The sequence below is a fragment of the Chryseobacterium sp. CS2K3 genome (assembly GCF_059515185.1).
The window spans coordinates 230,686-346,028 of sequence record NZ_JCAKRW010000006.1 but is presented as its reverse complement, the minus strand read 5'-3'; the positions used below and the strand labels follow the sequence as shown (position 1 = coordinate 346,028).

At 34.6% G+C, this 115,343-nt stretch carries 102 protein-coding genes and 1 riboswitch (1 of these 103 running past the window's edge); of the genes, 66 read left to right on the top strand and 36 right to left on the bottom strand.

All coding sequences use genetic code 11. The features are described 5' to 3' along the window. Positions 1–1,828 carry the end of a leucine-rich repeat domain-containing protein gene (locus tag AC5YGG_RS13090; protein ID WP_496144913.1) on the top strand. It extends 3,011 nt beyond the left edge of the window, so the window shows 1,828 of its 4,839 coding nt (coding positions 3,012–4,839); the start codon falls outside the window, past its left edge; its stop codon occupies positions 1,826–1,828. A 2-nt stretch (positions 1,829–1,830) separates the two neighbouring features. After that, positions 1,831–2,031: a hypothetical protein gene (locus tag AC5YGG_RS13085; protein ID WP_496144912.1), complete on the top strand. Its 201-nt coding sequence runs from the start codon at positions 1,831–1,833 to the stop codon at positions 2,029–2,031. Between the two features lie 306 nt (positions 2,032–2,337). Here the strand turns inward: AC5YGG_RS13085 and AC5YGG_RS13080 are convergent, their stop codons facing one another. The 5 genes from AC5YGG_RS13080 to AC5YGG_RS13060 all read right to left on the bottom strand — a co-directional run bounded on the left by AC5YGG_RS13080 (position 2,338) and on the right by AC5YGG_RS13060 (position 6,475). Further along, on the bottom strand, positions 2,338–2,535 hold the full coding sequence (locus tag AC5YGG_RS13080) for a hypothetical protein (protein WP_496144911.1): 198 nt from the start codon (positions 2,533–2,535) through the stop codon (positions 2,338–2,340). 141 nt (positions 2,536–2,676) lie between these two features. After that, the gene (locus tag AC5YGG_RS13075) at positions 2,677–3,309 is read right to left on the bottom strand and encodes an HdeD family acid-resistance protein (protein ID WP_496144910.1); all 633 of its coding nucleotides are present in this window, start codon (positions 3,307–3,309) and stop codon (positions 2,677–2,679) included. A 180-nt stretch (positions 3,310–3,489) separates the two neighbouring features. Continuing rightward, positions 3,490–4,452: a gliding motility protein GldB-related protein gene (locus tag AC5YGG_RS13070; RefSeq protein ID WP_496144909.1), complete on the bottom strand. Its 963-nt coding sequence runs from the start codon at positions 4,450–4,452 to the stop codon at positions 3,490–3,492. A gap of 85 nt (positions 4,453–4,537) precedes the next feature. Beyond that, a complete protein-coding gene (locus AC5YGG_RS13065) occupies positions 4,538–5,956 on the bottom strand; it encodes an amino acid permease (protein ID WP_496144908.1) in 1,419 nt (472 codons plus the stop codon). A 216-nt stretch (positions 5,957–6,172) separates the two neighbouring features. Continuing rightward, the gene (locus AC5YGG_RS13060) at positions 6,173–6,475 is read right to left on the bottom strand and encodes a helix-turn-helix domain-containing protein (RefSeq protein WP_496144907.1); all 303 of its coding nucleotides are present in this window, start codon (positions 6,473–6,475) and stop codon (positions 6,173–6,175) included. A gap of 183 nt (positions 6,476–6,658) precedes the next feature. On the opposite strand from AC5YGG_RS13060, the gene ccoN reads away from it, so the two are divergent. The 5 genes from ccoN (at position 6,659) to AC5YGG_RS13035 (ending at position 18,440) form a co-directional block, all read left to right on the top strand. Continuing rightward, positions 6,659–8,938, top strand: a complete 2,280-nt coding sequence (gene ccoN, locus AC5YGG_RS13055) for a cytochrome-c oxidase, cbb3-type subunit I (RefSeq protein ID WP_496144906.1) — start codon at positions 6,659–6,661, stop codon at positions 8,936–8,938. An 18-nt stretch (positions 8,939–8,956) separates the two neighbouring features. Next, positions 8,957–9,844: a c-type cytochrome gene (locus AC5YGG_RS13050; RefSeq protein WP_496144905.1), complete on the top strand. Its 888-nt coding sequence runs from the start codon at positions 8,957–8,959 to the stop codon at positions 9,842–9,844. A 292-nt stretch (positions 9,845–10,136) separates the two neighbouring features. Further along, positions 10,137–15,170 carry a translocation/assembly module TamB domain-containing protein gene (locus AC5YGG_RS13045; RefSeq protein ID WP_496144904.1) on the top strand — a complete coding sequence of 1,678 codons (5,034 nt, stop codon included), beginning with the start codon at positions 10,137–10,139 and terminating at the stop codon, positions 15,168–15,170. Beyond that, the gene (tamL, locus tag AC5YGG_RS13040; RefSeq protein WP_496144903.1) at positions 15,170–17,497 is read left to right on the top strand and encodes a translocation and assembly module lipoprotein TamL; all 2,328 of its coding nucleotides are present in this window, start codon (positions 15,170–15,172) and stop codon (positions 17,495–17,497) included. Before AC5YGG_RS13045 ends, tamL begins: the two co-directional genes overlap by 1 nt. A gap of 1 nt (position 17,498) precedes the next feature. Continuing rightward, positions 17,499–18,440, top strand: a complete 942-nt coding sequence (locus tag AC5YGG_RS13035; RefSeq protein ID WP_496144902.1) for a YihY/virulence factor BrkB family protein — start codon at positions 17,499–17,501, stop codon at positions 18,438–18,440. 91 nt (positions 18,441–18,531) lie between these two features. Here AC5YGG_RS13035 and argS read toward each other — a convergent pair whose 3' ends face one another. Then, entirely contained in the window at positions 18,532–20,292 is a 1,761-nt protein-coding gene (gene argS / locus AC5YGG_RS13030) for an arginine--tRNA ligase (RefSeq protein ID WP_496144901.1), read from the bottom strand. A 162-nt stretch (positions 20,293–20,454) separates the two neighbouring features. Here argS and AC5YGG_RS13025 point away from each other — a divergent pair, with 162 nt between their 5' ends. Continuing rightward, positions 20,455–20,610 carry a bacteriocin-like protein gene (locus tag AC5YGG_RS13025; protein WP_496144900.1) on the top strand — a complete coding sequence of 52 codons (156 nt, stop codon included), beginning with the start codon at positions 20,455–20,457 and terminating at the stop codon, positions 20,608–20,610. 92 nt (positions 20,611–20,702) lie between these two features. Here the strand turns inward: AC5YGG_RS13025 and AC5YGG_RS13020 are convergent, their stop codons facing one another. From AC5YGG_RS13020 to AC5YGG_RS13005, 4 genes are all read right to left on the bottom strand, one after another. Further along, entirely contained in the window at positions 20,703–22,268 is a 1,566-nt protein-coding gene (locus AC5YGG_RS13020; RefSeq protein ID WP_496144899.1) for a SusD/RagB family nutrient-binding outer membrane lipoprotein, read from the bottom strand. A gap of 12 nt (positions 22,269–22,280) precedes the next feature. Beyond that, positions 22,281–25,340: a SusC/RagA family TonB-linked outer membrane protein gene (locus tag AC5YGG_RS13015; RefSeq protein ID WP_496144898.1), complete on the bottom strand. Its 3,060-nt coding sequence runs from the start codon at positions 25,338–25,340 to the stop codon at positions 22,281–22,283. A gap of 347 nt (positions 25,341–25,687) precedes the next feature. Continuing rightward, a complete protein-coding gene (locus AC5YGG_RS13010) occupies positions 25,688–27,037 on the bottom strand; it encodes a SusD/RagB family nutrient-binding outer membrane lipoprotein (RefSeq protein WP_496144897.1) in 1,350 nt (449 codons plus the stop codon). An 87-nt stretch (positions 27,038–27,124) separates the two neighbouring features. Beyond that, entirely contained in the window at positions 27,125–30,163 is a 3,039-nt protein-coding gene (locus AC5YGG_RS13005) for a SusC/RagA family TonB-linked outer membrane protein (RefSeq protein ID WP_496144896.1), read from the bottom strand. 587 nt (positions 30,164–30,750) lie between these two features. Between AC5YGG_RS13005 and rnhB the strand changes: the two genes are divergently transcribed. Beyond that, positions 30,751–31,335, top strand: coding sequence for a ribonuclease HII (rnhB, locus tag AC5YGG_RS13000; protein ID WP_496144895.1), 585 nt, complete (start codon positions 30,751–30,753; stop codon positions 31,333–31,335). Between the two features lie 78 nt (positions 31,336–31,413). Here the strand turns inward: rnhB and yidC are convergent, their stop codons facing one another. Both yidC and pyrG read right to left on the bottom strand, forming a co-directional pair. Next, positions 31,414–33,213: a membrane protein insertase YidC gene (gene yidC / locus AC5YGG_RS12995; RefSeq protein WP_496144894.1), complete on the bottom strand. Its 1,800-nt coding sequence runs from the start codon at positions 33,211–33,213 to the stop codon at positions 31,414–31,416. A 244-nt stretch (positions 33,214–33,457) separates the two neighbouring features. Further along, positions 33,458–35,068 carry a CTP synthase gene (gene pyrG, locus AC5YGG_RS12990; protein WP_496144893.1) on the bottom strand — a complete coding sequence of 537 codons (1,611 nt, stop codon included), beginning with the start codon at positions 35,066–35,068 and terminating at the stop codon, positions 33,458–33,460. 153 nt (positions 35,069–35,221) lie between these two features. On the opposite strand from pyrG, the gene AC5YGG_RS12985 reads away from it, so the two are divergent. From AC5YGG_RS12985 to AC5YGG_RS12960, 6 genes are read left to right on the top strand one after another with little or no spacing between them, the layout of a single operon-like run. Further along, positions 35,222–35,824, top strand: coding sequence for a CDP-alcohol phosphatidyltransferase family protein (locus AC5YGG_RS12985; protein ID WP_496144892.1), 603 nt, complete (start codon positions 35,222–35,224; stop codon positions 35,822–35,824). Beyond that, entirely contained in the window at positions 35,814–36,617 is an 804-nt protein-coding gene (locus AC5YGG_RS12980) for a phosphatidate cytidylyltransferase (protein WP_496144891.1), read from the top strand. The genes AC5YGG_RS12985 and AC5YGG_RS12980 overlap by 11 nt, the downstream gene beginning before the upstream one ends. 4 nt (positions 36,618–36,621) lie before the next feature. Beyond that, positions 36,622–37,689 (top strand): patatin-like phospholipase family protein, encoded by a 1,068-nt coding sequence (locus AC5YGG_RS12975; protein WP_496144890.1) that lies wholly within the window; start codon positions 36,622–36,624, stop codon positions 37,687–37,689. A 50-nt stretch (positions 37,690–37,739) separates the two neighbouring features. Continuing rightward, positions 37,740–38,495, top strand: coding sequence for an SDR family NAD(P)-dependent oxidoreductase (locus tag AC5YGG_RS12970; RefSeq protein ID WP_496144889.1), 756 nt, complete (start codon positions 37,740–37,742; stop codon positions 38,493–38,495). Continuing rightward, a complete protein-coding gene (locus tag AC5YGG_RS12965) occupies positions 38,477–39,769 on the top strand; it encodes a phosphatase PAP2 family protein (protein ID WP_496144888.1) in 1,293 nt (430 codons plus the stop codon). The genes AC5YGG_RS12970 and AC5YGG_RS12965 overlap by 19 nt, the downstream gene beginning before the upstream one ends. Positions 39,770–39,772: 3 nt before the next feature. After that, positions 39,773–41,467, top strand: coding sequence for a bifunctional alpha/beta hydrolase/class I SAM-dependent methyltransferase (locus AC5YGG_RS12960; protein ID WP_496144887.1), 1,695 nt, complete (start codon positions 39,773–39,775; stop codon positions 41,465–41,467). Positions 41,468–41,538: 71 nt separating this feature from the next. On the opposite strand, the gene AC5YGG_RS12955 is transcribed toward AC5YGG_RS12960, so the two are convergent. After that, positions 41,539–42,108, bottom strand: coding sequence for a YceI family protein (locus AC5YGG_RS12955; RefSeq protein WP_496144886.1), 570 nt, complete (start codon positions 42,106–42,108; stop codon positions 41,539–41,541). 137 nt (positions 42,109–42,245) lie between these two features. Here AC5YGG_RS12955 and radA point away from each other — a divergent pair, with 137 nt between their 5' ends. Next, positions 42,246–43,595 (top strand): DNA repair protein RadA, encoded by a 1,350-nt coding sequence (radA, locus tag AC5YGG_RS12950; RefSeq protein WP_496144885.1) that lies wholly within the window; start codon positions 42,246–42,248, stop codon positions 43,593–43,595. Positions 43,596–43,736: 141 nt separating this feature from the next. Next, positions 43,737–44,330: an acyl carrier protein phosphodiesterase gene (locus AC5YGG_RS12945; protein ID WP_496144884.1), complete on the top strand. Its 594-nt coding sequence runs from the start codon at positions 43,737–43,739 to the stop codon at positions 44,328–44,330. Here AC5YGG_RS12945 and AC5YGG_RS12940 read toward each other — a convergent pair. Then, the gene (locus AC5YGG_RS12940) at positions 44,327–44,842 is read right to left on the bottom strand and encodes a DUF6702 family protein (protein ID WP_496144883.1); all 516 of its coding nucleotides are present in this window, start codon (positions 44,840–44,842) and stop codon (positions 44,327–44,329) included. The genes AC5YGG_RS12945 and AC5YGG_RS12940 overlap by 4 nt on opposite strands. A gap of 77 nt (positions 44,843–44,919) precedes the next feature. Then, positions 44,920–48,159, bottom strand: a complete 3,240-nt coding sequence (locus tag AC5YGG_RS12935; RefSeq protein WP_496144882.1) for a S8/S53 family peptidase — start codon at positions 48,157–48,159, stop codon at positions 44,920–44,922. Between the two features lie 151 nt (positions 48,160–48,310). On the opposite strand from AC5YGG_RS12935, the gene AC5YGG_RS12930 reads away from it, so the two are divergent. The 10 genes from AC5YGG_RS12930 to AC5YGG_RS12885 all read left to right on the top strand — a co-directional run bounded on the left by AC5YGG_RS12930 (position 48,311) and on the right by AC5YGG_RS12885 (position 59,550). Next, on the top strand, positions 48,311–48,889 hold the full coding sequence (locus AC5YGG_RS12930; RefSeq protein WP_496144881.1) for a HupE/UreJ family protein: 579 nt from the start codon (positions 48,311–48,313) through the stop codon (positions 48,887–48,889). A gap of 67 nt (positions 48,890–48,956) precedes the next feature. Continuing rightward, positions 48,957–51,338 (top strand): M1 family metallopeptidase, encoded by a 2,382-nt coding sequence (locus AC5YGG_RS12925; RefSeq protein ID WP_496144880.1) that lies wholly within the window; start codon positions 48,957–48,959, stop codon positions 51,336–51,338. 21 nt (positions 51,339–51,359) lie between these two features. Beyond that, complete coding sequence (locus AC5YGG_RS12920; protein ID WP_496144879.1) at positions 51,360–52,250, top strand: hypothetical protein; 891 nt, start codon at positions 51,360–51,362, stop codon at positions 52,248–52,250. Positions 52,251–52,488: 238 nt separating this feature from the next. Next, complete coding sequence (locus AC5YGG_RS12915; RefSeq protein WP_262484587.1) at positions 52,489–52,623, top strand: hypothetical protein; 135 nt, start codon at positions 52,489–52,491, stop codon at positions 52,621–52,623. A 179-nt stretch (positions 52,624–52,802) separates the two neighbouring features. Then, a complete protein-coding gene (locus AC5YGG_RS12910; protein WP_002976538.1) occupies positions 52,803–53,081 on the top strand; it encodes a co-chaperone GroES in 279 nt (92 codons plus the stop codon). 34 nt (positions 53,082–53,115) lie between these two features. Continuing rightward, entirely contained in the window at positions 53,116–53,475 is a 360-nt protein-coding gene (locus AC5YGG_RS12905) for a four helix bundle protein (protein WP_496144878.1), read from the top strand. A 57-nt stretch (positions 53,476–53,532) separates the two neighbouring features. Continuing rightward, positions 53,533–55,158 (top strand): chaperonin GroEL, encoded by a 1,626-nt coding sequence (gene groL, locus AC5YGG_RS12900; RefSeq protein WP_496144877.1) that lies wholly within the window; start codon positions 53,533–53,535, stop codon positions 55,156–55,158. Positions 55,159–55,364: 206 nt separating this feature from the next. Beyond that, a complete protein-coding gene (locus AC5YGG_RS12895; RefSeq protein ID WP_496144876.1) occupies positions 55,365–55,901 on the top strand; it encodes an STM3941 family protein in 537 nt (178 codons plus the stop codon). Between the two features lie 527 nt (positions 55,902–56,428). Beyond that, a complete protein-coding gene (locus tag AC5YGG_RS12890) occupies positions 56,429–56,854 on the top strand; it encodes a hypothetical protein (RefSeq protein WP_496144875.1) in 426 nt (141 codons plus the stop codon). Between the two features lie 401 nt (positions 56,855–57,255). Next, entirely contained in the window at positions 57,256–59,550 is a 2,295-nt protein-coding gene (locus AC5YGG_RS12885; RefSeq protein WP_496144874.1) for an nSTAND3 domain-containing NTPase, read from the top strand. A gap of 63 nt (positions 59,551–59,613) precedes the next feature. Here the strand turns inward: AC5YGG_RS12885 and AC5YGG_RS12880 are convergent, their stop codons facing one another. Beyond that, positions 59,614–59,910 (bottom strand): helix-turn-helix domain-containing protein, encoded by a 297-nt coding sequence (locus AC5YGG_RS12880; protein WP_496144873.1) that lies wholly within the window; start codon positions 59,908–59,910, stop codon positions 59,614–59,616. Between the two features lie 508 nt (positions 59,911–60,418). Here AC5YGG_RS12880 and AC5YGG_RS12875 point away from each other — a divergent pair. From AC5YGG_RS12875 to ribB, 25 genes are all read left to right on the top strand, one after another. Continuing rightward, positions 60,419–60,982, top strand: a complete 564-nt coding sequence (locus tag AC5YGG_RS12875; protein WP_496144872.1) for a hypothetical protein — start codon at positions 60,419–60,421, stop codon at positions 60,980–60,982. Positions 60,983–61,509: 527 nt separating this feature from the next. Beyond that, entirely contained in the window at positions 61,510–62,145 is a 636-nt protein-coding gene (locus AC5YGG_RS12870; RefSeq protein ID WP_496144871.1) for a hypothetical protein, read from the top strand. A gap of 95 nt (positions 62,146–62,240) precedes the next feature. After that, positions 62,241–62,837, top strand: a complete 597-nt coding sequence (locus tag AC5YGG_RS12865; protein ID WP_496144870.1) for an SMI1/KNR4 family protein — start codon at positions 62,241–62,243, stop codon at positions 62,835–62,837. Between the two features lie 96 nt (positions 62,838–62,933). Further along, positions 62,934–63,443 carry a YegJ family protein gene (locus tag AC5YGG_RS12860; RefSeq protein WP_496144869.1) on the top strand — a complete coding sequence of 170 codons (510 nt, stop codon included), beginning with the start codon at positions 62,934–62,936 and terminating at the stop codon, positions 63,441–63,443. Positions 63,444–63,509: 66 nt separating this feature from the next. Continuing rightward, positions 63,510–63,935: an NAD(+)--rifampin ADP-ribosyltransferase gene (arr, locus tag AC5YGG_RS12855; RefSeq protein ID WP_496144868.1), complete on the top strand. Its 426-nt coding sequence runs from the start codon at positions 63,510–63,512 to the stop codon at positions 63,933–63,935. Positions 63,936–63,980: 45 nt separating this feature from the next. After that, positions 63,981–65,156: a Kelch repeat-containing protein gene (locus tag AC5YGG_RS12850; protein ID WP_496144867.1), complete on the top strand. Its 1,176-nt coding sequence runs from the start codon at positions 63,981–63,983 to the stop codon at positions 65,154–65,156. A gap of 73 nt (positions 65,157–65,229) precedes the next feature. Continuing rightward, on the top strand, positions 65,230–65,778 hold the full coding sequence (locus AC5YGG_RS12845; protein WP_496144866.1) for a hypothetical protein: 549 nt from the start codon (positions 65,230–65,232) through the stop codon (positions 65,776–65,778). Between the two features lie 48 nt (positions 65,779–65,826). Then, the gene (locus AC5YGG_RS12840; RefSeq protein WP_496144865.1) at positions 65,827–66,372 is read left to right on the top strand and encodes a GNAT family N-acetyltransferase; all 546 of its coding nucleotides are present in this window, start codon (positions 65,827–65,829) and stop codon (positions 66,370–66,372) included. Between the two features lie 91 nt (positions 66,373–66,463). Further along, complete coding sequence (locus AC5YGG_RS12835) at positions 66,464–67,123, top strand: DUF2461 domain-containing protein (RefSeq protein WP_496144864.1); 660 nt, start codon at positions 66,464–66,466, stop codon at positions 67,121–67,123. Positions 67,124–67,159: 36 nt separating this feature from the next. Continuing rightward, positions 67,160–67,744 carry a hypothetical protein gene (locus tag AC5YGG_RS12830; protein WP_496144863.1) on the top strand — a complete coding sequence of 195 codons (585 nt, stop codon included), beginning with the start codon at positions 67,160–67,162 and terminating at the stop codon, positions 67,742–67,744. Between the two features lie 34 nt (positions 67,745–67,778). Continuing rightward, positions 67,779–68,801 (top strand): serine hydrolase domain-containing protein, encoded by a 1,023-nt coding sequence (locus tag AC5YGG_RS12825; protein WP_496144862.1) that lies wholly within the window; start codon positions 67,779–67,781, stop codon positions 68,799–68,801. A gap of 83 nt (positions 68,802–68,884) precedes the next feature. Continuing rightward, positions 68,885–69,310: a DUF1801 domain-containing protein gene (locus AC5YGG_RS12820; protein ID WP_496144861.1), complete on the top strand. Its 426-nt coding sequence runs from the start codon at positions 68,885–68,887 to the stop codon at positions 69,308–69,310. 35 nt (positions 69,311–69,345) lie between these two features. Continuing rightward, entirely contained in the window at positions 69,346–70,017 is a 672-nt protein-coding gene (locus AC5YGG_RS12815; RefSeq protein WP_496144860.1) for a hypothetical protein, read from the top strand. Positions 70,018–70,137: 120 nt separating this feature from the next. Next, entirely contained in the window at positions 70,138–70,953 is an 816-nt protein-coding gene (locus tag AC5YGG_RS12810) for a hypothetical protein (RefSeq protein WP_496144859.1), read from the top strand. A 79-nt stretch (positions 70,954–71,032) separates the two neighbouring features. Further along, on the top strand, positions 71,033–71,794 hold the full coding sequence (locus AC5YGG_RS12805; RefSeq protein WP_496144858.1) for a hypothetical protein: 762 nt from the start codon (positions 71,033–71,035) through the stop codon (positions 71,792–71,794). Between the two features lie 18 nt (positions 71,795–71,812). Beyond that, on the top strand, positions 71,813–72,532 hold the full coding sequence (locus tag AC5YGG_RS12800; protein WP_496144857.1) for a phosphodiester glycosidase family protein: 720 nt from the start codon (positions 71,813–71,815) through the stop codon (positions 72,530–72,532). An 81-nt stretch (positions 72,533–72,613) separates the two neighbouring features. Beyond that, a complete protein-coding gene (locus AC5YGG_RS12795; RefSeq protein WP_496144856.1) occupies positions 72,614–73,162 on the top strand; it encodes a dihydrofolate reductase family protein in 549 nt (182 codons plus the stop codon). Positions 73,163–73,268: 106 nt separating this feature from the next. Next, on the top strand, positions 73,269–74,879 hold the full coding sequence (locus AC5YGG_RS12790) for a serine hydrolase (protein ID WP_496144855.1): 1,611 nt from the start codon (positions 73,269–73,271) through the stop codon (positions 74,877–74,879). A gap of 174 nt (positions 74,880–75,053) precedes the next feature. Beyond that, positions 75,054–76,112 carry a hypothetical protein gene (locus AC5YGG_RS12785; protein WP_496144854.1) on the top strand — a complete coding sequence of 353 codons (1,059 nt, stop codon included), beginning with the start codon at positions 75,054–75,056 and terminating at the stop codon, positions 76,110–76,112. Positions 76,113–76,690: 578 nt separating this feature from the next. Beyond that, the gene (locus AC5YGG_RS12780) at positions 76,691–77,680 is read left to right on the top strand and encodes a dienelactone hydrolase family protein (RefSeq protein ID WP_496144853.1); all 990 of its coding nucleotides are present in this window, start codon (positions 76,691–76,693) and stop codon (positions 77,678–77,680) included. Positions 77,681–77,695: 15 nt separating this feature from the next. Beyond that, the gene (locus tag AC5YGG_RS12775; RefSeq protein WP_496144852.1) at positions 77,696–78,046 is read left to right on the top strand and encodes a DUF2200 domain-containing protein; all 351 of its coding nucleotides are present in this window, start codon (positions 77,696–77,698) and stop codon (positions 78,044–78,046) included. A gap of 65 nt (positions 78,047–78,111) precedes the next feature. Beyond that, entirely contained in the window at positions 78,112–79,071 is a 960-nt protein-coding gene (locus tag AC5YGG_RS12770) for a DUF2157 domain-containing protein (RefSeq protein WP_496144851.1), read from the top strand. After that, the gene (locus AC5YGG_RS12765) at positions 79,061–80,128 is read left to right on the top strand and encodes a DUF4401 domain-containing protein (RefSeq protein ID WP_496144850.1); all 1,068 of its coding nucleotides are present in this window, start codon (positions 79,061–79,063) and stop codon (positions 80,126–80,128) included. The genes AC5YGG_RS12770 and AC5YGG_RS12765 overlap by 11 nt, the downstream gene beginning before the upstream one ends. After that, positions 80,115–80,603 carry a GDYXXLXY domain-containing protein gene (locus AC5YGG_RS12760; protein ID WP_496144849.1) on the top strand — a complete coding sequence of 163 codons (489 nt, stop codon included), beginning with the start codon at positions 80,115–80,117 and terminating at the stop codon, positions 80,601–80,603. Before AC5YGG_RS12765 ends, AC5YGG_RS12760 begins: the two co-directional genes overlap by 14 nt. Before the next feature lie 189 nt (positions 80,604–80,792). Continuing rightward, positions 80,793–80,918, top strand: a riboswitch (FMN riboswitch). Positions 80,919–81,010: 92 nt separating this feature from the next. Further along, the gene (ribB, locus tag AC5YGG_RS12755) at positions 81,011–81,658 is read left to right on the top strand and encodes a 3,4-dihydroxy-2-butanone-4-phosphate synthase (protein WP_496144848.1); all 648 of its coding nucleotides are present in this window, start codon (positions 81,011–81,013) and stop codon (positions 81,656–81,658) included. 74 nt (positions 81,659–81,732) lie between these two features. Here the strand turns inward: ribB and AC5YGG_RS12750 are convergent, their stop codons facing one another. Beyond that, a complete protein-coding gene (locus tag AC5YGG_RS12750) occupies positions 81,733–83,814 on the bottom strand; it encodes a TonB-dependent receptor domain-containing protein (RefSeq protein ID WP_496144847.1) in 2,082 nt (693 codons plus the stop codon). Positions 83,815–83,994: 180 nt separating this feature from the next. Here AC5YGG_RS12750 and AC5YGG_RS12745 point away from each other — a divergent pair, with 180 nt between their 5' ends. Together AC5YGG_RS12745 and AC5YGG_RS12740 are read left to right on the top strand one after the other, a co-directional pair. Beyond that, complete coding sequence (locus tag AC5YGG_RS12745; protein ID WP_496144846.1) at positions 83,995–84,747, top strand: DUF3575 domain-containing protein; 753 nt, start codon at positions 83,995–83,997, stop codon at positions 84,745–84,747. 86 nt (positions 84,748–84,833) lie between these two features. Beyond that, positions 84,834–86,126 carry an MFS transporter gene (locus AC5YGG_RS12740; protein WP_496144845.1) on the top strand — a complete coding sequence of 431 codons (1,293 nt, stop codon included), beginning with the start codon at positions 84,834–84,836 and terminating at the stop codon, positions 86,124–86,126. Positions 86,127–86,187: 61 nt separating this feature from the next. On the opposite strand, the gene AC5YGG_RS12735 is transcribed toward AC5YGG_RS12740, so the two are convergent. Next, positions 86,188–86,403: a hypothetical protein gene (locus AC5YGG_RS12735; protein WP_065395223.1), complete on the bottom strand. Its 216-nt coding sequence runs from the start codon at positions 86,401–86,403 to the stop codon at positions 86,188–86,190. 391 nt (positions 86,404–86,794) lie between these two features. On the opposite strand from AC5YGG_RS12735, the gene AC5YGG_RS12730 reads away from it, so the two are divergent. The 5 genes from AC5YGG_RS12730 to AC5YGG_RS12710 all read left to right on the top strand — a co-directional run bounded on the left by AC5YGG_RS12730 (position 86,795) and on the right by AC5YGG_RS12710 (position 89,764). After that, positions 86,795–87,646 (top strand): alpha/beta fold hydrolase, encoded by an 852-nt coding sequence (locus AC5YGG_RS12730; protein ID WP_496144844.1) that lies wholly within the window; start codon positions 86,795–86,797, stop codon positions 87,644–87,646. Then, entirely contained in the window at positions 87,646–88,116 is a 471-nt protein-coding gene (locus AC5YGG_RS12725) for an RNA polymerase sigma factor (RefSeq protein WP_496144843.1), read from the top strand. Before AC5YGG_RS12730 ends, AC5YGG_RS12725 begins: the two co-directional genes overlap by 1 nt. Then, positions 88,106–88,699 carry a hypothetical protein gene (locus AC5YGG_RS12720; RefSeq protein WP_496144842.1) on the top strand — a complete coding sequence of 198 codons (594 nt, stop codon included), beginning with the start codon at positions 88,106–88,108 and terminating at the stop codon, positions 88,697–88,699. The genes AC5YGG_RS12725 and AC5YGG_RS12720 overlap by 11 nt, the downstream gene beginning before the upstream one ends. Then, the gene (locus tag AC5YGG_RS12715; RefSeq protein ID WP_496144841.1) at positions 88,696–89,319 is read left to right on the top strand and encodes a class I SAM-dependent methyltransferase; all 624 of its coding nucleotides are present in this window, start codon (positions 88,696–88,698) and stop codon (positions 89,317–89,319) included. The genes AC5YGG_RS12720 and AC5YGG_RS12715 overlap by 4 nt, the downstream gene beginning before the upstream one ends. A gap of 103 nt (positions 89,320–89,422) precedes the next feature. Continuing rightward, on the top strand, positions 89,423–89,764 hold the full coding sequence (locus tag AC5YGG_RS12710) for an FEKKY domain-containing protein (protein ID WP_496144840.1): 342 nt from the start codon (positions 89,423–89,425) through the stop codon (positions 89,762–89,764). Here the strand turns inward: AC5YGG_RS12710 and AC5YGG_RS12705 are convergent. From AC5YGG_RS12705 to truA, 3 genes are all read right to left on the bottom strand, one after another. Beyond that, entirely contained in the window at positions 89,759–91,516 is a 1,758-nt protein-coding gene (locus tag AC5YGG_RS12705; protein WP_496144839.1) for an ABC transporter ATP-binding protein, read from the bottom strand. The two genes, AC5YGG_RS12710 and AC5YGG_RS12705, sit on opposite strands and share 6 nt — an antisense overlap. Before the next feature lie 164 nt (positions 91,517–91,680). Continuing rightward, positions 91,681–92,025: a hypothetical protein gene (locus AC5YGG_RS12700; protein ID WP_496144838.1), complete on the bottom strand. Its 345-nt coding sequence runs from the start codon at positions 92,023–92,025 to the stop codon at positions 91,681–91,683. A 23-nt stretch (positions 92,026–92,048) separates the two neighbouring features. After that, positions 92,049–92,780: a tRNA pseudouridine(38-40) synthase TruA gene (gene truA, locus AC5YGG_RS12695; RefSeq protein WP_496144837.1), complete on the bottom strand. Its 732-nt coding sequence runs from the start codon at positions 92,778–92,780 to the stop codon at positions 92,049–92,051. Positions 92,781–92,889: 109 nt separating this feature from the next. Between truA and lpxK the strand changes: the two genes are divergently transcribed. From lpxK to AC5YGG_RS12665, 6 genes are all read left to right on the top strand, one after another. Next, entirely contained in the window at positions 92,890–93,915 is a 1,026-nt protein-coding gene (gene lpxK / locus AC5YGG_RS12690) for a tetraacyldisaccharide 4'-kinase (RefSeq protein WP_496144836.1), read from the top strand. Further along, complete coding sequence (locus tag AC5YGG_RS12685; RefSeq protein ID WP_496144835.1) at positions 93,899–94,714, top strand: purine-nucleoside phosphorylase; 816 nt, start codon at positions 93,899–93,901, stop codon at positions 94,712–94,714. Before lpxK ends, AC5YGG_RS12685 begins: the two co-directional genes overlap by 17 nt. Positions 94,715–95,200: 486 nt before the next feature. After that, complete coding sequence (locus tag AC5YGG_RS12680; RefSeq protein ID WP_496144834.1) at positions 95,201–95,716, top strand: TlpA family protein disulfide reductase; 516 nt, start codon at positions 95,201–95,203, stop codon at positions 95,714–95,716. Positions 95,717–95,785: 69 nt separating this feature from the next. Beyond that, a complete protein-coding gene (locus tag AC5YGG_RS12675; protein ID WP_496144833.1) occupies positions 95,786–96,241 on the top strand; it encodes a GNAT family N-acetyltransferase in 456 nt (151 codons plus the stop codon). Between the two features lie 96 nt (positions 96,242–96,337). Further along, positions 96,338–97,435, top strand: a complete 1,098-nt coding sequence (gene dinB, locus AC5YGG_RS12670; RefSeq protein ID WP_496144832.1) for a DNA polymerase IV — start codon at positions 96,338–96,340, stop codon at positions 97,433–97,435. Positions 97,436–97,478: 43 nt separating this feature from the next. Next, positions 97,479–98,951 carry an alpha-amylase gene (locus tag AC5YGG_RS12665; protein ID WP_496144831.1) on the top strand — a complete coding sequence of 491 codons (1,473 nt, stop codon included), beginning with the start codon at positions 97,479–97,481 and terminating at the stop codon, positions 98,949–98,951. A 55-nt stretch (positions 98,952–99,006) separates the two neighbouring features. On the opposite strand, the gene AC5YGG_RS12660 is transcribed toward AC5YGG_RS12665, so the two are convergent. From AC5YGG_RS12660 to AC5YGG_RS12650, 3 genes are all read right to left on the bottom strand, one after another. Next, positions 99,007–99,174 carry a hypothetical protein gene (locus AC5YGG_RS12660; protein WP_496144830.1) on the bottom strand — a complete coding sequence of 56 codons (168 nt, stop codon included), beginning with the start codon at positions 99,172–99,174 and terminating at the stop codon, positions 99,007–99,009. Positions 99,175–99,278: 104 nt separating this feature from the next. Then, positions 99,279–100,622: a carboxylesterase family protein gene (locus tag AC5YGG_RS12655; RefSeq protein ID WP_496144829.1), complete on the bottom strand. Its 1,344-nt coding sequence runs from the start codon at positions 100,620–100,622 to the stop codon at positions 99,279–99,281. Between the two features lie 279 nt (positions 100,623–100,901). Then, entirely contained in the window at positions 100,902–101,804 is a 903-nt protein-coding gene (locus tag AC5YGG_RS12650; protein ID WP_496144828.1) for a helix-turn-helix domain-containing protein, read from the bottom strand. A 224-nt stretch (positions 101,805–102,028) separates the two neighbouring features. Between AC5YGG_RS12650 and AC5YGG_RS12645 the strand changes: the two genes are divergently transcribed. Further along, on the top strand, positions 102,029–103,081 hold the full coding sequence (locus AC5YGG_RS12645) for an NAD(P)-dependent alcohol dehydrogenase (RefSeq protein ID WP_496144827.1): 1,053 nt from the start codon (positions 102,029–102,031) through the stop codon (positions 103,079–103,081). Between the two features lie 121 nt (positions 103,082–103,202). Here AC5YGG_RS12645 and AC5YGG_RS12640 read toward each other — a convergent pair whose 3' ends face one another. The 12 genes from AC5YGG_RS12640 to rpoC form a co-directional block, all read right to left on the bottom strand. Continuing rightward, on the bottom strand, positions 103,203–104,486 hold the full coding sequence (locus AC5YGG_RS12640) for an alkaline phosphatase family protein (RefSeq protein WP_496144826.1): 1,284 nt from the start codon (positions 104,484–104,486) through the stop codon (positions 103,203–103,205). Between the two features lie 93 nt (positions 104,487–104,579). Continuing rightward, a complete protein-coding gene (locus tag AC5YGG_RS12635; RefSeq protein WP_496144825.1) occupies positions 104,580–105,416 on the bottom strand; it encodes a GNAT family N-acetyltransferase in 837 nt (278 codons plus the stop codon). Between the two features lie 31 nt (positions 105,417–105,447). After that, positions 105,448–105,843 carry a cytidine deaminase family protein gene (locus AC5YGG_RS12630; RefSeq protein ID WP_496144824.1) on the bottom strand — a complete coding sequence of 132 codons (396 nt, stop codon included), beginning with the start codon at positions 105,841–105,843 and terminating at the stop codon, positions 105,448–105,450. 9 nt (positions 105,844–105,852) lie between these two features. After that, positions 105,853–106,452, bottom strand: coding sequence for a GrpB family protein (locus AC5YGG_RS12625; protein WP_496144823.1), 600 nt, complete (start codon positions 106,450–106,452; stop codon positions 105,853–105,855). Positions 106,453–106,597: 145 nt separating this feature from the next. Continuing rightward, positions 106,598–107,344, bottom strand: a complete 747-nt coding sequence (locus tag AC5YGG_RS12620) for a T9SS type A sorting domain-containing protein (RefSeq protein WP_496144822.1) — start codon at positions 107,342–107,344, stop codon at positions 106,598–106,600. Position 107,345: 1 nt separating this feature from the next. Next, a complete protein-coding gene (locus tag AC5YGG_RS12615) occupies positions 107,346–107,864 on the bottom strand; it encodes an ankyrin repeat domain-containing protein (protein WP_496144821.1) in 519 nt (172 codons plus the stop codon). Further along, positions 107,861–108,403, bottom strand: a complete 543-nt coding sequence (locus AC5YGG_RS12610) for a YceI family protein (RefSeq protein ID WP_496144820.1) — start codon at positions 108,401–108,403, stop codon at positions 107,861–107,863. Before AC5YGG_RS12610 ends, AC5YGG_RS12615 begins: the two co-directional genes overlap by 4 nt. Before the next feature lie 11 nt (positions 108,404–108,414). Next, positions 108,415–108,762: a c-type cytochrome gene (locus AC5YGG_RS12605; RefSeq protein WP_496144819.1), complete on the bottom strand. Its 348-nt coding sequence runs from the start codon at positions 108,760–108,762 to the stop codon at positions 108,415–108,417. A 1-nt stretch (position 108,763) separates the two neighbouring features. Then, positions 108,764–109,606 (bottom strand): DUF5777 family beta-barrel protein, encoded by an 843-nt coding sequence (locus AC5YGG_RS12600; protein WP_496144818.1) that lies wholly within the window; start codon positions 109,604–109,606, stop codon positions 108,764–108,766. Between the two features lie 126 nt (positions 109,607–109,732). After that, the gene (locus AC5YGG_RS12595) at positions 109,733–110,383 is read right to left on the bottom strand and encodes a Crp/Fnr family transcriptional regulator (protein WP_496144817.1); all 651 of its coding nucleotides are present in this window, start codon (positions 110,381–110,383) and stop codon (positions 109,733–109,735) included. 241 nt (positions 110,384–110,624) lie between these two features. Next, entirely contained in the window at positions 110,625–110,930 is a 306-nt protein-coding gene (locus AC5YGG_RS12590; protein ID WP_002976436.1) for a DUF3467 domain-containing protein, read from the bottom strand. 87 nt (positions 110,931–111,017) lie between these two features. Next, complete coding sequence (gene rpoC, locus AC5YGG_RS12585) at positions 111,018–115,283, bottom strand: DNA-directed RNA polymerase subunit beta' (protein ID WP_496144816.1); 4,266 nt, start codon at positions 115,281–115,283, stop codon at positions 111,018–111,020. Positions 115,284–115,343 lie beyond the last annotated feature (60 nt).

Below are 115,343 nucleotides of genomic sequence, written 5' to 3'. Positions count from 1 at the left end.
TAGATTCAGATATATGGACGGAAAATATGACACGTCTACTTTTTCATCTGATTATATCACAATGCGACTTTATACACCTTCGGGCACCCTTGCAATTCCTCCAAATGCTAATTTTTTATTAACGGCTCAGAAAGACGGATATACGAAAATTAAGTTTGGTTCCTATATCAACCGTGCGAGGCTTAGAAAAAATGTTTCATCTTTAGTTCAAGCTCCGGCTATTACTTTTAACGACACAGAAACCATTATCTATGGTGCCTCTGCAATTAAAGATCTTGGAGATTTGTCAAGAAAGTATCTTGGTACTTTAGATGTTTCAAAAGCGATGAATTTATCGAGGCTTCGAATAGGAAGTCAAGTGGTGGGGTATTCTAATCAAAATCTGAGAAACCTTTTTGTGGGAAATAATACGTTGTTGGAAGAGTTGGATATTTCGAATTGTCCTAATCTCAAGCAGGCTGTTGATTTATCAGGCTGTACAGCGATAAAGAGCGTGTATGCGGCAGGAACTGGTGTTTCAGCTGTTTTACTGCCAAAAGGTGGTTTACTAAATTTATTAGTACTTCCTACAGTGGCAAACACTCTTATTTTAGACAATCAAAATTTTATTTCCAATCAAAATTTATTTTTCACACCAACCAGTATTACAACGCTTTATATTAAAAACTGTTCAAAAATAAATGTAACTACTATTGTCAATAATTTAACAAAAATAAGTAGAATCAGTGTCAATAATCTTGTAGGAAGCAGTGATAATAGTGATTCTTTTTATAAGCTTATCGTTGCAAAAGGAATAGATGATAGCGGAAATACACTTCCTCATTCAGTGGTAGAAGGTACATGGGATTTCAAAACGATTTATGCTGACGATAAAGTTTTTATGGAGAACAATTGGCCTGATTTTCATTTTACATTCCAAAATGTTACTGAATTTATCCAGTTTTCTAGTTCAACAAGAAAAAAATTAATTTTAGAGAAATATGATAAAAATGGTGATAATGAACTCAGTTTTTCCGAAGCTCGACTTGTGACTAAAATTGAAGATAATGCTTTTAATGGTTCAATCAATCCAAGTTATAATACTGATTTTGCTAGTGCTTTTCCTGAGTTTAGATTTTTTACCAACTTGGAAGAAATAGGCTTTAGAGCATTTTATGGCATTTACTGGGGACCTAATATTATTTTCCCGCCTAACATAAAAAAAATAGGAGCTAATGCATTTCAATTATATGCTACCACATCAAGTATTGCCAATACAACCAATCCATTTGAAAATCTTGAAGAAATTGGAGATGGAGGCTTGGGGAATATTAGAGTGGATCTTAGTTGGTTCAAAAATGTTAAAATATTAGGTGTTAATGTTCTTACTAGATGTTACGTAAAATCAGGAGATGGTAATAAAATCTCTTTTAAATATTTAAAAGAGATAAAAGCTAATTTGTTGTTTGAGTCTGCTTATATTCCGATGACGGATGAAAATAATGTACAATTGACTTCTTATGATCTTTCAGAATGGACTGCACTTACGATAATAAGAGCTGATTCTATTCCTCCTCCTGCCAATATCGTTACACCATTTTTTGAAGTAAAACTCCCTGCATCAGTTGAATATATTGAAACAAGACCATTTGTTATGGGTGCTTTAAATGGAAAGTATTTGAAATTAACAATTTTTGCCGTAATTCCGCCAACCCTTATTTCTAAAACATTGTGTAATGATCCGAGTAATGATTTAATAAAAATATATGTGCCGGCAGGTAGTGTAAATGCTTATAAGACAGCAACCAGTTGGAGCTATCATGCTGCACGAATTTTCCCAATCGAATAAAAATGAATATAGAAGATAACATAATTACCGCTGAAGCAGGTAAAGTATTTAGAAGAAAAATAGATGGAATGCTATTTAGTGAAGAGATATATCTTGGTTTAACCTATTATTTAAATGGCGTTAAGCTCGAAACTCCAATTCAGGAAAAACCTGATGATTTTGAAGAAATTGATATCGAGGTTCAAACAGAAGAAATTAATTAAAAGATGATAAATCTATTACTTATTTCCCAAACGGAAATATATAACCAGTCCTGACAATATGCTCAAAATAGGACCGAATATAATGGCGAATCAGTTAGAATAATACTATAATTACGAATATGTTTTTATGATGTTAGTTTGGATAGAACCATAAGGTCGTCAATTATTTAGTTCGACATTTGTTCACTTTTTGACTACAAACCATCCTTTTCAAGGATGGTTTTTGTTTTTTCTAGAATTCTTCTAATAAAATAAAAAACAGACACTATAAAAGTATCTGTTAATAGATTTTGGCAATCATTTTTTTTAATTACATCCTCTGCAATAGCTTTTATCAACATATTCTTTATTTCCCCCGGAAGACAAATAATAACATCCTCCTTTTTCGCCTGTATAAAGCGTATGCCCATTATAAGTACAATATTCGGATCCAGAATCACTTCCGCTTCCTCCACAAGAATAAATGATAGATGTTAATACAAGTAGTAAAAGTATTTTTTTCATGTTTCTAGCTTTAATTTTTCACAAAACTAAATCAAAGCTCAATTAAAAAATTATGGAAAACCATAACTTACTTGTTGTATAAAAGAAAAAATCCACCTCGAGAATGAGATGGATTTCTTCATGATGTCATATAAAGCATGACTATTTCTTTAATTCATCAATTTCTTCCTGTATAGATCTGATCTTATCTCTCAGTTCCTGGCTTACTTTTCCCGGAATTTTTTTAACTTTTCTCAAATCCAAAGCCAGCATAATAGAAGCAATTCCCATAAAAATAAAGGAAATACCCGTTAAGGTAACTAGTGAAATCCCTGTAAATACTGGATTAAATATTAATAATAGAGAAAATATGATTCCACCTACACTTGCCAGGGCTATATTTCCCCAACTCATTATTTTCATACTTTTCAAATCAAAGGCAAAACCTAATAACTGAAAAGAACGAAATAATAGAGTAAATCCAACTACAAAAGGCAGAATAGACATTGAAATCTGTGGATAAGCTATTAAATAAACGCCAATTGCGGTTGTAAGTAAACCACTTACCAGAAACCAGCCCCACCCTTGTAAGGATTTACTATTTTGTAATGAAAAGAAAACTTCTGTAATCCCGGAAAAAAGAAATGAGACACTGAAAAAGATGGAAAGAGTAACATAAGTTGCAAGCGGCACACTGAATACATAAAAACCGCAGATAAGAAATAAAATTCCAAAGATCAATGGGATATACCAATGTTTAACAGTGTTGGTAAAGGTTTGAAATAAATTAGCCATAGAAGTGTTTTTTAAATGCCTACTTTGTATTGCGGTGTTCGGCTTGTCCGCTGCATTTCTTCAAAAACAGACAGTAATTTCACCTGATTTTGAATAATTTTCTATTACTAATTTACAAAAAATGCAGATAAAAACCATACTTTAAAAATACTTATAGGTAAACAGAGGATGATTAACATTTTACTTCACTTCTACCCGGTATTCTGACTGCTTTAAAAAATTTTCTGTTTGAGAACTATCATTGAAATCCAGTTTCATTATTTTATCTATTGCTGCTTTTTTATCTTTTGAGTTTTCATAAAATCTTTTTGTAATAATGTAGCCTATAAAATATCCCAAATCGGCAGGTCTGTCTTTGATTGTAGATGTATTGGATAACCAATTTTGAAAATCATATCCATCCTTTTCTTTTATGAATTGTTCCCATAAAACATTTTGATGAGCCATTCCGTAATCAATATAAGGAGCCTCCACTTTTTTCCCGGTCAGCAATTCAGCTATAAAATCAGCAGATCCTTCTTTCAAACTAAGCCCCAATAAATTGGTCTTTCCATCACCTTTTAAATTTTGTTGCGTGTGAACCAGTTCATGAGCCGTAAGAAAAATAATACCTGAATTAATCTTCATTCTGTCCTGATAGTTTTTAGACAATTCGGAATAATCTACCGTGGCATCAGAAGCAGCAAGTTCAGAGCCAATAATTAAATTTCCATTAATAACAGTTCCTCCTCCTTTGAGATTTCCTATGGTAAAGTAGATTTTCGGAGGTGAAAAATCTGTGTACAGCTGACTGAAATGCTGATAAATAGTATTAATACTTTTAAAATCTTTTTGAATGCTCTCTGTTTTACTTCTGATAGAATTCCAGAATTTGGGTTTGTCTGCAAATGACTCAATCCATTGCTCCGAAGTAAAATTCCTTGAAGCCATAAAGTCTTTTAAGCCGGAAGTCGCTTTATCCACATATAGTTTTTGGAATCTTGATATTTTATCGTTTTTATTTTCAATTCTCCGAACCTCATCATAAGCTTTCCAAAAGTTCCGGATATCGGAAGTTTCAATATAAATATTAAAATCACTCTTTTGAGCGGCTCCAGAAATTGGAAATAAACATATGAACAGAAAGAAAAAAAAATGCTTCATGAATGATACTTTTTAAAATAAAATATGGTTTCTGTACTACTAAAAAGCTTCCAAAAACCATATCTTTTATTGTATTTAAAACCTATTAACTGGGTTTATATAATTTATACATTACAAATAAAAATCCTATCCAGATCGGAATCAAAATTACCTGAATCTCCATTCCTGTAATGGTCATTAATCCTAAAATAAGAACTAAAAAGGCAATACATATGTAATTGGAAACAGGATAAAATATGGATGGAAACTTTGACTGAACTCCTTCTTTCGTTATTGACTGCTTAAACTTCAGGTGAGTATAGCAGATCATCAGCCAGTTGATAATCAATGTAGATACCACAAGAGCCATCAGATATTGAAATGCTTTTTCCGGCACCAGTTTATTAATGATAATACAGATTCCCGCGAAACATGAAGATATAATGATTGCATTGGTCGGAACTGAGTTTTTATTCAGCTTTTTCAGGAATTTTGGTGCATTTCCTTGTTGAGCCAATCCGAAAAGCATACGGCTGTTGCTGTAAACACTACTGTTGTATACGGATAAAGCAGCAGTCAGTACAATAAGGTTAAGTACATTAGCAATCAGGGTATTGAACTGGATTACTTTACCAAAAAGACTGAATTCTAACCCATTCAGATTTTGGAAAACCATTACAAACGGGCTTGAACCTTCTGTAATTTCTCTCCAGGGACTTAATGAAAATAAAATTACCAAAGCTCCTACATAGAAAATTAAAATCCTGTAGATCACCTGATTGGTTGCCTGTGGAATAGTTTTTTCAGGGTTTTTAGCTTCAGCAGCTGTAATTCCGATCAATTCCAGACCTCCAAAAGAAAACATGATCATTGCCATAGCTGCAAACAGTCCTGAATAACCTTCAGTCGTTTTATTGAATAATCCTTTCGGGAAAAGTCCGCCGTCATTCCATAAATTGGTAATTGTCGCTTTTTCTCCTCCGGTACCGCTTATTAAAAGATAAACTCCAAAAATAATCATTGCAATAATCGCGACAACTTTGATGATGGAGAACCAGAATTCTGTTTCTCCATATACTTTTACAGAAGCCAGATTCAGGGCATTAATGACCACAAAAAAGAACAAACTGGAAACCCAGAGTGGTATTTCGGGCCACCAGAAATGTATATAATGACCTATTGCTGTAAGCTCAGCCATACTTACGAGAATATAGAGAATCCAATAGTTCCATCCGGAAGCAAATCCTGGAAAATTTCCCCAATATTTATAGGCAAAGTAACTAAAACTTCCCGATACGGGTTCCTGAACAACCATTTCACCAAGCTGGCGCATGATAAAAAAGGCGATAATACCTGCCAAAGCATATCCTAAGATAACGGATGGTCCTGCCAGTACGGCTGCGGGTCCAATTCCCAGAAACAATCCGGTTCCTATGGCACCCCCAAGGGCAATTAATTGTATATGTCGATTTGTTAATCCTCTAACTAAAGTTTCGTTTTGTCCTGTTTTATTTTCGTTGTCCATTGAATCAATTATTCGGTCGCTAAATATATAAAAACTTTTCACAGAAATTCACATTCCATGGGGCAAATTGATTAATCATCGTCATTAAAAACAGTAAAAAATACAGATTGTTCCCCATCATTCAATAGGGGTAATAAGAAAATAAATAATAAACCAGTCTTCACACAACGGTCAAGACTGGTTTATTATCTTTATCTAAGATCTGAAAGAATATATCTATCTTTTTAAATGCGCATCCGGAATCGGAATATTATTCTTTTTCATATATTCCAAAAGTTCCTGATATTTATCTTCGTATCCGTCATCTGTACCGCATTTATGAGAAATGCTGCAAATATCGGAAGGCTTTATGTCTAAAATATCTGAAATCTTAGTCAGGATCTCAAGATTGATCTTCACTTTGGAGTTTTCAATATCGGAATATGCTTTTTGGGAAATCCCCATTTCAAAAGCCATGTATTCCTGAGTAAGGTCTTTACTCCTTCGTATTTTCCTGATATTTTGTCCACATACTTTCATCGTTTTTGTTTTAGTAGTTTTCGGTATATTTTAGAAGATTATCTATTAGCCTCCAACAAAGTTAATAAATACCTTTGGCAAAACATTATACACGTTACATGATATTTACTTTTAACATCGAAAACGGCGAAAAATAAACCATTTTCAGAGCAAATATCACTTCGGTAAACACTATTGGAATTTATGGAGACGCAAAAATTTAACTATGACAATAATATTGTCAGGGCATTCCTCTATGCAACTATCGTATTCGGACTCGTCGGATTTCTGCTGGGGCTTACTGCCGCTTTGATGCTTTTTTATCCTGAATTACCTGAATTTTTATTCGGTACGGATGATACAACGATTAAGAGTTTAGCTTCGGGTAATATTCAGGGGCTTATCAATACACAAGGAGCGATGGGATTCGGAAGGATCAGAATGCTTCACACGAGTGCCGTAATTTTTGCTTTCGTTTGTAATTCCTTCTTCTGCGGTGCTTATTACAGTATGCAGAGATTGCTGAAAACAAGAATGTATAGTGATACGCTTTCATGGATTCACTTCTGGTCTTGGCAGTTTATGATTGTTACCGTAGTGATTACTTTCCTGATGGGTATCAATACTTCTAAAGAATATGCTGAGCATGAGTGGCCTATTGATATATTAATTACTTTCTCATGGGTAGTATTCGGAATCAATATGTTTGGAACCATTGCTAAAAGAAGGGTAAGACATTTATATGTAGCGATCTGGTTCTACATGGCAACATGGATTGCCGTAGCAATGCTTCACATTTTCAATAACCTTGAAGTTCCTTTATCTTTCACAAGCTGGAAATCTTATTCTGTATATGCAGGTGTAAAAGATGCATTAGTACAATGGTGGTATGGTCACAATGCGGTTGCATTCGTATTAACCACCCCTGTATTAGGTCTGATGTATTACTTTATGCCTAAAGCAGCCCAACGACCAGTATTCTCATACAAATTATCTATTATTCACTTCTGGTCATTAATCTTCGTTTATCTTTGGGCAGGACCTCACCACCTGCAATATACAGCATTACCTGCCTGGGCACAGGCGGTAGGTACAGGTTTCTCTATCATGCTGATTGCGCCGTCTTGGGGTGGTATGCTGAATGGTCTTCTTACCTTAAGAGGGGCATGGGATAAAGTAAGAGAAAATCCTATCCTTAAATTCTTCGTGGTAGCCGTTACCTGCTATGGTATGGCAACGTTTGAAGGACCTTTATTAGCAACAAAATCATTAAATAAAATAGGACACTATACAGACTGGGTTATCGGACACGTACACCTAGGAGCTCTTGGATGGAATGGCTTCATGGCATTCGGAGTAGTATATTACCTGGTTCCGATTATGTGGAGAACAAAACTTTGGTCTGTAAAACTAGCTAACTGGCATTTCTGGTTAGGAACATTAGGAATCATTTTTTATGCAGTACCAATGTATATTTCAGGATTCACCCAAGGATTAATGTGGAAACAATTTAATCCGGACGGTACCTTATTATGGAAAAACTGGCTGGATACCGTTACAGCGATCATTCCATATTTTAAAATGAGATTCTTAGGAGGTGTTCTTTATCTTTCAGGGGCTATTTTAATGGTGATCAATGTGATCAAGACTATTAAGGCGGGTTCATTCCAGAAAGAAGTACCTGCAGAAGCTCCGGCATTAGCCAACATTGGCAGTACAAGAAAAGAAGGCGAAGGTGTACACCTTTGGTTAGAAAGAACTCCTACTCTGCTTGCGGTATTAGCTTTTATTACCATAGCAATCGGGGGGCTGGTAGAAATCATCCCGACATTATCACTGAAACAAAGTGTTCCCACCATTACCGCAGTGAAGCCTTATACACCATTAGAGCTTGAGGGAAGAGATTTATATATCCGTGAAGGATGTAATTCTTGCCACTCTCAGATGATCCGACCTTTCCGTGATGAGGTAGTAAGATTTGAAGGAAAGAACGGACAATACTCTAAAGCGGGAGAATTTGTATACGACAGACCTTTCTTATGGGGATCTAAGAGAACAGGACCGGATCTTCACAGAGAAGGAGGCAGAAACCCGGATTCATGGCACTTTAAGCACATGTATAACCCAAGAATTACTTCTGCAGGTTCTATTATGCCACGTTTCCCTTGGTTAATTACCAATAAACTGGACCGTTCACAGATGGTAGACAAAATAAAACTAATGAAGAATTCATTTGCTGTTCCATATACAAAAGCACAGATTGATTCTGCCAATCAATGGGCAGACAACCAGTCAAAAGCTATTGTAGAAAGAATTTACTCCGAAGCTACCGATGTAAGAGATCAGATGGCTAAAGAAAAAATTGCAAAAGGAGCAGCTTATATTCCGCTTGAACAAAGAGAAATCGTAGCAATGATCGCTTACCTGCAAAGATTAGGTACAGATATCAAAACAACACAGATCCAAACAGCAAGTGCAGAGTAATCATTAAAAATTGATGTAATGAAAACGAGAACCCCCATTTCAATATATATCGCAACAACGATAGGTCTAACGATCATGGCGTTTGAAATGTTCGCCAGTGATTCAGGATACTTTTCTTCTCCATTTTTCTGGGCGTTGATATTAATAGCCATTATTCTTCTGATGATCATGAATTCTATCGGAGACATGATTGAAAATGAAAACTTCAGCAGATTATCTGAAGAGGAGAAAAAAGAATATCTGGAAGCAAGAAAAGTTCCTTACTATCAAAAATTATGGAATTCTGCTTTCAAAAAACAGTCTGCAACGGAAGAAAAAGATATTCTTATTGATCATGGCTTCGACGGAATTACAGAGCTTGACAATTCTCTTCCAAAGTGGTGGATCGGTCTGTTCTGGTTCGGATGTATTTTCTGTGCAGTGTATTTAACGGCTTATGCCTTTACAGATTATGCTCATCCGGATGCCGAATATACCAAAGAAGCGAAAACCATGCTTGCTTCCATTGAAGAGTATGAAAAAACTGCTCCCCAGATCAACCTTGAATCTGCAAAATACAACGCAGATAATATCGCAGAAGGTCAGGAACTTTTCAAAACCAACTGCGTAACCTGCCACGGAGATGCCGGAAAAGGAGGAATAGGTCCTAATCTTACCGACACACACTGGATCAACATCAAGGAAAAAAGCTTATTCAAAAATGTTTTCTGGATGCTTGAAAACGGTTCTCCCAATAATCCGACCATGAGACCATTCATCAAAGACGGAACCATTACAGGAAGAGATGCTGAAAAAATTGCAGCTTACATTTACCATATCAACCAGGAAACCCCTCCCATCACACCAGCTCAGGGTGGTGCCGCTCCTCAGGGAGATGAGGTGAAATGGGAAAACGGAAACGATTAGATGATTATTATCTGATTAATACAAACCATGCCAAGCCCCCTTTACTATACTAACATTTGAATTTTCATTTTTGCTAACTAACCTTTTCAACATAAAAAATGATATAAAGGGGGCTTTTTAAAAAACAAAATCCACACCTTGGCTCGTCTTACTCAACTATTCACTTGACAACTACACAACTAAAAATTCCATAATAAGGCAGCCAAGGCAGGATTTTTGCATTCGAAAATGGTACCACAACAAAGACCGGATAAAATAAGTATTATTATCTTTGTTAGAAACCACATCGCTTTTGAAACTAAAAATCAACACCTCAAAACTCTTAAGGCGTATTGCAATAACCTTTATTTCAATATTGGTTCTCCTTACCCTATTGATACTGAGCTTAAGACTTCCCGCCGTCCAAAATTTCATTAAAGACAAACTTGTTGTTTATCTTGAGAAAAAAATCAACACCAAAGTAAGCCTCGAAAGAGTTTACATCGGGTTTCCCAACAGCCTTGTCATGGAAAACCTTTACCTCAAAGGACAGGACGTTGATACTCTTTTAGCCGTAAAAAAGCTGGATGTAGGATTAGACATGCTAAAGCTGATCAATTCTACAGCAGATATAACCTCTGTAGATTTAGAAGGCGCTCGTGCGAATGTGGTAAGAAAACCGGATGGCAAATTCAATTTTGATTATATCATTGATGCTTTCGCTACAAGTGATAAAGAAGAAAGCCCTTCCAAGCCATTCATTATTTCTCTGGATAAAATCAATTTAAAAGATATTGGAGTTACCTTCAATGACCAACAGTCGAAAAATGATATTAATCTGTACTTCAAATCCTTTGATACCAGAGTTAAAAAATTTGATCTCAATAAAAATACATATGCTGTCAATGATATTAATCTTGATGGATTAAAATTAAAATTGAAGCAGGGAATTGTAGAGGAAGTTTCCAAGAAGGTAGAGAAAAAAGTAGATTCCCTTAATGAAAAAAAGCCAATGAATATTGGTTTAAGAGGAATCAAGCTTACTCACTTCGATATTGATTATGGTGATGAAAATACCAAGACCTTTGCCAAAGTTTTGTTCAAAGAATTAAGCACAAAAGTTAATAAGCTTGATCTTGAGAATAATTCTTTCAACGTTGCCAATGTTTTCCTTTCCGGAGCAGACATTAATGCGAACCTTTACCTTCCGACTCAAAATGCCAATCCAAAAGATAAAAAAGAATCTGATGTTTCAAAAGTTTCCGATCAGGATAAAGCCATGAAACTTCTTTTGGGAAAACTTGTTCTGAACGATGTAAAAGCTACCTACAACAATACCGCCATTGCTCCTACCAAACAGGGAATAGACTTCAATCATCTGAACTTTTCTAAATTAAATACCGAAGTAAGGAGTTTCAAAATGGAGAATAACACCTTTGCCGGAACTGTTAATTCTGCCGAAATTCAGGAAGCCAGAGGTTTAAACATTCAGAAATTCAATACAGATTTTGTCTATGCAGAAAAAGAAGCATCCCTGAAAGATTTATATCTGCAAACTCCTAAAACATTATTGCGTGATGAGGTTATTTTAAATTATAACTCCATTGATGAGCTGACTCATAATCCTGGGGCTGTAAAAATTTCAGCCAATATCAAAGATTCGAAAATCGGGTTTTCAGATATTCTGAATCTGGTTCCTACCTTAAGAAATACAGCTCCGTTCAATACATATCCAAACGCTATTCTGAATGTCAATGCAAACGTCAAAGGTATGGTGAATGATCTTTTGATTCAGGATCTTAAAGTTTCAGGTTTGGATCAGCTGAGAGTGATTGCATCCGGAAGAATCAAGAACGCCATGAATCCTGATCAGTTGTACTATGATGTAAGAATCGGTGAGTTTTCTTCAAATTCTAAAACCATCTTCAACCTTATTCCGAAAAACACCATTCCTTCTAATATTACTCTTCCTTCAAACTTCAGTGTAAAAGGAACAGCAAAAGGAACCACCAAAATGGTGAATACTGATCTCAACCTCTATTCTACTCTTGGAAATGCAGCAATTGTTGCCAATGTAGATATGCGTAGGAAAAATCATGAATTATATGATGTAAAAGCCAATCTGCAAGGCGTACAGGTTGGAAAAATCATTCAGAATAAAGATATAGGCTCTATTACCGCACAGATTTCTGCAAAAGGAGAAAGTTTTGACTTTAAAAATGCTAATGCAGATCTAAAAGGTCATGTAGCCTCCGCTGTTTATAAAGGGTATCGTTATCAGAATATGAATGTAACGGGTAAGATCAATAAAGGAGCTTATCATGTTATTTTGAACTCAAAAGATCCGAATGCTGATTTACTATTAACTGCTTCGGGTATCTATGACAAGAAAAATCCTACTGTTAAAGTGAACGGTGAAGTCATCAAGCTGGATGTCAATAAACTTGGTTTTTATGAGAAACCTATGATTCTTGCCGGAAAAATAGACGGAGACTTTACAAGTCTTGATCCTAATAATCTGAATGGTTATTTAAACCTAAAAGATTTTGCTTTTTCCGATACCAAAGAAGTGTATCCTGTGCAGGAAATGAACCTTAAAGCATCTTCCACTACGGATTCTACGCAGATTATTTTCAATTCTCAGGTTGCCGATGTTGAACTGAAAGGAAAATATAAGCTTACCCAGATATTTGGCGCTTTAACGAAGACTATCAATCAGTATTATCAGTTCCAGAAGCCGGATAAAACACAGAAAATTGATCTGGGGCAGCATTTTACTTTTAATGCAAAGATTAAAAATGATGACCTGATCAGAAAATTCGTGCCGGAACTGAAAAGTTTTGAGACGATTAATTTAAATGGAAATTATGATGCCGATTCTCAGAAAATCGAAATTGACGGACAAATTCCACAACTTCTTTATGGTGAAAATACTATCGAAAAAGGAATATTAAAAGTTACTAATGAAAATCAGGCATTACAGTACAGCTTGAACGTTGCTGCTTTAAAAAGTTCAAGTTTTTCAATCAATAAAATTGATATTAATGGTGATGTTGCTGATAACACCATCAATTATAATGCAACCACAAAAGACGATAAAGATGTTACCCGTTTCCTTATTGCCGGAAATGCAAAATCATTGAATGACATTACAGAAATTTCTCTAAATCCTAATGGTTTAAAACTAAACTATGCAGATTGGAATATTGCCGAGAACAATAAAATTCAAATCAGTAACAAAGGGATTTTAGCAGATAATTTTATTCTGAGCAATGGCGGAAGTGAAATTTCCATTCAATCGGAAAACAGCAGCCCAAGCAGCCCGCTTAACATCGCTTTGAAAGATTTTAAAATCGAAACGATTACAGAACTTATCAAAAAAGATACGGTTCTGGCAAGAGGAACCATTAACGGAACGGCTCAACTCAGAGATGTGATGAAGGATATGACCTTCACTTCTGACCTGAATGTATCCAATCTTATTGTCTATGGTAGCCCTGTCGGAAATCTCGCAGTAAAAGTAAACAATTCTTCACCGAAACTTTTAAATGCTGATATAGCTCTTTCCGGTAACAATAACGATGTAAGGATTCTTGGAGATTACAATACAGCTTCGAGCTCTTTCGACCTGAAGATGGCGATCAACCAGCTTCAAATGAAGAGTATTCAAGGATTTTCCATGAATGCGATTACCAATACGGAAGGCTATCTTTCCGGAAACCTCAACATTACAGGAACTACAGATAAACCTAATATTCTGGGGAAAGTAAAGTTTAATGATGCAGGGCTGGAAATAGCAAAAACCGGAAGTGATTTCAGAAATCTGAATGATGAGATAGACTTTACAAACCGCGGAATTGAGTTCGATAAATTTAAAATCAAAGATAAGGACGGAAATGCTTTGGTAGTAGACGGACAGGTTCTTACACAAACCTATAGAGATTTTGCATTCAACCTGAATGTTAATGCCAAAGATTTCAAGGTGGTAAACTCACAAAAATCCAACGATGCAATGATGTATGGGATTCTTGCTATAGATGCAGGGCTTCATATCCGCGGAAATCTTGATTTACCAAAAGTAGATGGTAGATTGAGTGTTGCTGATAATACAGATTTCACCTTTGTACTGCCACAATCTAATCCTTCACTACAGGAAAGAGATGGAATTGTAGAGTTTGTGGATCAGGATCAGGTTGTTTTAAATAAAACCATCAAAACAGACTCTCTGAATGCACAAAGTCGTATCAAGGGAATGGATGTGAGCGTAAATATTGAGGTAAGCAAAGACGCAAAACTCTCTATTGTTATTGATAAAGCTAATGGAGACTTTGTTCAGCTACAGGGAGAAGCTGAATTAACGGGAGGAATTGATCCTTCAGGAAAAACGACGTTAGTAGGTGTTTATGAAGTGAACAAAGGAAGCTATGATCTTTCGGTAAGCTTCCTGAAACGAAGATTTGATATTCAGGAAGGCAGTACCATTACCTGGACGGGTGAACCTACCACCGCGATTATGGATATTACAGCCGTTTATAAAACTGAAGCAGCTCCAATTGATCTTGTAGAACAGCAAATCAGTGGTGAAAGTGCTTCTACGATGAATCAATACAAACAAAGGGTACCTTTCAACACGCTGTTAAAGATGAAAGGTGAGCTACTGAAGCCGCAACTGAGTTTTGATATTACCACTGAAGAGAAAAATAACTCCATATCTACCAATGTAAAAGATGTGATTGATCAGAAACTTGCACAGCTTAGAACCCAGGAGTCAGAATTGAATAAGCAGGTATTTGCTTTACTACTTCTGAACCGTTTCATTGGAGAAAATCCATTTGAAAGTGGCGCAGGAATGTCCGCTGAAACTATGGCAAGACAAAGTGTGAGTAAAATTCTTTCTCAGCAATTGAATAACCTTGCTTCAGGATTAATTAAAGGTGTAGATCTTAATTTTGGTCTTGATTCCTCAGAAGATTATTCTTCAGGACAAAAAAATACAAGAACTGATCTGAATGTAGATATCAGTAAAAAATTATTAAATGACAGGCTGAAAGTAACAGTAGGAAGTAATTTCGGATTGGAAGGACAGGCACGCCAGAATGAAAACATGACCAATATTGCAGGAAATGTTTCTGTGGATTACAGCCTTTCCAAAGACGGAAGATACATGCTTCGCGCATATCGTAAAGATGAATATCAGGTTGCTCTTCAGGGGCAAATTATAGAGACTGGTGTAGGGTTTATTATTACGCTGGATTATGACAAATTCCGTGAGATTTTCGAGAAATCCAAAGCAAAAGAAAAGAAGCCTAAAAAGAATCAAAACAATCAAGTGGTAGAATTTAAATAATGAGTAATACATTTCATACATACTGTAAATTTCTGTTGGTTTCCGGATTATCTTCGGCAGTAGTGTCGTGCAGCAATACAAGGTTTTTGAAGGAAAATCAAATGCTTTACACTGGCGCTGAGGTAAAGATTGAAAGCGACACTATTTCAAAGAAAGACAAGAAAGATCTTCAGGCAGCACTGGAAGCCAATCTTACTCCAAAACCGAATTCTACATTTTTGGGAATGCGTCCTAAGCTTTACTTTTACAATATTGCTAAAGAGCCTAAAAAGGATAAAGGATTTAATTATTGGCTTAAATATAAAATAGGTGAAAAACCTGTTCTATTAGGAGATGTAGATCGTGAGTTCAATAAAGATATCATTGAAAATTATTCTGAAAACAAAGGATATTTCAATGCGCACGCTACTTACGATACCGTTTCAAAAAATAAAAAAGCGAAGGTAATCTATACTTTGAAACCCGGAGCGAGATATTTGGTGGATGGGGTAAAATTTCAAAAAGATTCTACTCTTGTTAATCAGGAAATTCAAAATTTAGCAGGAAAAACTCTTCTTAAAAACGGGAAACCATTTGACCTGGATGTCATCAAATCGGAAAGAGAAAGAATTGATAACGGTTTAAAAGAAAGAGGATTTTATTATTTCCACCCTGACAATATTATTGTACAGGCAGATAGTACTGTGAACAAAAATCATAAGGTAGAACTGAATGTAAAGCTTAAGGATAATACGCCTGATCTTGCGACCCAACAGTTTAGTATTGATAATGTGATTGTATTTCCCAATTATAATATTCAGGATGTAAAAGAGGGAAAATACAGCATTCCTATGAATAAAGATTCTCTTAGCAAATATGCATTTGATGATATTTATGTTATTGATCCGCAACATAAGTTCAAACCGAAAATATTTGACAGAGCTTTATACTTTAAAAAGGGAGATCTTTATAACCGCTCCAATCATAATCTTACTTTAAACCGATTGATCAGTCTGGGAGTATTTAAGTTCGTAAAAAATGAATTTGTGACTTCTGACTCTTTAAATCATAAGTTTGATGCTTATTATTTATTAACACCAAGACAAATTCAGTCTTTAAGACTTGAAGCATTGGGAAGAACAAACTCTGCCAATTATGCAGGTAGTGAGCTTAACCTGAACTGGACCCATAGGAATTTCTTCAGAGGTGCAGAACAGTTTAAAGCCGCGATCTTCGGAGCTTTTGATTTCCAGATGGGAGGCGCTCAGGATGCTAATAATATCTTCCGTGCCGGAACTAATGTTCAGCTTTCGATTCCGAGAATTGTGGCACCATTCCGTTTTCATTCTTCCAGTGAGTTTGTTCCGAGAACGAATATTACATTGGGCTATGAATTTCAAAACAGATCGAAATATTATACCCTTAATAATTTCACAGCTTCATTCGGATATTTATGGAAGGAAAATGCCAGAAAAGAACATGAGCTGAAAGTGATTGATATTACTTTGGTTTCTCCTCAGAAAGTGACTGATGAATACAAAAAAAAGTATGAAACAAATCCAGCATTAAAGCGAATTGTAGACAGGCAATTAATTTTTGGTCCTACCTACTCTTATACTTATACCAATACCATGCTGCCGAAAAAGAATACTTTTTATTACAAAGGAACGCTGGATCTGGCAGGAAATATCACAGGACTGGTGACGGGAGCTAATGTAAAGAAGGATAAAGAGAAAAAAATATTTGGTATTCCTTTCAGCCAATATGCCAAAATTGAAAATGATTTCAGATTCTATCATAAGTTTACAGAAAAATCTTCATTAGCAACAAGATTCATTGGAGGTATTGCTTATCCTTATGGAAATTCTGAATTTGTACCTTTCTCCAAGCAGTTTTTCTCAGGAGGAAGTAATAGTATAAGAGCATTCCGTGCAAGAACACTAGGTCCCGGAAGTTTTGATCCAAGAACAATACAATCAGGAACTTATTTCGATCAGTCCGGAGATGTAAAGCTGGAATTAAATGCTGAATATCGTGCTAACCTATACAAATTCATAAATGCTGCTGTTTTTGTAGATGCCGGAAATATCTGGCTGCTCCATAATGATGATACAAGACCGGGTGCAAAGTTTACAAAAGATTTTCTGGATGAAATTGCAGTAGGAGCCGGAGTTGGTCTGAGACTTGATTTTTCTATTCTAGTTTTAAGGCTTGACTTAGCAATGCCATTGAGAGTACCTTATTATGAAAAGGGAGACAGATGGGCTATCGATAAAATCAATTTCGGAGATCCAAGCTGGAGAAAAGATAATCTTGTTTTAAATATTGCCATCGGATATCCATTTTAATATGATCAATAATTTAAAATTTTTCTGGGAAGTTCTAAAGGACACATTTACGGAATGGAACGACTCTTCTGCGTCCAAAGATTCAGCAAGTCTTGCTTATTATGCCATCTTTTCCATCCCTGGATTATTGATCATTATCATTTGGGTACTTGGTAATTTTTTTGGTGAGGAAGCCATCAGAGGGCAGATCAGCACTCAAATCAGCGGAATTATGGGGCAGGATGTAGCGATAAGTATTGAAGGAATGCTTGCCGGCGCCCTTATTGATAAAGAAAACTTTTTTATGAAAGCAGTGGGAGTCGGTTCTTTGGTATTCGGTTCTACGACTCTTTTTTTTCAGTTACAACATTCTCTAAATTCACTTTGGGATGTAGAAGCTGCTCCTAAAAAGGCTCTTCTGAAGTTTTTACTGGATAGAGCCAACTCTCTTGGAATGATCCTTATCTTGGGATTTCTGTTGATGATTACCATGATTTTATCTTCACTCATCAGCCTTTTCAGTAAGATTATCACTCAATATTTCGGATTGGAAGCTTATCTTGTTGCAGAATTGATCAATTTTGCCATAAGCTTTGGGCTTGTCATGCTTTTATTTGCGCTTATGTTTAAAGTCCTCCCGGATGTTTTGATCAGCTGGAAGCCTGTTTGGAGAGGCGCTTTTTTAACGGCACTTCTTTTTACATTGGGAAAATTCCTATTGAGTCTTTATTTTAATCAGGTAAAACCTACTTCTACATTTGGTGCTGCCGGAACTGTTATTCTGATTATGATGTGGATTAATTATTCCTGTATGCTCATCTTTTTCGGAGCGAAATTCACTAAAGTTTACACTTATAAAAAAGGATATCCGGTTACTCTTTCAAAACATGCCAGATGGAGTGCCGCTAAACTTTATGCGGATAGTCTGAAGAAAATGCATGGAGAAGATAATGATAAGACCTGAATCGGGATTTGGAGTTAGCGTCATTCCAATACAAAAATTTTACAACAGATATAGAAAAAGCCTCCTGAAAAATTCAGGAGGCTTGTTTATTTTACATTCTGTTTACTGTTCCTATTCCCAATAGTTCCAACGATTTTTTGATCGTTTTTGCTGTAAGATCGGATAGATTCAGACGAATTTGTTTAATGTTTTCATCATCCTGATTCAGAATCGGATTATTCTGATAGAATGAATTGTATGATTTTACAAGGTCATAAACATAGTTTGCCACTAAAGCTGGGCTTAATGTTTCTGCTGATCTGGCTACTACCATTTTAAAGTTTGCTAATTGCATGATCAGCTCTTTTTCAAACTGATTCAAAGTTACATCATTCGTTTCTTTATAATTGAATTCAGCTTTTGATAATAATGATTGGATACGAGCGTAAGTATATTGAATAAACGGTCCTGTATTACCATTAAAATCTATACTTTCAGCCGGATTGAAAAGCATTTTTTTCTTTGGATCCACTTTCAGCATGAAATATTTTAAAGCTCCAAGCCCTACCGTTTCATAAGAAGCTTCTTTTTCTTCATCAGAAAGAGTTTCCAGCTTCCCTAATTCCTGAGCTTTAGATTTTGCCGTTTCGTACATTTCCTGCATTAAGTCATCAGCGTCTACTACCGTTCCTTCACGGGATTTCATTTTTCCTTCCGGCAACTCAACCATTCCGTAAGAAAGGTGGAATAACTGATCTGCCCATTCATATCCTAATTTTTTAAGAATCTTAAATAACACCTGGAAGTGGTAATCCTGCTCATTTCCTACCGTATAGATCAGCTTTTGAATATCATTTTGCTTAAAACGTTCAACCGCCGTTCCTAAATCCTGAGTCATATACACTGAAGTACCGTCGGAACGTAATAATAATTTTTGATCAAGCCCTTCATCAGTAAGGTCACACCAAACGGAGCCATCTTCTTTCTGGTATAAAACACCTTTATCTAATCCAGCCTGAATAAGGTCTTTACCTAAAATATAAGTATTGCTTTCATATTGAACCTGGTCAAACTCAACGCCTAATCTTTTATAGGTTTCGTTGAATCCTTTGTAAACCCAAGAATTCATTTCAGCCCAAAGATTTCTTACCGTTTCATCTCCATTTTCCCAATCTAAAAGCATTTTTTGCGCTTCCTTCATTACCGGAGCATCTTTTTTAGCCTGCTCTTCTGTAATTCCCTCAGCTACAAGTTCTGAGATTTCTTTTTTATAATTCTTGTCAAATTCTACATAGTAGTTTCCAACAAATTTATCACCTTTTGTATTGGTAGTTTCAGGAGTTTCACCATTTCCGAATTTTTCCCAAGCTAACATTGATTTACAGATATGAATCCCTCTATCATTGATAATTTGGGTTTTGATCACATCATATCCAGCCTCTTTTAAGATTTGAGCAACAGAGAATCCTAACAGGTTGTTTCTGATATGCCCAAGGTGCAATGGTTTATTGGTATTCGGTGAAGAATATTCTACCATTACAGTTGAATTTTTCTTATCTATTGTTGAAAAATTATCGTGTACAGATTTGAAGTTATCTATAAACAGTTGATTTTTGACTTTAACATTAAGGAAACCTTTTACCACATTAAAGCTTTCAAACAATTCTGTTTGTTCAGTTAATGCTTCACCTAATTCAACCCCTATACTTTCTGGATTTTTCTTTAATTGTTTAACCAACGGAAAAGTAACAATGGTAAAATCGCCTTCAAATTCCGTTTTATTTTCCTGAACTTCCAGCTTAATGTCTTTTAATTGATATACATTTAAAATGACTTCCGAAAGTTTCTTTTCTATAATATCTTTAATATTCATGTCAAAATTTAAAGTACAAATTTAGTGAAATAAAAAAGACAAGTCTATAATGAGATTGCAGACATTCAATTATTTGAGTTTTTTTTGAATAATTATTCTGAAAATCAAATATTTGTCTATATTTTCCATATATTTATCATACTCATTAAACAAAACTTTATTATGAAAAATCTTAAAAAAATCACCAAAACAGAGCTTAAAAAAATTACTGCCGGAAATGCACCTTGCTGCGAACCGTGGGGAACATGTCCTGATGGTTACAAACAATGTCGGGAATGGGGAGCTTGCCTTCCTAAGTCCGTTAATTGCGGCGGATAGAAAAAAGAGGTCATAAAGACCTCTTTTTTTGTGCTTTGTTCCAATAAAAAACCGCCCGAAGGCGGTATAATATGAATGTTGTTAAATATAGTTTATTGATCCCACCAGACTTTTGAAGTGTTTTTATCTTCAGCTGGCAATAATCCCTGAACTCCTTTCAAGTAGTTAGAGTTATTGAAATTTACCTCTTCTATAGGATATCTTAATCTTCTTGGAATTACTCCACCGTTTACAGCACTTGGTGCTGGTGATAAAGCCGGATAGCCAGTTCTCCTAAACTCAGCCCATGAATCAAAGCCATTCATAAATAGAGCAATCCATTTTTCTTCTCCAATTACTCTCTCAGCACCAAATGCTGTAATATCAGCAACTCTGGCACTCGCATAAGCTGTTGCATTGGGTGTTATTTTAGTTCCGCCAAAAGGATTTTCAACACTATTAAAAGTATTTGTATTTAATACATAATGGTCATCTAAAGTATTATAATTTAAAATTATTCCTTTAGTTAACATATCAGCAACATCTTCACCCGTCCAGCCTTTTGAAGCAGCTTCAGCTCTATTTAAAAAGGTATATCCAGCTGTCATTAAATTAATAGCTGAGTTATTACTTCTAAATTTTACATTCACAGTAGAAGTTCCTGCTGTTGAATAATCTGCCGCAGTTAAATCATTAGAATTATAGCCATATGGTAATCCAACTGCAGACATATTTCCAGCATTGGCATATAAAGTCAGGCGTGTATCAGGAGTATGATTGGATGTTTTATTAAAAGCGTTATTAGATCCTTTTAAAGATTCTACTAATTCCCGTGAAATACGAAAATCAGCTGATCTAAAATCGGATAAAGGATTAGGATATGAATTTCCCGGAGAAATTGTATACCATGCCTCATCAGATACTATCTCGATTACTCCTGCAGAATTAGTAAGAGCTGATTTAAACTCTGTAGCTGCGTAACCTGTTGCTGATGGATATTTTTTAGATAATTGTAATGTAGACTGAAGTAATACAGAATTAGCTAGTTTTTTCCATTTATCCATATCTCCATAATATAAAATATCACCTGCAGGACTTGTAGATGAAGAATTTAACATATCCCTTCCACTTTTCAAATCCGAAATAATAGATTCATATATAGATTTTTGATTATCATATTTTGGTAGTAATATACCTGATGTTGCTTGTGTAGCTTCTGAAAAAGGAGCATCACCATAAGTATCCGTAAGTCTTTTCATAATGATTGCTCTAAAAATTTTAGATACGCCAATCATATTTTCTGCGCTTCCCTGAAGTAATATTTCTGGAGATGGATTATTAGAATATGCAGATATAATTTCATTTAAATTAGTGATCTGATTGGCATAAAATCTTCCCCAAGCTCCTGGAGTATCACCATAGGTTTGCTCTGTAGTATAAACAACCTGTGATTGATACTGAGAAAATAATATTGGCATCATTTGATAAGCATTGCTGCGCTCGCCTGCATTTTGTCCAAAATTCATAATGGCACCCGCTAATAATGATTTATAGTTTACTGAATATATTCCATATTGATCTTTATTAAAATCATCACCATAATTTTCATTATTACAAGAAACAACAACACCAGCTAGCAGTGAACAACAAATTATTTTATTTAAAAATTGTTTTTTCATTTTTTTCATTTTTTAAAAATTGACTTTAACATTAACTCCAAAACCTCTGGTTGATGGTAATTGTCCATCTTCTCCAAAATTTTGAGAAAGTTCTGAAGGATCAAATCGATGTTTATTATCTTTTGAAACAGAAATCAACCATGGGTTTCTTGCTGTTACTCCCACAGACATATTAGAAATCCCTGTATTTGCAAAAAGTGATCTTGGTAATTGATAATTTAATGCTACCTCTCTAAGTTTAATATAACTGGCACTATGAATAAATGGTTCAGCTATTCTATTGGCATGAAACTGTTTAAAATAAGTACTTGCTTCTACATACATATCTACTGGCGCACCGGTATTATTTACTCCAACCACTCGAACTCCTCCTCCATTTGCTACTGCATCTCTAACATTATGTCCTCTATCATTCATTGCAGCAGTTTCCTCTAACAAACCTCCTGAATTACCCCATTGTTCAGAAAGAGAGAAAAATTTACCTCCTTTTTGAAAATCAATCGTAAAGCTTAAGCTCAACCCTTTATAACTAAATGTATTATAGAACCCACCTGTAAATTCAGGTAATATACTTCCAAAAGCTTTATTAGGTTCATATTCATAAAGACCATCTGAATTAATTACAGCATTACCACTTGCATCTCTCTTAATCCCAGTACCATAAAGTTGTCCCCATTCCATTCCTTCTTTCTGAAGTATTGATACATAGCTGAACGAGTTAGCGTCACCATATTGAATAGATTCAAGATTTTCATTCACCTTCGAAATGGTTGATTTATTTTTTGCCCAATTCATTGAAGTAGTCCAGCTAAATCCATTATCACTTCTAAAAATATCTCCTGAAAGTGCTAATTCTAAACCTTTTCTTTTAGCATTGGCTGAATTGATCACAATATCTAATTTCCCACTGGAAGAAGCTAATGTTACAGGAATTGGTTCATCTTTTCTGGTTTCATCATAATAAGTAACACCAAAAGATAATCTGTTTTTTAAGAATTTTAAATCTCCTCCTATTTCTTTATTACTATTCACAGCTGGTTTCAAATCTTTGCTTATAATTCTGGTAGGGAACCACGCTGTCTGATATAAATTACCTTCAATAGACAGTGGCTGATCTCCATTTCTATATTGAGGGTTAGTAAGGTTAGCTGTCAAATCAGCTGGAATCTGAGCAATACCTGCTCTAAGTTTAAAATATGTTACAATATTATTTTTGGGTAATAAATTATGTAATAGCACACTTGCTCCTAACGAATAACTAACAAATGAATTATCACTATTTAAATATGCAGAATTGATATCATTTCTTAATGATGAATCAACAAAATAAGTGTCTTTAAATCCTATTGAAGCAGAAGCATATAATGATTTATACTGCTGTTTGTAATCATAGGGTTTAGCTATAACAGGAATATTTGTATTTTTAAAATTAAACACATCAGGCGTAAGAAGCCATTGTGTTGTACCTGTAACATCCATTACCTGAGAATTTCCCTCCCAATGTCTGTTAGTGATATTAGCTCCTCCTATTGCTGTAAGATCAAACTCACCAAATTTCTTCTGATAAGTCAAACGACCATCATATTGATCTTCAGTATATTGATCATCTTTAATTCCAAAACCATTAAGTATTGTTAAATAGCCTCCAGGCGTTGAGGAACCTGTCCCTGAACCGTTTTTAGCTAAGGAATTAGGCATAAAATATCTGTTGGTAGATTTATTTTGTGTTCTTGAAAAGGCTACTCTAGCTGTCAGACCATCAATAATTTTGTATGTAGGTGCTACGGATAACAATAATGTATTTCTATCTGTATAATTTCTAAAATTTTTCATCCATGTATATGGGTTAATCCAAAACGCAGGTTTAGCCTCATAACCAGTTGATGAATAATCATCAGGCCCCCACCAGTTCCAACTAGCAGAATATCCTTCCGGAGTTTTTAAATCTTGCAATAATTTTAATTTGCTCATGTCTAAATCCCTACCAAACCACTGATTAAATGACCCAGAAGTCTGATTACTATAACCATCATCGAAATCTCCGGTTACTCTTCCATCAGAAAAGTTTACAATGGCATCAGCAGATAAACGATCACTAAATTTATAATTACCGCTAAAATTCAGATAATTTCTTTTTAATGAAGTATATGGAGTAATTCCGTTTTGATCTAAATTAGTAAAAGATAATCTTGCCATAAATGATTCATTTCCCCCTGAAACAGAGACTGAATTCTTTAGCGTAAGAGCTTTATCATAGAAATCCTTTACATTATTTGGCTGTGCTTGATATTTGGCTGTTTGTCCAAAATATGGACTATCTTTCCACCATGCATACCAAGGGATATAATCTTGTCCATCCATTCTTGGTCCCCAAGATTCATCTGTATAATTATTACTACCGGCAAGATGTCTTTTACCATCGAGAACTGCCCATTCGGCAGGCATAGTTCCGGGATTAAATTTAAAAATTTTAAATGATGCATCACCATCAGCTCCCTGCCCATATAAGTTTTGAAATTTCATAGTTCTAGCAACCATATCGACAGTGACAGTAGAATTTAACTCCACATTAACCTTACTTTTGCTTCCTTTTTTGGATGTAAGAACTATAACTCCATACTGAGCTCTTACCCCATACAAAGAAGTTGCATTAGGTCCTTTCAATACGTTTACTGACTCCACAATATCCATATCAATAGTATTGGGATCCACAATTACTCCATCTAATACATAGATAGGATCAGCATCACTTAGCAAACTTACAGCTCCTCTCAATCTTAGCTTACCTGTCTCCCCAAGCTTAGATCCTGCCTGACCATTTAACTGTACACCAGCCACTTTACCTACTATAGAATTTTTAACATCAACATTTTGGGTCAAATTCAGATCTTTAGCTTTTACTGTTTGATTAGCATAAGAAAGTGACTTCTCTTCTCTTTTAATACCGAGAGCAGTTACTACCACTCCTTCGATCTCTTTTGTTTTGATTGTATCTTTCTTTTGTTGAGCATTCGCAACAGCCAAAGAAGAAGTCAATACTAAAACAAGAAGACCTGTTGTTAGTTTCTTCATATCAAATAATTTTTATATCCGCACAAATTTGTCAAACTATCTTAACAAGTCAAAGAGAAAAAAGAAGAAAATTAACAAATTATCAATAATTAGTATTTTTAATTATTAAATAATTAAAAAAAATAAACTAAAAAAAAGCAAATCAAGAATAAAAACAAGTCTGAAAGAGAGAAAAGGAATATTGTTTTTCAATAAAACTTGTCTAAATATTAAATAAAATCATGTTAAAAAAGTATATATTAATAAAATCCTGAGATAGAATTAAATAATAACCGCACAAAATGATAAATAAAGACATAAAAAAACCGCCCGAAGGCGGTATAATATGAATGTTGTTAAATGCGTGTTTAAAATTTGTCCCAGAACAATTTTGTCTGTTGTTGGTCTCCACCGATAGCAGTTGCTGCTTGATTGTAGTTGCTGCTATTTAAGTTAGATTCAGTTACTGGATAAGTAAATCTCTTAGGAACTGGTCTACCTGTTTCAGCCGGTAATCTTAGTCCTGGAGCATCATACTTCCTGTACACTGACCAAGCTTCAAACCCTCTGTTGTACATAGCAATCCAGAACTGTTTACCAATTTTCTCTCTCCATGTACCTGGCGCTGAAGCATAGTTAACATCAGCTCTCGCAAGATAAGTAGTGATATCGTCTTGAGCAACTCCCCAATACTCCATACTTGCCTTAACTGCTTGTGTATAGTAAGCAGCAGCTGAAGCTCCTACATTATACCCTCTTTCTTTTGCTTCTGCAAGTAAGAAAGAAATCTCAGAATAATCCATCAAATCTCCTTGTAGGTCACGTTTATAGAAAATTTTCCCTAAATGAGTAAAATCTGAATATTCATTAAGAGAACCATATACACCTCCAATGTATGGCATTTTATTATTATCAAAGTATACACTTCTTCTAGGATCATTTAAGTCATTAAGATAATCAACAAATGTATCCGATGGCACGAAATCCAATCTTCCACTTAGAACAAGGTCTGCATACAAAGGGTTAGCATTAGCCGTATTATTTTGATATTTAAGAACGAAGTTATCTTCATTAGAAGCTATTAATCCGTCATTATAAGCAGCCTCAGCTTCTGCCTTAGATAATGCAGGGTCAAAATCAGCTATTCTCATGGCTAATTTAAATCTAAGAGAAGCTGCTAATTTTTTCCATTTTTCCATTTTCCCTCCATAAATAAAATCAGTTTCTAATCCTTCTGAGGTATCATCAATATCATTATAAGCATGAGCTACTTGAACTAAAAGATCTTTATATATGGTAAAGGCGTCATCATAAACAGGTGTTGTATTATCAACTCCTTCTAGGGCTCTTGAATAAGGAATATTTCCAAATACATCTACCATTTGCTGCCAAGCATATACTTGCGCAATGGTAATAAAAGCTATTTGGTTTTTCTTTTCTCCATCCTTAAGGGTAGTATCAACTATAACAGACTCTTTAGCCTTCTTTAAACTATATAGAACAGGTCCATACATTTCGTTCCAATGCGCCTCAGGTAATGCTCTATTTCGTATATCATAATTTGTTTCAGATACATATTGAGTTTCGGTCCAGTGTTGTGCTACTAATCTGAAAATATTACTATTAACACTAGTACTTCCCATCTGGTCAAACAAACTCTTTACTCCATTCGTAAATAAAAAACTTCCTGGTACTTCAGTTGGGTTTTTAGGATCCACGTTCAGATCATCAAAACTATCTGAACAAGACGCTAGAGATAGGGCTACAAGGGATCCAATTATTATTTTTTTCATAACTTTTTCTTTTTAAAATTCAACTTTTACGCTTGCTCCTATTTCTCTGTAAGTTGGGTGAGCTCCATTTTGGAAACCAATTGCATTACCAGCACTCATCATTGACTCTGGATCTGAATATGGTAGATTTTTATGAATGATCCATAAGTTTCTTCCTATTACAGAAAAAGTTAAGCTTTCAATAAATGTATTTCCTAACATTTCCTTAGGTAATTTATAAGAAAGGGTAACGTTTCTCAATTTCACAAAAGATCCATCATAAACATGCATTGCTTCAGGCGCTCTGTTATATCCATACGGGTTATTAACATTAGTAAAACTTGTTCTGATATCATTTGGTGTTCCATCTGCTTTTACTCCCGGAAGAATAACCCCACCACCATTTGCAAGGCTATTTCTGATAGGATTTCCTAAATCATTTAGACCTGCAGTTTCTTCATACAGTCCACTCAATAATCCGAATGCCATATCCTGCGAATATACATCTCCACCTTTTTTCATATCGATCAGGAAGCTAAGGCTGAAATTCTTATATCGAAGTGTATTCATAATACTTCCTCTCCATTTTGGAACAGCATCACCAATTACTTCCTGAGGGTTATCACTGATCAGATATGCACCATCATCTCCAACAACTCTCTCACCGTTTAGGTAAACAAAATTAGTACCTCTGATTGTACCTGTAGATTCTCCTAATTTTGCGCCTGATGTTACATTCCACATCTTAGCAAGCGGCAAGAAGTCGTTATCTCCGTTGATATGTGTTACTATAGATTTATTCTTTGACCAGTTTGCAGTAACTTCCCAGGTAAAGTCGGTAGTTTTAATAGGAACCACAGTTAATCTTGCTTCAATACCTTTATTCTCTATATTTCCTGCATTTACCCACATTTTGGTGAAACCTGAACCTCCTGAAATATCTGTAGGAGTAATTAGGTCTTCAGTTTTCTGCTTGTAAAGGGAAACATCAAAACTTAAACGGTTTCTGAAGAAGCCCATTTCTAAACCAGCTTCAAGCTCCTTTAATCTTTCAGGACCTAATTCAGGGTTCTTTGATATTGTAGAAGCACCTGCATTAAATGCGCCATCAAATCCTGGATTAAATATGTAAGTGTTTCTTAAGTTATAAGGATCCGTATCATTACCTACTTCCGCATAGTTCAATCTAACTTTACCAAAGTTAATCTTGTCTTTACTCTTTAATAGCTCTGAGAACACAAAGCTACCAGATAATGAATAATATCCATATGAACGTTTGTTACTAGGAAGTGTTGAAGATCTGTCACGTCTGTATGATCCATCTACAAATAACATATTTTTATATCCTAAACTTGCCTGTGCAAATAGTCCTAGATTACTTTTGGTATTGTCGAAGTCTAGTAAATTCTTTTCTGTTAATGGTTCAGCTGAATTTGTAATAGAATATAATCCAGCCACTTTCAATCCGGCATTAGTAACAACCGACATTCCATATCTCTTATTTCTTCTTAAGTTGAAACCAATGTTTCCATTAAGGTTGAAATCACCTCCAAGATCTTTGTTTATATTGAAAATACCATCATAATTCATTTCATATACCTTCTGCATCATCACATAGTATTCACCTTTACCACCATTACTTAAACGTCCTTGATCAGATGAACCTTTAGCCACTCTTTCTTCTCTTAAATCATCAAAAGTGTCAAAAGTATATCTTCCCATAAAGTTTAACCAATCTGTAAACTTATAGTTTAATCCTACATTTCCAAAATAACGATTTCTGTCATCAGTTTCATAGTTTTGGTTTCTATTGAAGAAATAGTTATCAGTATATCCTACAGTCTGTTCTTCCCAGTCCTGAAGGTTCCATGTCATATTTTTTCCGGTAAGTTCATAAGCTTGTCTCTGCTTATCCATATCCACACTCATGTTCCACCAACCTCTGAATCCCTGCATTGGGTTTCTAGATTCATATCCTGTGTATACTCTTCCTTTTCCACGGGTATTGATATAGGAAATATTAGTAAATACATTTAATTTATCTGTAAAATTGTAATCTGCAGAAAAGTCTAACGTATTCTTCTTAATTTCACTGTTTATCAAAGCTCCTTGTTGATAAAAATTAGTATATCCTACTCGATATTTTCCTTTCTCATTTCCAGCTGAAAAAGCAATGGAGTTTTGATATGTTGTAGAAGTATTCCAAATCATATTAGGATCTTTACCTGCTACCCATGGTGTAGGTTTTAAATAACCTGGTAAGCCTGGATATTGAGAATCCCAGTTATACACTAATAAATTTGGGTCGAATCTTGATCCAAATGAACTGTCATTATAAGTACTTACAATATTATTGTCTGCAATACCATCACCATTAATATCTGGGGTCCCATCTGGATTCACTTTATAGAAAGAGTTTCCATTCGTTCCACCACCATATTCATGTTGATATTTAGGAAGCGTTGATTTATCCACTGTTCCGATAGTAACAGAACTGTTAAATTCTACACCTATTTTTCTAGATTTCTTTCCTTTTTTAGTAGTTATCATCACTACTCCATTCATACCTCTTGATCCATAAAGAGCAGAAGCTGCAGCTCCCTTTAGAACGTTTACACTTTCAATATCATTTGGATTGATATCAGCCATACCATTGGCATAATCATATCCTCCTCCTCCAGATCCCATATTTGCCTGGTTAAAAGTGTCGTTATTGATTGGTGTACCGTCTACTACAATAAGTGCCTGGTTACTTGATGTAAGTGATTTTATACCTCTGATAACTACATTGGCAGAACCGCCCATAGTTCCTGACTGTGTAATGTTCAAACCTGCTACCTGCCCAGCTAATGCATCTGAAACATTGGCAACCGGAACATTAGAGACCTGATCTCCCTTTACCTCCGTTGTGGAATAACCAAGAGATCTCTTCTCTCTTTTAATACCGAGTGCAGTCACTACTACCCCCTCAATTTCTTTTGTTTTGATTGTATCTTTCTTTTGTTGAGCGTTTGCAACAGCCAAAGAAGAAGTCAATACTAAAACAAGAAGACCTGTTGTTAGTTTCTTCATATCAAATTAATTTTGTATCCGTACAAATTTGTAAAACTTTATTAAAAACACAAAGAAAAATGTAAAAAAAATATCGATTGTTCAATAATCAAGAAAATTAACCACAAATAATTTATTAAAATAAGTTAAAATAATTTTCTTTAACAAAGATTAAAAAAAAATTAATCACTTTTTTTCTGAATATTTAAATAAAATATTTAATTACCATAATTAACACTTCATTTTCTTCAAAAAAAGCATAAACAACTGTATTACAAACATATAAATATCACCATAAAGAGAAAAAAATAACATACCACATCTATATACAATGTTTGGCATAGTTTTTTATTTTCACGAAAAAGAGAATATTTAGCTCCAAACATCCTAGCTAAAGGCATAAATACAATTAAAAAATAAAAATTATAAAAATTAATCAACTTTATAAAAAAACAGTTACAGCGTTATCAATAAAACACTTTTATATATAGAATTTACACATTGTTAAAAACTGTAATTTTTAATCTGACGATTCTCACATTTAAAAACCATCAAAGCTATCTCTAATCAATTTCTTTTTATAATTTTACATGCTCATTATTATTATCATGGAATTATTACAAAAGTGGACGGATACATACATCGAAGCAGGATGTGATGAAGTTGGAAGAGGATGTTTAAGCGGACCGGTTGTAGCTGCTGCAGTTATTTTAGATGATAGTTTTGAACAGAATCTTGTTAACGATTCAAAAAAGTTGACATTTAAAACAAGAATGGATCTGGATAGTTATATTAAAGATAATGTAAAAACTTACGCCATTGCCGAGCTTCCCCCTTCATTTATTGATGAACATAATATTCTGAACGCAAGCATTCATGCTATGCATCGTGCATTAGATCAGCTTACAATTATACCGGAATTAATTCTTGTAGACGGTAATAAATTCCATCCCTATAATTATATTCCTCATCAATGTATCATTAAAGGAGATTCAAAATTATTATCCATTGCAGCAGCATCTATTCTTGCCAAAAACTATAGAGACAGATTAATGATTGATCTTCATGCAGAACACCCTGAATATGGTTGGGATACAAATTTTGGATATGCTACAAAAAAACATCAGGAGGCACTGATCAAATATGGTCCTACAAAACATCACAGACAATCATTCCGTTTAAAATATGATTAACTAAAGCCGCTAAGCTATAGCTATAAACAAAAAAAGAGAAGCAAATTGCTTCTCTTTTTTATTTTATTTATGACAAGATTATTTTTTCTTATTTCTCTGTTGTTCCTGAGATTGCTGTTGCTGTTGAGCCTGCTCCATCATCTCTCTCATTCTTTTCTGGAATTTACCTTCTGTTTTCGGTTTTTCCTTATTAGCCTGAATCTGGGCATGGATTTTCTTTTCATCCAAAATAACATACTTAATAACAAGAATAATTAAGATGTTGATCGCATTGGATACAAAATAATACCAAGAAAGACCAGATGCAGAAGTATTCAGGAAGAATAGGAATGTAATCGGGAAGATATACATTAATACTTTCATATTTGGCATTCCTTCCTGTTGTGGCTGCTGCATGTTACCTGAAGTCATGATGGTATAAATTAAAATAACAATGGTACATGCAATTGCAAAAATACTTAAGTGGTCTCCTAAGAAAGGAACTTTAAATGGTAATTTAATCAAATCATCATAAGCTGTTAAGTCTTTTGCAAACCAGAAGCCTTGTCCTCTTAAATCAATAAAGTTCGGGAAGAAACGGAACAATGCATAAAAGATTGGAATCTGAACCAATGCAGGTAAACATCCCGCCATCTGATTTACTCCAGCTTTTCTATAAACTTCCATCGTAGCTTGCTGTTTCTTCATCGGGTCTGCGTCCTTAAACTTAGCATTAACCTCATCAATTTCCGGACGGATTACTTTCATCATTGCACTCAATTTGTGCTGCTTATACATAATTGGTGATAAGATAAGCTTCACTATAATCGTCATAACAAAAATTACCCAACCTGCAGATAATCCCCACGCAGCAATAATTCCATATAACCACATAAAGAAATAACGGTTCATAGCTCCAATGAATGACCAACCTAATGGAAGAATTTCATCAAAGTTTTTATCATAAGATTTCAATAAAGGAAGATCCAATGGCATAAAATACCATGTAAAATCCTGGTTCAATTCACTTCCGGTCATCTGAACGAAACCTTCATAGTTGAATTTCTTAAGATATTCTCCTTCTTCTACATTATCCTGATTTCCTTTACTCTGAGTGAAACCGTTCTTCGCTTCGATTACAGAAGAGAAAAACTGTTGTTTTACCCCAATCCAGTTAAGAGTTTCTTTCTCCTCCTCCATTGTTGTTCTTCCGTCATAATCATAATCTTTATAATTATTGAAGGCATAAGAGAATTCTGAGTGAGACTGCTCCTGAGCTCTACCTTTTTCAAGGTTTCTTACATTATAATCCCAGATAAAATCAGCTTTATTATCAGAAGTAATACTTGCCAATCCTTGAGTTCTTACTTTAAAATCAAGAGTATATTTTGGAAGTAATGTATAGATAAACTGGATAACAGCACCATTGTAGTTAGCTGTCATCGTTACAGCATTTCCGTTAACTGTTGGTGAGAAAACTAAGTTTTTAGTATTGATAACTTTTCCTGTTTTATCTTTAAACTGAAAACCGTAGTTTGAATTATTTTTGTTGATCAGGTAAAGCGGAAGATCGGCTTTGTCTGTTTTGTGGTTATATGCTTTATATTCTGAAAGCTGAACTTTAGAAACCTGTCCTCCTAAGCTTGAGAATTCAACATTCAATTCTTTGTTTGACAGATTAGCTGTCTGAATTGCATTCGGAGTTACATCTGGATTGATATTACTTGCCTGAGTTTGTTTTACGGCATTTTTCACCTGTTCCGTTTTCTGCTGCTGAGCTTTTAACTCCTCCTCCTTCATCTGCTTGTTCTGGAAATAGAACATCACACCGAAGAGAATCAGGCATAAAACCGCGAAACTAATCATTTGCTTCTTATCGATTCCGTTGTTTTGTTGCATTTTATTTTTATATTAAAATTTTAAATTTAAAATGTACGTACTGGTGTACGTAATTTGAGCTGACAAAAATACTGTTTTTTTATCAAAACTCTATGCTTTACCATGTTACTATATAACAAACTCAAGCTGAGAATAATCAGCCTGAGTTTATTGATAGACGTTTATAGTAAAAAATTACCTTATTTATTTGTCATTAGAAAGAATGATAGTGTCATCATCCTATTCTTCCCAACGTTAAGATATCTTACTTAGAGGTTTCACAAGCTTTAATAAAAGCTCTGAATAAAGGATGCGGTGTTGCTACCGTACTCTTATATTCCGGGTGATATTGTACTCCAACATAGAATGGGTGCCCTGGTAATTCAAGTGCTTCCACCAAACCTGTTTCCGGGTTTGTACCTGTAGCATGGAAACCATTCTTTTCAAATTCCTGAAGATAATCACTGTTGAATTCATAACGGTGACGGTGTCTTTCAGAAATATTTTTGTTTCCGTAGATTTCAGATAATCTGGAACCGTTTTTCAAAGAACACTTCCATGCTCCAAGACGCATCGTTCCACCTTTATCGATAACATTTTTCTGTTCTTCCATTAATGAAATTACAGGATCCGGAGTTGCTGTATCAAATTCTACTGAGTTTGCTTTTGTATGTCCTAAAACATTTCTTGCAAATTCAATCGTCATGATCTGCATTCCTAAACAGATTCCCAACATCGGAATTTTGTTCTCTCTTGCATATTTTGCAGTAAGAACTTTTCCTTCAATACCTCTGTCTCCAAAACCTGGAGCTACAAGGATACCGTTCACCCCTTTCAGCGTTTCTTTAATATTTTCTTCTGTAATATCTCCACTGTATACCCATCTTACTTTTACTTCAGTTTCAAGGTCAGCACCTGCGTGTTTGAAAGCTTCAGCAATTGAAATATAGGAATCCTGAAGAGAAACATATTTTCCAACTAATGCAATTTCAACTGTCTTCTTAGGATTCTGGAATTTTTTAAGGAAATTCTTCCAGTCTTTAAGATCAGCCGTTTTATCACTTTTCAGATCAAGTTCTTTCAATACTACATCATCAAAGTTCTGCTTCTGAAGATACATTGGAACTTCATAAATTGTTTCAAGATCTTTACATTCAATAACGTTATCTAATGGAACGTTACAGAACTGAGCCAGTTTTGCTCTCTGATCTTTTGGAATTTTATGTTCTGTTCTGCAAACCAATACATCAGCCATAATTCCGCTTTCCATTAGCTGGCGAACAGAGTGCTGTGATGGTTTTGTTTTTAATTCTCCACTTGAAGCCAGGTAAGGCAATAATGTCAAATGGATCACCATAGAATTACTTTCTCCCAGTTCCCACTTCAACTGACGTACAGTTTCAATGTATGGTAAGGATTCAATATCCCCTACTGTACCACCGATCTCAGTAATGATGATATCGTAGTTTTGCTTTGAAAGGATTTTAATTCTACGCTTAATTTCGTTAGTAATATGAGGAATTACCTGAACTGTTTTTCCAAGGAAGTCTCCTTTTCTTTCTTTTTCGATTACAGTCTGGTAGATTTTTCCTGTCGTAACGTTGTTGTTTTGCGATGTAGGAGCATCAAGGTAACGCTCGTAGTGACCTAAATCCAGATCCGTCTCCGCACCATCTTCAGTCACATAACACTCTCCGTGTTCATAAGGATTCAAAGTTCCCGGGTCGATATTGATATAAGGATCAAGTTTTTGGATCGTTACGTTAAAACCGCGTGATTTTAGCAATAGTCCCAGAGAAGCAGAAACGATTCCTTTTCCCAAAGATGAAGTAACACCTCCTGTCACAAAGATGTATTTTGTATTCTTTTTACTCATTAGATTAGGTTTGTGCAAAGTTATGGGAAAAAGAAACACAAAGCAATTTTTTACATTTTGAAAATGCAAAAACATGCTTCAAACAATTATAAAACCTGATTAAATTTTTTATCTATATTTGGTATAGACAAATGACAAAAAGCAATAACCACCATGATTTCGGTATATAAACTAAAACCAAAATTCCAACAGCTGCTCACTCCTGTTTTATTATTTTTAAATAAGAATAAAATTACGGCAAACCAGATTACAATCAGCTCTATCCTTTTATCTGTCGTTATCGGAATATTATTTTGGTATGCAGACACTTCAGAATGGTTTTTCCTGAGCCTTCCGATTGGATTACTTTTGAGAATGGCATTGAACGCACTGGACGGGATGATGGCGAGAAAATTTAACCAGACCAGTAAACTGGGGGAAGTATTGAATGAAGTGGGAGACATTGTTTCGGATGTCATTATTTTTTTTCCATTGCTGAAATTTCAACCCGAAAGTTTATACCTGATTGTTGTTTTCATGATCTTAAGTGTTATTAATGAATTTGCAGGACTTATAGGAAAAGTCATTGGGAAAGATCGCCGTTACGATGGTCCAATGGGAAAAAGTGACCGTGCGCTTATTTTAGGATTGTATGGTCTGCTTATGGTATTTGGAATTACAATTACGAATATTTCAAACTATATTTTTGGAATCATTATCCTTATGCTCCTTATCAGTACATATACCCGACTTAAGAAATCTTTGAATGAAGCCTGAAGAAAATAAATTTGCAGATGTTCCTTTAAGAGTAAAAACATGGATCTACATCATTATCGTCTTTGCCCTCGGAATTTCACATCCTCTTGCTATGGCGGTCTTTGTTTCATGGCTGGGATTACAATCTTTTTTTGAGTTTTCAAAAATATTTAAAGTCAATACCAATCCTGTCATTTCATCAGTATTCATAGGGATTGTACAATTTTATTTACTTTATTTTTTAAATATTGACAATTACTTTTTATACTGTATTATTTTAGGAATTGTGATTCTATTGTATCATTTAATCATACAATCATCTTCAAAGCAATTATATGGAATTTTGATCGCTTTATTAATTTGTCTCTTTTCTTTCCCACATTTATTTTGGATAAGAAATAGTATCAACGGACTGAATTCCATTATTTTCATTGTTGTGGTAACAGAATTAAATGATGTCTTCCAATATCTAATGGGAAAATTCTTTGGAAAGCATAAAATTGTTCCTCAGATCAGCCCAAACAAAACATTGGAAGGATGTATCGGCGGAATTTTTCTAACGATCATTCTAAGTAATATTCTGGGAGTTTTTTTACTGAAAACTGATGTGATAACCAATTCTATTATAGGAATCATTTTAGGAGTTTCCGGATTTTTGGGAGATATTTTCATGTCTTATATCAAAAGAAAAACTGAAGTAAAAGATACCGGAAATCTTCTTCCCGGGCACGGTGGTCTTCTCGATAGAATGGATAGTCTTATTTTCAATGCACCCATATTTTTCTGGTTAATCCCATTTCTGCTAAAGCATTAAAATCATGAATGAAAAATTTAAAAGAGCAGTCATATTCTCAGGTGGCGGAACAAGATTAATGATCTACCTCGGAGTTTTTGCAGCTCTTGATGAACTGAATATGAAACCCGATCTCCTCATTGCTTCTTGTGGAGGATCTTTTGCGGCAACGGTTATCAATGCTTTTCCAGATCATATTTCAAGAAAAGAATATCTGAAATCTGAAGAATATTTCCAGTTTGTCTCAAAAACAATATTGACAAAGCAGAAAAAACTTTCTGAAATAGGGCTTTTTTCATTGAAAAAATCTTTTGATAAAAGAAAAGCACCTTTCATTGAAGATGTCTTTAACCGCTATCTTGTTGAAATGCCTCAAAACCTTGCAGAATCTTTTCCATCCATAGAAAATGCTGAGTTTTCAAAAGAAATTCCGACAATTATTATTGGCTCTGAACTTCTATTCTCGCCAAAGGAATCACTACAAAAAAGAAACGAAAAAAAACTATTCAGAAAAATAATTTTCACAGATTCTGAGACCGCACAAAAAATAAATTCAAAGCATATTCTGGTAGATTTCGATAGCTTTAAAGACAGCGCTGTTGAAAAAAACTCAAAGATCATAACTGATTTTTCTCTTCTTGAGAGTACCAGAGCTTCTGTTTCTGATATGTTTTATGTAAAACCCGTAAACCTTCATAACAGACATTTTATGGGCGGAGTTATTGATCTTGTACCGATTGAATTGGCAAAGCAGCTTTCCCAAGAAGTAATTACAGAAAAAAAACAGCCTTATACCCCGATTGAAGAATCACTTATCCGTTCTGTTTTCGGCTTTAGTGCTAATGAAAGACTTTTGGAAACGGATAAAATTATTGCCGATTTTCAGATTGACACCACTTCTATCAAAGATGATCTTAAAGGACATTACCCTGAGAAAAGCATCAATTGGAGAAAGCTTGAAATTGATATTTCACTTCCAACAACATATGAACAGTTTGCAAAGGATATGGAAATGCAGTGGCAATATGGTTTTGATCAGACAGTAAAATGTATCAAAGGTTTTTCCACCCACAATAGGAACGTAGGCTTATAGTATGTCAAAATACTCTTATTTTTACCTTAATTGAAAATCATAAAATATCCATGACCATTTTTATTGCAGGCGGAACTACTGGCATCGGCTTTTCTTTGGCAAAACATTATCTTTCAAAAGGATATTGGGTGGGAATCTGTGGAAGAAATCCTGAAAAAGTTTCCGGGAATAATTTTGAGAAACTGCAGATCTTTCAGGCTGATGTTTGTGATCTGAATTCAATGTTATCCACATTAGAGCGTTTTCTTGGGGATAAAAATGGATTGGATATTTTCATTAATTGTGCAGGAAGCTATGCGGAGGATGTTGCCGGAAATATTTCTTATGAAGAAGCGGAAGAGATGTTACAGACCAATATTCTGGGAACAGTTAATTGTTTTGAAGCGGCAAGAAAGATCATGAAAAATCAGAAAAGCGGAAGCATTTCTGTTATTGCTTCTGTTTCCGGGATACTGGAATATGAAAATTCAAGTTTGTATACTAAAACCAAAAGATCTGTTATACAAATTGCAGATGCTTATCGACGGGCTTTAAAACCTTTTGGAATTTCTGTTACGACCATTGCTCCCGGATATGTAGATACTCAAAAATTGAGAACTCTCAATCAGAATGATCTAAGTAAAAAACCATTTCTCGTCCATGAAGAAACTGCAACGATCATTATTTCCGAAGCTATTGAAAACAAAAGAAAATTAGTTATTTTCCCCACCAAAATGAAGTGGATGATGAAATCTTTATCTCTGCTTCCATCCTCATTATTAAATATAATCATGTTCAGAAAAGCAAAATGGATGAAAAACGACTGAAAATACAGCATAAGTTCTATGCTTTACTTCTTTGTTCTGTTGTTTTCATGATTGTTTACAACTATTCAGCATGGCATATTTCAAAACTGGAAAATGTTCCTTCATTTATTTTTGATTTCGAAAAATATATCCCGTTTATTCCCTGGACAATTATTCCTTACATGACAAGCGGATTATTTTTCTGTCTGGTATTTTTTCTCTGTACAAATAAGGAGCAGCTTAAGGTTTTAACGCAAAGAATGCTTTTCGTGACCATTATTGCAGGTATTTGCTTTCTTTTTTTCCCTTTAAAATTTTCTTTTTCCAAACCCGAAACTGGGAATTTCTTCGGCTATTCATTTCAATTTTTAAAGACATTTGATTCTCCCTTTAATCAGGCTCCATCATTACATATTGTTTACGCATTTATTTTTTGGACCGTCATAAGTACTTTAAAAAAAGGACGAACATTCTTTATGTTCTGGCTTATCCTTTTAGGTATTTCAACGTTAACAACGTATCAGCACCACTTCATTGATATTATCACAGGAGCTTTGCTTGCCCATATTTCTTTTATTATTTTTCCTTACTGCAAAAAGGATTTCCGATACAGAAGTTTTCATGTTGCAAATTATTATTTTTTATCAGGCTGGTTTCTTATTCTCTTGGCATTACTATTGAAATCAGCATTTTCAGAATTTATTTTACTATGGATTTCTTTGATGAATTTTCTCATCGGTTATCATTATCAAAAGAACAATACTTATTTTTTAAAAGATAGAAACGGAAATATTCACTGCATCAAAAAAATCTTCTATTTCCCATACCTGCTGATATACCAGATATGCTGGCGGGTTTTAAGAAAAAACAAACTCCCCATTGAACCTGTTTCCCGCATTTATATTTCATCAAAACCAAATCAGGAAACTTTAAAAAATTTTAAGGTTGACAAAGATACTTTTGTCTATGATCTTTCGCCAGAAATTGAGGAAACATCAATACTAAAAGAGCAATCTGCCTATTATTTCCGACCTATTTTAGACATTGGAAAATTTGATATGGAAAAAACACAATTTCTCGTTACGGAAATTAGCAGAACATATACCCACCTTCCTGAAAACGGAAAAATCCTTATCCATTGTACTATGGGATTTACCAGAAGTTCTGTAATCGGGATTTTAGTAATCAAAAATATTCTATCTTTACCTTTAGACGAAGCCATAACCATTATGAAAACCAACAATAGGAGCATGATCATTCATTCTTATCTGCTGGATTTTCTGAAAAAATTTTAACCTATGAACAGCGGATATTTTACGAGTTTTGACAACAATGAGATTTTTTACCGTGAATGGAATTATCAGCCACAACAGAAAACGATCATCATGATCCACCGGGGACATGAACATTCTGAAAGACTTAATGATATTGCCCAGTCTCCACAGTTTTCAAAATACAACATCTTTGCATTTGATCTTCGCGGACATGGGCTTACCAAAACGCAGACCTCATCTGTTTTCATGGATTATGTTCGGGACATGGATTCTTTTTCCAAATTTCTGGTTTCAAAGTATAATGTGAAAATCCCGGATATTTTTGTTGTTGCCAACAGTATAGGTGGAGTCATTGCTTCTGCCTGGGCTCACGATTTTGCCCCGAATATAGCAGGAATGGCACTTCTTGCCCCTGCTTTCAGAATTAACCTTATTGTTCCCTTGGCTAATGAAATGATTACGTTGGGAACCAAGCTGAAAAAAGGATTAATCATAAAAAGCTATGTAAAATCGACTATGCTTACCCACGATCCTGAGCAACAAAAAGCTTACGATACGGATCCTTTAATTTCCCGATCTATTGATGCTGCATTGCTGATTGATCTTGCTAATGCCGGAAAACGTCTGGTAGAGGATGCCGAAGCTATAGATACTCCTACTCTCATTTTGGCAGCAGAAAAGGATCATGTGGTTTTCAATAAAGATCAGAAAATATTTCATGATAAATTAGATACGAATCTGAAACATTACGAAGTTCTTCCTAATTTCTTTCATGGGATTTTATTTGATTCCGGAAGAGAAAAGGTGTATGATAAAATTGTAGATTTTGCTGAACAATGTTTTCAAAGAGCTCCAAAACAGCTGAGTCTTTCCCAGGATCGGTTTTCTGTAAAAGAATATCAGGATCTTCAAAATAATGTTGGGAATAATCTGAATTTTAAGCTTCAAAAATTCTCTCTCGGAAAAATAGGAAAGATCAGCAACGGAATGGCTATCGGATTAAAATATGGTTTTGATTCCGGTGCTTCCCTGGATTATGTTTATCAAAATCAGCCAAAAGGAAAGTTTGGTTTTGGAAAAATGATGGATAAAAATTACCTCAACGCTATTGGCTGGAAGGGAATCCGAATCAGAAAACAACATTTACTTCAACTTCTGGAACAAAATATTCAAATTCTGAAACAACAAGGAAGAAAGGTTAAGATTCTGGATATTGCAGGAGGAACGGGGAATTATTTATTTGACATTAAAGAAAAATATCCTGAAGTTGAAATCGTCATCAATGAATTCGTAAAATCCAATATTGAAATCGGAGAGAAAGTGATCAGAGAAAAAAACTATCAACACATCCGCTTCACCAATTTTGACTGTTTTGATCCTGAAACCTATAAAAAATTGAATTTTGAACCTAATATTACTATCGTTTCCGGTATTCTGGAACTTTTTGGTGATAATGAAATTGCCAGCAAAGCGATTCAGGGAATAACTTCTATTTCAGAAAAAGATTCTTACATTGTTTACACAGGACAACCTTGGCATCCACAATTGAAAATGATTGCCTATGTTCTCAACAATCACCAAAATAAGGATTGGATTATGAGAAGACGCTCACAGAAGGAACTGGACAGAATTATGGCTTTCAATACCATTCAAAAGGAAAAAATGCTGATTGATGATTTTGGAATTTTCACGGTTTCTTCAGGAAAATTAAACCTATAAAAAGTATATTATTCATAAAAAAAAGGTTTCTCAAGCATATTGAGAAACCTTTTTTTCATTGATCCAAAGAATTATTTTTTGATTAACTCAAGATATACATCAACAGATACCTCTTTTGCAATTGCTGTTCCTGTAGGATCATATTTCAAATCATAGTCGAAACGGTTAACAGAAAATTTAGTCTGCAGCCCCATCATTTCTTTTCCTTCTTTGTTTTTTGTCAGACCTCCTAAAGTAACCGGTACGCTAACATCTTTGGTAACTCCTTTAATAGTAAGTTTTCCTTTAAACACATACACTCCGCTTTTATCTTTTGTAACGGATGCTCCTTCGAATTTCATATCAGGATATTTAGCTGCAGAGAAGAAATCATCACTTTTAAGGTGTTTGTCTCTCATTTCAACGCCTGTATTAATGCTTTCAGTAGCAACTGTTACATTGAATGTTGAATTGTCCAGATTAGAACCTTTAGTAGCAAGTGTTCCTGCAAATTTATCAAATCTCCCTTGAACAAAACTGATTCCCATGTGCTTGATATTAAAGTTCACAGAAGAGTGCATCGGGTCAATTTCCCAATTATTTTGAGCAAAAGTAAAAATGCTTAACAGCATAAATGCGAATGATAAGAATAATTTTTTCATTGTATTATTTATTTAAATATTTTCAGCAAAGCTATAGCATTACGCTCACTCAATCCATTATCCTATGTTAAGTTTTTATCACTAAAAAAATATCTCAGCCGTTCGGAAGAAAAATGCTTTTTTTATAACTTCGCAGTATGGCAAAACTGAAAACGGCATATTTCTGTCAAAACTGCGGAACTCAATATTCTCAATGGATGGGACAATGTAAGAATTGCGGACAATGGAACACATTAGTGGAAGAAGTGGTGGAAAAACCCAACAGTAAGGCAGTACCTTTCTCAAAAACAAAGCAACATGTCATCAATATCATTGAGGTTGAAACAAGTGAAGAACCAAGAATAAAGACTCCTTCCGAAGAGCTGAACCGCGTCTTGGGTGGTGGAATTGTTTTAGGATCTGTTACGCTTATCGGTGGCGAACCAGGAATAGGGAAGTCTACACTTTTGTTACAGCTTGCCTTAAAAATGAAGAAAAAGATCTTCTATGTTTCGGGAGAAGAAAGTGCATCTCAAATTAAAATGAGAGCCGACAGACTTACGGATATTCAGAATCCAAACTGTTTTCTTTTTACGGAAACGTCTCTGGAAAAAATTCTTCACGAGGCAAAAAAACTGGAGCCGGATTTCATGATCATTGACTCTATTCAGACATTACAGTCGCAGTTGATTGAAAGTTCTCCGGGAACCGTTTCTCAAATCAGAGAATGCTCCAACGAAATTATTAAATATGCTAAAGAAAACAGTATTCCTGTATTTTTAGTAGGTCATATTACCAAAGATGGTCAGATTGCCGGACCAAAAGTATTGGAACATATGGTGGATGTCGTGTTAAATTTTGATGGAGACAGAAATCACTTGTTCAGATTATTAAGAGCCAATAAAAACCGTTTCGGTTCTACTTCTGAGATCGGAATTTACGAAATGATCTCTCAGGGATTGAAAGAGATTAAAAATCCTTCAGAAATCCTTATTACAAAGAAATTTGAGGAGCTTTCCGGAAATTCGGTTGCGGTAACTCTGGAAGGAAACAGACCGATGCTATTGGAAATTCAGGCTTTGGTAAGTACTGCTGTTTACGGTACTCCACAAAGAAGTTCTACCGGATTTGATTCCAAAAGGCTGAATATGCTTCTTGCGGTGCTGGAAAAAAGAGCGGGATTCCAATTGGGGGCTAAAGACGTTTTCCTTAATATTACGGGAGGAATTAAAACGGATGATCCGGCATTGGATCTTGCGGTGATTGCTTCTGTTCTTTCATCGAACGAGGATGTTGCTATTTCCGAACATTATTGCTTTGCAGGAGAAATCGGGTTAAGTGGCGAAATTCGTCCGGTTGCACAGGCAGAACAAAGAATTACAGAAGCTGAAAAATTAGGTTACGAGAAAATTTTCATATCCAATCTCAATAAACTTCCGAAGAAAAAATTTGGAATTAAGATTGAAGAAGTGAGTAAGATTGAAGATTTCCATGAAAGACTTTTTTAAAATTTTATGATGAATGGTGAATTTGTCTCGCAAGACAATCCTCAATTTTAAAAGCAGATTAAAAAATTTACAGCGAAGCAGATTCACTATTCATTATTTATCACTATTCTACTATTCACTTTTAATTCATACCTTTAAATTATGAATTATCTGGCTCATTCCTATCTCACCTTTACTGACGGACAAATCGTGGGTCAGTTTTTAGAAGATTTTATCAAAAACAGAGAGCGTTTTTCTTTTCCTAAAGATATTCAGGACGGAATTACCCTGCACAGAGCTATTGATACTTTCACAGACTCCCACCCTGCCATTCATGAGGCGAAAAAAGTATTTGCTCCTTTGGTAAGACTCTATGCCGGAGCATTTGTAGATGTTTCTATGGATTTTTTTGTAGCAAATGATCTGTCTTTAAACTCCCTAGCCGAATGGAAAGCACATTCTCTGCATGTTTACAATGTTTTAAATGCTCATGAAGAATGGCTGCCTGAAAATTTCAAAAGAATGCTGGTCAAAATGGAGCATGATGACTGGCTTTATAATTACCGCGAAGATTGGGGCATTAAATTCAGTATTCAAAATGTGTTGAACAAAGCGAAATATCTGGATAAAGATATTCCCGTTTTTGAGGCTTTTTTAAATAATAAAAAAATTCTTCAGGAATGCTATGATGATTTTTTTCCTGATCTGATTGCTCATGCCAAAGGGATAAACACTTTAATTCAGCTTGACAATTAAAATTGCTTATAAAGATAACGGTTGGGATAAACCATTTTCTCACTTTTTCTGTCTCCGTTCACGATGATATGAACAATATTGATCTGATCATCAAAAAGATTATATAGAAAACTTACTGCAGCTTCTACCTTTTTAGGATTGACAACAGGTTCTGATTCCATATAAACATTCACAGATTCCTGGTCTTCTTCATAGCCTACATAATTTATTTTAAGGAATTTATTGTCTGTTTTAAGCTTAAAATATTCCTGACAATATTTCTGTAAAGCATCATTGAGCTGGGTTTTATATTTACCATCATTGAAATGGTAGGTTCCACCGTATTTCTTTCCGAGACCGTTTTCCAGATCGTCCAGAAAAAATCTGCCTGTTACTTCAAATGTTTTAGACTTCGAACTGTAGTTGATCTCCACAGATCCCACATGATAAGGGTGTAATGCTTCACTGCTTACAAAACTTTGAAATATCATCATCAAGGACAAAAGAAATCCAAAAAAAAGTCTACCGGACATTCGTTCTATTTTACAGCAAATATAAAAAAAGCAGCAGTTATAAAACCGCTGCCTTTCATTATCTGATTTTTTAATATTTATTGCTTAATTATTTTTTTAGTGATCTTTTGGTTATCATCTACATCAATAGTAAACATGTAGGTTCCTTTCACCAATTCTGAAATCTCTATTCTGCCAGAGTTTGAATTGATATTTACTGTTTTAACCAATTTTCCGGAAGCATCATAAATCGTTACAGAAGCTTTAGAATATTTACCTAATGAAACATTTACAAAATCTTTTGCCGGGTTTGGAGTAATATTGATATCTGTACTTAATTTAATATCTTTTGTTCCCAGTGTTCCATTTGTTTTAACAAAATAACCACCAAAACCTACAGCCTGAAAGCTCACTTCCCAATATTTATAGGTATCATTCCATACAATATCATTAATATCCGGAGTAATGTAAGTTGCAGCACTTCCGAATGAGCTTACTGTTCCTGTATTCCCTGCGCTTGTTCCGCTATACTTTTCAATAACAAGGTTTGCTTTGTTGGCAATGTCTGCCGGAGAAGTAGGTAATTTAATACTGCTTATCGCATTATAAGCATCAAAGTCACTTTGTTTGAAGTATAAAGTTACTTTTCCGGTAGCAGTAGCAGCATTGGTATCAGGGTTTATCTCATATCTTCTTGATACATAATTTGGCTGTATATTATCTACCCATACTTTAGAAGTTATGTTTCCTGTAACTGTACTTGCTGTTTCTTTTTCTACTCTTGCAATAAGCTGACATGAGTTGGTAAAATAATTATATCCCGTAGCTACAGCATTTGCTTTTGTTTGATTAGCAGTTGCAAGATTTTTTACCTCAGCTACATTTTCATAAACAGTAGCTCTCATCTTAAGATCAAAGTTTCTGGCAATCCAGCTTGTACCGTCTGTTGATGTTTTACTTCTTCCGCTTACAGAAATATTTTCATATTTTACAGCAATTCTTCCAGCCAGACCATTAATTACAATATAAAAGTCTTTTCCTGTAGTTGTCTGAATATTTAAACTGGACAAGTCTACATAATTCCATGTAAATCTCTGAACATCATTGATCCATGATGAAACTGTTTTGGTAGCAATAATATCACCAGGATCTCCGTTAGCATTTACTTTTCTTATCTGAATATCTACTGCAAGATCTGTAGGGATAGCTCCTGATCCTGATGTAAATGAAAATCCGCCCAGTTTCCCTGTTAATGTTGGAGTATATCGAACAGCTAAAGCGGTATTATCAAAATTACTGCTTGCGCTATTACTTTCCGTATTAACAATAATATAAGGCTCATCATAAGTTAATGCTTCAAAATTAGATGCCACACATCCTAATTCAGCCGTAACTGCCTTATAGATATCAAGTTTACCCGCACCCCATCTCATATTAGGAACGGTACCGGTAGCACCATCCATTCTGGCATTCGCCATCAGACGGGATTTCACCTGAGCCGCCGTTAATGTAGGGTTCGCCTGAAGCAATAACCCTACAGCTCCCGCTACCCCCGGAGAAGACATACTTGTTCCTTGATTTTTCACATAATAATTTGTTCCGATAATAATATCAGTAGCTGCCGGTAAAGAATTACCAGATCTTGAAGAAATCACATTTTGACCGGAAGCTGTAATATCAGGTTTAGCAAAACCATCTACTCGTGGTCCCTGCGAACTAAATGATGATATGGATTCCTGAGGAGTAGTTGTTAAATATCCGCCTGCACTGCTATACCAGCTTCCTCTTCCCATATATGATGCCACTGTAATAGCATTGGATGCATTACCCGGGCTTCCAACGATATATTCGTTATCCCCATTTTGCATTGTGGTAGCCACTCCCTGACTATAAAGCCAGCTGTGAGCCGAGATTGGCTGAGTTCCATTATTGGTAATTTCTAATGAATAATTTCCTTGGCAGTTTGCTGTAGATCCTGAAACTCTGCTGATAACAAGCTGCACATAACGTTTGTTATTATCTGTGTTCCAATAATTGTACATTGTAGCAGTAAATGCCCCGCCTAATATATTATGAGTAGTAGTTGTACTTATATTTTGAATATATTGCTGACCATCTGGTGTTGTAAGTTTTGCCGTAACCGGACTGTCATCATTGGCATACATAACAAACGAAAATACGGATGCCGCAGTAGTATTGCTTGCCACAGTAAAATTATATATCTGAGAAGTATTGGGTTCCATATCAACTTTTCTGTGGATATTCGGACCATAATCATTTCCAGCCGATATTACAACAACTCTTCCGGGACCTGAAGTAGTAAAATTATTGACAGCTACTTCATGAGAAGAAGTTCCGTCATGAGCGGTAGACTGCCCTCCAATACTCATATTAACAACAATTGGCTTGTTCAGCGCTGTTGCCACATTTTTAAAATATGTTAAAGCATTAATTGTATTGGTTGTTGGGAAAGATCCATTTCCTCCTTTTACAAAGACAATATCTGCCCCTGAAGAAAATCCTTTATGTCTTTTATCTGTAAACGCAGCCCCATTTCCTGCTGCGGTTCCTGATACGTGAGTTCCATGTCCATTGGTATCATTTTCACGTACAAAACCTGTTGGAGTTCCGTCCAGTTCATCTTCAATCTGAGCTCTTGTATATTCCACTCCGGTTAAGAATCCTGCAGGTGTTGTTTCTCCTGCTTGCGCTGTCAATGTCTGATCCCAGATAGAAACAATTCTACTTTTTGTCTGATCATCAGCTTTTCTGAAATCCGGATGTTTCCAATCGATACCCGTATCATAGATTCCTACCAATACCCCCGTCCCGTTATAGGCAGTATTATTGAAAACTCCATCCTGTAAAAGACTCGCTCCGGACTGTGCCCTGCTTACATCGTTGTGAAGTTCATCAAATGTAGGAGCCATAACAGATGTTACATAAGGAAGTTTCATTAATTTCTCAATATCTTCAATCGTAACCAAAGCTGTGGAAAAAGTAGGCAATTGCGTTTGAACTAAAAAGCCATCTGACTTCAATTTTTCAGGTTCTTTTGTATAAACAATACAAGAATACATCGTTTGAGCTCCTTTGGAAGTCACCACAAGATGCTGATCCAGTTTCATATCAACATGATCCATCTCTTTGATAGTTTTACCTCTTGAAATATTCTCCTTGTTCTTCAGCAACATGTCGAAGCGGGAATCCAGCTTCTGCACCTGAGCGTTAAAACCATAAGAATAAAGACCTAAAAAGGCAGCTGCAACATTTCTAAGAAGCTTCGCTTCTCTGGGTGAAATGTTTACTTTTGTAAAAAATAATTTTTTAATATCCATTTTCATTTTTTTAGCAATACAATTATACAATTTTTACCACCTTAAACAATAAATAAAATCATTGATATTTTTTATGTTAAAAAAATAAAATAAAACAAACCAATTAACTCATTTTAACAAAATAAACAAAACCAATAATCTATTCTTAAAAATGCAGGATTTTCTATTCTATTTAAACCTTGGATGGGAACATATTATTTCCCTTGATGCTTTGGATCATCAGCTGTTTGTATTGGCATTAATAGCCGTTTATTCTTATAGTGACTGGAAAAAGATTCTTATCCTGGTAACCGCATTTACTATCGGACATTCCGTTACATTAGCGTTAAGCATTCTTGATATTTTCAGAGTTCCGTCTAATTGGGTTGAGTTTCTTATTCCCCTTACGATTGTTCTTACTTCTCTGGATAATATCATCATGAAAAATCAAAAACAAACCCTGATGCGTGCCAATTACTATCTTGCACTGATCTTTGGACTTGTTCACGGAATGGGTTTTGCCAATACCGCAAGAGTGATGATTGCGAAAAGCCAGAGCATTGCTCTTCCTCTTCTTGGCTTCAATATCGGGCTGGAACTTGGGCAAATTGTTATTGTTTTCGGCATCCTGATCGTTCTATTTATCCTCCTCAATATTTTTAAAGTAAATAAGAAAGACTGGATCCTTTTCGTATCTTCAGGAGTCTTCGCTTTATCCTTAAAAATGACATTAGAAAGAATTCCTTTCTAAACGTGAAATATTTTTATTTTTTCAACAGCTTATTATTATCTTTGACAATTATTAAATCATTTCGGTTATGAAACTAAAAGTTGTTATACTTTCACTTTCTGTATTTGCATATACAGGTTTCACCGCACAAAATATTCAGAATAACCCGGGCAGCAACCATGGAAACAAGTTTGAGCAACTGGGAACTATTCTTCCGACACCCAACATTTACAGAACGGCTTCCGGAGCTCCTGGACATGCGTATTGGCAAAACAGAGCGGATTACAATATCACGGCATACCTTGACGAGGATAAAAGAAATCTGAAAGGTTCGGAAACGGTTACTTATTACAACAATTCTCCTGATGAGCTGGAATATATCTGGCTTCAGCTTGATGAAAACGAACATTCGAGTATAAAAAATGCCGGATATGACACCTCTTCTATCATTCGTCCTTCAACAACGGAACAGCTTAAGGTAACGGAACTTCCCGTAAAGGATAACGGCTATGGAGTAAATCTTGAAAAAGTTACTGATGCCTCAGGAAATCCTTTGAAATATACGGTCAACAAAACCATGATGCGTATCGATCTTCCAAAAGCTTTGAAAAAAGGTGAAAAATTTGTTTTCAAAGTAGACTGGAACTACAATATCGGAAACAGAATGAAAATGGGTGGTCGCGGCGGCTATGAAAATTTCCCTGAAGACGGCAATGATCTTTACACAATGGCTCAATGGTATCCAAGAATGTGTGTGTACAGTGATTTCCAGGGCTGGCAGAACCATCAGTTTACCGGAAGAGGTGAGTTTGCACTGGTTTTCGGAAATTTTAAAGTTTCTATGAATGTTCCTGCTGATCATATTGTAGGAGGAACCGGAGAATGCAAAAACTACGACCAGGTATTAACATCTGACCAACTTTCAAGATACAGAAAGGCTGAAAATGCCTCTGAGCCTATAGAAATTGTAACATTAGACGAAGCTAAGAAAGCCGAGAAAAATCATTCTAAACAAAGAAAAACATGGGTTTTTGAAGCCAATGATGTAAGAGATTTCGCATGGACTTCTTCCAGAAAATTTGTTTGGGACGGAATGCGCGTTACCATTCCTGAAAACAATAACAAGGTAATGGCAATGAGCTTTTACCCTAAAGAATCTTACGGACTTTACAGAAAGTTTTCCACAAAAGCAGTAGCTCATACCATTAAAACCTATTCGGAATTCACGATTCCTTATCCATATCCTGTGGCTCAATCTGTAGAAGCTGCCAACGGAATGGAATATCCTATGATCTGTTTCAACTTCGGAAGAACCGAAAAAGACGGAACTTATTCTGAAGGCACTAAAAACGGAATGATCGGAGTTATCATCCACGAAGTAGGACACAACTTCTTCCCTATGATCATCAATTCTGACGAAAGACAATGGGCATGGATGGATGAAGGGCTGAATACTTTCACAGAATATCTTACAGAAGAAAAATGGGATAATAAATTCCCTTCCAAAAGAGGACCGGCATGGACAATCGTAGATTATATGAAGCTTCCTAAAGATCAGCTGGAACCTATCATGAGTAATTCTGAAAATATTATTCAATACGGACCGAATGCTTATTCAAAACCTGCTACAGGGCTGAATATTCTTCGTGAAACCATCATGGGAAGAGAACTTTTTGACAAAGCTTTCAAAACGTATTCAAAAAGATGGGCATTCAAACACCCTGAACCTGCAGATCTTTTCCGTACAATGGAAGACGCGAGCGGTGAAGACCTTGACTGGTTCTGGAGAGGATGGTTCTATGGAACTGACCCTGTAGATATTGCTATTGATAAAGTAACGGTAGCAACTCCTAATCTGGAAACGGATCCAAAGGCTGCCCAGGAAATCAAATATCAGGTTGAAAAACCATTAGTAAACAGTTTTGAAGATCTTTCCAAAATCAGAAACAGAGAAGATAAGAATATTACTTTCTATGTAGATCAGGATAAAGATGCTCAGGATTTCTACTACAGATATGACAGAGGACAAGAAAAAGTAAGTACCAAAGAATACACTTCTAAAGTGGAAGCCAGCCTTCCTTTAGATGCTAAGGATAAGGAGAAATTCAAAAATATTACAGCTTATCAGATCGATTTTGTAAATAAAGGAGGATTGGTAATGCCGATTATCCTTGAGTTTACATTTGAAGATGGATCGAAATTATATGATAAGTCATCTGCCCAGATCTGGAGACTGAACGAGCAGAAGGTTTCCAAAACGTATTATTTTGATAAAAAATTAAAATCAATTCAACTGGATCCAATGAGAGAAACGGCTGATATTGATACCAACAATAATTTATGGACCAGCAATGGTTCAGGAACTGAAACTTCAAAGTTCCAACTTTTCAAACAAAAACAGGAAGGTAATTCCGCAAGAGGAAGCTCCAACGGAAAGGTAAACCCAATGCAGGCGGCAGGAAAAAGCTAATACATTTTTTTAACTATAACCATGAAAAAACTCAATGCATTATTGCTGTTCATTGCAACAGCTTCTACTCTATGTGCCCAATCCCTGCAATTTTATACGGGCAAAAGAGACTTTCTTCCCATTGAAATCCTTATGGAAGACGGAAGTACAAAAAAAGGATTTGCTCAGGATTTTATGCTTCCTGACGTAGCTACATTTCAGATGATTGGAAAAAGTAGCGAGAAAAGCGCTCATTTAGACAGAAAAGAAGTTAAGTTCAAGTCATCAAAAGAAGATAAAAACATTCAGCTGATTCCGGTTTCTGACATTAAAAGTCTTATTTACACCAATGAAGATACACAGGAAACATTTCAGCTGGATAAAAGGATTGTAAAGGAAATCAACAATGATCTTGAAATGGAATCAGAAGGAAGAATATTAATGCTTCCACTTATGGAAAAAGGACCGATCAATCTTTACGGATACAGAAGTATGACGTGCAGAGCCAATTTCGGGAATAATTTTTCTTCAGGATTTGACGGAAACGAAGACACTTGTCAGCTGATGTATGTCATGACTTATCTTAGTAAGCCTAACGAAACGGTTGCTATTGCTCCGGTAGATTACAGCTCATTAAGTCCTCTGGCATTATTTAATATGAAAACGCTCTATAAAAAGTTCTATAAAGCTTATGAAATTGTAGGAGCCGACTGCCCCGAATTTCTGAAAAAAGTGGATGAAGCGAGAAAGAATGAGTATTTTTCCAATAAGACTTTTAAGGAAAATAAAAAGGAATCTGATGCAGAAAGAAAAGCTTTGATTAAAGGTAAAAAAGGTGCCGAAGCAGCAAGAATCAATATGCATTACAAAACCGAGTTATATACCAAGATGTATAGAAAACTCATTGATGATTATAAACAAACCTGTCAATAAAATTAAAGTTCACCATATTGGTGAACTTTTTCTTTTTTAAGAAAGCCTTTATTAAAGCCCATCACCAACAAAAAGAAACCTTAAAAACTGATATACAGATCATTGGCTTAAAATTCACAATAAAATATATCACAACGAAAGGAAAAAATAATTAACTTTGAGTAACATTAAACACCAAATGTCAAAGTCCTGATTGACTTTAAACGCTCAGGAAGCATACAAATTAAATATTATTACTATGAAAAATGCCAAATTATTAAGCAGAGATGCTCAGAAGACAATTAACGGCGGAGCGGCAGGACGTTTTTGCTGTGAGTACAATTACAAAGGACAATGTATTTTATGGATCGGTCCGGGGCAATACTGTCCATAAAAACAGCATCCATAAAATTAAACACTAGAATAAAAGCCGGAAAGTTCCGGCTTTCTGTTTTTTATTTTTCTGCCAAATTTTCACATTCCGAAATAAAAGTCTGCCATTTCAGCCATCCGGGTTTCATGGCATACATTTAGAGAATTACAAGACAGAAATAATTAAAAAATAAATATATTATGTCAGTAAACTTTAAACCATTGGCAGACAGAGTTCTGGTAGAGCCAATCGCAGCAGAAACTAAAACAGCTTCAGGAATCATTATCCCGGATACTGCAAAAGAAAAGCCGCAAGAAGGTACTGTAGTGGCAGTAGGTCCTGGTAAAAAAGACGAGCCTACAACGGTTCAGGTAGGTGACAAAGTTCTTTATGGAAAATATTCAGGTTCTGAATTGAAGTTAGAAGGGAAAGATTACTTAATTGTAAGAGAAGCAGATTTATTAGGAATCATCGGTTAAAATGCAGTACGCATCAAGCTGTAAGCAGTAGGCAATGAGAGACTACAAAAAATATGACACCTGGAAAATTGCCCATCAATTGGTTAAGGAAATTTATATTATTTCTGAAAATTTTCCAAAATCAGAGCTTTTTGGACTTACGTCTCAAATAAGAAGAGCAGCAGTTTCTATTCCTACCAATATAGCAGAAGGTTGTGGAAGATCCACAGACAAAGAATTTGCAAGATTTTTAGAAATAAGTATAGGTGCCACCAATGAAACTGAATACCTTCTTTTACTTTCTTGTGATTTAGGTTTTACTTCTGAAGATAAAATAACAGACCTTAATGCGACACTGAATTTAACCAGACAAAAACTTATACAACTCAGAAAAAAATTATTAAATAATAATTAATTGCTAAAGGTAAAAAAAGCTTATTGCTTAAAGCCTATAGCCTAAAGCTAAAAAATTATGGCAAAAGAAATAAAATTCGATATCGAAGCAAGAGATGCTTTAAAAAGAGGTGTTGATGCATTAGCAAATGCAGTAAAAGTAACTTTAGGTCCTAAAGGTAGAAACGTAGTAATCGAAAAATCTTTCGGTGCTCCACACGTAACTAAGGACGGGGTTTCTGTAGCTAAAGAAATCGAACTTGAAGATAAAGTAGAAAACATGGGAGCGCAAATGGTAAAAGAAGTTGCTTCCAAAACTAATGATATCGCAGGAGACGGTACTACTACCGCTACTGTATTGGCACAGGCTATCGTAAGAGAAGGTCTTAAGAACGTAGCTGCCGGTGCTAACCCAATGGATCTTAAAAGAGGGATCGACAAAGCTGTAACTTCAGTGGTTGCGAACCTTAAATCTCAATCTCAGGAGGTTGGAGATTCTTCAGAAAAAATCAAGCAAGTTGCTTCTATCTCTGCTAACAACGACGATACTATCGGTACTTTAATTGCTGAAGCTTTCGGAAAAGTTGGTAAAGAAGGAGTAATCACTGTAGAAGAGGCTAAAGGTACTGATACAACTGTAGATGTTGTAGAAGGTATGCAGTTCGACAGAGGTTACCAGTCACCTTACTTCGTGACTAACCCTGAGAAAATGTTAGCTGAACTAGAAAACCCATATATCCTTTTAGTAGAGAAGAAAATCTCTTCAATGAAAGAATTACTTCCGGTTCTTGAGCCAATTGCACAAGGTGGTAAGTCTCTATTAATCATCTCTGAAGAAGTTGAAGGTGAAGCTTTAGCTACTTTGGTAGTAAACAAACTAAGAGGTTCTCTTAAAATTGCTGCTGTAAAAGCTCCAGGATTCGGAGACAGAAGAAAAGCAATGTTAGAAGATATCGCAATCCTTACAGGAGGACAGGTGATCTCTGAAGAGCAAGGTTTCACTATGGAAAACATCTCTTTAGATATGCTTGGAACTGCTGAGAAAGTAACGATCGACAAAGACAACACAACTGTTGTAAACGGTGGTGGTGACGAAGCGAAAATCAAAGGAAGAGTAGCTCAGATCAAAGCTCAGATGGAAACTACAACTTCTGACTACGACAGAGAAAAACTTCAGGAAAGATTAGCTAAGTTAGCTGGTGGTGTTGCTGTACTTTACGTAGGTGCTGCTTCTGAAGTAGAAATGAAAGAGAAGAAAGACAGAGTAGATGATGCATTACACGCAACTAGAGCTGCTGTAGAAGAAGGTATCGTTGCAGGTGGTGGTGTTGCTTTAGTAAGAGCAATCTCTTCACTACACAACCTTGAAGGAGACAACGCAGACGAAACTACAGGTATCAAAATCGTTAAGAGAGCTATCGAGGAGCCATTAAGACAAATCGTTGCTAACGCAGGTGGTGAAGGTTCTGTAATCGTTGCTAAAGTAGCAGAAGGAACAGGTGACTTCGGATACAACGCGAAAACTGACGAGTATGTTCAAATGCTTGAAGCAGGTATCATTGACCCAACTAAAGTAACAAGAGTTGCTCTTGAAAACGCAGCTTCTGTATCTGGAATGCTTCTTACTACTGAATGTGTAATCACTGAAGTGAAGAGCGCTGAACCAGCTATGCCAATGGGTGGTGGAATGCCTGGAATGATGTAGTAGCGAATCGCTAAAACAAATTTAATATATAAACCGCTCTGCTTTTGTAGGGCGGTTTTTATTTGGAATATATATTACGTAAGGAAATAGTATATTTAATGATTAACAAATGGATATTTAAAACTAAAATAATGTTAGCGCAATATTATATATTGGCACAATGCACAAATTTGGATATTATATCTCATTTTAAAAGATAGATCAAAATGGATAGAATTGAAATATATTCAAGTAAAAAGAAATCATTGAAGCTATTAATTGGCTCAATTTTATTTGTTATCTTAGGTTTTTGGTTACTTTTAGAAGCGGACAACTTTACAAGTTGGAAAGCCAGAAACACAATTTTTATTCGAGGGGCTGGAATTACTTCAATCCTTTTTTTTGGGCTCGGTGTTTTTATAGGAATAAAAAGACTTATTAAATCAGATATTACTTTAATTATTGATACCAAAGGACTAAATATAAATCCAAAAAAATCATTGACCGAATTCATAAAATGGAGTGACATAAACGGTTTTAAAGAAATCAAAATACAAAGTACACGAATTATAATTGTAGGTGTGAAAAATCCCGAGTATTGGCTTGACAAAGAGACAAGTGGATTGAGAAGAAAATTAATGCAGTTTAATATTAATAATTACAACTCACCTTTCAATATTGCGGCTTCTGGACTTGACATTAATTCGAATAAGCTAATCGAAACGTTGAATAACTATTATGACAGATATAAAAACGATGAATAATATGGGTGTCAAAGGCTATAGATTCAAGTTATATTAAATTTACATATTTGCCCAATATGTAGTGGAATATAACACCATAAATAATTTAGTATCAATTCACTAGGACAAATTTAATATATAAACCGTTCTGCTTTGTAGGGCGGTTTTTTTATTTGTAAGGGTTAAGTTTTTTGGCAAAGGTTTCTGGATATATATCCTTGTCAAGGTTTTAAACCTTGACAAGGATATACAACAAAAATAACAAGAGTTGCTCTTGAAAACGCAGCTTCTGTATCTGGAATGCTTCTTACAATATGTTATCACTAAAGTGAAGAACGCTGAACCAGCTATGCCAATGGGTGGTGGAATGCCAGGAATGATGTAATAGCAAGTCGCTAAGACAAATTTAATATATAAACCGCTCTGCTTTTGTAGAGCGGTTTTTGTTTGAAATTGAGTCGCTAATTATAAAATTTTTGTTTATTAGCACTGAGGTTGTTTTTATATATTTGTGAATTACTATAAGCATTTCAAAAACAAACCATTAAATGAAATTTTTAAAAATTCTATTTGTGTTCATTATAATTTTCGCAGGGATTTTAATAAGCACAAAATTAAAATTAGCTGTTGAAAGTGCTGAATTTAATTCAAATTATGAAAACATGTATCCCCCAAACTGCTTCATAAAATTTGAAAACAAAAAATACCTTATTACACAACAATATAAGTACAAGTATAAAATACTTAGTGAATATTGGTTTGTAACCAATGAAGGTTTTGCTATTCAAAAATTTGAATTTCCTTTTGAAATGAATTATAGCAATAATCAAAAAAAAGATATCATATTAAAATACTCTGAAAACGAGGAATTCATTAAATTCAATTCACGAAAATATAAAATCGCGGAAAAAAGGAATGATACAATTATTTCAAAAATAACTGAAGACAAACTTATTATATTTATAAACGAATAAATAAAGCTCTATTATTTAAAATCTCACGGGTTATCAACTCCACCACTAAAGTAACAAGAGTTGCCCTTGAAAACGCAGCTTCTGTATCTGGAATGCTTCTTACTACTGAATGTGTAATCACTGAAGCGAAGAGCGCTGAACCAGCTATGCCAATAGGTGATGGAATGCCATGAATGATGTAGTAGCAAGTCGCTAAGACAAATTTAATATACTAACCGTTCTACTTTGTAGGGCGGTTTTTTTATCTGTAAGTTTTAGACGAAGGTTTCTGGATTGCGATCCTTGTCAAGGTTTAAAACCTTGACAAGGATATATGAATTTGAATGTTAGCAATAATTTTTTCGAATCGATAAAATTGAGAAATTTTTATTCCTTAAATTTGAATAAAACGAACATAAAACATGGAATATGACTTTTCAAAATTAAATGATCGAGAATTTGAAATTTTAGCTGCTTCTGTCATTGAGAAAGAACTAAAAAAAAAAGTAGAAGTTTTCAAGTCTGGACGAGACGGGGGTGTTGATGGTAGATTTTGGATTGGCGAAAAAAAAGAAGGAATTATACAGTGTAAACATTATTTCGAAACGCCTTATTCTCAATTGATTTCAAAACTAAAAACTGAGGAGTTAGATAAAGTAAAAAAACTCAATCCTTGTAAATATATTTTTGTCACTTCAAAAAAACTTTCTAGAATAAATAAACAAGAAATTAAAGAAATTTTCAAACCATATATTGATATTGAGGAAGATATTTGGGGAATAGAAGATTTAAATGCTTTTTTATCTAAAAAGGAAAATCAAGATATAGTTGAAAGGAATTATAAACTATGGATTACTAGTACGAGTGTACTAGATATTCTTTATAATAATGCTATAAAAGGCAGAAGTCAAGTTACATTGCGAGAAATTAAGGAAAAGGCTTATAAATATGTAGTAACCGCAAATCATAATAAAGGATTAAGAATACTAGAAGAAAATAATGTAATCATTTTGACTGGTGAACCAGGAATTGGTAAAACTACACTTGCTGATAATTTGGCAATTCACTACATAGCAAAAGGTTATGAATTCTGTGATATAGAAGAAAATGTTAGCGAAGCTGAAAGTTTATTCCGTGAAAATGAACAAAAGAAAATTCTATTTTATTGTGACGATTTTTTAGGTAGTAATATGTATGATGCTATCAACAATAAAAAAGATTCTCATATTGTCAAATTCATAAATAGAATTAAAAAAGATAAAAGCAAAAAGTTTATTCTTACATCAAGAACGAACATTTTAAATAAAGCATATAGGTCAAGTCATATTTTTCAAAACTTAAAAATTCGCGATAATGAATTTTTATTAAGAATTGAAAATTTAACTAATATAGATAAAGCAAAAATTCTTTACAATCACATATATCATTCAAATTTATCTAAACAATTTATAGATATTATATACGAGAATAAAAGATACAAGAAAATAATAACACATCAAAATTTTAATCCACGAATAATTGAGTTTATAACTGATTCTTCTGTTATTGGAAATTTAAAACCAGAATATTATTGGCCATATATTCTCAAAAATCTAAATGAACCTGAGGTTATTTGGGCAGATTATTTTCAAAATCAAACTGATGACTGTGTAAGAGCTCTTACATATTTAACTGTTTTTAATAATGGAAAAATAGCTGAGGACAATTTAAGAAACTCTTATACTACCTTTCTAAGGATTCACACAGTAAATATGGGTGATAATTCTGATAAAAGTTTTGACGCTGTAAGAAAATTAGCAACAAAATCATTATTAAATAGAAATCATATTGAAGAAAATAAATATGAATATGTTTTATTCAACCCATCCATTGCTGATTTCGTTCTAAGTACATACTCTAATGAAATTGATTTGGTTTGTAATATTCTTAAATCATTAGAAAACGAAACTTCCATAGATTATTTACATATTTTATTAAGGTCTAATAAAATTAATAATTCATATAGGAGTAGGATCTTAGAAAATTTATTTGATTATTTTTTTGAATGTAAATTGGAAGAGGAAGATTGGGATTTTTTAATTGCCTTAAGCTATTTTGATTTTTTTAATAAAAAAATAAATAAAAGGATACAGCGCTTTTTGAACACATTAATAGATGCTAATAATCCAAGTGGGAATAGATTATGGGAATTATTAATAATTTTAACAGAATTTGAACCAAAAATTGAATTTAAAAATTTTGAATTCTTATACAATTTCATAGATGATGTATATGATGGAGAAACATTAAAAAAATTATTAGATTTTGTAGATGAATACAATATTAATGATGAAAATTTTTTAATGCAAATTAATATTTTACTTGAAAAATATTTAAGAAACTTTGTTGATAATAATGATTTAGACATCGAGTACGCTGCATACATTAATGAAACTTACAACCATTACGAAGGTCATCCTGAAATAGATGTTGACATAAATGGAATTGAGAATGAATTCAGAGAGAATCTTAATTCTTTTTTAAATGGCTTCAACGAAAATGTATTAGATAGAATTTCTTTTAATACATCCAAGATAATTTCAAGCATAGATTTAGATTCTAAAGTCACAAGTTATTTGGAAAGTTATGAGCCCGACTATGATCGTGACAATCACAGTGGCTATTATTCAGGAAGCTCGGGCGAAAATGATATTGATGCGATATTTGAACGTTCATAAGTAAAAATAACTGTCACTACATTGTAATGGTAAAATACAGAAAGAATTGCAGAACTGAACGTCCTAGCTCTCGCTAGGATTTTTCTTTATTTCTATCTCTTTTACAAATTCATATTTCTTTTCCAAAATTGGCTCCTCTGGCCAGAAGTCTTTTGGAGAGCATCCCAAAGCTTTTGATATTAAGTTTAAGCTTTTAATATTATATTTCGCTGTTTTGGAATGTGCTTCAATATCTGAAATATAACTGGTACTCTTACCAATAGCTAAAGAAAGAGAAGTTTGACTAATACCTCTCTGTTCCCTTATCTCTTTTACTTTTGAAATTATATATCGTTCTATTTCGTCTAAAGAATCATGCATAATGACAAAGTGAGTCAAAAAGAAAATAAAAAACTAAGGACTATAGTCCTGTATATTAAAAATATTATTATATTTGGAAAAGATTACTCATTAGAGTAATTTTGCGATACTTCAAAGAATAATAGAAGCTATTGCTTAGAATCTTGTAATAGAAAACTGGTAATTTTTAAGAGACAAGAAGATAAGCAGGAAGCTCACGACCTAGGCGTGGGCTCTCTTATCTGTCTCAAGGTATACCAGTACCCCTATTACAGATATTGTAGAGTCTCATGCCATTTTATTTTCATGCTGTTCTGCTTTTCTACAATCATCCTTTTCTAAGCCTGCTTTACCATATAAAGTATCATGATACGGTACAATGGGGTGTACAATCCATTGCGGCTTTAGGGCTTTTAGAAAAACACAAATTCTATCATATTCATTCGGTTTGTATAGACAGGAAGTTCAGACATTGCAGGACTTACTTCTTTACTGCCAGGTAAAATCGTACAACAAAAAATACACACTCATGAAAAAAATCAGAACAGGCTTTCAACCCACATTGGAGAAAAGTCCCAAGAAGCACTCCGGCGTACAGCTAATGGAAACTTTTTTTCAGTTCAATGATCTGATAACAACCAAAGAGCTGCTAAACAACATTATGAATTATGCTGTAAAAAGAAATAGCTGGATAAAAGAAGATCCTTCTGTTGTTTATCATTTTCATCAGGCAATGCGTTCCTTTGTCCGTGCAGGCTACTTTATAATACTGAAAGAAAAGAAATGTAAAATCCATACTCAGTGGGAAGATGTTTCACCTCTGGCTCTTGGCTTGCTTACAGAGAAAGAATACAAAAATCCTCTGCTGGTATTTAAAAAAGCATTCAGGGAATACAGCATCAAAGAATTTGATTATTTCATTTCCGGAATGGTTTATTTTTCACTCGGCATCTATGACAATCCTCCGGAAAGGAATATGATAAGCCCATACATACATCTCACCAAAATGCTGGATGCCGCATATCTTATTATTGAAAGTAAAAATATAAAACCCGCTCCGCAAAGTCAGGAGACCTTACCTGCAAAAAAATAAAATTAATAGCCATAAATTTCAAACATCAGGGTAAAAACCTACTCTGATCCTCTTCTATACCCCCTCCGGTTACTTTAATACCCGTCTTTAGCCTCTTCATAAAGTGGCTAAAGGCACTTTCATAACTACCTAGAACCCCTTACTTAAGAGGATATACACCCTTAAAAACTTCCTTTAGACCATTGAATAACTAGGTATTCCCCTTTATACAACCTCCTCTTCACCCTTATATATATCCCTAGAGACCCTTATCTAAGAGAATGTCCCCCCTTCGGAACTACCTATACCCCGTTGAACAACCAGATCCACCCCCTTATGCAACCCCCTCTACCCCCTTAGGTAAGGGGGTAATCCTACCTGAAAAAGCAGATCAAGGCGAGATAAATACTGATAGATTGATCATAAAACCATCACCCGAAAAAAAATACCACTCCGCTAAAGCTTCCAACTTTAAGCAGATAACCCCTTATTTCTTATAGCAGAAAAGATCTTTATAATTCGTAGATTTGAGGATTAATAACCATATTATGACCGCTCAGGAACTTGAAACTTTACTTACCGAAAGAGTTCAAAGGTTTGATCTAAAAAAGATTGCATTTGACTCTCTTCATCAAATACTATCAGAAACTCCTGAAGAAATTATCGGAGGATTTGAACCTCACGAAATTACCTGCCAATTTGATGGTTATAAATATCTGATAGATCATAGAGACAATAATCCCATTATCCGAACAAGTATAGGATTCTACGTGAAAAATGATATTTATCATGATAATTTAGAACCTATTGGCTACTATGAACTTGATACAAATTGGAATGGTGAAATGGTAGATGACTGGTTTGTCGTAGAAAAGGAAAAATATTTGAAAGACATTGGCATCATTTCCTATTTTCAATGGATGAATAAAAAACTGCCATCTCAATACCTGGAAACAGATCATGAGCAATACGAGTTTGTATCCTATATTTCTATGGTTGGAACACTATTTATCAGCAAAGCATTTCAAAGTACAGGAATTTTCGTTCATAAGGCAAAAACCTATTTAGAAGCAACTGATAATTCTTTACCTGATAAAGATTATTTAAAGGCGTCCAAGAAATTTTTGAAAATAATAAGTACTTATTTGATAGAAAACAACCTGATCACGGAAGATCTGAAGTAAAAGTTAATAGAAAATAATTAATTAAAATAATATTCGTTTTAAATTTCTTTTTATTTAAATGCCAAATGCTACAAATAATTTAATCCCTGAAAAACATGATGAAAAAAAGACAATTAAAAAAATTAGACAATTCACTTTCAAGCTTTCAGTATATAAAAAAGAAAAGTGAAAAATATTGGAAGAAAGTTGATTTGATGGAATGTTGGGGATTTCAAATTCAGGAAGGAAGTAAATGGAAAAAAGGATTATCAGAATCTGAATTGGAAGATTTTCAGCAACAATTGAACATTATTTTTCCGGAGTCTTTAAAAAATTATTACAGGACAATGAACGGGCTTGATAAACTGGGTATAGATAATAATGGAGGTGAAGGAGAAGTAGATTTTGGTCCTATATTCTATTCATATCCCGATGACATTCCCATAATTAAATCTACAATTGAGAGGGGGATGGAAGCTAACCAGGTGACTAAAGAGATCATTAAAGAGCAAAATGTTCCTTCGATATTCCCCTATCTTGGACATAGATTTCTAATTCTTGATCATGAAGAAGTTGTTCTTTCAATGTATGGGAATGATATTATTCTTTGGAGTGATAATTTATCAAGGGGAATTGCAATGGACATTTTTCCTTTATTCGTCAAATCAAAAAAAATTGATACAAATTCATTTTGGAATAAAAAAATAGTCTAGTAAATGTATTTGCTCAGATAAGTCTAGTTGTACAAAGCCGGAAAACTTCGGTGAGCATAAAAAACAATAAAGAAGTTCCAATTAATACTCTTAATTATGTATTTAAAAATCCCAATCTGTCTGCTCTCATGCCTTGCAATATTAAGCTGTCAGAAAAAAGATAAAATTGTAAAAGTAGACAATGAACCCGGTATACACATTCTACCGGGAGAAGACAAAGAAATGAATACAGCAATAGAAAATGCACAAAACTCTTTGTTCAGATTCAAAAAAGCAATAGAAAGCCGCAATCCGGATTATTATAATTTCGCATTGAAAGAAAAATTTAATACCTCTAATTCCGGAAAAGAACACATCTGGATAAGTGAAGTTCAATATACTGATCATAAATTTTATGGTATTGTGGATGGAACTCCAATTTCAACAACAGAGGTAAAGCTGGGAGACACTATTGAAATTAATCCTCAGAATATCACAGATTGGATGTATATCGATAAAAACATTGTACAAGGAGCCTACACTACCAGAGTTTTAAGAAAAAGAATATCCAAGGAAGAACGCGAACAGATGGACAAGGAAAGCGGCTTTATTTTTAAGAATGAGTAAACATATAAAATTCTGAAAAAGAATACTTAAGTTTGTAGGTTGTTCAAATCCCAAAATACCTTCAAAATGGAAAACAAAAATGGCGACCATATTCTGGATAACGGTCCTTTCTATCACGGAACAAAAGCCGATCTGCAAATTGGAGACTTATTAAATGCCGGATTTCAATCGAATTATTATCCGGAGATTACGATGAACCACATCTATTTTACAGCTTTACCCAACGGTGCAGGATTAGCTGCTGCATTGGCAAAAGGAGATGGCAGAGAACGCATCTATATTGTGGAACCAACAGGAAATTTCGAAAATGATCCTAATGTAACCGATAAAAAATTTCCGGGGAACCCTACCCGATCCTACCGAAGCAAAGAACCTTTAAGAATTATCGGTGAACTTACAGACTGGATCAAACTTACCGAGGAGGAACTCCGGAACTGGAAAGAAAGAATCGAAAATCTACGCAATAACCCGGATGCTGAAATCATCAATTAATAATTTATAGCACTGCAACAAGTATATAAACTAAAATCCACACCATTGAAAACAAAGTTATTATTCCTTTCATTTTTGGGTTCTTTATTCACCCATGCACAAACACTTCAGTTTCAAAGTCTCGCCAATATGTCTGCGGGCAGAGGGGGCACTACCAGTGTAATTGTAGATGACAATATATATGTGAGCAACGGGTATCTGGAAAACAGCGGCAATGCAAAATATATTGAAAAATATAATATTACGGATAACAGCTGGAGTGTTTTCAATTCTACTCTACTTCCCAAAAGATTTGCTAATTCGGAAGCTTACGATAATAAAATTTATATTTTTAACGGTTGGGGAAACAGTCATCTTGAAATTTTGGACCTTGCAACCAATAAGATAACAAAAGGCGCTGTTAATCGTTCCTACACAGGAAATGCTGGCTCTGCAATCTATAATGGTAAAATATACGTATTTGGTGGCAGCGGACTAAACGGAGCTCCAACCACAGTATTTTCTGATAAATTCCAGTATTACGACATCGCTTCCAATACATGGAATTCCTTACCTGATATGCCCACAGCCAGAGAAACAAAAGGTAAGATTGTAAATGATAAGCTGTATGTAATTGGTGGTTTTAATGGAACTTCATCCCGTCTGATCAATGTTTTTGACCTCAAGACTAATCTTTGGACCGATAAGTACATAATGCCTTCCGGAATATCCGGACACTCATTGGCTGTATCAGGCAATAAGATTTTTATTGTAGGGGGTTATAATAATCAAACTTTTTTAGCGTATTTTGATACGACAACCAATAAGCTGCATCAGCTGTCATCCAATATGATTCCCAGAAGACATGCGGCAGCGGAAGTATATAACAATAAACTATACATCATCGGCGGAAGTACAACGTCTCTGCTCAAATCCTCCATTAAAAGTACTCAGGCAGCCGATATTAGTGAAAGTGTGCTTTCTTCAACGGTAAACAATGAAGATCATGAAACTAAAACAAGGGTCTATTCCAGTGCCAATAGAGACGGTTTTGTTATCAGCAATAAAAACAACAGCAATCAGTTTGAATACACCATTTACCCAACAGATGGGAAACAGATCATCAATGGTGTTGCCTATTATAATAAAACCATAGACTTATCAAATTTGCCTAAAGGAACCTACATGTTCAGTTATAAAAATGAAAAAGGGGTGTTACAGCAGGTAAGGATTATAAGATAGAAAATTCTAAACATTCATACCAATCCCACCATACAAGATAGAAATACTTTTGAGCAAATAAAATACCCCTCATATGATAGACAAAGCTTTAGTACAAAAAATAATAGAAGAGGAAATAAATCCAAATTATACCATCTTTAAATATTATGATACAGAACCTTATACCTTTATTTTTTGGAAGCATAAAAAGTATGATAAAGATGATGAACGGGGGAAGTTGATAGGAGTAGGACCTGTAGTGTATGATAAAAAACTGAAAAATTATACAGTTTTAGGTTCCGGATCAAACAATGAGCATTATTACAAACATTTACCCGATAATCTGTTTGCTGAATACACAATCATCAATACGTATGAAAGCATTAAAGCCGGAATTTTAAGACGGAAGTATGTGAATACTGATGATGTTGACAGATTATGCCAAATTATAACGAATGGCTGGGGTTATGCAGATTTTGATATGTATTACTCTCAGGATTACGATGTAAAGGACCATATCATAGTTGTTTTAAAAGATAAAAACCAACAGGAGGAACTACTTAATTTCTGGAATGAAATAAATTACAACTATAAAAGATTAAGCGCCACAGAAATTTTACTTTGGAAAGAAAAAGACAAATAAAAAAATAAATTTTAACAAAGCCATTAGACGCCAAAACAAAAGTATAAAATGTTCAATAAGATCTTAACCACTTTTCCCATATTGACAACTGAACGATTAACGCTTCGTCAACCGTCAGAAAGTGATGTTCAAGAAATATTCTCCCTCAGATCTGATGTAAGTGTGAATAAATATCTTGGTCGCTCACTCACCGAAACTACAGATGAAGCAGCAGCCTTTATTCAAAAAGTAAATGAAGGCTTCAACAATAATACAGGTCTTTATTGGGGCATTACAAAATCCGATACCAAAAAACTTGTCGGAACTATTTGTCTTTTTAATTTTTCAGACGAACTTAAAACATGTGAAATCGGATACGAGCTTTTACCCGAATATCAGCGACAGGGAATCATGAATGAAGCATTAAAAAAAATTATTGATTTTACTTTTCAGACTCTTGAAATGGAAGCAATTGAAGCTTTTACCCATAAAGACAATCTAAGCTCAATCCAGCTTCTAGAAAAATTCCATTTTGAGAAAACGAACTTTATTGATGAAACTGATCCCAATTTAATAGCATTTTGCTTATCACATAAGAACAGTAAGAAAATATAAATTTCAGTGGGCTTTATCTTTTTCACTAAAAAAATTCTACCTTCGGTCAACAATCTATTCATATATAAAAACGTCAGACATCCTTACTCACATGAAAAAAGCATTTGAATTTCTCAATCAATTAAAAGAAAATAATAACCGGGAATGGTTTTCCAAACACAAATCTGAATACGACTCGATTGTGAAAGACAACAAAACTTTTTTCAATCAGATTTATCATGAACTTCAGGAATATGATCAACTCAAAGGAATCCATATTTTCAGAATTTACAGAGACGTTCGTTTTTCAAAAGATCAAACGCCATATAAAACTAATTTTGGGGTTGGATATTCCCGCTCAAAACCTATGTTACGAGGTGGATATTATATTCAGCTGGAACCTGGCAACAGCTTTGTAGGTGGTGGTTTTTGGGGACCTGAGGCAAAAGATTTACTTCGTATCCGTAAAGAATTTGAAATTAGTACAACTGAAATTGAAAAAATTATTTCTGACAAAACTTTTGTAAAATATTTCGGAGAGCTTCAGGGTGATTCGGTAAAAACAGCTCCGCGAGGCTTTGAGAAAAACCATCCTGCGATAGATTTGATCAGAAAAAAACAATTCGTAGTGATGCGAAAGTTTACAGATAAGGAGGTTTTCGCAGAGACTTTTCAAAAGGAAGTCTTACAAACTCTTTTGGCTATGCGTCCGTTTTTTGATTATATGAGTGAAGTACTGACAACTGACCTCAATGGAGAACCTTTATTTTAAAAAATCAACAGTCTTCAAACGTGTTTCATATCAACCATGAAAATATTCTCAATTATTATCTCATGGGTAGGTATTCTGTTAACTTCCTGTAATAAAAAAGTTAATGCCTCCGTTGATTTTGAGAAAAAAGTATTCGATGATGTTTTTCTCTCTGCTGTTGATTCTACCTTAGTTGATTTGAGAATTTACATGGGATTCCAATATTCAGAAAAGCAGCGGGATTCAATTAGGAAAGATACATTACATCGGGTTGTTGCATTTGATGTTCAGAATTATATTGCTCCGGATGATTTTTTAACAGACAGTCTCCGGAAATATAAATTAGCCAATGATTCTGTCTGGAACTTTAAACCGGAAAAATACAACACCCAACGTTATGATTTTAAGAATAGCACTGAATTCCCGTTCACGGAGCAATTAACTGAATGGAAAAAGAAATATCCAAAATTTTCCGGGAGCTTAAGTTTCTCTAAAATCTATTTTGATGACGCAAAGGAATCCGGAGTCTTTGAAGCAACATATTATTATGGTGCATCATGTGGGCGTGGATATTCAGTTTACATCAAAAAAATAAACAATAAGTGGAAAATTATAAAAGTGATGCACACCTGGATTTCATAAAATCATATTTATATTTACCCAATAAAAACTAAACATGCAAAATCATAAACATCTCTTTATATTTTTCATTACTATTCTGTTCCTTACCAATCAGACATTTGCACAAACAAAAAAGACTGTTCAAATTGATTCTTTAATGAGAAAGTTCAGTGAAAACGGAGCTTTTAACGGCAATGTTTTAGTTTCAAAAAATGACAAAATTATTTACAATACATCCTTTGGTTTCACCGATTTTTCAAAAACAAAAAAACTGACTCCTGATTACAGATTCAATATCGGTTCTATTACTAAGGAATTCAGTTCAGCAGCTTTATTACAGTTACAGGAACAGGGAAAATTGAAAACAGAAGATTATGTTTCTAAATACATCCCGGAACTTCCCCAATGGGCAAATGAAGTCACCATAAAAGATTTAATACAATACACGAGTGGAATTCCCGATGTAAACTGGAAGAAAATTAAAAATGACAAAGACCTTTTCGACGGCTTACTGCTTGTAGATTCTCTCGAATTCAAACCGGGAACTGATTACGGTTATAACAATAATAATATATTTCTGCGTCATTTTATCATTGAACGCTTAACAGGAATTCCCTTTAATCACTATGCTGAAAAATTTATTTTCAAACCCTGCAACATGACTTCTTCTGTTATGACTCCTTTTGAAAATGAAAAAAATATAGCCAGAGGATTTAATATTAATTTGGTGGCAGACAAAGCTGATCTCCCTATTACCGGAGGAACTTATGTAACCACTACAGACTTATTAAAATGGACGAAGTGTCTTCATTCGGATAAAATAATGAATGAAAATTCTTTATTTGAACTGGGACAGCAATTTAACAAGCCGGAAACTCAGTCATCGCTGGGTGAAGCAAAATTTAAAAGCAAAAAACTAGTTGCGCATATACATGACGGAAGAGCAGGAAACTATGAAGCTCTTTTAGTCTCTGATCTGGACGAAAAGCTTACCATTATTCTGCTGGGAAATAATTATCACGGAAAACTATTTGAAATTTCTGATGCAATTAAGACCATCCTGAATAATAAAAAATAGTACTTTCAACACATCATTAAGTCAGAAATACCTGCTGATAATTTATTGAGTATTAATTTAACAGCTATATTGAGCTAAAAATTATGAACATTCAGGATCAAATCAAAGAATACATCAAGAGTCAACCGGAATCTAAACGTGATGATATGCAAAAACTTCATCATCTCATTTTGGAAATAATGCCAGACTGCAAACTCTGGTTTCTGGATGGAAAAGATAATGAAGGTAAAATTGTCTCCAATCCTAATATTGGCTACGGATTTTATACCATTTCATATGCTGACAGCACTACTAAGGATTTTTACCGCATTGGAATAAGTGCTAATACAACAGGAATTTCTGTATATATTATGGGGATTGATGATAAAACATATTTAGCAAAAACTTTCGGAGAAAAAATAGGCAAGGCTAAGGTTACAGGATATTGTATTAAATTTAAAGCATTGAAAGATATTCATATTGAAGTTCTCAAAGCTGCAATACAGTACGGTTTTGCACAAAATTCTTAAAATTGACACATCAAAACCTTTAAAATTTAAAGACCATGAACACAAAAAAAATTCTAAAAACCATAGGTATTACCCTTGGAATTATTATCATATTTCTTATCGCAAGTAATTTTATCTGGCTGAATGACAGGGAAAACCTACTGTATAAAATCCAGCAGTACATTACATACAATGAAGAAAACTGGAAAAACTACGAAGCCAATCAAAAAATACTGGCAGAAAATCCTTCCGGAACCAATCAGACAGTTGTAGTAGAATCCGTTCCTGATTTTCATCCTTACAATATTGATTTATTAACCGGAAATACAAAAAAAGAGGAATTAAAGAAAATTGAAAATGCTCATTTTGAAAATTTAGTTCCGGCAAAAAAGAGTCCGGATGATGAAGATGCTCAAATTGCCCTGATCAAATTAACTCAAAGACGTCTGACCGATGTTATCATCAATCAAAAATTAAGCATCAAAATCGGAAAATGCTACGAAAATCCGGATAAAGGAGAAAACTATAGTTGTGTAAGCTGTATGATCCTTCTATACAACAGAGAAAAAAATGATTGGCAGGAAGCTCCAGACGGAGAGAATTTCCTTGATAACTCTTATGATTTTTATCAGACCTCTGAAGGTGGAGAATGGGAAGCAAAAGAGTTGTCAATGTATATTCCTTATGATGATGCTCTATTTAAAAAGTATGAAAATAAATCCAGATAAATTTCAAAAATCAATGAAGAGAATAAAAAATTAAAAGTAACTGTATATTCTGCAATTATTATTTTGATATTTTTAATTATCATGTTGATTCTGCATAAAAGAAAAAAATCTATTTAAATTATGAAGTTCTTTCCTCTTTTAATTTTGTTTTTATTTTTTGAAATTGCCCAAGCCCAAGAAAAGATTCTAGGAAAATATCATAATGAACAAGGGGAGACCCTAATACTAAAACACAATAATACTTTTGAGTATTCATGGAACAGTGATCTTTCTTCGAGTTGGAACATTGGAAACTGGAAAATAGAAAATGAAAAATATTTATCGTTAACCATAACTGAAATTAGAGATACTCTAAAGGTAGGGAACAATAAAGAATTAGTTTTATCATCAGATAAAATATCGAATACAATAACAAACCAAGATTACACATTAGCTCAAATTTCCGGAGGCGGACAAAGTAGAAATATACCTCCTAAAAAATTATTTATTTCAGGGAAAAAACTTTACAAATTTTCTAAAGAAGGAAAGCTTCTTGATAAAAAAACACCATCAACCCTCAATGCAAATCTTTTTGCAGAACCATGGTTTAGAAAAATAAGAAACCCAAAAATAAAAAGAAGTCCAAATGAAATAACCGGAAAAATAATCGGAAGGATATCATTACCTCCTCATTGTGGATACATAGCACATGCAACCGTAATAGAATTTGAAATTATAGAAACAAATCTTAAAAATTATTCCGGAAAAGTAATTCCTTTAATTGTTAAATGTCCCGAATTCTTTGAAAAGAATTTTTTTAATAACGTAGATACCTATAAAATAAATTTCACGGATAATAAACAGCCAAAATTTGGATGGTCAATTCAAAATCTTCAGGTTTTAGAAAAATACAATTTGGAAAAAAAGTTTTGGTTAACCAACATTGAAAAACTATAATATTAATATATAAACCAACTCAGAGTTAATTTATTTTCAAAACCATTTTTTACTTACTTTTATCATTTATTATTACAGGATGAAACTCAGATTATTTTTTATTTTTTTTACTTTTTCGATTATAAAAATCCTCGCTACAGGGCAAGAATCGGACAGAATTATTATCAACAATAAAGAATACAAATTATTAAATAATCCTCTGGAAAAATATTTTGATGAGCATCCGGATGAACACCCCCTTTATGAAAATAAAGATTTAAAAGAAGGAATAAATGAAGTAACAACGATAGGTACAAGCTCAAATCACCGAGGTTATATTGCGACATTTAAAATTGAAAATAATATACTGAGTGTTATAGATATTAAAATTCAAAATGTAAATTCAGACAATCACGAATATATTTCTGTTTTCAAAAGGACTTTCGGTGACAGAAAAATAGAACTCAATTATTCCGGAGTATTGATCATTCCACAGGGAAAACTGATTCAATCTGCGGATTTCGGTTACTCATCTTTATATGATAAATATCAGGTAATAACCGTTCAGTACGATAAAATTGTGAAAGATAAAGAGCTGGATCAGGATAGTTTTATCAGGTTTAAAGTTGATCAGTTTGAAGCCTATAAAAAGACTGAAAAGTATAAAGCTGATGTTAAAGATTACCTTGAAAATTGGAATGACAGTAAAAAATGGGATCTATCCAGAGAAAACACCCGTGGAATGTCTAAAAAAGAAATTGCCCAACTGAAAAAAGAGTATGAAACACCACCCAATGAAGAATATATTGATAATTTTTTTTTCGTAATTAAAAATCTGGATGATATTGTAGTGGATTATTAATAGATATACTTTATTCTGATGATCAAAAATATTATTTTCCCCCTCACTCTCCTGCTCGTCCTCTGCCTTGCCTGCAAAGAAAAAATACAGGAAGACAAGAATTTTGTGATTTACAAAGCTAATCCTAAAACACAGAGTATAAGATTCTATTGGAAAAATAGCAGGCATGAAATTCTAAGAAGCATTGAACATCTAAAAAATGAGGTGAAATCCGGCAATGAAAGATTAGTTTTTGCCATGAATGGCGGAATGTTTGAACCTGATAATTCTCCCAAAGGACTTTATATTGAAAATTTTAAAACCCTGAAATCAATAGATACACTGAAGGGTTCCGGAAATTTTTATCTTCCTCCGAATGGCGTTTTTTATTTAACCCGAAATAACCAACCTGGAATTGTAGAGACTTCACTTTACAAACACAATACAGCAATCCGATATGCTACCCAATCCGGACCAATGCTGTTGACGGATGGAAAAATAAATACTGTCTTTCAGAAAGATTCTAAAAACCTGAACATCAGAAACGGTGTAGGAATTCTGGAAAACGGAGAAGTTATTTTCGCCATGTCTAAAAAAGAAATTAATTTTTACCGTCTTGCACAGCTTTTTAAGGAAATGGGATGCAAAAATGCATTATACCTCGACGGATTTGTTTCCAGAGCTTATCTTCCTGAAAAAAACTGGGTTCAGACCGATGGAGACTTTGGAGTGATCATAGGAATTACAGAACCTCTATAAATATCTTTTTTTAACCATAAAATATACTTACCTTTCTTAAGAATTCTAAAAAGAAATTAATTCCACCATTTACTATTCAACATGAAAAAAATCATATTAGATCTGGCAACAACCTTGGATGGATTTATTGAAGGACCCAACGGCGAAATTGATTGGTGCATTATGGATGATGATATGGATTTCGATGGTTTTATATCCGGAATCGATACCATTTTCTATGGAAGAGTGAGCTATGATGCCTGGGGAAATTATGAACCTGCTGAAAATGCAGCTCCGGAAGAAGTGGAGTTCTGGAAAACCATTCATGCAAAGAAGAAATTTGTATTTTCACGCCAAAACCGGAAGGATAAGAAGGCAACATTCATTCATTCCGATTTTGTGGAAAAAGTTTCAGAAATCAAACAACAGGATGGAAAAGATATCTGGCTGTATGGCGGAGCAGGTCTTATTAAATCTTTTATTCAGAATAATATGATCGATATTTACAGAATATCTGTACATCCGGTTGCCTTAGGAAGCGGCAAACCACTTTTTGAAGATTTAAAAGAGAGATTAATTTTAAAACTCGTTAAGACAAATGTATTCAAATCCGGTGTTGTACAACTTATTTACCACCCGATTATTTCTTAGAAAGGAATATAAAATTCAGGCATTAATCAGAGGAATAAAATGATTAAATTTTATTAAAAGGATGTAATACTATTTCAGGTAAAGCTGTCTTTTAATAAAAAAATACATGAAATCCATTGTAACATGCCTTATTATACTTCTGGCATCCCAACCTTTTTTTTCGCAAAAATCTAAGCAGCTAGAGGAATTATTTGCTGCATATGATAAGGCAGGAGCTTTCAGCGGATCTGTTCTTGTCGCTGAAAAAGGAAAAATTATTTTCGAGAAAAGTTACGGCTACAGAAACGGTCCTAAAAAAGAGAAAAATACCAACAATAGCCTTTATCGTGTTTTCTCCACCACCAAGATGTTCACCGCCACTGTTATTCTGAAACTGGAAGAAGAAGGAAAGTTATCCTTACATGATAAACTGTCCAAATACTACCCTACTTTTCCTAAAGGAGACAGCATTACCATTGCTAATTTACTTTCTCACACCTCCGGAATTCCCGATGAAAGTGCCTCGGAAAATACAGCAGATGAAGAAACCCTAATGAAATTTCTTGCCTCAAAAGCATTAGATTTCTCACCGGGTACAAAGTGGAACTATTCCAATTCCGGATATTATATTCTTGGGAATATCATAAAAAAAGTGACGGGAACAGATTATGACCAGGCTATAGAAAATTATATTCTGAAACCTTTACAGATGAATCATAGCGGTTTTCATTTCAATACTGTAACTGATAAGAATAAAGCTTTCGGATATGAGTTTTTATCGGATACCATGTCCAACGAAGCTTTACGTTTTAAAACAGATCATCCTTTTGCAGCAGGAGCCATGTATTCTACCGTTGGCGATATGTTCAAATTCAATGAAGGTCTTAAGAACTATAAAATTCTTAAAAAAGAAACGCTTGAAAAAATGTTTACCCCTTATCTTAATGATCATTATGGATTCGGTTGTGATACTTCGATTATGAACGGTAAAAAAAGAGTTGGGCACGATGGAGGCGGACCCGGATACCGAAGCAGATATTACAGGATTCCTGAAGATGATATCTGTATTATTGCATTATCCAATTACAATTTATCAGTCACAGATATGGCTGTTCAACAAATTGAAGATATACTATACAATAAACCTTACCGCTTTCCGTCCGTAAACAAAATAAACCCACTGGAATTAAAAAAACTGGAAGGAACTTATGTTGCAGACGGCACAAAATATTATATCAATATCATAGACGGAGAAATTATTTTCAGTGGAGGAAATTATGCAAGACTTTCACTGTTTCCTATTACCAATACAAAATTTCATTTTAATGACAGGTTTACTTTCACATTTCAGCCTGATAAAGCAGGAAATATTGATCAACTTACGATCCGGTTCTATGACGGCAGTGTAAAAACCGGTAAAAAGACTAATCTTACTCCTGTATGGGGAATCATTGGTGATGCCACTCCTGCAGGATGGGGAGAAACAGACATTCCGCTGCAGACAGACTCCAAAAACCCAAATGTTTACTTCCTGAAAAATTATAAGATGAAAAAAGGAGGATTTAAATTCAGATGTGATAATAGCTGGGGATACAATTTCGGTTTGAATAATGATGGTAAAAGCATTGCCATTGAAGCCTATGATTTCAGGATAGAAGAAGATGGTCTTTATGATATTATATTTGATCTGTCCAATAAAATGATTCCTCAATACAGTATTAAAAAATCTGTCCGGTAAAATTTACCCAGAAAAACTAAAACCGTTCTTTTCGAGCGGTTTTTTGTTGGGAATATTGGGTTCATATTTCTCTTACTTTTATGAATGACTGAAGACTTCAAAAAGTATTAGTAAAAAAATATTTATTTCCTTCTCTATTTATTTTTTTTGCATATTTTCGTTCAAAAATCAACCATGAAAAAAATCTTAAAATTCTTAAAGTACACCGTACTTTTTGTTATTACTGTTATCCTAATTTCAGTTCTTTATATATTCATAAGCAATAAAATTTTTATAGGAGGTAAAGACACCGCATTTACGGATTACCTCAATAAAAACAAAGAACAGCTCACGGATAAAATTGACGGAAAATTATTTGACAGTGATTTTTACAATTCGCAGGTTATCCTTTTAGGGGAAGTTCATGGCTATGCTGACAATCAAAAAGTAGATGAATATTTCCTGAAATTTTTGAACAAAAAAACAGGGGTCAAATATTATGTTGCTGAAATGGACAGCACAAATTCCCACAAGCTTAATCTTTTTCTTCACGGCAGCACAAAAGATCAGAAACTGCTAAAAGAAGTTGTAGTCGCTATTCAGAAAAGAATACCTCAGCAATCCAGTAAAGAATTACTGGAAAAATGGAATTCTATTTATGACTATAATCAAACCTTAAAAGATTCTTTAAAAATATCAGTGATTGGTATTGATACGGATTTCAATGACAATTCCCGTAAGATTTCCAGAGATTCAGCAATGATCGTTAATTTCAAAAACTCAATAAAAAAACTGAATATTGAGCATGAAAAATTCTATGGTCTTTTCGGTTTTTATCATGTACTTCAGCACAGCATACAGAAGGACGGAAAACCTTTTGCAGAAAGACTTAAAAATTCAGGATTTAAAACATCAAGCATTGTAAGCTATACGTTAGACAGTGAAATGTACCTTCCGAAAAATCCTCAGTTTCCTACTCCGGAAGATCAGAAAATAGACTGGATCAATGCGGACGGACCTTTGATGCTGGTTAAAGGAATTAATGATTTTAAAGATTTTGTACAACCGAATTCTATAACATTATTCAAACTGAATGCTCAAAACTCACCTTATAAAAATTCTGACAAATTGATTTCTATTAAATCAAGAATGTTTGGCGAGAGCTTCACACCACAAACGAAAACCAATACTTTAGATTATTTTCAATATATGGTATTATTGAAGAATTCAAAGGCTTTAACGCCAATTAAATAGTCATTCTGTAACTCCTATTACTGCAATGAAAAAAATTATTACATAACGTTGAAAAAAATGGTCCTGATTCCTGGAAAGATGTGTATCGTTTATCACCAAGAGATCTTTTGGACAAGAGCGGATATGAAAAATTTATAGACAATTTATAGTTATCCACAATTTCAGATAAGCACAAAATCTTTACTAAAATCTCTATTCCCCTCTTCCGGAGGGGTTTTTCATGAGTAATGGTATAGAGTTGTTAAAAAATATGTGGATAACTTTTCCCCAATGATTCTTACCTCATCAATAAAATGTGGATAACTTTTTAGATGCATTAAAAACACACAAACAATATATTAATAATCAATACCTTAAATAAAAATACTTTTCCACAATTCTTTTTTCACAAATAAAAACAGGTGTGGACAATTTATTGTGGATAACTTTTTTCACATGATTTTTTCTCATCATTAAAACGAGAGTTTATAATTTCCTTTATAAAATGCTTATTGGCGAAAAGTTATATTTTATTTTTTTCGTAAGTTAGTTTCATAAAAACCAATTAACCATTATTACTTTTCTATTAATACAATGAGATGAAAAAAATATTATCCGGTATTCTGCTGCTTATTTTTCACTGGAGCTTTTCTCAGGATATACCTTCTTACAAGGATTTTAAACAGTATTCCATCCTTAAAAAGAATGACACAATCAATTACTACGTTTATTCTCCCGGCGGGATCAGCAATACAACAGGAATTCTGCTATACATTCATGGATCAGGAGCTTTTCCCATGTTTCATATTACCAAAGAAAATAAATCGGTTTCTGTAGTTTCTACAATTCCTTTCGATCTGGAAAAACTGCCGAAAGAGTATGCGTTTATTGTTGTAGCGAAAAAATGTGTTCCTTTTGTAATGATGAACGAAGAATATCACCCTTCAAAATGTTTTTATGAAAATGAATCTTTAGATTACAGGGTATGGCAATACGATAATGTACTCAATGACATCAGCAAAAAAATAAAAAAACCTAAAAACAGTGTTGCAATAGGACATTCGGAAGGGAGTGATGTAGTTGCAAAATTGGGAACAGTAAATAAAAAACTCACTCATATTGGTTTTTGGTCCGGAAGTGGTAACAGCCAGTATAATGATTTTGCCCTGATGATCAGAAAAGAAGTAAGCGAAAAGAAAATTGATGAAAGTATAGCGTCTCAAAAACTGGACAGCCTTTATGAAAAGTTAAAAGATATAGAAGCTTACCCTAATGATATTAACAGATTCTGGCAGGGCAATACATACAGAAGATGGCACCAGTTTTCAGAACCGGCTGTTGAAAATTTATTAAAAATAAACATTCCTGTTTTCGTTGCTATTGGAACCAAAGATCAGGCAGTACCTGTTGAGTCATCACTTGTAATTCAGTCTGAGTTTATCCGAAAACATAAAAAGAATCTTACATTCAGAATATACCCGGGTTATGATCACGGATTTGAAACTGTTCCTCAAAATCCAGGTGAAGAACCACAGGACAAATGGATGGATGTTTTTCAGGAATTTATGAATTGGGTCGAAAAAAAATAATATAAAAAGTTAATCATGCAAAATACAAAGATATTCACCACAGCTTTTGCCAGTGTTTATCCACATTATATTCAGAAGGCAGAAAAGAAAGAGCGTACCAAGCAGGAAGTGGATGAAATTATCTGCTGGCTCACAGGATATGATGAACAAGGATTACAGGAACAGCTTGAAAAAAGAACTGATTTTAAAACTTTTTTTGAGCAGGCTCCTCAGATGAATCCCAATGCATCATTGATCAAAGGTGTAATCTGCGGCTATCGTATAGAAGAAATAGAGGATGAACTGATGAGAAATATCAGGTATCTGGATAAAATGATTGATGAACTGGCGAAAGGAAAAAAAATGGAAAAGATTTTGAGGGAGTAATTTCAGCGATCTTAATTATTAAAAATGTAGGAATAATCTACTTTAGAGATTTTTAACACAATTAAATGAAAAAATTACAACGAGAAGACATTCAGATTCTCAGCAAATACAGTGATTTACCCGAGAAAGATGTCAGTGAAATTCTTAACAGGAATATTTACAATCAAAAACCAGCATGGGAAAAATTCTTAAAGCTGTTTTTTATAAGTCTTGGAATAGGATTTTCCATATCAGGAATTATTTTTTTCTTTGCTTATAACTGGGCAGAGTTACCCAAATTTGCAAAAATAGGAGTAACGGAAGCATTAGTTATTGCGACAATCGCAGTTGCTTTGTTTCTCAAAATCAATAGTAATATTCGGAACATTATTCTTACGGGAGCATCAGCACTTGTAGGAGTTTTATTCGCAGTATTCGGACAGATTTACCAGACGGGAGCCAATGCTTATGATTTCTTTCTGGCATGGACTATCTTTATCACTCTTTGGGTCATTGTTGCTGATTTCGCTCCTTTATGGCTTATGTTTATAGCACTGGTGAACACTACACTGGTTTTGTATTCGCAACAAGTCGTTAAGGATTGGGATGGATTAATTGTCACGACTTTGCTTTTTGTTTTAAATACAGCAATCCTTATTGGCTCACATCTTCTTGCATATTATAAAAAATCTGTTCAGATTCCGAACTGGTTTTCCAATATTCTGTCATTGGCAATTGTCTGCATAGCAACTTTTGTAGTGTCTTTAGGAATTATAGACAGAGATACTTCAGCATCATTTTTTATTTTAAGTGTTCTCAGCATTATCATATACACATTAGGAATCTGGTACGGGCTGAAAACTAAAAACAGTTTTTATTTTGCTATTATTCCTTTCAGTATTGTCTTTATGATTTGCTCAGCATTATTTAGAGTGGCTGAAAATGAAGGAACATACCTTGTCGTTTCTTTATTTGTGATTGTAAGCATTACTCTTATCATTAAAAACCTGATGAACCTTCAAAAAAAATGGAAAAATGAGAAATAAAGAAGATATAAAAAAACTGCTGGATGAGCTTCAGGCAGGAAGTCAAAAAGAAATCCGCTTTGATGAAGATGCTATTTTTGCAGCCTATGAGGAGAAAAACTCCAACCACCAATCATTATCCATTAAAGTATTATCCATTTTTGGCGGGCTGTTAGCCTGTATTACCTTCCTGGCATTCATGTTCGCAGCTAATCTTTTTGCATCAGAAACAGGAATGGTTATAACCGGCTTTATCTGTATTGCAGGCTCTTCCCTTGTCAGCAGATTATCCAACAAAACAATTATGGATACTTTGAGTGTTACTTTTTTCATCACCGGATTTGCTTTGCTAGCTTTTGGTCTGGCTAAGGATGAGAATAGTATTTATATATCTTTTAGTATTCTGGCATTATGTACAATCCTATTTGTACAGAGTTATATCCTTTCTTTTATCTCCATATTGATCATCAATGGATGCATTGTGACATTTGCTATCAGCAATGATCTTAACACCCTGCTGCATATCATTATTGCTATTCAGGCTCTGTGTATTACATTTCTATTTTTACAGGAAGCAAAAATAATTACCGCAAAAAAAATATTTTCAAAACTCTATGATCCTATACGGACAGGGATGATGTTTTCATTCATCTTTACCCTTGCCACTTTAGGGATAAATCTTATCCGAAATTTTAATATTTCTTTCAACTGGATACCTTCTGTTGTTATTGTTCTTGCCATTCTTTATGTAGTTTCCCTTTTATTTAAAAAACTGGAAATTACCGATACAATCCATCAAGTTATAATCTATATTTCAACGGTTTCAATGCTATTACCCACTTTATTAACGCCAACCATATCAGGAGCAATTCTTATTCTTCTGTTAAGTTTTTTCGTTAATTATAAGACAGGATTTATACTATCCATCATTGCCCTTATTTACTTTATTGGTAAGTTTTACTATGATCTTCATTTTACCTTGCTGACAAAATCCATAATTCTCTTCGTTTCCGGGATTATCTTTTTGGCAATTTATTTCTTCACTCACAAAAAACTGACAGAAAATGAAAAAATATAAATGGTTTATCATACTTTTAAATTTAATCCTGCTGCTTGTCTATTTCAACTACTCAGTTGCAGAAAAAGAGACTTTACTGAAAAATGGGCAACCGATTTTATTAAAACTCGCACCCGTTGATCCCCGATCACTGATGCAGGGCGATTATATGAACCTGAGATATGATATTTCAAATAATATTAATGCAGAAAAAATTCCGAAACGAGGCTATTGCGTGGTAACACTTGATCCTAAAGGTGTTGCTCAATTTGTTCGTTTTCAAAAGGATTCGGCTCCATTAAAAACCGGAGAACATCTCATTAAGTATACTTCTCCCAACGAATGGAATATCAACATTGGTGCAGAATCTTTCTTTTTTCAGGAAGGACAAGCAGAAAAATACAGTAAAGCTGAATATGGCGGAATAAAAACAGATCAAGACGGAAACAGCCTTTTGATAGGATTGTATGATGAACAATTAAAGCAAATTAAATAAATTCATCATTTCCATTAAAATTTAAAACCTATACTGTAATCCATAGTATAGGTTTTCTTTATTTATTGATAAAAAAACATTGAAGACACTTCGCCATTTCAAAAAACTTCCCGAAATTAGCTGCCTGTGCATTAAATTTATTCAATGAAATAAAAATTTAAATCAAAACATACAGTAAAACTTAGTATAAGTTTTCTTCGGGGCAGGGTGAAATTCCCTACCGGCGGTTACAGTCCGCGACTCCTTTCTTTTGAAGGGACTGATTTGGTGAAATTCCAAAACCGACAGTTAAAGTCTGGATGGGAGAAGAAAATGAAACGAACAGTAAGATTCCTTATGGGCTCTTATTGTGGCGTATTTCATTTCCATGTACCGAAGACTATTTTAACTTTTAAAAGTAAAATAACATGGAAAAATTATTAGAACAATTCGGAGCAACCTCCAAAGAACGTGTAGAAAAAGCACTTTCAACTTTACAACAGGGAAAAGGTATTCTTTTAGTAGATGATGAGAACCGCGAAAACGAAGGTGACATCATCTTTCCCGCTTCCACTATTACAGAACAGGACATGGCACTTTTGATCCGCGAATGCAGCGGCATCGTTTGTTTATGTATTTCCGAGGAAAAAAGTAAGCATCTGAACTTACGTCCGATGGTGGAAAACAACAATTCAAAAAACCAGACCGCATTTACCATCTCTATTGAAGCTAAAGAAGGCGTAGAATCAGGAGTTTCTGCAAAGGATCGTGTAACGACAATCAGAACAGCTGTAGCAACAAATGCTCAGGCGGAGCATATTGCAAGCCCGGGACACGTTTTCCCTTTGATTGCTAAAAAAGATGGTGTCTTTGAAAGACGCGGGCACACTGAAGGAAGTGTAGATCTTGTAAAAATGGCAAACCTTGGTGATGATGCTGTCCTTTGCGAACTGACGAATGAAGACGGTTCTATGGCAAGATTACCGGAAATCGTAGACTTTGCCATCAAAAAAGGAATGAGCGTCGTTACTATCGAAGACATTTATGCTTACCGCAAAATGATTATGAGTAACTAGATATACAATAATTTAATGCACAGAAAAACCGCCCGATAGTTTCTATCGGGCGGTTTAATTTATGATCAGCTATTTTAAAAAGTAGCAGCCGGAGCCGTATCATTGTTCAGTTTTTTCTGAATTTCGGTTTTCTTTCCTTTAGAGAAATCATAGCTTAATCCTAATACAAACATAGATTTATTATTCATGATCTGGGTATGAACTCTATAATCTACCAAGCTTTCCGGTAAGCTTTTCGTTTTATACTCTGAAGGCATTCCCATCCAATACATTCCTGTGGAGAATGTCCAGTTTTTATGTTTATAGCTTACGAAAATATTGTTCTGATTTTCATTAGTATTGAGAAACGCTCCGCTAAGACTATAAGTTGGGATGTTAAACTGGTATTGAAGTGAAAACTTTTTATATTCGGAAGACAGGACAAAATAATTTCCCAGATAATTATTTTTAATCAATGCTCCGTTACTTGTCTTTACCATTTCGGAAGTAGGAATGATTACAGCTTTTACAACGAATAAATTATTTCCGAAAGGTTTATAAGAGCCTGTAAACTGTACTCCGTATCGCTGTCCGCTTTTCCCGTTTTCATAGGTTAAAGCATAGCCTCCTAAATCATCCAAAACATAATATTGATTGATTATTCTATCTGTGTACCGGTAAAATAAAGAGGCATTAAAGTCGAAATATTTATTATTAAAAGAATAAGTCAGATTATTGGAAAAAACCTGCTGAGATTTCAGAAAAGGATTTCCACGCTGCACAATATTTGGTGCCAGCTGTACTACATTAATGCTCAATGCATTACTCCACGGACTTACCGGAGTATAACTTCCTGTAAAACGAAGATTATGATTATTTTTCAGTTGATATCCAAGAACAATTTTTGGGGTGAATGTCCATTCATCAAAAACATTTTCAGCACTTTTATTATGAATATTGGTAAGCCCTGCCCCCAAACGATAAGTAAACTTGTCTGCCTTACCGGAAAATTCTGTGTAAAAATACTGTTCCAGATAAGTAACATTGTATTCTGAATGTCCGGCAAGGTTATTCAGATCATTGGAAATAGAAGATCTTGAAATACGATACCCTGACGATAGTTTCCCTGCCTTAAAATCATGAACATGAGCCAATTCTCCTACCAGACTCGTTTGTTTTGCTTTCAACATCATATCATTATCATATACAGAAAGCCCTGATGTGGTAATCCACTCTTTTGCAGTTTCAGAAGTATTTGTTGTATAGTGAGAACCCACAAGATTGATGCTCAGTTCATCTTTTTCGCCTATCTTTTTGGAATAATATAGATCCAGTTTAGGAATTATATAGTCTGAGCCGTTATTTTTAAACATTGAATGCTCTTCCTCCCAATTATTCTGTATAAAAGTACTTTGCCCGACACCCTTTGAAAATCTGCTGAAAATATCCATATTCAGTTTTGCCTGGAAAGCATAGTCATCAGGAACCATTCTTGTATATCGTAAGGCAATATTCTGAAAAGTATATCCAAAGTGATCTTTTCTATTTTCATCCGAACGGTAATGGTTTCCCTGGAGCTGATAGTCATAGATACTATTTACTCTTCTGTCATCATAATCTCTCAGATTCAAAGAATATTCAAGACCGAAATTATTTTTTCCTTTAGTGTAGTTGGCATAAGCTGAACCATTGATAAATCCTGTATTCAACGCTGAAAAAATTTCTGTTCCAAAAACATATCCTGTTTCTGTAGATCTTGTGAGAATATTAACCACTGTATCAGCTCTCGTTGCCCACCTTGCCGGCGGAATATCATAATATTCCACTTTGATGACTTCACCTGGTGCCACACTTCTAATCTGTAAATCTGTTGCCTCTACCCCATTAATCAGAAACAATATAGTTCCCCCTTTTGTGCTGGTAATGGTATTTCCCACCGGGTCCAGTTGCAATTCCGGAAGAGTACGCAGTAGATCCTTTGCATAGCGTGCCCGCTCCAAAGCTTCTTTGTCAAAAGTATATACTGACTTATCTGCAAATTGTTTTTTTCGCTGTGCCTTTAGAATTACTTCCTGAATCTCTTTTGTGTTTGAAACCTCAGCTGTATCAATCTTCGCCTCCTGCGCCAACATAAAAGAACCGCAAAGGATGAACATGGTATATATAGTTTTTTTCATATTAGCAAAGAATTATACCTTTATGACAATCAATCCCTGAAATCCATTACATCGAATTTTATTTTAACAGTAAAAGCTTTTTATTATTAAGTATAAAAATATTTCACCATTATCTAAATTATTATGTTAAATTCAGCCCGTTTTTTGCTACTCCTTTTTTACACCCCAAAATATAAGATTATGAAAAAAATAATCGTATTTATTCCATGCCTGCTATTTTCAATAGTGAGAGCCCAGGAAAATCAGGAAATTTCCTCTGAAAAGATGAATATTATTAAGACGAATGTTACCGCTTATGCATTCAGGAATATTAATTTGTCTTATGAACGTGCCATTAATCAATGGTTTTCCGTGAATATAGGTTTCGGGACGATGCCGGAAGGAAAAGTTCCCTTTATCAATGCTTTTCTGAAAGATAAAGATGAAAAGAGATTTGAAAATTTAAGAGTAAAAGCTACCAATTTCACAATTGAGCCAAGGTTTTATATTGGAAAAGGCTATGGTAAAGGATTTTATTTTGCTCCTTACTACCGCTATTCGGATGTTTCTTCCAATACTTTTGATTTCTATTATGATTATAACGGACCGAATGGCACCACTTATCAAATACCTCTTAAAGATCAGGGAAATACCAACGGAAACAGTGGCGGCTTGATGGTAGGTGTACAGTTTTTTCTTACCCGAAGTCAAAACCTTGTGCTGGATTTTTGGATTGCAGGCGCACATTACGGAAGTGGAAAAGGTGATTTTACAATGACTTCCGATTATGTACTTACACCTGATATGCAGTCACAATTAAAAAAAGAGATCGAAAATCTGGATATTCCGTTTGTAAAATATACTGTGGAAACCAATTCCAATGGCGCGAAAATAAAAGTGGATGGTCCTTGGGCAGGCTTCAGAAGCGGGCTTTCTTTGGGATATAGATTTTAAAATTATTGTCATTTATTTATAATAATCTTTAGATTGATGGTCAATTCTGAAAATTTGTATCTTCAGCAGCGCAATATATTAAAACTATGAACTCATCTTCCATCACCACAGGTCAAAGAATTAAAGCCATTGTGGGCGGATCTGTCGGCAATCTTGTAGAATGGTATGACTGGTATGCCTATGCAGCATTTGCAATCTACTTTTCCCATTCATTCTTTCCGGATTCTGATTTGAATGCACAGCTGATGAATACTGCCGGAATATTTGCCGTCGGATTTCTCATGCGTCCAATCGGAGGATGGATGTTCGGGAGTATTGCTGATAAGATTGGAAGAAAAAGGGCGATGACCCTTTCCGTTTTGCTGATGTCTTTTGGTTCATTGCTTATTGCTTTAACTCCAACTTATAAATCCATCGGTATACTTGCCCCGCTTATATTACTTTTGGCTAGGCTTCTTCAAGGATTAAGTGTGGGCGGAGAATATGGTGTATCCGCTACTTACCTCAGCGAAATGGCAACGCAGGACAGAAGAGGGTTTTATTCCAGCTTTCAGTATGTGACATTAATTGGCGGGCAGCTTATCGCTCTGGGAATTCAGCTTATTTTGCAGAAATTGCTATTAACGGAAGCTCAGCTGGAGGATTGGGGATGGAGAATTCCATTTGTAATAGGAGCTCTTCTCTCTGTTATTGCTTTATATTTGAGGGCTAATCTTCATGAAACAGAAGCTTTTGAGAACAAAAAGAAGGTAGATGAAAAGAAAAAAGGAACGGTAAAAGAACTTTTAAAACATCCTAAAGCTTTACTTACCGTAGTAGGATTAACGTTAGGCGGTACATTGGCGTTTTATACCTATACAACCTATATGCAGAAATTCCTGGTGAATACTGTTCATCTTACCAAGGAAGAATCTACCTTGATCTCATTTATCACTTTATTTATTTTTGCCTGTCTTCAACCTGTATTTGGAGGATTGTCCGACAGAATCGGGAGGCGTCCGCTACTTCTTGGATTCGGTATTCTTGGAACGCTGTGCACAGTTCCCCTTCTGACTGCACTGAGTACGACCACTTCCATGTGGAGTGCATTTTTACTTATCATGGCAGCATTGATCATTGTAAGCGGTTATACTTCCATCAATGCAGTGGTAAAGGCAGAGCTTTTTCCTTCTGAGATCAGAGCACTTGGTGTAGGATTACCGTATGCTATTACAGTAGCCATTTTTGGAGGAACGGCAGAATATATTGCACTTTGGTTTAAAAATATCGGATCAGAAGAATACTTTTATTGGTATATTACGGGGTGTATATTATTTTCTCTTATCGTTTATCTCAGCATGAAGGACACTAAAAAGACCTCAACATTGGATAATGATTAAAATTTATAATATTAGTTCAAAAAAATATGCGCCGCAGATTCTCTGCGGCGCATATTATATTTTAATGATAAGCTTGTTTAAATTTTTCTATCATACTGTCCAGATTATGACGCTGAACATATACGCTCTTTACCTCTTCATACCTTGGAGATTTATAGAAAACTTCATGAAAATCCATACTTCCGTTTCCTACTTTTACCACTCTCTGTACTTCGATATTCAACTTCTTCAATTCGTCTTTAAAGACTTTAAATTCATCTTGGATATTATTGCTCATTTATATTGTTGGATTTAATTAAAAAAATATTATTCACACCGGACACCCTTATGATACCAGGGGTACCTCTGAAATTCTGATTAAAGTTAATAAATTTATCAATATCAACATAACACTTTAATATCATTTTATCACTTTTTTTACAAATACTAAGATTATTTTAAAATATCAATACACATTTCGTATTTTTAATCTTACAGAAAATTCTAAAATGAACATGGATATCAGGAATCATCAACTTTATGACTAATATTTTTTTTTACCGTTTTACCTTTACCACAAAGGGTTTGAAGGAATAGAGAATTTTTTTTCAAAAAAAAGCAAAGTAAAGTGTAACATTTTCAAGAGGTTCGTCTCTAAAAGACAAATAAACCTTAAAACTTTAGAAATCATGAAAAAATTTACATTCCTTCTTATCATTATGCTATTTTTTGCTGCTGCATGCAATATATTTGGACAGACAACGACCTATCCTTTTGAAGTTAAAAAAAGCGGTAAAGGAAAACAATCATTGATTTTTATTCCCGGTTTTGCTTCTTCTGGCGATGTATGGAATGAGACTACTGCTCAATTCGAAAAAGATTTCACATGCTACACTTTAACCATGGCAGGATTTGCAGGAACGAAACCTGAGGATAATCCTAGCTTTAAAGATTGGGAAAAAGGAATTGCAAATTATATAAAAGACAATAAAATTGAAAAGCCAATTATCATCGGACACAGCATGGGTGGTGGTTTTGCGCTTACTCTTGCTGCAGATTATCCTGAACTGATAGGTAAAATTGTTATTGTTGATACTCTTCCATGCCTCGCCGCAATTTCTAACCCTGATTTTATCTCCAAGGAAAACAACGACTGTTCTTCTACAGTGAATAAATTTGCAGCAATGCCGGATGATCAGTTTCGTCAGATGCAAACTCAATCAATTCCACGTCTTTTGGCTGACACTTCCATGCAAAATACAGTTATTGAATGGAGCATGAAATCAGATCGAAAAACATTTGCAAAAATGTATTGTGATTTTTCCAATACTGATCTTAGAGAGAAAATCAAAAATATACAGTGTCCTTCTCTTATCCTTCTTGAATCTTATTTTGTATTCATGAAACCGGCAATTGAAGCACAATATAAAAACCTTAAAAATGCCAATCTTCAATATTCAACTAAAGGACTTCATTTCATTATGTATGATGATAAAGAATGGTATTTAGGTCAGTTAAATAAATTCTTATCTGCTAAGTAATGGTATTTGAGGATATATATGAGCTTTACTGGCAGAAGATATTCCGTTTGTGCATGGGATATGTGAATGATGCCGAACTGGCTCAGGATCTGGCTCAGGAAACTTTTATCATTGTCTGGCAGCAACTCCCGAAATTCAGGAATGAATCAGGCATCGGAACCTGGATCTTCAGAATTGCCTCCAACAATTGTCTCCGGCAAATTGAAAAAGAAAAAAGGTTTGCAAAAACTGATCTTCCCATCAATCTTGAAGAAAAAAAACAGGAATCTATGGAACCTCAGATACAAATGCTGTATCAGTTTATTTCTGAACTCCCGGAAACAGACAGAATTATCATTTCTCTGGAGCTGGAAGAGGTAAAACAAGCGGAGATTGCCCAGATCGTAGGGCTTTCAGAGTCTAATATCAGAGTGAAAATTCATAGGATAAAAGAAAAATTAACACAAAAATTTAAACACAATGGATACTAATATAGATTTCAAAAATATCTGGAAACAGCAAACTTCCAACAAACCGGATTTAAAGGAACTTCTTGGGAAGCTTAAAACATTCAAGAATGAAAATTTACGTAAAATCATCATCATGAATATTTTACTGATTGCAACCTCTTTAGGAATTGCTTTTATATGGTACCACTACCAACCTCAGCTGATTACAACAAAAATGGGTATTGTACTGGTAATTTTAGCAATGATAATTTTTCTTCTTGCTTATAATAAACTGTTTATGATATTTTATAAAATCGATAATACCCAGTCTAATAGTGAATATCTTCAAAGTTTATACCTAGTAAAAAACAAACAGAAATTTATGCAGACCACCATGCTCAATCTCTATTTTATTATGCTATTTCTGGGTATATGTTTTTATATGTATGAATATACTTCCCTTATGACACCTACTTTTGCTGTTATTGCTTATGGCGCCACATTTTTATGGATTGCTTTCAACTGGTTTTACATAAGACCTAAAACCATCAGAAAACAACAGGAGAAAATTAACGGATTAATTAATAAATTTGAAATAATAAATAATCAGTTAAAAGACTTATGAATTCTTCCGAAAATAAAAACCATTGGGAAAATGTATATGACACAAAAACTCCCGACCAGGTAAGCTGGACACAGGAAAAGCCTGCTACATCACTGGATTTCATACATTCTTCCGGATTGGGAAAACAGGCAAAAATCATCGATATAGGCGGGGGCGACAGTAATCTGGTAGATTTTCTTCTTGAGGAAGGATATGAAAACATTACCGTACTTGATATTTCTGCCAAAGCTTTGGAAAGGGCAAAAAAAAGACTGGGAGATTCCGCTCAAAAAGTAAAGTGGATTGCTACAGATATTACAGCATTTGAACCCACTGAAACTTATGACATCTGGCATGACAGAGCTGCATTTCATTTTTTAACGACTTCTGAGCAGGTTTCAAAATATATAGATATTGCTCAAAAATATGTCAACGAATTTATGATTCTCGGTACTTTTTCTACAAACGGTCCTACAAAATGCAGTGGGCTGGAAATCAAACAATACGATGAAGAATCGTTATCTGAAAATTTCAGTTCCGGTTTTGAAAAAATAAAATGCATTACTGAGGATCATACCACTCCTTTTAATACTGTTCAGAATTTTGTATTCTGTAGCTTTAAAAAGATAAAAAAGCAGTAGCTAATAAGATTCCGATAATAAAAAAGAGAGCTTGTGCTCTCTTTTTTATTTATTGATTTAACTTCTTTATTTTTTTCTTATCAGACTTAAAAATTAATACACCATGAAAAACTGCAAATTACTTCTTATCATCGCCATCTCCTTTTCAGGATTCGTTTCTGCACAGAAAACCAATGAAATTGTTATTCTTACTCAGCAAAAAGGTAAGAAACATGAAATAAAAGAAGAAAATATTCCTCATTTCATTCAATTTGGGATCATGTCAAAAAGCCATGAAGAATTCCGAAAAAAATATCAGACAGGCATAGTGTATCAAAACTGTGTAATAAGTCCGGAAATTTCAAAGCAGGCTTCAGAAAATAATCTTGCCATTGCCAAAATTCTTACTGAGAAATATGGTGATACCTGGAAAAATGATCTTGGGTTTATTCCTTATGGATTATGATCTTTTCTCCTCTTCCATTTCCACTTCATGACGCAGCTGAGCTTTGTAAAGAGTAGAATAATATCCGTTCTTGTCTAAAAGCTCAAGGTGCTTCCCTTCTTCCACAATTTTACCATGCTCCATAACAATAATCTTATCCGCCTTTTCAATCGTGGAAAGTCTGTGGGCAATGATAATAGATGTTCTGTTTTTGGTAATTTTTTCTGTTGCTCTCTGAATCAGTTTTTCACTTTCATGGTCAATAGAAGAAGTTGCCTCATCCAAAATCAGAATTTTCGGATCGGATAAATAAGCTCTAAGGAAAGATAGTAACTGTCTTTGCCCCAAAGAGATTGATGAACCCCTTTCACTTACAACATAATCATAGCCGCCAGGCAGCTGTTCTATAAACTGATCTACTTCAATTTCTTTAGCACCTGCTTTTATTTTATCAAGAGTAATTGTATCATCCCCGAAAGAAAGGTTTTCAAAAATACTTCCATGGAAAAGGAATACATCCTGTAATACCACCCCAATATGACTTCTCAGATTATAAAGTTCATAATCCTTTAAATTTACATCATCGATAAGTATATTCCCGGAATTGATATCATAAAGTCTTGTGATCAAACTGATAATGGTAGATTTCCCGGCACCTGTAGCCCCTACAATGGCAACGGTTTCTCCAGGATTTACCTTAAAGTCAATTCCTTTCAGTACTTCCTGCTTTTCGTCATAAGCAAAATGTACTTTCTGGAATTCTATTTTACCGGCAAAGTGGTCTTTTTTCACCGTACCTGTATTCGGCATCGAAATTTCTTCATCCATTAATCCCAATACTCTTTCCGCTCCTACAATACCTCTCTGGATATTATTAAAACGGTCTGCAATCTGTCTCAAAGGACGAATTAACATTGAAATATATTGAATAAAGGCAATAACAACTCCGGCACTGATTGTAATATATCCGCCATAAAACAGGATAAACCCTATAAACAGTGATGAAATAAGTTCTACAACAGGAAAAAACAAGGAAAAGATAAATACAGTTCTCAATAAAGCTCCTTTCAAAGTAATATTGATCTCATCAAACTTCTTGAATTCCGAATCCTGCCTGTTAAAAACCTGAATAATAGACATTCCTGCCAACCTTTCCTGTACAAAAGAGTTTTGGGTAGCCGTCCAGTTTCTTTCGTCACCAAAAGCTTTTTTAAGTCTCTTCTGGAAAAACCTTGTGATCACTACCATTAAAGGCAATATTGCCAGTGTAATATAACTCAGGTGAACATTGGTGCTGAACATCATTACCAATACAAAGACAATTCTCAGAATGTCCCCAAAAACCATCAGAAAACCATCTGTATAAACAGTAGCAATAGTTTCCACATCTCCTACAGCACGGGTTACCAATTGCCCGATAGGGGTTTTATCAAAAAATGATGTTTTAAAATAAATCAATTTAGAGTATAATCTCTCCCTGATATCTCTGATTACGTTTTGAGAGATAAAGTTCGAAAAATAGACTAAAAAGAAGTTAAGAACAGTTTCTGCAAACACTAATCCCACCAAAATATAGATATGCTTCATCATCAAAGCTTTATCCTGTAGCTTGGTGATGTCATTATCCACTACTTCCATGGTAAGATATGGTCTGTAAGTAGAAACTATTGAAAGTATCACGGAAATTATTAAAGTAAGGATGAACCAGGAACGAAATTTCATTCCAATAAAGAACAGCCTTTTTACAATCCCCCAGGTATCTTGTTTTTTCATTATACGAATTGAAGAAAAAGAATTAAAATTCTATGCAAAAATAAGACTTTATAAATTCTCAGCCTTTACAACTTCTGCAAATCATTATAGAAAATTTAAGATACCTATCATTTACAAAATGAATATCTTTCATCTGTGAAGCACTCTTATCACTTGTAAAACTGCTAATCTTCTGAAATTTCCCCGATATGCTGTATGTCAATTGAAGGTTTATGAAGCTTCTCTCTCTTAAGTTTTCTGGAAAGCACTTCATAAACAGCCCAAACTGCTACAAGAGAAATCAACCAGCTTACAATATTCACCGCTGAAAATCCCGTGTAATTTACATTGTCCAAAGATTCAGGATGGATGGAACCCAAATAAAACCCATAAGAAAGTCCTAAAATAACCTGAGTTCCTAAATAAACACCTATGGCAAGAAGCCCGAAATGCCACTTTACTTTTCCAAATCTTTCTGCTAATTGTGCATAATATCGGTAAGCACCGATAAGAATAATAATTGATAACATGATTATAGTTTTTTAGTTTTTTATTAGAATTCGTAGCCTACATCCACAAGATACAATCCGTGGGCAGGAGCAGAAGTTCCGGCAGCATTACGATTTTTATCTTGAATAACGGTATGCATATCCTCCGGCTTCAGTTTTCCTGTACCGATCTCTACCATTGTTCCTACAATTGCCCGAACCATATTTCTTAGAAAACGATTGGCAGAAACCGTAAATTTAAGCTCTGTCCCATTCTGTTCCCATTCCGCTTTGTACATTTTGCAGATATTGGTCTTGTTATCGGTTTTTAATTTCGCAAAACTTGTAAAGTCTTCATACTCAAACAAGATCTTACATGCTTCATTCATTTTGTCAATATCCAGCGGTCTTTTCCAGTGTTGCCATGCAGATTCCTGGGTAAATGGATTTTTTGACAAGGAAATATAATATTCATACGTTCTGTACGTTGCATCAAAACGTGCATGAAAATCATCTTTCACCTTAAAAATCCTTTCGATAGAAATATCCGGAGGCAGAAAACTGTTCAGTCTGCGTGGAAGCTCATCGCTAATTTCCTTTTCCGTATCGAAATGGGCAAATATTTTCTTGGCATGAACCCCGGTATCCGTTCTTCCGGCACCGGTAGTTTTAATCTCTTCTCTTAAAATTGTGGAAAGCGCTTTTTCCAGTTCTTCCTGCACGGAAATAGCGTCCGGCTGTATCTGGTAGCCGAAATAATTCTTCCCGTTGTAAGAAAATTCAATAAAGTATCTCAAAGTATTATAATAACTCCACAAAAATACTTTAAATTAACGAAATATTTATTGAAAAGTCTTTGATAATATTACATTGAATCCTTATGAAAATTCCTATTTTTGCAATCGTATGAAAAGATGGTACCTTTATCCTTTTTCCCTTGGTTATCATTTGGTAACGGGTATCCGAAACACAATGTATGATTGGGGAATTTTTAAGTCGACAAAATTTAAGACACCGATAATCAATGTCGGAAACCTTTCTGTGGGCGGAAGCGGAAAATCACCAATGGTGATGTACCTTGCCCAATATCTATCCAAACATTATAGAACCGGAGTACTTTCACGTGGCTACGGAAGGCTGACTAAAGGGTACGAAGTGACCAATTATGACAGCAACTATAAAATGGTGGGCGACGAAGCAATGCAGCTTTTTGAACGTTTCAAAAATCGTTTTGTAATTGCCGTTTCAGAAGAACGTGTTCCCGGAGCAAAAAAAGTAATTGAAGATATGGATCTGGAAGTTCTTGTTTTGGATGATGCGATGCAACACAGAGCTATCAAACCCGGATTCAATATTTTGATGACTGATTTTAATGACCCTTTCTTCAAAGATTATCTTCTTCCCGCCGGAGATCTTAGAGAGTCCAGATCAGGTTATAAAAGAGCTAATATTATCATGGTCAGCAAATGTCCTGATGAACTGACAGAGGAAACTAAAAGGTATTATATTTCAAGAATCAGACCTGCATACAACCAGAAAGTATTCTTTTCATCCATTGGATATGACGAAAATGTATACGGAAAAGATAAAATGCTTCCGGATAACAATCTGAACTATTATGATATTTTACTGATCACGGGAATTGCCAATCCTAAACCGCTTTTGGAACATCTGGCAAAATTCTCAAAAAGAGTAAAGCATTTAAAATTCAGAGATCATCATAATTTTACGGATGATGATATTAAAAAAATCCTTGCTGAGTATAAAAAATTAGGAGAATATAAGCTGATATTAACCACAGAGAAAGATTATGTTCGTCTGAAAACTTTTGACTATCTTAGAGAAATTGTTTACTACTGGCCGATCAATGTCATCATTGATAAAAAGGAAGAATTCAATCAAATCATCTTAGATTATGTTAGAAAAAATTAAAGAGACAGCTGATTTTATCAAAAATATTATTCAGGAAACTCCTGATTTTGCTGTTGTTTTAGGATCCGGACTTGGAAAATTGCAGAATGAAGTAGAACCGATCCACGTTTTAGAATACAAAGATATTCCTAACTTTCCGCAAACCACAGTTGTAGGTCACACCGGAAAACTTATCTACGGAATTCTGGAAGGAAAAAAAGTCTTAATGATGAGTGGGCGCTTTCATTACTATGAAGGACATTCCATGGAAACAGTAACTTTCCCGATCAGAGTTTTCCATGTATTGGGAATCAAAAATTTAATTCTTTCCAATGCCTGTGGCGGAGTAAATCCTGCTTATAAAATTGCGGACATTGTTATTTTAAAGGATCACATCAATATGATGCCTGAACATCCGCTTCGAGGTAAAAACATTGATGAACTCGGACCACGTTTTGTGGATATGAGTGAACCTTACAACAAAAAGATGATCGTTGCAGCAGAAAAAGTAGCTTCGGAACAAAATATAAACATCCATCAGGGAATTTACGTTGCTTTACAGGGTCCCACCTTTGAAACTCCAGCCGAATACGGAATGATTAAAGCTATTGGTGGCGACATGGTAGGAATGAGCACCGTTCCAGAAGTTATTGTTGCAAAACACATGGGAATGGATGTATTCTGTATGTCTGTCATTACAGATCTTGGAGGACCAGATATTGCTTTTGCCGTTTCCCACGAAGAGGTATTAAATGCTGCAAACAAAGCTATGCCGAACGTGATCACAGTTGTAAAAGGATTGATTAAAAACTATCAATAGAAAACATTCGTTTTAATCATAAAATAGAGGTTAAACACTATTATATATATTGCCACGAATGCACGAATAAATAAAAAATCCGTGCATTCGTGGCAATAAAATTTCTTGGAAGAAAACCCGATCATTATACAACCTCGTTTTAATCACAAAAGACTTTAAACACCTTTGTATATATCGCTACGAATGCACTAATAAAATAAAAATCCGTGTATTCGTAGCAATAAAATATCTCGGATGAAAACCCGCTCACTCAACATCTATAATAACATCGTTTTAATCACAAAAAGACTTTAAACACTATTATATATATTGCCACGAATGCACGAATAAATAAAAATCCGTGCATTCGTGGCAATAAAATATCTCGGACAATATTTAAACTACATCCATAGAAAATTTCAATAATATAAATTTTTACCAATTCATAAAAAATCAATCTAAGATTGCAAAGCATTGTTTAGATTTGTATAAATGAAATTGTAAGAAATGAAAAAGTTATTATTAATATTTATGGTAGGATTATTTGGCTTAAGCTATTCTCAAAAGATCCCTACTGTTCTTAAAACCGGTTTTTCCAAAGAAGCTCTGAATCAAAAACTGGAAGATGAAGACGGAAAAGCAATTACAATCCAGCAGATTCTTGATCAGCATAAAGGAAAAGTTTTAGTTATTGATTTCTGGGCGGGATGGTGTAGAGACTGTTTACAGGCACTTCCAAAAGCCGAAATTTTAGAAAAAAACAATCCCAATGTAGACTTTGTGTTTCTTTCTTTGGAAAGATCTAAAGAAGGATTTGATAAAAGTCTTGTCCGATTTAATATGAAGGATAAAGACAATTATTGGTTTGCATCCGGATGGAAAAATGACTTTAATAATTATATTGATCTGAACTGGATTCCAAGATATATGATTATTGATCAGAAATCGTCTATTGCAAAATATTATGCTATTTCTCCAGAAGATCCTGAAATTCAGCAGACCATAGACAATCTTTTAAAATAATTTTCCATAACAAAATACAATAAGCACTTAGATCAAGTGCTTAAATTTTATCTATATTAATATATTACCATGATCACAAGAGAAGCCACAGAGCAGGATTTAAAAATTCTTTTAGAATTTGAACAGGGAATTGTCACTGCAGAAAGACCTTTCAACAGTACACTTATTGATGGGGAAATTCATTATTATGATCTGAGTCATTTTATCAAATCTCCGGATGCCACTTTAATTGTTGTAGAAGATAATAATGAAATTGTCGCGTCCGGCTACGCATTAATCAAAGAAACTGAAAAGGATTATTATAATTTTAAAAACTATGCTTACCTCGGATTTATGTTTGTAAAACCTGAGTACAGAGGAAAGGGAATTAATAAAACCATTACCGATGAACTTATACATTGGGCAAAATCAAGAAATATTTCAGAAGTAAGACTGGATGTATACGCACAAAACGAGTCTGCTATCAAAGCCTATGAAAAAGCTGGTTTTGAACCTTTACTCCTTACAATGAGATTGAAAAATTAAATGAGGCATGAGTCAGAAAAAGAATATTCTTTTCATCAGCTTCTTCTTCATTCTATAAAAAATTTATCGTAAATAAAGGAATCCATATCTTTGTATATGGATTTTTCTTTGCCCCTTCGTAAAATTATTCATGTAGATATGGATGCATTCTATGCTTCCGTAGAACAGCATGATAATCCTACATTGAAAGGAAAGGCAATTGCTGTTGGCGGTCAGCACAGAGGTGTGGTAGCCGCAGCCAGTTATGAAGCCAGAAAATTTGGAGTCCGCTCTGCTATGCCTAGTAAAACAGCAAAAGAAAGATGCCCTGATCTGATCTTTGTTCCGCCACGTTTTGCCCGATATAAAGAGATTTCTAAACAGATTCGTGAGATTTTCTATGAGTATACTGATTTGGTAGAACCATTATCTTTAGATGAAGCATATCTGGATGTCACTGAAAATAAAAAAGGCATTGAATCTGCCAACCTGATTGCCAGAGAGATTCGTCAGAAGATATTTGAACAAACAGGCTTAACTGCTTCCGCCGGGATTTCTGTAAATAAGTTTCTGGCAAAAGTAGCTTCTGATATTAATAAGCCTAATGGGCAAAAAACTATTCATCCTGATAAAGTGGAAAGTTTCCTTGAAGAATTACCTGTGGAAAAGTTTTATGGTGTTGGAAAAGTTACGGCTAACAAAATGTTTAGTTTAGGAATTTATAAAGGAAAAGATTTAAAGAAAAGGTCATTAGAAGATCTGGTAAGAATTTTTGGAAAATCGGGACAACATTATTACAATGTGGTACGCGGTATTCACACTTCCGAAGTTAAACCTCATCGCATTCAGAAAAGTGTGGCAGTGGAAAGAACATTCTTTGAAGATCTTTTCGATGAACAGCAAATCAATGAAAAACTGGAAAGCCTGAGCGAGGAACTTCATCAACGTTTGCAGAAAAATAATATTCTTGGAAGAACTTTAACTTTGAAAATTAAATACAAAGATTTCTCTCTTTTCACAAGAAGTATCACACGGGAAGAATATTTTAATTCTCCTGATCAATATTTGAATACAGGTAAAAAACTTTGGGAACTCCGCCCTTTTGATAAGGCTGTGCGCTTGCTGGGATTGTCTCTTTCTCATCTTAATACAGAAGAAAAAAAACTGGTTTCCGTTCAACTAAAAATACCGTTTAAAGAATTCGAAAATTTATAGGTCATATTTTTTTGCTAACTTGTCTTCACCAAATCAGCAAACTATGAACCCAACAATAATTCAATTTTTCCACTGGTATTCTGAAGGAGACGGTAAATTGTGGAATGATGCCCAAAAACAAGCCAGATATTTGGCTAAACTCGGGATTACTTCTGTATGGTTTCCACCTGCCTACAAGGGAACCAATGGCAAATATTCGGTAGGTTATGACGCTTATGACCTTTATGACCTCGGAGAATTCGATCAGAAAGGAACTACAGCTACCCGATACGGGACTAAAAGCGAGTATTTAAAAGCCATCAAAGCCTTAAAAAAACAAAATATAGAAATCATTGTAGATATAGTATTGGGGCATAAAGCAGGTGGTGATGAGCTGGAAAAGTTCAAAGCCGTAAAAGTGGATGAAAATAACAGGGAAAAAGTTATTTCTGATGTTCTTGAAATAGAATCTTATACTAAGTTTACGTTTCCAGGAAGAGGAAAAAAATATTCTGATTTCGAATGGAATTTTACCTGTTTCAGCGGTGTAGACTACGCTGAAGGAATGGATTCTCATATTTATAAAATACAATCTGAATATGGTGATGACTGGGAAGAAATGATTGACGATGAGAAAGGAAATTATGACTACCTGATGTATAATGATATTGAACATCGGAATCCTTTTGTACGGGAAGAGCTCAATAATTGGGCAATGTGGTATTTTGATCAGACTGATTTTGACGGGGTCCGACTGGATGCTTTAAAACATATTTCTTTTGATTTTTATAAAGAATGGCTTACCCTACTCCGCTCCAATACCGGAAAAAATATTTTTGCAGTAGGTGAATATTGGGCTCCGGGATATCTTAATCTACTTCAGAAATATATTGAAGTGACGGAAGGTTGTATGAGCCTTTTCGACAGTTCATTACAGAATAACTTTCATAATGCGTCAAAAGAAGGGGCTTCTTATGATTTACGAAGAATTTTTGATGAAACCCTTACCCAGGCAGATCCGATGCATTCTGTAAGTTTGGTAGCCAATCATGATACACAGCCGCTTCAGGATCTTGAAGCACCCGTCGAGTCATGGTTTAAGCCAATTGCCTATGCTTTAATCCTACTTAGAAAAGACGGTTATCCATGTGTTTTTTATCCTGATTTGTATGGTGCTCATTATATTGATAAAGACAGGGCTGGAAACGACCAGGAAATCTTTATGCCGAAAGTGGATGGTATTGAAGAGCTTTTAAAAGCCAGAAAAGAGTATGCCTATGGAGAACAGCAAGACTATTTTGAAGATGCCAATTGCCTGGGATGGGTTCGTACAGGAGATGATCAACATTCCGGATGCGCCGTTGTTCTGAGTAATAAAGATGCTTACAATAAACCTATGGAGGTAGGAAAAAATTATTCAGGAAAAAAATTTAAAGATTTATTGAAAAGGTTTAAAAATAAAGTAACCATTGACGAAAATGGTTGGGGAGACTTCCCTGTTCCTGCCGGAAATGTGAGTGTCTGGATCCCTGAATAAAAAAATAAAAGCGTACATCATTGATATACGCTTATTTTTTTATCATACCGAAAGGTTAGCATTTAATACCTCGGCAGTTCCAAAGATCCATTGCCCATTCACAGCAATAATTATCTTCGTTATAAAAACAGCATATTCTGTCTCTGATGATGATTCCTCCTTGTAAGTGTTTAAGTTCCTCTCTGGCAACTTTTCTTGCGTTTTGAAATTTTTGGGTTTTCATAGTTTAATGTTTTAGAATTTGGTTTTATAAATATAATAAAAAAACTTCATAAAACACATAATTAACTATAATACAGTAAATTAAAATAACTAAATTTATTAAAACTACACCAAGATTTTCTTTATAGTTAAAATTTCAGGTCGTTCAGATTGATCTGAGATTTTTCCGGTTCTGGCAAACTCTGCCCAAAGTGCTCTAAGTTTTTTACCATGCTCATGAATATTTTTCCAAGGAATATCTTTTAACAATTCCGAAGATTTCCAGGCTTCTTCATTTCCAAAGATCAAGGGAAGATCTATACAATGAGGTGCCCCGATATGGTTGTCTTTTAATCTTGAATGTATTCTGAATAAATACACATTTCCTCTACCTTTTGCATGATTTTCTGCAAATATTTTAGCAGGATTTCCATAGATGAGATCAGTAGTTTTTTCAACTGTTTTATCCAAAATCTTTAATCCCCATCCTTTTCCAAAGTATTTGTTTAAGGCTTCTGAGGTTTTGAGGTAAAATGCGGTTTCATCATTATTCAATCCGATTAAAACATCATATTTTCTCGCATTCTCTTTCCATTTTCCTACGGATTCTTCTTCGTTGCATAAAGGAGGGAAACCATATTGAGTGCCAAAAGGCATTGCAGCTTTCAATCCATATTTCATGATAGACGGAACAAATTGTCCATAGTCATCCATCATTTTATAAACATCTGTTTCATCTTTAATGATTTCTGTTTTCTTCAAAAATTCAGCAGACATTTTCTGTCTTTTATGACGTAATCCCAATGGTGCACTTTGAATAATCACTCTTTGAAATAGACCATAAACCCCTTCAGAGATCATCAAATGGGCTATAGCATCTCCACCGGAAGACTGACCAAGCATTGTAATATTATCTGCATCTCCACCAAAGTCTTCAATATGAGTTTTGATCCATTGTAAAGCTTCAATCATGTCAAACAACCCCAAATTCGGAGGTCTTTTCTCATTCCCACCCAGAAAACCAAAGAGTCCTAATCGATAGGAAACAGCTACCACAATAATATCCTGTTCTTTTACCCATTCGGCAGGATCTGCAGTAGATAAATCTCCACATCCGATTTCATGTGAGCCGCCATGAATCCATACTACAACAGGAAGTTTTACATTTTTAGTAAAATTTTCAGGACGGGTTATAGAAAGATATTGAGTAGACTCATCTGGCTCAAATTCTTCAACTGGTGTTACACCAATCATTTTTTCAACCAACGGCCTAAGTTTTTGTGGACAAACCGGAGTTTTATCCGGAAAAGGAATATCTGCCCCGGAATATTCTACAGGAAGAGGTTTCTGAAACCTTTCGGAGCGGGCATAACGAAGACTTTTTGCCTTGATCACACCGTCTTCTTTTAATGCTATAACTTTCCCGAAGCTGGTATTGAAAATATAGGTTTCTTTGTGCTGTGGCTTCATATCAAATGTTGATAACTTTTACCACTAAAGATAATTCTGTTTTTTGAGAATAAAAAATTTAACTTGTCTTTAATACTCATGTATTCACTAATTTTTATAAGTAAAATTTGAAAAATTGGGGTTAAACACTCTATAAAATTCGTGCATTCGTGGCTTCTGTTTTTTTGCCACGGATGCACGAATCCTTTTTTATGTATATTTTTAATATTAATGAATTTGTTGTTTTAAAGGATAATTTGTGATCCTTGTGAAAAATAGTTGTGGGAGCTCTCGTTAAAATCAATTCAGGATTTTGTACTCACTTGGTGAAACTCCTACTTTAGTTTTGAACAGTCTTGTAAAATGCTGTGGATACTTGAATCCTAAGTCATAAGAAATTTCACTTATCGATTTTCCATGATCTAAAATCTGTTCTTTAGCAACATCAATAAGCTTATTGTGGATGAATTCCTGAGGAGAAATTCCCAGTTCTTTTTTAATAAGATCACCAAAATAATTTGCTGAGAGATTTAATTTTTCCGCAAAGTAATTGACCATTGGAAAACCTATATTCTTGGGATTGTCGGATTTGAAATAATCATCAACCAGATTTTCGAATTTGCCTATAATCCCCTGATTTATATGATCTCTTGTGATAAACTGACGGTCATAGAAACGCATGCAATAGTTCAGGAAGAGTTCAATATTATTTACAATTAATGATTTACTATGTTTATCAATGGATTGCTCCAGCTCAAGTTTTATATTTTTAAAACATTCAAGGATAATTTCTCTTTCTTTTTCTGAAAGATGCAACGCTTCGTGTACCTCATAGGAAAAAAAGTTGTACTCTTTTATATTTTTCCCAAGATTGGTTCCTTTTAAGAGATCAGGGTGAAAGATCAAAGCAAAGCCTGCGGGTTGAATATAATTTCCATTATTATAAATTCCATAGGTCTGACCCGGTGCAATAAATACCAATGTTCCTTCCTGATAATCATAGCTGTGTTTTCCGTATTGCATATCTCCACACATTACATCTTTAAGAAAAACGGTATAAAAACCAAATGTTCTCCTGTATTGACAAACAGGTGCCGATTTGGAAAAATCAATAACACTTACCAACGGATGCAGTGTTTCATGATTTACCATTTTATTATATTCTGAGACGCTGTTATAGATTTCAACCTCCTGATTTTCCATGAAGTATATTTTTATGATTCAAAATTACCAATTTCCTTCCTAACATATATTATGTCGGTAAAATTGGTAAGTAATTCGGTAATCTGTATAAGCAAGATTTCTCTGAAAGTGTCGATTTTTGTACCGTTATGAAAGTGTATTACGAAAGAAAGTAATTACGGAATAGCGAAGTTTTATAACAGTTAAAATGTATAATAATTTATTAATCTAATAAAAATAATCACATGAACACATTTACAGTAAAAGCCTATGGAGCTGAGTCTACCACGGCAGATCTGAAAGAAATGAATATTGAAAGAAGGGATGTTACTTCAAAGGATGTAGAAATTGAAATTCTATATTGTGGAGTATGTCACTCTGATCTTCATACGGCAAGAAACGACTGGAGCGGAACGATTTATCCTGCTGTTCCTGGACATGAAATTGTGGGAAGAATTACGAAGATTGGAAGTGAAGTTACCAAGTTTAAAGTAGGTGATCTTGCGGGAGTAGGATGTATCGTAGATTCTTGTGGGCACTGTAACAGCTGCCAGCATGATCTTGAGCAATATTGTGAGAACGGATTCACAGGAACGTATAATGGGCAGGATAAGCACTTGGGTGGTCATACTTTTGGCGGATATTCTCAAAAAGTAGTTGTAGATTCCCACCATGTATTAAAAGTTCCTGAAAATCTGAATCTTGCTGCCGTAGCTCCTCTTCTTTGTGCCGGAATCACGACCTGGTCACCATTAAGACACTGGAATGTTGGACCGGATTCTAAAGTAGCAGTTGTAGGGTTAGGAGGGTTAGGACATATGGCAATTAAGCTGGCAAAAGGTTTGGGTGCTGAAGTAACGTTATTTTCAAGAACACCGGGAAAAACTGAAGATGCAAAACAGTTAGGAGCGGATCATGTTATCATTTCTACAGATGAATCGCAAATGGCTTCTGTAAAAGGAAAATTTGATGTGATCATCGATACGGTTCCTTATGTACATGATGTGAATCCTTATGTTACAACTTTAAATATTAACGGAACACATGTTCTTGTGGGATATTTAGGAGGGCTTGAACCTATTTTGAATACAGTTCCGATGATCCTTGGCAGAAAATCTGTAGCGGGATCTGTGATTGGTGGTATTGCCGAAACTCAGGAAATGTTAGATTTCTGCGGACAACATAATATTGTTTCTGAAATTGAAATGATCAAAATGCAGGACATCAACGAAGCCTATGAAAGAATACTGAAAAGTGATGTAAGATATCGTTTCGTGATTGATATGCAGTCATTATAATCGGTTTACTAGATATTGAAAACATGGTAATCTCTGAGCGGGATGACATTGTTTTATAAAGTTTCGGCGCATCTTTGGTGCGCCGAAACTTTTATATTTTTTGAAATTATAATATGATTTATTATTTTTTCTCTTTCAATATCTTTTTCAATACTTTCATTTTTCCATCAATGGGCTGGTCTATTTTTAATCCTAAAATATCAGCCACCAGCGGATAAACGTTTACATTGGCAAATTCATCGATTACCAGATTGTTTTTAAATTCCGGTCCCCAAGCGTAGAAAGTAGCCTTCATTTCCGGAACTGTTCTTGGGTTATAGCCATGTTTTCCTACAGATGTCTTTTTTCCTTTCTCCAGAAATATTTTAGGAGCTTTTGGTAATAAAAGGATTTGTCCTATTCTCTTGTATTGATCGTCTTTTGTTGCAAAGTGTAAGTATTTAGGAAGCTTTTTATCCAGATACACTTCATAGTCGTCTGTTTTATTGGCTTTTAATTCTTTGTAAACTGATTTTACCTCATCCGGATTTTTAACAAATACTCTTAAAAGCGTCTGAGAGTTATAAAAATCGAATCTGTTTTTATCGAAAAGAATAGCAGGAATTTCCAGTGGAGCTCCTCCATCTACTTTTATCATTCCGTGGTCGGAAACGAATACGAAGTTGACATTTTTCAATCCTAAATCATTGACTTTCTGAACAAGCTCTCCTATTGCCTGATCAATAAGATGAACAGCTGTTTCTGTTTCTTTTGTATCGGGACCGTAGTGATGTCCGCTGCCATCTACTTCCGGAAAATACAGAGAAATAAAGTGAGGTCTTTGGTCTTCAGGAAGCTTCAGCCAATTCACTACTTTTTCTACCTTTTCGGACGGTGTAAATTTTTCGTGATATGGATAATAATAGGTAGGTCTCATTCCGCCTGCATCACTTGCGGAGCCAACCCACATTAGTGAAGCAGATACGAGCCCTTGCTTTTCAGCTAATCCCCAAAGTGGAGTTCCTCCGTACCAGCTTCCGTCTTCTGCATTTTTTTTATTGCTCATTGCGTAAGTTTCCTTTCGCTTGTAATCATAGAAAAAATTGTCTATCAAACCGTGATGTGCCGGATACATTCCTGTAATAAGGCTCCAGTGGTTGGGAAAAGTGATACTTGGATAACTTGGGATCATTGCTTCAGCTTTTACACCGTTGCCGGAAAGTTTCAGCAAATTTTCAGCATTGTATTTCTTTGCGTAATCATATCGGAAACCATCTGTTGAGATCATGATTACATATGGCTTTGATTGGGCTTCCACACTATTTTGTCTGCCCGGAACGACTACCTGAGCCGTATCCACATTTACCTGCTGGGCAAAAACCGTTAAGGAAATAAACAGCAGTAAAAAATGTATTCCTCGCTTCATTATTTAAATTTTCGACAAAGTTACATTCTCTACTGCTCCCTGAAAAGTTTAAGAGGTTAAAAGTATATTAAAACCTGTTATTTTTGAATTCAATTAAATAGGTCGTTTCATTTCAAATTGTGACAACCAGTTTTCAAGACCAATTTTCTGATCTAAAAATGTTCTGGTTTCTATAGAAATATCATCCACATTATTAATGGCAACAGGGTTTCCATCATCAATAGCTCTGAAAAGCATGCTGCCAATTCCCTGTTTTCTATATTCTTTATGAACTGCAATCTGAAGTACTTTTCTTGCTGCGGGATTGTAAATAATATATCCTACCAGTTTTTCACCTGAATAAGCTCCTATAGTGATATAATTTTTCGGCATAGGATCTAATACATAAAGTGAGCCTTGCCATGAAGGTTCAATATCCCAGAAAGAATGAAGATTGTCCCATTGGAACTCCTCCATTTTTTTTATAGTGACCTCAGCATTTTCCTGCCCTGATTGAATATTTCCTCTAAAGCAAAGCAGTTTTCTTACAATCGTAAACCCTAAATTTTCATAAGCTCTGATTGCTCCTGCATTTCCTTCAATCACTTCCAACAGTAATATATCTGCATTTCTTTCTTTTAAAGCAGGAATAATAAAGTCATACATTTTTCTAACCAAACCTTTTCCTCTGCTTTCCGGAACAACTCCTGTTCCCCCGTTATAAATAATTTTCTGCCCATTCTCCACCTTTTCCGACTGAAGAATAAAGCTTACTAATCTTCCCTCTTCAAAACCACCTACCGAAATATTCATATCCAGTTTTTCAGCAGCAATTTTAGAGGTAAGCATCTCTTTCGTCAAATGAAAAGGAACTATATAATCTGAAAAAGACAAATTAAATACTGCTAAAATCTCATCTATACTTACATTTGCTAAGGTTTTAAACTCCATTACTCTTTATTTTAAAAATTATTCTTTACAATCACCATTCTCTGCCAAGATCTTCCTTCCAATCATACGGCATCAGTTCTTTTAATGTTACAAAAACTCCATTTTTAACTTCTATAACTGCGTTAAGATTTTCTTTGGACAGCTGGCTCATCAGTTCTCTGCAACGTCCGCAAGGCGGAACAGCGTTTCCATCATTTCCTACTGCTACAACAGCTTTGATATAACGTTCTCCGTTCTTCAACATTTCCGCTACAGCACTGTGCTCGGCACAAAATCCCATAGAACAAGCAGTATCTATACTGATTCCTGTATATACGTTCCCGTCCAAAGTTTCAATCGCTGCTGCTACCCCACCATATTCTATAAAATCATTCAGCGTTTTGGATATTGCCCATTGACTTGCTATTTCCTTCAAATCTTTTCTCATGGAAGTAATTTATTTTTGATTGTTTAAATACCACCGAATGGCATTCTCTTCTTCTCTTTTGATAAACGGATCTTTACCGTCATTATAATCATTACCATCAATCCATTCTTTCTTACTGAGGTTTTCCTCTAATTGCTGATATTCTTCTTTGACTTTTGGATGGGACATAAGATAATCCCGAAATGCAAGGTGACGAAGCCAGTGTTCTGATGATGTTGGAATGGTATGAATGTGTGCTATACGAAACTGATGATTGTGTAATTCTTCAGGAATTTCATCACCCGGATGAATAATTTCAGGAAAGCCTAGGATCTGAGGTTTATCTGTAAGCTTAATGAAAAAACGTCGGTATGGCATTTCTTCGTTATATTTTTCATAATAAACATAATCTTTCCCCAGCAGTAAAGGTGGAATCTGATCTAATTCCGTTTCATTTCTCACACCGATCATCATATCGATAATTGGCTTGGCAGACAAACCTTCTACTGAAGTACTTCCGATATGTTCTATTTCCGGCTGTAAGAAACCAATGCTCTTTTCCAGTTCTTTTTTAATGGATTCAAATTGTTCTTTCCAAATCGGATTGTATTTTTCAAAAGTAACTTTCATGGAGATTCTGGTGACTAACAAATATAAAAAAAATTAGTCGAACTCCTTATTTATAAGCATCTCAAGATGTTCATAAAGATGCAAAAAATAGTATCTCTGAAAAATAAGAGATACTATTTTAAATATTTTAGTTGTTAAAAAAAAGTTATTCTTTAATCATTTTCTCATAAGAAACGCTTCCATCTTTAAGTTTGATTTCAAGATAGTAATTTCCTGGCTTCAGATCTTCAATATTAAAGTTTTCTTTATCTGGGTTTACTGATTTTACTTTTCTTCCGGTTGCTTCGTAGATCTCCACTAATTTTATTTTATCGAAGTTTTTAAAGTTCACATTTGTTTTTGCCGGATTAGGATAAACATTCACTTTTTTGTCATTGGAAGCTACTTCATTTGTTGATAAAGTGCTTGCTGTCATTGTTAATGTTGCATATCCTCTTCCTACATCATGATAACCTATTGAAGGACTTGATTTCCTTGAATAAAATATATTAATTGTTCCGGCAGTATTAAGAAAAGTAAAATCTCCGGTTCCTCCCGAAAGTGATCTTGTCGCCACAATGGTTCTGATGCTTCCAGCTACAGTGTTAGAGATTTCTGTCCAGTCCTGAGAAGGATCAGCATTAGGAGGATTTCCCAAACCTGTAAATATATAATCTCTATTCGCAGAAGAATTATATATAAACCCGTCAGCTCCTGTTGCCATCCCCGAAGTTCCAAAACCGATCCCAAGCATTGAATTACTGTCACCTGTCAATGTCAGTGTTACTCCTGTAGGAGTTGTATCTAATTTCACCGTCATAGAAGTAGCCGGTAGATTGACTACTCCTGATGAAAACTGTGCCCAGGCAAAATTTGCTAGAGCTAAACTTAGTGTTAGTAAAGTTTTTTTCATATCAATTTTTTAAGAGATTAATGATTTCCTTGTTGTTTGTCTGTAATGCATATTCAAAAGGAGTCATTCCCATTGAATCTTTTTTTGATTTATCTGCTTTGTATTTGAGAAGCAGTTCCACCAATTCTTTGTTTCCAAATTTCACTGCCCAGAATAATGGAGTATATCCTGTAGCATCTGCAATATTGGGATCTGCATTTCTTTTCAACAAAGCTTCTGTAAGTTCTCTGTTATACTTTACTGCCAACCCTGCTAATGCTGTTCCCTCTCTGCTTTTATAGTTTACATCTTTTACATGATCTATCAGGAATTTTGCTACCTCTATATTTCCCCGGTAGCAAGCTAGAATGAGAGGTGAAAAGCCACCTTCATTAACTTGATTTACCACATCAGGGTTTTGCTTCATCAAATTCTGAACTTCAGTTACAGTTCCGGATCTTGCTATATCAAATATTGTTTTTTCCTGAGCTGTTAAAAGTGAGCTTAAGAAAATGCCTATTAATAGAATTAAGTTTTTCATTGTTTCGTCAATATATATTTATACTCAACATTTACACTTTCTGCAATTTTCTTTGTTACCATTTTAGGAATTGTAACTTTATAATCTGCCGGTTTTGCCACAAAACTTCCCTGCACATAGATTTTACCGTCCTTCGCGTATATGGTTGCCGCAGAAGTAACAGCTTTGTCTACTCCATGAAAATTGTGGGTACCTTGAATAGTATATTTTTGTGGAGTGGAAGTTAGTTTTCCAGAATCAAAGTTGATAATCTTACCTTTGAACGTTGTTTTTGGATATTTGGCTGTTTCAGCATAACTTTCATTGAAGTGTTCTTCCATTAATTTAGTCTTAAAATGAAAATTTTTAACTACAGAAATTGATGCTATCTCTCCATTATCAGCATTTAAAACCACCAGATTGTTATCATCAGAAGCATATATATCTTCGAATAAAGGCACAGAAGCTTCAAAGTTGACAATCCCTGTTTTAGAACTGTATTTTTGAGCATAGGTATAGCTTACAAAAAGTGATATACCCAGTAATAATGTTTTTTTCATATTAAATCTTTTTAATTTTCAATGAGTCCATCGGCTTTCCATTTAAGAAAAATATTGATTTGTGTAGCAGACAGTGAACCTCCTTTCGGCATTTTCTGCTGGTCGCCATTTGCTCTTTGAATCCTATCCAGAATACCTTCTATATTATTTTTTACCTGGTCATAATTTGCCAATGGTTTAAAGCTTCCAATAGAGTGACATCCTATACAATTATTTTCTATGATCGGTTTTACATCTTCAGTGTAGTTTACAGGAACCGTTATAGGAGTATTATCTGAAATGTCTTCATATGTTCTGCTCTCACAGGCAATTATTATCATTGCCAAGGATACTGTCATTAGGTATATTAACTTTTTCATATTAAAAAACTCTATAAAGATTAAACCCAAAGAAAATATGTCCTTTTCCCCAATTTCCAGATGCGTTTGTAAGATATCCGATATCGGAATTGATCTGGGAATTGCTAAATAAAAGCTGGAAAATATGTCCACCGGTTTCTATATCTACTCCCAGCGATAATGGATTTTTATAGAAACTGTGATTGTCGAAATTCACAAAATATTCTGCATTCAGAGATACTCTTTTTGAAATTTTATAGCGTCCGCCCAATCCTGCGAGAAATTGATTTTTATCTTCAATATTGGGCTCGTAAAGGTTTTTATGAACGTAAGAAGGAGTAAACTGCATAGAAAATTTGTCGCTGAATCTTCTCGAAATCAATGCCTGAGTAAGATACGCAAGTCTGTCGGTGAATGTAAGATGCGGATAAGTGTCTTTGTCCAGATCCGTATTTGCCGCCATTACATGATAACCTACAATATCTACAGGAAAGTTATCGTTTTGTCTTACCAATCTATATTTTACTCCACCTTCAAAGGTTTTCATATTGGTTTCTCTGGAAAGACTTACAGATACAGCATCAGTAATGCCGTAAATAACACCTAATTTTGTAGAGGCATTATCTAATCCGAAAAAGTTTTTAAATCCTGTACTTACATCCCCAAAACGATGTGCAATAACAACGTACCATTCTTTTTTTGCAGCAAGTTTTGTAGATTGCCCGGTAACGATCTGAAGGGCTTTAAATGCCGGTTGTGAAATTTCAGTATTGGTTTTTATGGTATCAATATCTTTCAGCAGATCTTCCTGAGAGAAAGCAAAACCTGACGAAAGTACTGATAAAAACAAGAAAGCTTTTGTCATATACAATTTGAATTAAATTATGATATAACAAACTTATCAAGTTATTAATTCAAAAATAGGTGACAAAAGTCACTCAAAAAATTGTTTTTATCAATCATAAAAACAAAACTATTAAAACAATATAAATTAGACTAATCTAACATCTTCATTTACAGTAATTTTGATTCCTTCTTTAGTTTGTATAATTTCGCCATCACTTTCTATTTTTTTTAAAACTCTGCTTACTACTTCTCTGGAAGTTCCAAGGCTATTCGCAATTTCACGATGTGTTATTTTGATAGGATTTTTTCCTGTAGATGAAATCTGTTGTCTGATATAGTTAAGTACTCTTTTATCCAATCTATGGAAAACAGCATCATTTACCATATTCATTATTTCTGAAAATCTTCGATCATATTCGCGATAAAAAAGTTTATTGATTTCAGGAAATCTGATCAGCCACTCATGGATGATAGAAACAGGAATAAGTAACGCTTCAGAATCTTCTTCTGCAATGGCATATACTCTACTTGTATAATCTGTAAATATGGAAGAAAAAGTCATCAAACAACTGTCATTTTCTTTGATATAATAGTAGATCAGTTCTCGTCCGTCGTTCAAAGTAAAAACTTTTACAGAACCTTTAATCAAAAAGGGTACGTATTTATTTTTTTGCCCTTCCCTAATGATCTCTGTTTTTGCTTTTATATTTGAAATGACAGCATGTTGCTGAAGCGCTGTTAGAAATTCGCTGCCAAGAAACCCAAATTTATTCACAATAAACGGACTATTAATCATATTGATGTTTTTCTACTTTTTCTAACAGCAAATATATAAATTTGAAATATTTATATAATATTTTTTATTTTACAATGTAATATTAATAATTGAGCAAAAAAAAAAAAAAACCACCATCAACGTTCATAAATCTGGTTTCACTTTTAAAGTGCTTTATTAACTTTATCAATTTCTATTAAGTATAATGTAAAAAAAATACCCCGGTAAAAACCGGGGCATCTTATTTATTGTAAGAAAAATCTTAAGCTTGTACGTTGTTTCCTCCTAATACGAAAGGCTCAACTTCTTTGATTTCTCCGAACTGCTGCTCGTAGTTAGCGATGTTCTGTTGAAGAGCGTTTAATACTCTTTTAGCGTGAAGTGGAGCAAGAATAACTCTTGATCTTACTTTAGCTTGCTGAACACCTGGCATCAACTGAATAAAGTCTACTACAAATTCAGATGGAGAGTGGTTTACTAATGCTAAGTTAGCATAGATTCCAGCAGCTACCATTTCGTTTAATTCGATGTTGATGTTTCCGTCTTGTGGATTTTGATTGTTGTCCATTGTTATAAATTATGTTTTTAAAATTCGAAATTTGAGATTGTGAAAATATAAAAATAATTTCAAATCCCAAATTTCAAATCATTAATTTTAGTTAAGGTCTTCGAATTCTTTCTTAGAACCTACGATAACATTCTGATACTCTTTAAGACCTGTACCTGCAGGAATTCTGTGTCCTACAATTACATTTTCTTTAAGACCGTTAAGATCATCGATCTTACCTGCTACAGCTGCTTCGTTTAGAACTTTAGTAGTTTCCTGGAATGATGCCGCAGACATGAACGATTTAGTTTGAAGAGCTGCTCTTGTAATACCTTGTAATACTGGTGTTGCAGTAGCCGGTAAAGCTTCTCTTACTTCAACTAAAGCCTGATCTTCACGCTTCAATTTAGAGTTTTCGTCTCTTAATTCTCTTGCAGTAATCATCTGTCCTGGTTTGAATTCTTTAGAATCACCAGCTTCTACTACTACTTTAAGTCCAAATACTCTGTTGTTTTCTTCTAAGAAGTCATATTTGTGCTCAAGAGCTCCTTCTAGGAATTGAGTATCACCTCCATCCACGATAGATACTTTTGTCATCATCTGTCTTACGATGATTTCGAAGTGCTTGTCGTCGATTTTTACCCCCTGTAGACGGTAAACTTCCTGGATTTCGTTTACTAGATATTCCTGAACAGCTGTTGGACCTTTAATTCTTAAGATATCGTCTGGAGTGATTGAACCGTCAGAAAGTGGCGAACCAGCTCTCACGAAGTCATTCTCCTGTACTAAGATCTGGTTTGATAATTTAACTAAGTAAATTTTTCTTTCTCCAGTTTTAGCTTCAACGATCAATTCACGGTTACCTCTCTTAATTTTTCCGTAAGAAACTACCCCGTCGATTTCAGTAACAACCGCTGGGTTTGAAGGGTTTCTTGCTTCGAATAATTCGGTAACTCTCGGAAGACCTCCGGTGATATCCCCTGCTTTTGCAGATTTTCTTGGGATCTTGATTAAAACTTTACCAGCCTTAATTTTCTCACCATCGTTTACCATTAAGTGGGCTCCTACCGGTAAGTTGTATGCTTTTTGCTCAACTCCTTTAGAATCTACCACCTTCAAGGTAGGTACGGCTTTCTTATTTCTAGATTCAGAGATTACTTTCTCTTCGAATCCTGTTTGTTCGTCAATTTCAAGTTGGAATGAAATACCCTGGATGATATCCTCGTATTCTACCTTACCTGAAGTTTCAGCAATGATAACCGCGTTATACGGATCCCATCTACAGATTGTATCTCCTTTCTTCACTTTATCACCTGGTTTCACAGATAATATCGATCCGTAAGGTACGTTAGCTACCATTAATGGAGTTCTAGACTCATTATCAGCAACTAATCTGAATTCTGTTGAACGAGAAACCACAACCTCAGCTGTATTACCGTTTTCATCTTCAGAAGTAATTGTTCTTACTTCGTCCATTTCAACGATACCATCTCTTCTTGCAACGATAGATGGGTTTTCTGATACGTTTCCTGCAGTACCCCCTTGGTGGAAAGTTCTCAACGTAAGCTGAGTACCTGGTTCCCCAATTGATTGTGCAGCAATTACACCTACCGCTTCACCCATGTGAATCATCTTACCTGTTGCTAAGTTTCTACCGTAACATTTCGCACAGATACCTTTTTTAGCTTCACAAGTAAGTGGAGAACGTACTTCAACTGCTTCTAATCCTGCTGCTTCAATTCTCTTAGCTAACACTTCATTAATTACCTGATCTGCTTCAGCAATCAGTTCATCAGATTCAGGGTCATAAATATTATGTAAAGATACTCTACCTAAGATTCTTTCAGAGATTTTTTCAACGATCTCGTCATTTTTCTTAAGTGCAGTAACTTCAGTTCCTCTTAATGTTCCACAGTCATCTTCTGTAACGATAACGTCCTGTGCAACGTCTACCAATCTTCTGGTTAGGTAACCAGCATCGGCAGTTTTAAGAGCGGTATCCGCAAGACCCTTACGAGCACCGTGGGTAGAGATAAAGTACTCTAAGATGGAAAGACCTTCCTTAAAGTTTGCAAGGATCGGGTTTTCGATGATCTCCGCACCGGTAGAACCAGCTTTTTGTGGTTTCGCCATCAAACCTCTCATCCCTGATAACTGACGGATCTGTTCCTTAGAACCCCTCGCCCCAGAGTCAAGCATCATGTATACAGAGTTGAAACCACCTTGGTCAGTTTTCATTCTGCTCATGATCATTTCAGTTAATCCCGCGTTGGTATTTGTCCAAACGTCGATTACCTGGTTATAACGTTCTGTATCAGTAATTAGACCCATGTTATAGTTAGCTCTAATTTCGTCTACAGTTTCGATTGATTGTGCAATCATCTGCTTTTTCTCAACAGGAACTACGATATCCCCAAGTGAGAAAGAAAGACCTCCTTTGAATGCATTTGAATATCCTAGATCTTTCATGGCATCCAAGAACTTCACAGTTGTAGGGAAATCTGTATCAGCAAGGATCTTACCGATAACGTTTCTCAATGATTTCTTAGTAAGAAGTTCATTGATATATCCTACCTGCTTAGGTACAATTTGGTTGAATAAGATTCTACCTACAGAAGTTTCGATCAATCTTGTTACGATTTGTCCGTCTTCTTTAATTGGTAGTCTACATCTTACCTTAGCATTTAATGAAACTCTACCTTCTGCATAAGCGATTTCCGCTTCTTCAGGAGAATAGAAAGCAAGACCTTCACCTTTTACTTTCATATCTTCAGTAGAGCTTAATTCTTTAGTCATGAAATAAAGACCAAGAACCATGTCCTGAGAAGGTACCGTAATTGGAGAACCGTTTGCCGGGTTCAAGATGTTTTGAGAACCTAACATCAATAACTGAGCTTCAAGGATCGCTTCTGGTCCTAACGGCAAGTGTACCGCCATCTGGTCACCATCGAAATCGGCGTTGAATGCCGTCGTTACTAACGGGTGTAGTTGGATAGCTTTACCTTCGATCATCTTAGGTTGGAAAGCCTGAATACCAAGTCTGTGAAGAGTAGGTGCCCTGTTCAATAGTACCGGGTGACCTTTCATCACGTTTTCTAGGATATCATAAACTACTGGTTCTTTTCTATCGATAATTCTCTTCGCAGATTTTACTGTTTTTACAATACCTCTCTCGATTAGTTTTCTAATGATAAACGGTTTGTAAAGCTCAGCTGCCATATCTTTAGGGATACCACATTCGTGAAGCTGTAAGTTTGGACCTACAACAATTACCGAACGCGCAGAGTAGTCAACCCTTTTCCCTAGCAAGTTCTGACGGAAACGACCTTGCTTACCTTTCAATGAATCAGAAAGTGATTTCAATGGTCTGTTTGATTCAGATTTTACTGCAGAAGATTTTCTTGTGTTATCGAATAATGAATCTACTGATTCCTGAAGCATACGCTTCTCGTTTCTCAAGATTACTTCAGGAGCTTTGATCTCCAATAGTCTCTTCAAACGGTTATTTCTGATAATAACTCTTCTGTAAAGGTCATTTAAGTCAGAAGTTGCGAAACGTCCTCCATCCAATGGAACTAATGGTCTTAGTTCTGGTGGGATAACAGGAAGTACACGCATGATCATCCACTCTGGTCTGTTGATCATTCTTGTATTAGCACCTCTCAATGCTTCTACAACGTTCAATCTCTTAAGAGCTTCAGTTCTTCTTTGTTTTGAACCTTCGTTGTGAGCTTTATGTCTCAAGTCGAAAGACAATGCATCAAGATCGATTCTTTTTAATAGATCTTCAACAGCTTCAGCACCCATTCTAGCGATGAATTTGTTTGGATCAGAATCATCAAGATACTGGTTTTCTACAGGAAGAGTTTCCATGATATCAAGGTATTCTTCTTCTGTAAGGAATTCCATGTTCTCGAAATCAGAACCGTCTAATTTCTTAGCAATACCTTGTTGAATCACTACATATCTTTCGTAGTAGATGATCATATCTAATTTCTTAGAAGGAATTCCAAGAAGGTATCCGATTTTGTTTGGTAATGAACGGAAATACCAGATGTGTGCAATTGGAACTACAAGGTTGATGTGCCCGATTCTCTCTCTTCTTACTTTTTTCTCAGTAACTTCTACTCCACAACGGTCACAAACGATCCCTTTGTAACGAATTCTCTTGTATTTACCACAAGCACATTCGTAATCCTTTACAGGACCAAAGATTTTCTCACAGAATAGCCCGTCTCTTTCAGGCTTGTGAGTTCTGTAGTTAATAGTTTCCGGCTTTAAAACCTCCCCTCTTGAGTCTTGTAAAATAGACTCCGGTGAAGCTAAACCGATGGTTATTTTATTAAATCTACTTGATTTATTTTTATTTGACATTTTTTAGATTTTAGATTTTGGATTATAAATTTTGGATTTAAGAATTTCGAATTCATTCAA

What these genes read in the sequence shown, in the direction of transcription:
- AC5YGG_RS13085 (WP_496144912.1), top strand. Translation starts at nt 1,831, where the DNA reads ATGAATATAGAAGATAACATAATTACCGCTGAAGCAGGTAAAGTATTT.
- AC5YGG_RS13080 (WP_496144911.1), bottom strand. Translation starts at nt 2,535, where the DNA reads ATGAAAAAAATACTTTTACTACTTGTATTAACATCTATCATTTATTCT.
- AC5YGG_RS13075 (WP_496144910.1), bottom strand. Translation starts at nt 3,309, where the DNA reads ATGGCTAATTTATTTCAAACCTTTACCAACACTGTTAAACATTGGTAT.
- AC5YGG_RS13070 (WP_496144909.1), bottom strand. Translation starts at nt 4,452, where the DNA reads ATGAAGCATTTTTTTTTCTTTCTGTTCATATGTTTATTTCCAATTTCT.
- AC5YGG_RS13065 (WP_496144908.1), bottom strand. Translation starts at nt 5,956, where the DNA reads ATGGACAACGAAAATAAAACAGGACAAAACGAAACTTTAGTTAGAGGA.
- AC5YGG_RS13060 (WP_496144907.1), bottom strand. Translation starts at nt 6,475, where the DNA reads ATGAAAGTATGTGGACAAAATATCAGGAAAATACGAAGGAGTAAAGAC.
- ccoN (WP_496144906.1), top strand. Translation starts at nt 6,659, where the DNA reads ATGGAGACGCAAAAATTTAACTATGACAATAATATTGTCAGGGCATTC.
- AC5YGG_RS13050 (WP_496144905.1), top strand. Translation starts at nt 8,957, where the DNA reads ATGAAAACGAGAACCCCCATTTCAATATATATCGCAACAACGATAGGT.
- tamL (WP_496144903.1), top strand. Translation starts at nt 15,170, where the DNA reads ATGAGTAATACATTTCATACATACTGTAAATTTCTGTTGGTTTCCGGA.
- AC5YGG_RS13035 (WP_496144902.1), top strand. Translation starts at nt 17,499, where the DNA reads ATGATCAATAATTTAAAATTTTTCTGGGAAGTTCTAAAGGACACATTT.
- argS (WP_496144901.1), bottom strand. Translation starts at nt 20,292, where the DNA reads ATGAATATTAAAGATATTATAGAAAAGAAACTTTCGGAAGTCATTTTA.
- AC5YGG_RS13025 (WP_496144900.1), top strand. Translation starts at nt 20,455, where the DNA reads ATGAAAAATCTTAAAAAAATCACCAAAACAGAGCTTAAAAAAATTACT.
- AC5YGG_RS13020 (WP_496144899.1), bottom strand. Translation starts at nt 22,268, where the DNA reads ATGAAAAAACAATTTTTAAATAAAATAATTTGTTGTTCACTGCTAGCT.
- AC5YGG_RS13015 (WP_496144898.1), bottom strand. Translation starts at nt 25,340, where the DNA reads ATGAAGAAACTAACAACAGGTCTTCTTGTTTTAGTATTGACTTCTTCT.
- AC5YGG_RS13005 (WP_496144896.1), bottom strand. Translation starts at nt 30,163, where the DNA reads ATGAAGAAACTAACAACAGGTCTTCTTGTTTTAGTATTGACTTCTTCT.
- rnhB (WP_496144895.1), top strand. Translation starts at nt 30,751, where the DNA reads ATGGAATTATTACAAAAGTGGACGGATACATACATCGAAGCAGGATGT.
- yidC (WP_496144894.1), bottom strand. Translation starts at nt 33,213, where the DNA reads ATGCAACAAAACAACGGAATCGATAAGAAGCAAATGATTAGTTTCGCG.
- pyrG (WP_496144893.1), bottom strand. Translation starts at nt 35,068, where the DNA reads ATGAGTAAAAAGAATACAAAATACATCTTTGTGACAGGAGGTGTTACT.
- AC5YGG_RS12985 (WP_496144892.1), top strand. Translation starts at nt 35,222, where the DNA reads ATGATTTCGGTATATAAACTAAAACCAAAATTCCAACAGCTGCTCACT.
- AC5YGG_RS12980 (WP_496144891.1), top strand. Translation starts at nt 35,814, where the DNA reads ATGAAGCCTGAAGAAAATAAATTTGCAGATGTTCCTTTAAGAGTAAAA.
- AC5YGG_RS12975 (WP_496144890.1), top strand. Translation starts at nt 36,622, where the DNA reads ATGAATGAAAAATTTAAAAGAGCAGTCATATTCTCAGGTGGCGGAACA.
- AC5YGG_RS12970 (WP_496144889.1), top strand. Translation starts at nt 37,740, where the DNA reads ATGACCATTTTTATTGCAGGCGGAACTACTGGCATCGGCTTTTCTTTG.
- AC5YGG_RS12965 (WP_496144888.1), top strand. Translation starts at nt 38,477, where the DNA reads ATGGATGAAAAACGACTGAAAATACAGCATAAGTTCTATGCTTTACTT.
- AC5YGG_RS12960 (WP_496144887.1), top strand. Translation starts at nt 39,773, where the DNA reads ATGAACAGCGGATATTTTACGAGTTTTGACAACAATGAGATTTTTTAC.
- AC5YGG_RS12955 (WP_496144886.1), bottom strand. Translation starts at nt 42,108, where the DNA reads ATGAAAAAATTATTCTTATCATTCGCATTTATGCTGTTAAGCATTTTT.
- radA (WP_496144885.1), top strand. Translation starts at nt 42,246, where the DNA reads ATGGCAAAACTGAAAACGGCATATTTCTGTCAAAACTGCGGAACTCAA.
- AC5YGG_RS12945 (WP_496144884.1), top strand. Translation starts at nt 43,737, where the DNA reads ATGAATTATCTGGCTCATTCCTATCTCACCTTTACTGACGGACAAATC.
- AC5YGG_RS12940 (WP_496144883.1), bottom strand. Translation starts at nt 44,842, where the DNA reads ATGTCCGGTAGACTTTTTTTTGGATTTCTTTTGTCCTTGATGATGATA.
- AC5YGG_RS12935 (WP_496144882.1), bottom strand. Translation starts at nt 48,159, where the DNA reads ATGGATATTAAAAAATTATTTTTTACAAAAGTAAACATTTCACCCAGA.
- AC5YGG_RS12930 (WP_496144881.1), top strand. Translation starts at nt 48,311, where the DNA reads ATGCAGGATTTTCTATTCTATTTAAACCTTGGATGGGAACATATTATT.
- AC5YGG_RS12925 (WP_496144880.1), top strand. Translation starts at nt 48,957, where the DNA reads ATGAAACTAAAAGTTGTTATACTTTCACTTTCTGTATTTGCATATACA.
- AC5YGG_RS12920 (WP_496144879.1), top strand. Translation starts at nt 51,360, where the DNA reads ATGAAAAAACTCAATGCATTATTGCTGTTCATTGCAACAGCTTCTACT.
- AC5YGG_RS12915 (WP_262484587.1), top strand. Translation starts at nt 52,489, where the DNA reads ATGAAAAATGCCAAATTATTAAGCAGAGATGCTCAGAAGACAATTAAC.
- AC5YGG_RS12910 (WP_002976538.1), top strand. Translation starts at nt 52,803, where the DNA reads ATGTCAGTAAACTTTAAACCATTGGCAGACAGAGTTCTGGTAGAGCCA.
- AC5YGG_RS12905 (WP_496144878.1), top strand. Translation starts at nt 53,116, where the DNA reads ATGAGAGACTACAAAAAATATGACACCTGGAAAATTGCCCATCAATTG.
- groL (WP_496144877.1), top strand. Translation starts at nt 53,533, where the DNA reads ATGGCAAAAGAAATAAAATTCGATATCGAAGCAAGAGATGCTTTAAAA.
- AC5YGG_RS12895 (WP_496144876.1), top strand. Translation starts at nt 55,365, where the DNA reads ATGGATAGAATTGAAATATATTCAAGTAAAAAGAAATCATTGAAGCTA.
- AC5YGG_RS12890 (WP_496144875.1), top strand. Translation starts at nt 56,429, where the DNA reads ATGAAATTTTTAAAAATTCTATTTGTGTTCATTATAATTTTCGCAGGG.
- AC5YGG_RS12885 (WP_496144874.1), top strand. Translation starts at nt 57,256, where the DNA reads ATGGAATATGACTTTTCAAAATTAAATGATCGAGAATTTGAAATTTTA.
- AC5YGG_RS12880 (WP_496144873.1), bottom strand. Translation starts at nt 59,910, where the DNA reads ATGCATGATTCTTTAGACGAAATAGAACGATATATAATTTCAAAAGTA.
- AC5YGG_RS12875 (WP_496144872.1), top strand. Translation starts at nt 60,419, where the DNA reads ATGAAAAAAATCAGAACAGGCTTTCAACCCACATTGGAGAAAAGTCCC.
- AC5YGG_RS12870 (WP_496144871.1), top strand. Translation starts at nt 61,510, where the DNA reads ATGACCGCTCAGGAACTTGAAACTTTACTTACCGAAAGAGTTCAAAGG.
- AC5YGG_RS12865 (WP_496144870.1), top strand. Translation starts at nt 62,241, where the DNA reads ATGATGAAAAAAAGACAATTAAAAAAATTAGACAATTCACTTTCAAGC.
- AC5YGG_RS12860 (WP_496144869.1), top strand. Translation starts at nt 62,934, where the DNA reads ATGTATTTAAAAATCCCAATCTGTCTGCTCTCATGCCTTGCAATATTA.
- arr (WP_496144868.1), top strand. Translation starts at nt 63,510, where the DNA reads ATGGAAAACAAAAATGGCGACCATATTCTGGATAACGGTCCTTTCTAT.
- AC5YGG_RS12845 (WP_496144866.1), top strand. Translation starts at nt 65,230, where the DNA reads ATGATAGACAAAGCTTTAGTACAAAAAATAATAGAAGAGGAAATAAAT.
- AC5YGG_RS12840 (WP_496144865.1), top strand. Translation starts at nt 65,827, where the DNA reads ATGTTCAATAAGATCTTAACCACTTTTCCCATATTGACAACTGAACGA.
- AC5YGG_RS12835 (WP_496144864.1), top strand. Translation starts at nt 66,464, where the DNA reads ATGAAAAAAGCATTTGAATTTCTCAATCAATTAAAAGAAAATAATAAC.
- AC5YGG_RS12830 (WP_496144863.1), top strand. Translation starts at nt 67,160, where the DNA reads ATGAAAATATTCTCAATTATTATCTCATGGGTAGGTATTCTGTTAACT.
- AC5YGG_RS12825 (WP_496144862.1), top strand. Translation starts at nt 67,779, where the DNA reads ATGCAAAATCATAAACATCTCTTTATATTTTTCATTACTATTCTGTTC.
- AC5YGG_RS12820 (WP_496144861.1), top strand. Translation starts at nt 68,885, where the DNA reads ATGAACATTCAGGATCAAATCAAAGAATACATCAAGAGTCAACCGGAA.
- AC5YGG_RS12815 (WP_496144860.1), top strand. Translation starts at nt 69,346, where the DNA reads ATGAACACAAAAAAAATTCTAAAAACCATAGGTATTACCCTTGGAATT.
- AC5YGG_RS12810 (WP_496144859.1), top strand. Translation starts at nt 70,138, where the DNA reads ATGAAGTTCTTTCCTCTTTTAATTTTGTTTTTATTTTTTGAAATTGCC.
- AC5YGG_RS12805 (WP_496144858.1), top strand. Translation starts at nt 71,033, where the DNA reads ATGAAACTCAGATTATTTTTTATTTTTTTTACTTTTTCGATTATAAAA.
- AC5YGG_RS12800 (WP_496144857.1), top strand. Translation starts at nt 71,813, where the DNA reads ATGATCAAAAATATTATTTTCCCCCTCACTCTCCTGCTCGTCCTCTGC.
- AC5YGG_RS12795 (WP_496144856.1), top strand. Translation starts at nt 72,614, where the DNA reads ATGAAAAAAATCATATTAGATCTGGCAACAACCTTGGATGGATTTATT.
- AC5YGG_RS12790 (WP_496144855.1), top strand. Translation starts at nt 73,269, where the DNA reads ATGAAATCCATTGTAACATGCCTTATTATACTTCTGGCATCCCAACCT.
- AC5YGG_RS12785 (WP_496144854.1), top strand. Translation starts at nt 75,054, where the DNA reads ATGAAAAAAATCTTAAAATTCTTAAAGTACACCGTACTTTTTGTTATT.
- AC5YGG_RS12780 (WP_496144853.1), top strand. Translation starts at nt 76,691, where the DNA reads ATGAAAAAAATATTATCCGGTATTCTGCTGCTTATTTTTCACTGGAGC.
- AC5YGG_RS12775 (WP_496144852.1), top strand. Translation starts at nt 77,696, where the DNA reads ATGCAAAATACAAAGATATTCACCACAGCTTTTGCCAGTGTTTATCCA.
- AC5YGG_RS12770 (WP_496144851.1), top strand. Translation starts at nt 78,112, where the DNA reads ATGAAAAAATTACAACGAGAAGACATTCAGATTCTCAGCAAATACAGT.
- AC5YGG_RS12765 (WP_496144850.1), top strand. Translation starts at nt 79,061, where the DNA reads ATGAGAAATAAAGAAGATATAAAAAAACTGCTGGATGAGCTTCAGGCA.
- AC5YGG_RS12760 (WP_496144849.1), top strand. Translation starts at nt 80,115, where the DNA reads ATGAAAAAATATAAATGGTTTATCATACTTTTAAATTTAATCCTGCTG.
- ribB (WP_496144848.1), top strand. Translation starts at nt 81,011, where the DNA reads ATGGAAAAATTATTAGAACAATTCGGAGCAACCTCCAAAGAACGTGTA.
- AC5YGG_RS12750 (WP_496144847.1), bottom strand. Translation starts at nt 83,814, where the DNA reads ATGAAAAAAACTATATATACCATGTTCATCCTTTGCGGTTCTTTTATG.
- AC5YGG_RS12745 (WP_496144846.1), top strand. Translation starts at nt 83,995, where the DNA reads ATGAAAAAAATAATCGTATTTATTCCATGCCTGCTATTTTCAATAGTG.
- AC5YGG_RS12740 (WP_496144845.1), top strand. Translation starts at nt 84,834, where the DNA reads ATGAACTCATCTTCCATCACCACAGGTCAAAGAATTAAAGCCATTGTG.
- AC5YGG_RS12735 (WP_065395223.1), bottom strand. Translation starts at nt 86,403, where the DNA reads ATGAGCAATAATATCCAAGATGAATTTAAAGTCTTTAAAGACGAATTG.
- AC5YGG_RS12730 (WP_496144844.1), top strand. Translation starts at nt 86,795, where the DNA reads ATGAAAAAATTTACATTCCTTCTTATCATTATGCTATTTTTTGCTGCT.
- AC5YGG_RS12725 (WP_496144843.1), top strand. Translation starts at nt 87,646, where the DNA reads ATGGTATTTGAGGATATATATGAGCTTTACTGGCAGAAGATATTCCGT.
- AC5YGG_RS12720 (WP_496144842.1), top strand. Translation starts at nt 88,106, where the DNA reads ATGGATACTAATATAGATTTCAAAAATATCTGGAAACAGCAAACTTCC.
- AC5YGG_RS12715 (WP_496144841.1), top strand. Translation starts at nt 88,696, where the DNA reads ATGAATTCTTCCGAAAATAAAAACCATTGGGAAAATGTATATGACACA.
- AC5YGG_RS12710 (WP_496144840.1), top strand. Translation starts at nt 89,423, where the DNA reads ATGAAAAACTGCAAATTACTTCTTATCATCGCCATCTCCTTTTCAGGA.
- AC5YGG_RS12705 (WP_496144839.1), bottom strand. Translation starts at nt 91,516, where the DNA reads ATGAAAAAACAAGATACCTGGGGGATTGTAAAAAGGCTGTTCTTTATT.
- AC5YGG_RS12700 (WP_496144838.1), bottom strand. Translation starts at nt 92,025, where the DNA reads ATGTTATCAATTATTATTCTTATCGGTGCTTACCGATATTATGCACAA.
- lpxK (WP_496144836.1), top strand. Translation starts at nt 92,890, where the DNA reads ATGAAAAGATGGTACCTTTATCCTTTTTCCCTTGGTTATCATTTGGTA.
- AC5YGG_RS12685 (WP_496144835.1), top strand. Translation starts at nt 93,899, where the DNA reads ATGTTAGAAAAAATTAAAGAGACAGCTGATTTTATCAAAAATATTATT.
- AC5YGG_RS12680 (WP_496144834.1), top strand. Translation starts at nt 95,201, where the DNA reads ATGAAAAAGTTATTATTAATATTTATGGTAGGATTATTTGGCTTAAGC.
- AC5YGG_RS12675 (WP_496144833.1), top strand. Translation starts at nt 95,786, where the DNA reads ATGATCACAAGAGAAGCCACAGAGCAGGATTTAAAAATTCTTTTAGAA.
- dinB (WP_496144832.1), top strand. Translation starts at nt 96,338, where the DNA reads ATGGATTTTTCTTTGCCCCTTCGTAAAATTATTCATGTAGATATGGAT.
- AC5YGG_RS12665 (WP_496144831.1), top strand. Translation starts at nt 97,479, where the DNA reads ATGAACCCAACAATAATTCAATTTTTCCACTGGTATTCTGAAGGAGAC.
- AC5YGG_RS12660 (WP_496144830.1), bottom strand. Translation starts at nt 99,174, where the DNA reads ATGAAAACCCAAAAATTTCAAAACGCAAGAAAAGTTGCCAGAGAGGAA.
- AC5YGG_RS12655 (WP_496144829.1), bottom strand. Translation starts at nt 100,622, where the DNA reads ATGAAGCCACAGCACAAAGAAACCTATATTTTCAATACCAGCTTCGGG.
- AC5YGG_RS12650 (WP_496144828.1), bottom strand. Translation starts at nt 101,804, where the DNA reads ATGGAAAATCAGGAGGTTGAAATCTATAACAGCGTCTCAGAATATAAT.
- AC5YGG_RS12645 (WP_496144827.1), top strand. Translation starts at nt 102,029, where the DNA reads ATGAACACATTTACAGTAAAAGCCTATGGAGCTGAGTCTACCACGGCA.
- AC5YGG_RS12640 (WP_496144826.1), bottom strand. Translation starts at nt 104,486, where the DNA reads ATGAAGCGAGGAATACATTTTTTACTGCTGTTTATTTCCTTAACGGTT.
- AC5YGG_RS12635 (WP_496144825.1), bottom strand. Translation starts at nt 105,416, where the DNA reads ATGGAGTTTAAAACCTTAGCAAATGTAAGTATAGATGAGATTTTAGCA.
- AC5YGG_RS12630 (WP_496144824.1), bottom strand. Translation starts at nt 105,843, where the DNA reads ATGAGAAAAGATTTGAAGGAAATAGCAAGTCAATGGGCAATATCCAAA.
- AC5YGG_RS12625 (WP_496144823.1), bottom strand. Translation starts at nt 106,452, where the DNA reads ATGAAAGTTACTTTTGAAAAATACAATCCGATTTGGAAAGAACAATTT.
- AC5YGG_RS12620 (WP_496144822.1), bottom strand. Translation starts at nt 107,344, where the DNA reads ATGAAAAAAACTTTACTAACACTAAGTTTAGCTCTAGCAAATTTTGCC.
- AC5YGG_RS12615 (WP_496144821.1), bottom strand. Translation starts at nt 107,864, where the DNA reads ATGAAAAACTTAATTCTATTAATAGGCATTTTCTTAAGCTCACTTTTA.
- AC5YGG_RS12610 (WP_496144820.1), bottom strand. Translation starts at nt 108,403, where the DNA reads ATGAAAAAAACATTATTACTGGGTATATCACTTTTTGTAAGCTATACC.
- AC5YGG_RS12605 (WP_496144819.1), bottom strand. Translation starts at nt 108,762, where the DNA reads ATGAAAAAGTTAATATACCTAATGACAGTATCCTTGGCAATGATAATA.
- AC5YGG_RS12600 (WP_496144818.1), bottom strand. Translation starts at nt 109,606, where the DNA reads ATGACAAAAGCTTTCTTGTTTTTATCAGTACTTTCGTCAGGTTTTGCT.
- AC5YGG_RS12595 (WP_496144817.1), bottom strand. Translation starts at nt 110,383, where the DNA reads ATGATTAATAGTCCGTTTATTGTGAATAAATTTGGGTTTCTTGGCAGC.
- AC5YGG_RS12590 (WP_002976436.1), bottom strand. Translation starts at nt 110,930, where the DNA reads ATGGACAACAATCAAAATCCACAAGACGGAAACATCAACATCGAATTA.
- rpoC (WP_496144816.1), bottom strand. Translation starts at nt 115,283, where the DNA reads ATGTCAAATAAAAATAAATCAAGTAGATTTAATAAAATAACCATCGGT.